This window comes from Vibrio penaeicida (genome assembly GCF_002933855.1).
Taxonomy (GTDB): Bacteria; Pseudomonadota; Gammaproteobacteria; order Enterobacterales; family Vibrionaceae; genus Vibrio; species Vibrio penaeicida_A.
The window spans coordinates 1-115,343 of the sequence record NZ_BFAQ01000034.1 but is presented as its reverse complement, the minus strand read 5'-3'; the positions used below and the strand labels follow the sequence as shown (position 1 = coordinate 115,343).

The window sequence follows — 115,343 nt, the reverse complement described above, 5'->3', positions numbered from 1 at the left end:
CGTTTCTATTTTGGGGTGCCTACTTCGATATCGTCGATTTTGAATGGCTAAAGTCCGAGCTCATCGCCACCATGACCATTCCACAAGACCAGCAAGCTTTGCTAAACAGCGATACGCTTTTAGCGGGTGAGGTGCTGTTAGATGTCATGGGTCGTATTTTTGCGGTTTTGCTTTTAGGTTTTTGGTTTTCATTGGCAACAAGGCAAAGCCAATACAAAATGGGTTATTGGAAGTGGGTGGCCGCAAGCTGTGTGATGTTATTCCCAGCTGTTTTAGGGGATCTAGCAAGCTACATTAGCCTTTTGGTTAATCACGGACAAATAGTGAGTTACGCCGCAGACCTGAACAGTTTGAATGGGCTAATCAAGTTATCACCTGATCATAACTGGTATATCTTTACCAGCACCTTCCCATTGTTACTACCTTGGTACATTGTACTGGGCTATGCCGCTCTAGGGGCTTGGACAGAGTTTGATAAAGGACAGGCGCTAGCGATTGCTATCCTTCCGTGGTTATTATTCTTTGCTATGCTCGTCGGTATTGCCGCGTTTAATTAACTTAAGCGTGACCCACATTGGATTGTGATCAGAGGCGTCTGAAATCGGCGCCTCTGCTGTTTCTAGCGTTAATCCACGGTAATACACATGATCCAATGCCCACCCCGTAATAAACGCTAGCCTTGTATCTGGTGAAAACTTTGCTTCAGCCATTTCCAATGCTGCCATTCTTTCTTTCAGCTCCAAGGTTCGTTCTTCGCTCCAGGTATTGAAATCACCAGCAATGATCATTGGTCCCTCGTGTGATTCAACCGCTGCTTTTAAAGCGTCTATCTGCGCTTCAAACTCCGTCGTACCAATAGTGAAATTAACCGCATGAATGTTCACGACCGCCAGCGTTTGGCCGTTAGACAAAGGGTAAGTGGAATATAAAGCCGATTTAGGCAATCTTAGCCATGGCTCTATTTGGGTATAAGCGCACGCTTTTAAGGGAAAGTTAGGGGCGAGATTCAAAACACCAGCACTGCTATCAAAAAGCTTAAAAGCGCTCACGTGGCTACTTGCCCATTGGTGCTTCGACAGCCATTGAACGAATTCAGCATTAAGGCTGGCTTCTTGCAGTAGCACTAAATTCGCGTGTTCCGAAAAGCGGTCGAGTGCTTCAGACCACCCTTCTCGATTTTGTTTATAAATATTCCACACCAATAGACGAATTCTCTCATTGGAATCTAAAGGTGCGGTGTTCGTATTGGTATAGCAATATTGGTCGGTACGTTGGCTAGTTGCATCAAGGGAAATGAGTACCGGCTTTTGCGGAACAGTGAATAAAATGGCGTAAATACCCACGAAGCAAAAGCAGCTCGCGACCACACTGAGTAACCACTTCCTCATGTTTTCTCCTAAAACCTACCGCGACTATACTTCAAACAAAAATGGAGCCGAAGCTCCATTTCTTTAATACTGATTTTGGTTTAGATAGCGTCTTCGTCTTCTTCACCAGTACGAATACGTACAATACGCTCAATATCCGTGATGAAAATTTTACCGTCACCAATTTTACCCGTCTGCGCCGTTTCGATAATGGTATCAACACACTGATCAGCAACATCTTCTGAGACAACTATTTCTAGCTTTACTTTAGGCAGAAAATCAACCATATACTCAGCGCCACGGTATAGTTCAGTGTGACCTTTTTGACGACCAAATCCTTTTACTTCAGATACAGTCATACCTGTGATACCGACTTCAGCCAGAGCTTCACGAACGTCATCCAACTTGAATGGCTTAATGATTGCTTCTATTTTTTTCATTGTCTTCCCTTCACGTATTCGTTTACCGATCATTATACCCAAGTGATTTCAAGATGCTATGTTCTGCCACCCACGCTTAGCTGTATGCCACCAAAATTTGGCAGTTAGCAAATATCTAAGCTGCGTCCATTTTCTGCATTAATCCCCAAGCAGCAAATAAGAATACACCTATGTTTACTAGCATGAGAACAAAATCTTGGAATAACAACCCACTACCATCAAACGACAGTACGCCAGAAAACAGTGTTAACGAGGGAATAAAAAAGAGAACAGGTAGGTAACCCCAAGTTCTTTGACGCCATAACCCGACAACGGCAAGTAGCCCACTAATATAGGTTAGTGCCATTATGGTCGCTGGAATAAGCTTGAGTACAGTTTGGGAAAGAGCTTGAGTTAGGATAGGTGAATGAAAAGCTAAATAGCCAATAAGAATCAGCGCTATAATGCGTTCTGTCGAAATGCGCTTTTGTCCTGACGAATTCACATTCATGGCAACACTCCTTGTTGTCCGTTATTGTATTTCGATAGTAACCTTCATGTCCGTATAGTTTGATACCATCTCATTTCAGTTTAGTTCGAAATGAGCTCCTTACAATAGAATGAAAGAATATAGTTCCTTTCTATTGCCTTAAGTTATTTATACCTTGTCTTTTATTAATAAAAATAAAATGCCCAGTATTGAAGTCAGTACTGGGCATAAGATCACACTATTGTGTTCGGATTTCATTTCAGGCTCGAAAAGTAAGCAGCTAAGTTATCAATATCCTGATCACTTAGTCCCATGGCTTGCGCCGACATTACCGCCGCCAAGCCGCCAGTGCGTTGATTTGCTTTATACGCTTTCAGAGAACTGACTAAATATTTCTCGTTCTGACCTTTCAAATTCGGATAACCATCAATTGCTGCAATACCATCCGCACCATGACAAGCAGCACACACCGCCGCTTTAGCTTTCCCAGCATTCGCATCTCCTGCGGCACTGGCACCACTAAACACCATTGCGAATGCCATTGCACATCCTATTGTTACTTTTCTCATTGCTTCACCATGTATTTATTAGGGTTATAGTTTCCGTTAATTGTGGCACATTTTTAGATCAACTGATCCAAACAAGTTCACAATCCGAAGCATTAAAGCCTTGAGTAACAAATAGATTGGCAACTGCAGCCACTTTATCATCGTACATTACAATAGGTATTTGCCTGCGCTTCCAACTCGGCACGCCATACTCCTGAAAGAGCTTTTTTAGTTTTCGGCTGCCATTTCGACCCACAGGTTTAGCGCTGAGCCCTTGAGGACAGAAGTGTACCGTCACTTTTTCTGATGGAAGAGGAAGGCGCAGTGATAACGAATTTACTGAAACTGACTTGCTCAGTGATGTATTCAGACCGCTCGTCCCCAATGTTAATTCACCAAGGGCATAGGGTAGAAGCAACGTCTTCCCAACGCTTAGTTCTTCACACCAATCAGAGAGATCGTGCTCGGGAGACACTAGATAAAGGCGATGGTCATATCGGCGTATTTCCCCAGATGGTAAAGACAAACTTGGGTTAGCATCTTTTTGGCTACACGCCACATTTTGCCAAATCACCTGCAATTGCTTTCTTGAAGGCATTTTGGCACCGGAATACTCAAGCCACATCCGGATCAACTGCGCTCTGGCTAATTCACTTTGTTCTGAAAGTTTAGAAATGCTTAAGCTACCGTCATAAAACAGAGCACCAGATAAGTTTTGACTCAAGAGCTCTTCAAGGAGGCTCTGTTGTTCAGCACACAATTGAGCACTTCGTTGAACAGATTTTTCAAAACCAGACCAACGTTTAGCGAGTTCAGGGACAACTTGATGACGTAAAAAGTTGCGATCAAACTGAGTGTCATCATTGCTTTCATCATGATTCCAATTCAGCTTGTGATGGAGCGCGTACTGTTCAATATCTTGTCGAGAAACACTGAGGAGAGGACGTAAAATCTCACCTTTTCCAAATGAAGCAATACGCGGCATACCTGATAATCCCTTAGGACCACTTCCCCGTTTTAACGCCAGTAGAAACGTTTCCGTTTGATCGCTTATATGCTGCCCCGTCAACAAAACGTCTTTATGACCGACGTATTGACGAAGAACATCATACCTTGCTTCACGGGCCAGCTCCTCGACACTCCTACCCGATTCAATATCTAACACAACTCTTTCAGCAAAAAACGGAACGTTGGCTTTTTCACACCAAGCCTGACAATTTTTTTGCCAATCATCAGCATTACTGCTCAATCCATGATGAACATGAACAGCTTTGGTTTTGATTTGATGAGACTCTGCCATATGGCTAAGTAGATGCAGCAGTACACGCGAGTCCATCCCACCGCTTAAGGCTAGGACAATCGTCGTCTCAGGTGAAGTATGTTTCAGTACTTGCTGGTTGAATTCGTTTTGTAACACGTTTGTCCCAATAAAAAAGCGAGCCTGATGCTCGCTTTATTCTACCTTAATCTGCTAATTAGCAGTAACCGTAGTTCTTAGCAGTAACCATAGCTCATTAAGCGTTGGTAACGACGCTCAAGTAGCGTTTCTTCATCAAGGTGGTCAAGCTCGTCAAGTTGCTTAACAAGCATCGCCTTCATGTTTTCTGCCATTTTTAGTTTGTCACGGTGCGCACCACCTAAAGGTTCTTCGATGATCTCATCGATCAACTTCAATTCTTTTAGGCGAGGTGCAACAAGACCCATTGCTTCAGCTGCCTGAGGCGCTTTATCCGAATCACGCCATAAAATAGAAGCACAACCTTCCGGCGAAATAACAGCGTATGTTGAGTATTGAAGCATGTTCACGTAGTCACCGACACCAATAGCCAATGCACCGCCAGAACCGCCTTCGCCAACAACGTTACAAATGACGGGCACTTTAAGACCAGACATCACTTTTAGGTTTTTGGCGATAGCTTCCGATTGCCCACGCTCTTCGGCACCGACTCCTGGGTATGCACCAGCGGTGTCGATAAACGTGATGATTGGCATTTTGAAGCGCTCTGCCGTTTCCATAAGGCGAAGTGCCTTACGGTAACCTTCTGGCTTTGGCATACCAAAGTTACGGATCACTTTTTCTTTTGTTTCACGACCTTTTTGATGACCAATGATCATCACTGGACGCCCTTCTAAACGAGCAATACCACCAACGATGGCTTTGTCATCTGCATAAGCGCGGTCACCAGCAAGCTCATCAAACTCTGTAAATACGTTTTCCACGTAATCCAGCGTATAAGGGCGCTGAGGGTGACGAGCTAGCTGAGCTACCTGCCATGCTCCTAGATCGCTGAAGATTTTCTTTTTCAGTTCTAAACTTTTGTCTTCAAGTTGTTTGATTTCTTTATCTAGATCAACTGAAGCATCCCCGCCATGACGAGATACGTCACGCAATGCTTCAATTTTTGCTTCCAGTTCAGCGATAGGCTTTTCAAATTCAAGAAAGTTTAGGCTCATCTATGAATCCTTATTGGTCAACTGCGTACCATTTCGCAGCTGAATTAGTTAAATTCGAGTTCTACCTGGCTTTGACCAAGCAGCTCCTTTAAATCGTCTAGTAATGTATCTGCTGGCGTTACTCGCCATTCCACGCCCAGTGCTAGACGTGCTCGCGCATCGCTGCGCTGATAATATACATTAACTGGCACTGTTCCCGCTCGGTGCGGCTCCAATATTTGATTGAAGCGTTCAAAGAAATGTTCATCAATTTGTTGTTCTTGTATAGAAACGGACAAACCACGAGCGTATTTTTCACGCGCATTTCCGAGATCCATAACCTCGCGCGCGGACATTTTAAGCCCACCGTTAAAGTCATCAAAGCTGACCTGTCCGGAAACGACCAAAATTTTATCTTTTTCAAGCAGTTCTGCATATCTTTCGAGCGCATCTGAGAACAACATCACTTCCATACGCCCAGAACGATCATCCAGTGTCATAAGCCCGATGCGCGTACCGCGTTTGGTTGTCATGACACGAGCGGCAATCACTAGCCCTGAAATGGTTAAAGATTGGTCACGGCGAGTCGGTTGTGCATCTTTAAGTCGACAACTGGTGTACTTACCGAGTTCCTTTAGATAGGCATTAATTGGGTGTCCGGTCAAATACAGACCCAAGGTTTCTCGCTCCCCTTCTAGCCAAACTTTTTCTGGCCATGGGGGGACTTGGGTATATTTTGTTTCAACATCTTCCGGTGCATCCGTTAGGACACCAAACATATCAACCTGACCAAACGATTCAGCTTGGTGATGCTGGCTTGCTGCTTTCACTGCGTCATTGAGCGATGCCATCATGGCTGCTCTGTGTGGGCCGAGTCTATCCAACGCACCAGCATAAATCAGTTTTTCGATAACGCGTTTATTCACTTTTTTAAGGTCGATACGAGCACAAAAATCGAAAAGGTCTTTAAAATACCCCCCCTTTTCACGTGCTTCAATAATGTTATCGATTGGTCCTTCACCAACACCTTTAATGGCTCCAATACCATAAACGATGGCACCGGTTTCATCGACATTAAACCGATATAAACCCGCATTGATGTCTGGTGGTAATAGAGTCAGCTTCATTCTTATGCATTCGTCTACCAAGCCGACGACTTTTTCAGTGTTATCCATATCAGCAGTCATTACTGCCGCCATGAATTCCGCTGGATAATGCTTTTTCAGCCAAAGCGTCTGGTAAGAAACCAATGCGTATGCAGCAGAGTGAGATTTGTTAAAACCGTAACCTGCAAATTTCTCTACCAAGTCGAAGATCTTCATGGCGAGTTCGCCATCGACCCCATTCTTTATGGCGCCTTCTTCGAAAATGGCACGTTGTTTGGCCATTTCTTCTGGTTTTTTCTTGCCCATCGCTCGACGAAGCATGTCGGCTCCGCCTAGCGTATAACCCGCTAAGATCTGGGCAATCTGCATTACCTGCTCTTGATACAGGATGATGCCGTAAGTCGGTTCCAGTGTCTCTTTCAGCGTTTCGTGCTGCCATGTTTCATCTGGATAAGAGATGGCTTCACGTCCGTGTTTACGGTCGATGAAGTTATCTACCATGCCCGATTGAAGCGGTCCCGGTCGGAACAGGGCTACCAATGCGATAATGTCTTCAAAGCAGTCTGGTTGAAGCCTTTTAATCAGATCTTTCATACCGCGAGATTCAAGCTGGAAAACCGCTGTAGTCTCGGAGTTTTGTAGCAATTTAAATGACGGTTGATCATCAAGCGGAATAGATTCTATACGGACTTTTTCTTTGCCTTCACGCTCCAATCTAGGGTTAATTAGGCCAAGTGCCCAATCAATGATGGTCAGCGTTCGTAGCCCCAAGAAGTCAAATTTAACTAGACCCGCTGTTTCTACGTCATTCTTATCAAATTGAGTTACGGGGAAGTTGCCCTCTGCGTCGCAGTAGATAGGAGCAAAGTCGGTAATGGTCGTCGGAGAAATAACAACACCACCAGCATGCTTACCTGCATTTCGAGTACAACCTTCTAAAATACGGCACATGTCGATGAGTTCTTTTACTTCCTCATCGGCTTCATAAATCTCGGGAAGTTGTGGCTCTGCAACAAACGCTTTCTCTAGCGTCATCCCAGGGTCAGGTGGAACAAGTTTTGATATACGGTCAACAAACCCATATGGGTGACCCAGTACACGCCCCACATCTCGAATAACCGCTTTTGCAGCCATGGTACCGAACGTGATGATCTGTGATACCGCGTCACGACCGTACATTTCTGCAACGTGGTCGATGACTTGATCACGCTTATCCATACAGAAATCGATATCGAAATCGGGCATGGATACACGTTCTGGGTTGAGGAAACGTTCGAACAGAAGATCGTATTCCAATGGATCAAGATCGGTAATATCTAACGCATAGGCCACGAGTGACCCTGCACCAGAGCCTCGTCCAGGTCCAACGGGTACATCATTGTCTTTCGACCACTGGATGAACTCCATAACGATAAGGAAGTAACCAGGGAAGCCCATTTTGTTGACAACGTCGAGCTCAATCTCCAAACGTTCATCGTATTCTGGGCGGCGTTTCAGACGTTCATCTTCATCGGGAAAGAGAAAAGCCAGTCGACGCTCTAGACCTTCCTGCGATTTCTTTACCAAAAAGTCTTCAATCGCCATACCTTCAGTAGGAAAGTTTGGCAGGAAATATTCACCTAAACGCACGGTCACGTTACAACGTTTGGCAATTTCTACGCTGTTTTCTAACGCTTCGGGTATGTCTGAAAACAGCTCACACATTTCCTCTTCGCTACGAAGATACTGTTGTGGGCTGTAGTTTTTCGGTCTACGGGGATCCTCAAGCGTGAAACCATCGTGAATGGCAACGCGAATCTCATGTGCATCAAACTGATCTTCAGTAATGAATACCACTTCATTAGTCGCGACAACGGGCAGTTCAGCTTGCTCTGCAAGTTCTAAAGCAAAATGCAGGTAGCTTTCTTCGTCAGGTCGACCTGTGCGGGTAAGTTCTAAATAGAAGCGATCCGGAAAGTGAGTTTGGTAAAATTCAACACATTCAGATACAAGAGCAGCGTTGCCTTTAAGTAAGGCACGGCCAATTTCACCAACACGCCCACCTGAAAGTACGATAAGACCTTCGCTGTATTTCGCCAGCCATTCTTTTTCTATAACCGGCTGGTGCTGTACATGACCACGTTGGTAGGCATCTGAGATCAACAAAGTCAGATTTTTATAACCCGTGTTATCTGTTGCCAATACCGTCATTTTTGTGAGTTCATCACCAAACTCATCCGACTGCATTGTGAAATCTGCCCCGATGATAGGCTTGATACCATTACCATGCGCCGTATTATAAAATTTCACTAAACCACAAAGGTTTGTAAAATCTGTCAGCGCCATCGCTGGCATCCCGTATTCAGCCACTTTTTTGACAATGGGCGGCACTTTAGAAAGACCATCGACCATAGAGAAGTCACTGTGAATACGTAGGTGTACAAATTTCGGGTCAGACATTAATCAGATCCTGATGCTCAGATTGCTTAGATATTTCGTATGGGTTATACCCACTTACGTACATGATACTTGAATCCAAAAACAAGAGAAGCTATTCGATCCCAAGTGCGCGTTTTACAGGCTTAAAGCTCTTTCTGTGCTCAGCTATAACACCGTGTTTTTCGATTGCTTCAAAGTGCGCCTTCGTCGGATACCCTTTGTGATTTGCAAAACCAAATTCAGGATGTTTTTTATCAAGCTCTTCCATTTCACTGTCTCGTACCACTTTCGCGATAATGGATGCGGCACTGATTTCCGCCACTCTTAAATCCCCTTTTACTACAGCTAAGGCCGCCATAGGTAATTCAGGGACACGATTTCCATCGATAAGAGCAAAATCAGGTTGTGGATCCAGACCAGCAATGGCTCGTTGCATTGCTACCATCGTAGCTTGCAAAATATTAAGTTCGTCTATTTCTTCCGGAGAACAACGACCTACTGCCCAAGCCAATGCTTTTTCTTTGATTTCAGGGAAAAGTGCTTGGCGTTTTTTCTCTGACAATTTTTTTGAATCGGTCAACCCTTCTATGGGATTGTTTGGATCTAAAATGACCGCAGCAGTCACTACGTCGCCAACCAATGGACCACGACCGACTTCATCTACACCAGCAAAAAGCTGGTGAACCGTAGGGTATTCGAATGGAGGAAAGTCTTGTGTTGCTTTCTTAGGCATGATTATTTTCCAATTAAATTTAGAACGGCAGTTGCAGCTTGTTGATCGGCGCCTTTTTTAATCCACTGGTGCATCTCAGTAAATTCGTTGATTAAAGCTTGGTTGTCACTAAACAAGGCTTTTTCAATTTCAGGATATAAAAAGTCTGGGTGGCACTCATCAAGAATGAATTCTTTCACCAATTCTTTACCCGCCATTATATTGGGTAGAGAAACAAATTCTGTAATCGCCAATTTCTGTACTATCCAACCTGTCAGTCTATTTACTTTGTAGCCAACAACCATGGGGCGTTTAAGTAGCATGCACTCCAAACTTACTGTGCCAGAAGCGAGCAATACCGCATCGGAAGATGTAATAACATTTCGTGCTGTATCTTGAACAATAACAAAGTTGAGTTCTGGAGCGACGTCTTTCCAAATCTGTTCAAATTGCTCTTTTCGCTTTTCATTTACAGCGGCGACAACAAAACCAACATTCGGATGTTTTTTATTAAGGCGTTTACACGTTTCGATAAACGGCTTAGCAATCAATCCAACTTCCCCACCTCGGCTACCAGGCAGTACGGCTAACCAAGTTTTATCTTGTTCAAGATTGAGATGCTCTCTTGCTTCTTTTTTATCGGGCTCAAGGGGGATCGCGTCTGCGAGCGTATGACCGACAAACTCACAGGCTACGTTGTATTTGTCGTAAAAATCTTTCTCGAATGGCAGGAAAGCCAAAACTAAATCCGTCGCAGCATCAATTTTAAAAATTCGCTTTGGACGCCAAGCCCACACAGATGGACTGACGTAATGAACAGTTTTAATACCTGCCTTTTTAAGGCTTAACTCTAATCTCAAGTTAAAATCGGGCGCATCTATACCAATAAATACGTCAGGTGGGTTTTGCGTAAAGTACTTCACTAGTTCCGCTTTTACTTTCAAAAGCCGAGGCAAGCGCCCCAAAACTTCGACAAGACCCATCACGGCTAATTCTTCCATTTCAAACAGAGATTCGCAGCCCAACGCCTTCATTTTGGGTCCGCCAATACCGACAAATTCAGCATCAGGATATTGCCTTTTCATCGCTTCAATAAGACCAGCACCTAACGTATCACCAGATAATTCACCAGCAACGATGCCAATTCTTAGCGGACCAGTATCTGAAATCATATTTCACCCAAAGCCAAATTTTTAAACGTAAAAATACAAAAAGATCGCTAAAAACAGCGATCTTTTCAATGGTTAGTTCTATCAACGCACCTATTAAACCCGATCGGTTTGACCCTATCGAATAATCCCGCGTTGCGAGTTTCCTAAGAAATCCAAAAACTGCTGTACAGCCTTAAACTCATTTGCTTCTTTTGCAATCTCTGTTTTCGCTTCTTCAAGCGTAAGACCATTACGGTAAAGAGACTTATAAGCCCGGCGAATGGCGTGGATTTCTTTTTTCTCGAACCCTCTGCGTTTAAGACCTTCGATATTGATACCAAAAGGTTTACAGTGATTCCCTTGCGCCATAACAAAAGGTGGTACGTCTTGTACAACAATGGATCCGCCACCAACAAAGCAGTGAGCACCCAACGTACAGAATTGGTGAACCGGAGAAAGGGCAGTGAGAATCACGTAGTCTTCGACTGTGACGTGACCAGCTAAAGTTGCATTGTTACCAAGAATAACGTTATCACCCACAATACAATCGTGAGCAATATGAGCGTTAACACAGAATAGGTTATCGCTACCAACGCGAGTTTCTCCCTTATCCTGTACTGTACCACGATGCATTTGTACGCTTTCGCGAATAACGTTGCGATCGCCAACAATCAAACGAGTATCTTCACCGCTGTATTTTTTGTCCTGACATTCTTCGCCGACTATTGCGTAAGGGAAGATTCGGTTTTCATTACCAATGATTGTCGGACCTTTAATCACAACATGAGACATAATCTCGTTATTTTCACCAATTTCGATATCACCCGAAATATAAGTGAATGGTCCTACTGTTGTGCCAGCACCAATACGAACATTACCTTCAATAACCGCATTAGGATGAATAGAGGCAGATTCATGAATCATATTAAAACTCTCTACGAGCACATTTCAGCTCAGCAGAACACACTACCTTGCCGTCCACCGTCGCTTTACCATTAAACGCAGCAATACCGCGACGCTCTTTCAAAAACTCAACTTCAATCAGCATTTGATCGCCCGGCATCACAGGTGCACGGAATTTTGCGCCGTCCACACTAGCAAAGTAGTACAGCTCGTTTTCCGCAGGAGCACCAAATGTTTTAAATGCAAGTAACCCCGTTGCCTGAGCCATTGCTTCAAGAATTAACACGCCTGGAAATACAGGCAATTGTGGGAAATGACCGGTGAACTGAGGTTCGTTCACTGACACATTTTTCAAGCCTACTAGGTACTTACCTTCTTCGTAGTCAGTAACACGATCAATCATCAGGAAAGGGTAGCGATGTGGAAGAAGTGTTTGAATCTCCGTGATGTCCATCGTTTTCTTTTCAGTAGTCAAAGTCATATTCCTATCAATTTTCAAATTCATTTCATCGTTAGATAAACGAATGAAAGCCCGCAGTACGCAGGCTTTAAGTTAAACGTTTCGTGTCAGGATTTTAGCTCTTTCTCGACAGATTTCAGCCTTCTGTCTAGTTCCGCAATCTTGTGTACACGTGGCACCATTTTACGCCATTCTTTATTAGGTTGCACCGGGACACCTGAAGAGAAAACACCTTTTTCTTCAATGTCACGCATCACCATAGACATACCAGTAACAACAACTTGGTCGACAATCGTAATATGACCGTTGACCACCGCACCGCCACCAAACTGGCAATATTTACCAATTTGAGTGCTGCCGGCGACGATCACAGCTCCCGCCATTGCTGTGCCGTAACCAACATGGACGTTATGAGCTATTTGGATCTGGTTGTCTAAAACAACATTGTCTTCTATTACCGTATCGTCCAGTGTACCACGGTCTATGGTGGTACATGCTCCGATCTCTACGCGGTCTCCGATACGAACACCACCAACTTGAGGGATTTTTATCCACTCGCCTTTTTCGTTAGCGTTGCCAAACCCATCGGATCCAATCACAGCATTAGCTTGAATTAAACAGCCTGATCCGATCGTTACGCCATGATAAACGCTAACGTTCGACCAAAGTTTGGTATTTGAACCAATCGAGGTATTTTTACCAACGAAACATCCCGCTCCAATCACAGCGTTATCGCCTAGACACACGCCAGACTCAATCACTGCATTGGCTCCAACAGATACGTTTTCACCTAGTGAGGCAGATTCATCAATAACCGCTGTTTTATGAATATTGGAAGCTGGTGAAGGAGTCGTATCAAGCACTTGGGCAATACGGGCGTACGCTACGTACGGATCCTCAACAACGATCGAGTTACCAGAGTAATGCTCCAGATCGGACTCACGCAATAAAATGGCGTCCGCTTTACATTGGTCGAGCGATTTTCTGAATTTGGGACTGGAAAGGAAAGAAAGCTGACCTTGACCAGCTTTGTCCATGGCAGCAAACTCGGAAACGACAATGCTGCCGTCTCCGTGTAACTCACCACCTGCAATTTTCGCGATTTCTGCAAGGGTTAATGTTGTCATATATTCTTATTTAAGTTGTTCAATTATTTTTTTAGACAGGTTCAATTCTGGTTTTGCGTATTGAAGTGAAGTAGCATCAATCACTACGTCAAACCCTTCTTTCTCTGCTACTTTTGCAATTGTATCTTGAATCAGCTTAAGCAGTTTTTGTCTTTCTTGCGCTTCGCGCTTTTGACCATTTTTCTCAAGTGATTGCGCTTTAATTTTGTATTCTGCTTGCAGTTGACCAATTTCAATCTGCAGTTTACGAAGACCATCTTCACCAAGTAATTCACCATCCCGGCGACCTTGTTCGATTTTCGTTTTCAGCTTTGCTTCAAGTGATTGTAGCTCTGCATTTTGGTCTTTAAATTCTGCCTGAAGTTTTTGTAAAACAGATTCACGCTGAGGGAGAGCCTGGAAAATCTGCGCAGTATTTACATAACCTACTTTTTGAGCCGCTTCTGCAGCATTAGCAAAAAAAGATGTACCCAGTAAGGCTAGGCTAAGTGCAGCTGCTTTTAACGTTGTTTTCAAAATTCTCTCCTAAGTATTAGAAAGTTCGACCGATTGTAAAGGTAAAGACTTCATCTTTATCCCCTTCGAATTTTTTGATTGGTTTCGCAAGAGAGAAAACCAACGGTCCCATAGGTGACATCCATTGTAAGGCGACACCTGCAGACATTCGATAATTTGTCGGGTCGGAGTAATCATAGTAATAAGAATCACCAGCACTTACACCTGTGTCTGGATCAAGGTAGTTAAATTCTGTATCCCATACACTCGCCGCATCAATAAACGCACTGGTGCGTATTTGGCTACGTGCTTCATCTGATGCAAATGGGGTTGGGAAGATCAATTCCATGCTTGCAAGTGCAATCGCATTACCCCCAACGGCATCGTCCGTCACTGTATATTGAGAGTTGTTTCCACCCGTGTGGTTTTCATTGTAAACAGCCTTAGGACCTGCACTGTTGGAGCGGAATCCACGTAACGAACTAAAGCCGCCCGCGTAGAAGTTTTCGTAGAATGGGAACAAGTTATCGTTGTCACCATTCTTGCCATAACCATTTCCGTAACCTAACCGCCCACGCAATAATAGAGTAAACTCATGCTTTTTTGTCAGAGGGATGTACTGTCTCACATCGTATTGGAGCTTAAAGTACTGAACATCGGAACCTGGCACCGTCATTTTGTAGAATGCGCGCTGATGGTTACCCGCTGTCGGGAAGAACCCTCGGTTTAGGTTATTTCGCGTCCAAGACAAAGAAAAATCAAAGTCGTTAACGTTCAGGCTTCGATCGTTTTTATCCAAATTGTCTTCTTGCGCTTGCAAGAATTTTTCAATTTGTACGTATTCATCCAAATTAGAAATTCGGTTATGCGTATAGCCGGCACCAATCTCAAAAAAGTTAAGTTCGTCGAATGGGAAACCCCAAGTTAGACGCGTACCGTAACTTTCGTTGGTGTAGTCTACAATGCCCGCTTCAGAAGCTTCGAACTGATTGTAGAAAATCTTACCACCCAAACTTACCCCATCAAGGTTCCAATATGGGTCGCGGTATTCAAGGCTAACGTTCTTACGGAATTTGTTAGTGGAAGCGTTAATACCGACTCGGTTACCACTACCAATAAAGTTATCTTGCTGTAAGCCAAGTTGGAAACTGATTCCAGACTCTGTACCGTAACCTACCCCGAAGTTAACGCTTCCTGAGTTTGCTTCTTTCACGTTGTAGACCAAATCAACTTGATCTTCCGTACCTGGCACACGCACTGTTTGAACATCGACTGTTTCAAAAAAGCCCAAGCGATTCAAACGGCTTTTACCAGTATCAATGGCTTTCGAGTTTAACCAACTGCCTTCCATTTGACGCATTTCTCGGCGAAGCACTTCATCACGTGTTGCGTTGTTACCTGTGAATCGGATATCACGAACATAAATTCGTTTGCCAGCCTCAACATTCACAACAAGTGATACTTGCTTATTTTCGTCATCAAATTCTGGAATGGTTCTAACTTGAGGATACGCATAGCCTGATTCACCCAACACTCGCTTGACGTTTTCTTCAAGAGATGTCACTGCGCTGCCATCGTAAATATCACCAGCAACAAAAGGAATCATCTTATCGAATTCCGCTTCCTTGTCGATGAGCTCGCCTCGGAACTTTACAGATTCAACGGCATAAGGTTCGCCTTCATCCAGTGTCAGGGTGATATATACCCCCTTCTTGTCCGGTGAGATAGAAACCTGTGTGTCGGAAACTTGGAACTTTAAGTAGCCTTGGTTGAGATAAAATGTACGAAGTGCTTCTAAATCACCAGCCAATACCTGCTTCTGGTATTTCTCATCAGCTAAGAAATTCCACCATGGTACGTCAACTCTTAGGTTAAAGCGTGAACGCAGATCTTCGTCATTAAATATCGAATTACCGATAAAGTTAATTTGCTGAATTTTCGCTGAAACACCTTCAGTAAAAACAAATTTTAAGTCAGAACGATTCCGCGGTAACGGTGTTACAACGGCTTTTACTTCGGCGTTGTATTTACCTACGCTGTAGTAAAAATCTTCTAAGCCTTTTTCTATGTTACTTAGAGTCGTTCGGTCGAGTGCTTCACCAATACGAATCCCAGAAGCATCTAGGTTTTCTTTCAGCTGCTCTTCTTTAATGGCTTTGTTACCAGAGAACGAGATATTCGCAATGGTTGGACGCTCTTTCACCTCGATAACCAACACATTGTTGTCTTTGAGAACCCTGACATCTTCGTAATTACCAGAGTCGTATAAGGATTTGATGATCTTCGCCACATCTTGCTGATCAACCGTATCACCAATACGAATAGGCATTTTGAGGAGTGCAGCCCCCAACGCTACGCGCTGTAGACCTTCAATTTTGATGTCTTCTACGACAAATTTTTCTGCACCATTCACCACTGTGCTCGATAGCAACAGAGAGGTGAGCAATAAATGCTTGATCGCCATATCTATTCTGATTATTCCTTGCAACTTCTTATTCTTTGCCATCTTCTACCAATCAGGTGATATCAAAGGCGAGTAAAATCATTAAACAATGCAACTACCATGAGAGAGAATATAATTGCGCCTCCCAGACGGTAACCGACTTCTTGAATCTTTTCTGGCACAGGACGGCGGATAATTGCTTCCACCGCAAAAAATAACAAATGACCACCATCCAAAATTGGTAATGGCATTAGGTTAATAATTCCTAGGTTGATGCTGATTAGCGCAAGAAAACCTAGGAAGTACACCAAACCATAATCAGCGGTTGTGCCAGCACCTTTAGCAATGGATATAGGACCACTCAAGTTCTCTATTCCAACATCTCCAACAACCAATTTTTTCAATAAACTGAAGGTCAAAGAAATAACTTGTCCTGTTTTCTCAACAGCTTTACCAACGGATTCAACCACACCATATTGTAGGTCGAAGCGATAGTCTGCCGGCCATTCACCGATTTCAGGAGCAATACCTGCAAACCCTTTAGTTGTTCCGTTTTTTGCTTCCTTAGCTTCAGGAATCAGTGCCAACTGAACTTCAACACCATTACGCTCAACCAACACATCAATTGATTTATTTGGGTTCGTCTGGATAGCATCAACCATTTGCTGCCATTCCGACACGGGCTGACTATCAATTTCCAGAAGCTGGTCACCCACTTCAAATCCGGCTTTATAAGCGGCTCCGCCATTACCTACGTGCGCGATTTTAGTGGTCGTATCTGGGCGAAATGGTGTAAAGCCTAATGTTCTCATTGGCGATTCGGTTTCTGGGTTGAAGCGCCACTCACGCAAATCAAGCGTATATGTTTCTTCGAACCCAACACCACCTTCCGGTGTAACTGTCATCGTCATTTCATCATCGCCAATATGAGCAATTAACTGCATATTAACGGATTCCCAATCTGCGGTTTTGATTCCTGCGACGGACTTTAGTTCCATCCCATCTTGAATTCCGGCTTGTGCAACGATGGAATTGGGGGTTACCTCTCCTATCACGGGTTTTATTGCTGGAACACCAATAATGAAAACAACCCAATAGGCAAACAGTGCGAAAATAAAGTTAAATGCCGGACCAGCGCCTACAATTGCGCTTCTTTGCCACAATGATTTACGATCGAATGCTTGCTCTTTCTCTTCTTCATTGATCGAATCAACTCGTCCGTCGAGCATTTTTACATACCCACCTAACGGGATAATCGATAGGCTGTATTCTGTTCCATCCTTGCCGATCTTGCTCCAGATAGATTTGCCAAACCCTATCGAAAACTTATGAACTTTTACTCCGCAGCGTCGTGCTACCCAGAAGTGTCCATATTCGTGCACGGCAACCAACACCCCAAGGGCGACGATAAACGATACTAAATTCCACAAAATACCCGTCATATTGCTCGCTTACCTACATATTCATGCGCAAAAGTACGCGCCATTCTATCCAGCTCTAATAAGCTTTCCAAGCAATCTACTTCAAGGTTTTGCTGTAGACCACACAGCTTAGATAAAACCTGCTCGTTGATTGCAGCTATATCTGTAAATTTAATTTTGTGATTCAAAAATGCATCCACCGCAATTTCGTTGGCGGCATTTAAACCAGTAGTGGCATGTTGCCCTGTATAGCAAGCCTCTATTGCTAGCTTAAGGCAAGGGTAACGCTCGAAATCTGGCTCTAGAAATGTCAGCTCACCTACTTTGGTAAAATCGAGAGGCTTAACACCAGCAGGAATACGTTCAGGATAAGACATAGAATACGCAATCGGCGTTGCCATATCCGGTTCGCCCATCTGAGCCAATACTGAACCATCACAATACTGCACCATTGAGTGAATAACCGACTGAGGGTGTATAACTACTTGAAGCTGGTCTCGCGCAGCATTGAATAGCCATTTGGCTTCAATGTATTCAAGCCCCTTGTTCATCATGGTGGCAGAGTCAACCGAGATTTTTGGCCCCATAGACCAGTTAGGGTGTGCTTTGGCTTCTTTAGGCGTGACGTTAGCGAGAGTTGCAACATCGGTATATCGGAAAGGACCGCCAGAACCCGTAAGTAAAATGGATGAGATTCCTGAATCTTTAAGATTGCATTTACCCGGTCGAACCTGAACTTCTTCAGGGAGACACTGGAATATCGCGTTGTGCTCACTGTCTACTGGCAGCAGCTGCGCTCCATATTTCTCTACAGCATCAACAAAAAGCTGACCAGACATAACCAACGCTTCTTTGTTAGCAAGTAACACCTTTTTACCCGCTTGAATCGCTGACATAGTAGGTATTAACCCAGCAGCTCCGACGATCGCAGCCATAACCATGTCAACTTCATCCATAGAAGAAACGGCGCAAAGACCTTCGTTTCCGCTTAGTACTGTCACTTTTTTATCGGAGGCTGATAGCTTCTCTCGGAGCTTATTCGCTGCGCTTTCATCGGCCATAACGGCGTATGAAGGGTGCCAAAGAATACATAACTCATGCATTTTTGAAACGTTGCTACCAGCAGCCAACGCGAAAACGTTGAACTTCTCGGAGTTTTGGGCGACAACTTTTAAAGTGCTATCACCAATTGAGCCTGTTGCTCCAAGAATGGTTATATTTTGCATTATAGAAAACCGTTATACAGAACATGAAAAGGCAAGTTTCCTTGCCTTTTAACTACGCTAAAGCGTGAAATAGAGTAAGGCGAAAACAGGAAAGGCGGCGGTCAAGCTGTCAATTCTGTCTAGCACACCACCGTGTCCCGGGATAATGTTTCCACTATCTTTAATGCCCGAAACTCGCTTAAACATGCTTTCTACGAGATCACCTAATACTGAAATAACGACAGTAGTGAAAGTGATGAATATCATTATGACATGACTTGGGAAGGTGAGTTCAAACCAATTTGCGGCACCCCATCCAATTATCAACGCAGTAATGATGCCACCAACCAAACCTTCAATAGTTTTATTTGGGCTCACATTAGGTGCCATCTTGCGCTTTCCGAACGTTTTACCCGCGAAGTAAGCACCGCTGTCAGCAGCCCAAACCAAAAAGCAAACAAACAGTACGAGCTTAGCACCATAATATGGGTCTGAATCGTAGCCAACACTTCGTAAAAGGATAACGGAAGTTAAGAATGGAATAAGTGTAAGCAAGCCAAATACGTGCCTCAGAACTTTTGAGCCTTGCCACAAAGCAGAAGACTTCGGGAATGTCATTGCCATTCCACTGGAAGCTAACCACCATATTCCTGCAGCGGATAAGATTAGCATATGCCCGCCTGAAACCTGCTGCAAAGCAGAGATTTCAAACGGCAAAAAATAAAATAAACCCGCAAGTAAAGCTAAAGAAGGAATCAATGCCTTAGAGCGGTTCGGTGTTTCAACGAATTGAGTCCATTCCCAAAAGCCAATTACTACAATTGCAGCAATTGCAGCAATAAATAGGGGTATAGAGAGCTTAAAAATCCCTAATACAACTAATGGAGCCAGAATCAGCGCGGTTATAATTCTTTGTTTCAAGCTGATGATCCTTTGTTAGCCATTCATAATTTCTTGAATCTGCTCGCCTGTACAACCAAAACGACGCTCGCGATTAACGAACCATGCCACAGCATCTGCTAGGCTTTGTTCATTAAAATCAGGCCAGTGTTGATCAACAAAATACATTTCAGCGTATGCCATCTGCCACAAAACAAAATTACTGATCCGGCATTCACCACTGGTGCGGATGAGTAAGTCAACTTCAGGCAAGTCAGACATCGTCAAATGAGATGTTACCAAATCTTCATTGATTTCTACTGGGTCAAGAACACCCTCTTTGGCTTCAGTCGCGATTTTTTGAATAGCTTGGGTGATATCCCATTTTCCACCATAGTTAGCCGCCACGTTAACAACCATACCTTCGTTGTCTTTGGTTAGGCTTTCCGCTTCCGCAATTTTTTTTTGTAATCGTTGATTAAAGCGACTGATGTCACCTATGACTCTTAATCTCAGATTATTCTTGTGAAGGCGCTTAACCTCTTTGGACAGAACGGTAATAAACAGTTCCATCAATAGGCTGACTTCCTCTTCCGGACGACGCCAGTTTTCACTACTGAATGCAAAAAGAGTAACAGCTTGGATACCTAGTCGAGAAGCGGCTGAAATGGTTTTTCTAACTGAATCTACCCCAGCTTTATGACCAAAAACGCGAGGCTTACCCTGCTTTTTTGCCCAACGGCCGTTACCGTCCATAATGATAGCGATATGTTTAGGGAATGCGTCTGGATAGACTTGAGTGTTCAGCATAGGAAGTTCATTGAATCTAATGGGGTTGAGATAATAGCATAAAAAAAGCGCTGTGCTGTGGGCACAGCGCTTCGAAAAAGAAAAGTGTAAGTTATATTACACTTCCATCAACTCTTTTTCTTTTGCAGCAAGAACGTCATCAACATTCTTAACAGCAGCGTCAGTTAGCTTTTGAATTTCATCTTGTGCTTTATGATCTTCATCTTCTGAGATTTCTTTGTCTTTCAGAAGCGCTTTAAGTTCACTGTTTGCATCGCGACGGATGTTACGAATAGCAACACGACCACCTTCTGCTTCACCACGAACGATTTTTACCAAATCTTTACGACGTTCTTCTGTCAATGGTGGAAGAGGAACGCGGATTACAGTACCTGCAGACATTGGGTTCAAACCAAGATCCGATTGCATGATCGCTTTTTCTACTTTTGGCGTTAGCTCTTTGTCAAAAACGGTAATAGCAAGGGTACGAGAATCTTCAGCAATCACGTTTGCAACTTGGTTTAGAGGCGTTGGTGCGCCGTAGTATTCAACGTTAATATTCGACAGTAGGCTTGGGTGAGCGCGGCCTGTACGTACTTTAGATAGGTTGTTCTTTAGCGCTTCAACGCTTTTATCCATGCGCTCTTGTGCATCTTGTTTGATTTCGTTAATCACAATTTCACCTTAATATTTTTTTAATAAGAGTGTTTTTGGCTGCCAATTATTGGTTTTCGCTGATTAGCGTACCTTCGGCTTCACCCATTACCACGCGACGTAGAGCGCCTGGCTTGTTCATATTGAATACACGGATCGGCATTTTGTGGTCACGTGCCAGTGTAAATGCCGCTAAGTCCATTACTTTCAGTTCTTTATCAAGAACTTCACTAAACGATAGGTTATCATACAGCTCTGCTTCAGGGTTTGCTACTGGATCCGCAGTAAATACGCCATCAACTTTTGTCGCTTTAAGAACAACATCCGCTTCAATCTCAATACCGCGCAAACATGCAGCAGAATCTGTAGTAAAGAATGGGTTACCAGTACCTGCCGAGAAGATCACGACGCGACCTTGGCGAAGTTCGCGAATTGCATCAGCCCAGTTGTAGTCGTCACACACACCTTTCAATGGAATCGCCGACATTACGCGCGCATTGACGTATGCACGGTGAAGGGCATCGCGTAAAGCAAGACCATTCATTACCGTCGCTAGCATACCCATGTGGTCGCCGACAACGCGGTTCATTCCCGCTTCAGCCAATCCAGCACCACGGAACAAGTTACCACCACCGATAACCACACCCACTTGAACACCCAGTTCAACCAGTTCTTTTACTTCTTGAGCCATACGGTCTAGTACCGCAGGGTCAATACCAAAACCTTCTTCACCTTGAAGAGCTTCACCACTCAGTTTTAACAGGATACGTTGATACGCTGGCTTAGGGTTAGTTGTCATGGAGTCTACCTTCCAAATGAGAGTTGTTGATTAACAGTCATGAATACAAATTGCATTTTTACGTTGATGCCAACATGCATTTATGACGATTAGCCACATATGTCTTTTGCTTGTAAGTTTATGTATTTTGTTCGTAAAAAGACCGCAGCCTTGGCTACGGTCTTTTTTTCAACAATACGCTAAGGATTAACCTTTTTGTACCGCTGCTACTTCGTCAGCGAAGCTCATTTCTTCCGCTTTCTCGATACCTTCACCAACTTCTAGACGTACGAAGTTAGTTACTGAAGCGCCTTTCTCTTTAAGAACGTCGCCTACAGATTTCTTAGGTTCCATAACGAAAGCTTGACCAGTCAAAGAGATTTCACCAGTGAACTTCTTCATACGGCCAACAACCATCTTCTCAGCGATTTCAGCTGGCTTGCCTTCGTTCATTGCGATTTCAACTTGAACTGCTTTCTCTTTTTCTACTACGTCTGCAGGTACGTCTTCTGGGTTAACGAATTCTGGACGAGAAGCAGCAACGTGCATTGCAACGTGCTTAAGAGTTTCAGCTTCGCCTTCACCAGCAACAACAACACCAATTTTCTCACCGTGACGGTAAGAAGCTAGTGCAACACCTTCAACGTATTGAACGCGACGGATGTTGATGTTTTCGCCGATTTTAGCAACTAGAGCAATACGAGTTTCCTCGAATTGAGCTTGTAGTTCTTCTGCAGTAGCTTTAGAAGCAAGAGCCGCTTCAGCAACTTCGTTTGCAAACGCTGTGAAGCTAGCATCTTTAGCAACAAAGTCAGTCTGGCAGTTCACTTCTAGAAGTACCGCTACACCATCAGCATCTTTGATGATGATTGTACCTTCAGCCGCTACGTTACCTGCTTTCTTAGCAGCTTTTGCAGCACCTGATTTACGCATATTTTCGATTGCTAGTTCGACATCGCCGTCAGTTTCGTTCAGCGCTTTCTTACAGTCCATCATGCCTGCGCCTGTACGGTCGCGCAGTTCTTTTACTAGAGCAGCAGTAACAGCCATTCTCTATTCCTCAGTTAATTCTGGATATGGTAAAAATCAGGGGCTCGATTTCGGCCCCTGATTGTAACTATAACTTAGCTTATATTTAACTTTGATTGCTGATAAGGCTTGTTATCTATAAGACTAAGCGTGACTCAGAGCCGCTATTATTCAGCTTCTTCTACGAAACCGTCTTTTTCAGCAGCTGCAGCAACAACGTCTTGGTTACGACCTTCGCTTACAGCAGAAGCTGCAGCGTTAAGGTAAAGTTGTACTGCGCGGATTGCGTCATCGTTACCTGGGATAACGAAGTCAACGCCGTCTGGGTCAGAGTTAGTATCAACAACCGCGTATACTGGGATACCTAGGTTGTTTGCTTCGCGAACTGCAATGTGCTCGTGATCAGCGTCGATAACGAATAGTGCGTCAGGTAGACCGCCCATATCTTTGATACCACCAAGAGATTTCTCTAGCTTCTCCATTTCACGAGTACGCATTAGAGCTTCTTTCTTAGTTAGCTTGTCGAAAGTACCGTCTTGAGCTTGTGCTTCAAGATCTTTCAAACGCTTGATTGACTGACGAACAGTTTTGTAGTTCGTAAGCATACCACCCAACCAACGGTTGTTTACGTAGTACTGGTTGCTAGCGATAGCAGCTTCTTTTACAGCTTCAGATGCAGCGCGCTTAGTACCTACGAAAAGAACTTTACCTTTCTTCTCGCCAACTTTGCCTAGCTCAGCTAGAGCGTCGTTGAACATTGGTACAGTTTTTTCTAGGTTAATGATATGAACTTTGTTACGAGCACCGAAGATGAATGGCTTCATCTTTGGGTTCCAGTAACGAGTTTGGTGACCGAAGTGAACACCAGCTTTAAGCATATCGCGCATTGATACAGTTGCCATTTTAAATTCCTCTATGGGGTTAGGCCTCCACATACCCCATGCGTCCGACTCGACTTCTTCAATATAAGTAAGTGAGCACCCCGGATCATGTGTCGGTATGTGTGTGATTTAAAGAAAATATATTTGGACCCAAAAACAGCTTCGCCAAGTGGAGATAACTGTTCTTAATTCCGGCGCGCTTTATACCATAAAAATCGCCTTTTTGGCTAGCAGAAATTTGAATATCTCTTCTATTGAAAGTAACCACTAGGTCTATGATTGCTGCCGTCTGAGCTAAAATTGAACGTTAATTGAAACATAACAAACACCACTCCCCTTATTACAAAGCCATCGCCACGACCTTTACGTGCGGGGCAACCCGCTGATAGAATGCAGCGATTGCATTAATGAGTTCGAGAAAGACGATGTCTATTAAAATTAAAACCACAGAAGAAATCGAGAAAATGCGTGTAGCCTGCAAATTGGCTTCGAGCGTTTTAGAAATGATAGAACCGCACGTCAAACCGGGTGTCACCACCGAAGAAATTGACCGCATTTGTCACGATTACATTCTGGAAAACAATGCGTATCCAGCACCATTGGATTACCACGGTTTCCCAAAATCTATCTGTACTTCAATTAATCACATTGTCTGTCACGGGATCCCAGCATCCAAAGATGAAATCGGCTCTACGGGGAAGGGAAAACCTGCGATTTTAAAAGATGGTGATGTCATTAACATCGACGTCACTGTCATTATCCCAGAAGATAAAAATGCCGACTTAAGCATTAGACCGAAGGGGTATCACGGCGATACTTCAAGAATGTTCTACGTTGGCGAGGTTTCACCAGCCGATAAACGTTTATGTACGGTAACACAAGAAGCACTGTACGTTGCCATGCGTAAAGTGAAGCCAGGTGTAACGGTTGGCGAACTTGGTACAGCAATCGATAAATTCATAAAAGACAACAACAAGAAAAATCCTCGTATGAAATACTCCATTGTGAAGGATTTTTGTGGTCACGGTATTGGTAGCGAGTTCCATGAAGAACCTCAAGTGGTTCACTATAAGAACTCCGACAAACGCAAGCTAAAAGAAGGCATGTGTTTTACTATCGAACCAATGATTAACGCAGGTAAATTTGGATGCAGCGTCGACTCAGAAGATGATTGGACAGTGTACACTGGCGATGGGAAAAACTCCGCGCAGTGGGAACACACGATACTAGTCACAAGAGATGGCTGTGAAGTTCTTACCTTACGAGGTGATGAAAGCATTCCTCGAAACATGGTTAACAAATAACTCAAATCCCAGCATCGCTGGGATTTTTCTTTTATAGAGTTCGAAAACTTGAGTATCAATTGTTAAAGTTAAAACATAACAGTTTGCACGGAACGCTTGGATGACATTTCAATCCCCTTTTACGCTTAAGGATTCAGCCATGAATCTTGAGAATTTACGTCATGAACTGGAGAGTTTCTCCAATGACCAAAAAGAAGAGTTTCTCTCGCACCATCCAGTAACCGACTTGGTTCTTGGCCGCAGCGAATATATGGACATGCTGCTGACTCGCCTATGGGAGTACTATGGTTTTGAACACATAGAGGAACTTAGCCTTGTCGCCGTTGGTGGCTATGGACGTGGTGAGCTACACCCTCTTTCCGATATCGATATTTTGATTCTTAACCGTTCACCACTTCAGAGCGAAGTCAAAACCAAAGTCAGTGAATTCATTACAATGCTTTGGGACTTACGATTAGAAGTCGGACACAGCGTAAGAACCGTAGCAGAGTGTGAAGAAGTAGGAAAAGACGACCTAACCGTTGCGACAAACCTCCAAGAGGCAAGGTTAATCTGCGGTTGTGAAGAAACATTTCACAACCTAAAAATGCTTATCCACTCAGAGACTTTCTGGCCTAGCGAGGTCTTCTATCAAGCTAAAATCCAAGAACAAAAACAGAGACACGCGCGGTTCCACGATACCACTTATAATCTAGAACCCGACATCAAATCTAGCCCCGGCGGGCTTCGTGATATCCATACCCTAAGTTGGGTTGCCAGACGCCACTTTGGGGCGACTTCGTTATTTGAAATGAGCCGCTATGGATTTCTCACCGATGCTGAATACCGTGAACTATTAGAGTGCCAAGATTACCTATGGCGAGTGCGCTTTGCCTTACATATAGAGCTGAAACGTTACGATAATCGTTTGACGTTTGCCCACCAGCTTCAAGTTGCCGAGCATCTTGGATTTACTGGCGAAGGCAACAAGCCTATCGAAATGATGATGAAAGAGTTTTACCGCACGTTAAGACGCGTGGCGGAACTCAATAAAATGCTACTCAAGTTATTCGACCAAGCCATCATCAACAAAGGTGAACAGCTGCCAGCAGAAATTTTGGATGCCGATTTTCAGCGACGAGGACCGCTCATCGAAGCCAGAAAACCAGCATTGTTTCAGGCCCGCCCTGAAACTATTTTGGACATGTTTTTACACATTGCGAATGACTCCTCTATTGAAGGCGTGGCGCCCGCGACCATGCGACAGCTGAGAACCGCTCGCCGTCGGTTGAACAAATTTTTGCATACTATTCCAGAAGCTCGTGAAAAATTCATGGACTTAGTGCGCCACCCTAATGCTTTGCATAAAGCGTTCAGTTTGATGCATCGCCTGGGCGTGATGTCTGCTTATCTACCACAGTGGAGCCAAATCGTTGGGCAAATGCAGTTCGATCTATTCCACGTATATACAGTAGACGAGCACAGTATGCGTTTGCTCAAGCATATCCACACATTTAGCTTTGCGAAAAATCATGCGAAACACCCTATTTGCTGCGAGGTCTACCCTCGAATTCAGAAAAAAGAATTGCTGATCATAGCGGCCATTTTCCACGACATTGGAAAAGGACGCGGAGGGGACCACTCTGAAATTGGTGCAGTAGAAGCGTACGACTTTTGCATAGAGCACGGATTATCAAAACCTGAATCTAAGCTGGTTTCTTGGTTGGTCAAGCACCATTTGTTGATGTCTGTGACCGCTCAAAGACGCGATATCTATGACCCAGAAGTCGTCACAGGGTTTGCAAAGAAAGTTCGTGATGAAGAATACTTAGAGTTTCTGGTATGCCTGACAGTAGCAGACATTTGTGCAACCAATCCCGAACTTTGGAACAGTTGGAAGCGTACACTTCTCGCAGAACTTTTTTACTCTTCCCAGCGAGCACTGCGTCGCGGCTTAGAAAACCCCGTCGATGTTCGAGACAGAATCCGTCATAACCAGCATTTAGCTTCAGCCATGTTAAGAAAAGAAGGCTTCACCGCCCGAGAAATAGAAGTGTTATGGCAACGTTTCAAGGCCGACTATTTCCTTCGCCACACCCACAAGCAAATTGCGTGGCACGGAGAACACCTCCTTAGGTTAGAGTCCAAAGAGCAACCTTTGGTGTTACTAAGTAAAGAAGCTACTCGTGGTGGTACAGAAGTGTTCATTTACTCAAAGGACCTTCCCAACCTTTTTGCCAACGTCGTTGGCGAGCTCGATAGACGAAACTTCAGTGTTCATGACGCACAAGTAATGACGAGCAAGGATGGTTATGCTCTGGATACATTCATTGTGCTAGATCATCATGGTGAACCCATCGATGAAAACCGACATGCCAATATGGTTCGTCATATAGAAGGTATCCTCAGTGAAGCTGACGTGGCGAATTCAAAAGCGCGACGGACTCCGAGACAACTGATGCATTTCAACGTCAAAACGCGTGTCGACTTTATTCCGACCAAAACACGAAAGCGCACATTGATGGAATTCGTTGCCTTAGATACTCCGGGCTTATTGGCAAACATAGGCGCGACTTTTGCCGAGTTAGGCATTCACCTTCATGCGGCTAAAATCATCACTATAGGCGAGCGAGCAGAAGACTTGTTTATTCTCACCTCACCCAATGGAGGTCCTTTAAGTGAAGAAGAGCAAGACGAGCTAAAAACCAAGCTGAAAGAAAGTGTTAGTGAGCTTCAGCATCACTAGCTCAACAGGCGAAAGGACGAGATTCGGTTTATCGCGATCTCGTCCACACTCTCTGCTCAAACGTCTGTCTGACCTATCAATAGCTGCTAAAGTTGTACAGTACTCAATCAGTTTGTTCATCCTATAGCCTGATGGATACTGAACTGATTTACTATTCATTGGCTATCACGAGGTGCTCTATGTATCCAAACCTCACTGGATTAGGTATTCAAGACCCAAAACAGATCGAACGTTACTCCCTTCGGCAAGAATCTCAAAAAGATGTTCTTAAGATCTATTTTAAAAAGCAAAAAGGCGAGCTTTTTGCTAAAAGCGTCAAGTTCAAGTACCCAAGGCAGCGTAAAAATGTTTTGGTCGACAGCGGCAGCCATCAATACAAAGAAGTGACTGAAATAAACCGCAACTTAACGCTCGTGATTGATGAGTTGAATACCATCACTAAACCTGAAAAATTGGTTGAAGTTGATGTAAAAGAGAAAATCTTGTCTGATCTTCGTCACTTAGAAAAAGTCGTATCCAGCAAAATAGCTGAAATTGAAGCTGATCTCGACAAGCTAAAGTAATCAGCGAATGGCGATAGAAACACTCAGTAAGAGGGCGTTTTGCCCTCTTAACATAATGAAGTGCCTGCTAGTGAATAGTGAAATGCAGAACAGAGCGGCAAGTTAAGTATCTAAAAACGGATTAAGCGAACAACTCCATCCAATCAAACTCCACTAATAACCTTTCCCAAACATCATCAAACTTCGCCTTTAACACCAAATTTTCCTTGGTATAAGGATGAGCAAAGGACAATTCTGATGCGTGAAGGAGTAGTCGATGTGAATCATAGTGCTCCCGAAACAAGCGGTTATGTTTGCCGTCACCATGAGAAGTATCTCCGACAATCGGGTGTCTTAAGTGCGCCATATGTCGGCGCAACTGATGTTTTCGACCCGTCTTAGGCTTCATCTCAACCAAACCGTATCGGGTGGTCGGAAAACGCCCTGTAGACAGAGGAACTTCTACTTTCCCGAGTGGCTGATAAAACGTGATCGCCTCTTTGGCTTCTTTGTCTTTATCTGCAAATTTATCCGCTATTTTGTCCAACTCTTCTTTCAAAGGATAATCCAGCGTGTCACCCTGCTCTATCCATCCTCGCACTATCGCGTGATAGGTTTTCTGCATTTCATGATTCGCAAACATCGGCATCACTTCCGAAGCCACCTCGCTAGATAATGCAAACACCAACACACCAGAAGTCGGTCTGTCGAGTCGGTGTAATGGAAAAACATGTTGCCCAATTTGATCGCGTAATGTTTGCATCACAAACTGCGTTTCGTGTTTGTCTAACCAAGAGCGATGAACCAACATTCCGGCAGGTTTATTTACAGCAACCAAATACTCATCTTGAAATAAAATGTCTAGCACGACGCAAATGCCTCATCGAAGTCAGAAATAGCTGCTAACACTTTTATCTTCGATGCATCATCTTTCCAAACTTCTTCAAAGTATGGCAAAAGCTGTAACGCGGAAGGTAAAGGTTGGCTTGCGCTTATCATCGCTTCTAATCGGGTAATGAATATCCATTGCAACCACTGATGCGGTTCTAACGTGTCGTAAGCAAAGGGTTGTTGGCTTGCTAGCGCCTCAGAAGAAGGAGGTGTAGATTCCCAGAGGTTTTCTTGCTGCAAAGCGGTTTTAAGATTCTCGATAAGGATCGATATTCGAGCAGTATTCATCTATTTCGTTTCAAATGGCCTTGAAAATTGTCCATAGAGTACCATCTATTGGCTAAAGACATATAGGATAACAAGTCAGTCCATGGACACCATTCATACCCTTACCCAACTTCTAAGTGATAGTCATTGCGAGTACCAAGTTTTCGATTTGGGTCGCCGTATTACGAAGATCGATCCCAACACATTTGCAAAAGTGGAATTGGGACAACAAGCTTACCCCTTCCCAATGCAGCGTAAGGCACACATTGCTATTGCTTACTGGAACGAATCGAAACAGCCTTGGATCTGGTTTTTGAAGTTTGAATTGGATGAACGTGGGCTACTCAAACAGGCTGACGTGGGTAACTTTATTAAATACATCATCGAAGCCATGGGTACGCGACTGGGAGGTGATCTGAGTGAAGAGCAACAAGAAAAGCTCTCTAACAACCCCTACACCTTCAAGCCATCAGAAGACAAAATGGCCGTGTTCCACAGCCAAATCCGAGCAAAGCTGTCGATGCAAACAAGCCAATACTATGAACATGCACAGCACTATTTCTCGGGTGGTTTAGGCTGGAATAACTGGCAGACAATTGGAATACAAGGCATTGCAGACATCTGTGCCCGCTTTGGCATTGATCAAAATGGTGTGATGCTAAAAAAAGCGCTCCACCAACTGCCTAACGAACCACTTTATGCCTTATTGGGTGTGCTAGAACACTGTGAACTCCCTGATAACCTGGGGAAAGCCATACAAGAAAAAGCGCTCTCTGAATGCAATTCCGACACGCCAGACTTGTTTCTCGTATCAGCATTAGTGAGATCATTGGCTGGGTCTTCAAACTCTCTTAACTTAGTCGTCGACCATATATTACAGAGCCCGAGATTGAGCCATCAGGAAGTATTGGTGGGGATTGCTGGAAGAAGCTGGTCATCATTAGCGGATACAGAAAGAGCTGGGCAGTTTTTATTAAGACTTGCACAAACGGGAAATCAAAACCTGTTCAACCAGCTATTTGCTGATCTCGTTATGTTGCCTGAACTGCGAATGGTTTTACTGCCATTACTTCATAACGCGCCATCGCAAGAATTGGCCACTGCCTTACTGAAACTTCAGCAAAATACACGTTCTCAATAAACAGCGCCAAAGGATGGAATAATGATAGGGAATCTTTTCACAATCATACTGGTCACCCTGTTTTGTTTGTTGTTCTGGCAACAGCGCAGACAATCTGAGCTAGCAAAACAGATGGTTGCACATCGCTGTAAGCAGCTTGAGATACAAATGTTGTCTGTTTCTTTCAAGGGGCACAAAATTCGCCATAAGACAGGCAAATTAGGTTGGCACACCATTTACCAGTTTGAATTCTCGGCGCTTGGGGATGATTACTACATCGGAGAGCTTACTATGGTGGGCTTTCATGCAAGTCACTTCGAGATCCCACCTTATCGGATGTAACACCGTTAGTATGTCAATCCACTTGTGCCCAAACAAGAAAATACTCAAACAAAAGAAAAGCCCCGATACTCGCGTATCGGGGCTGTAGTCTTACTCGCAGCAATCCGGCTACTAACAGTGCTCCATGCATCAAATCCTTGATAGTATGCTGTGTTCCTTCAGCTTAATCCTTTCGTCGCCATCCTAGCGGTGTCCATGATCCTATCCTGATCTGCTAACCTTCCTGATTAGCGCACTCACTTGTTCCTTGAGCGGTGTCCCTTACATCATCCTGATGTTCGTTCCTTGCCTCTTCCTAGAGGTGTCCATTGTCTTTCCTTTGTCGTCATCTTCCTGATAACGATTGAGTCCATTCAATGTCCTTTTGCTCCATGCTGATCATTCATCCTGAATAACCAAATCTTCTTCCTGAAGATAACCATTCCTTGGTTGTTTCCTGTTCCGTGTCGGAATCCTTCCGACAGAGAACAGATTACGTTTATCTCTTTTTAGAGCAACTTAGCCATCTCACATTTCTTTATGAGAAGAAATATCATCAAATAATTTTACATTATATATCAGTTGCTTAGTAACAAATGGCAATAATACCTCAATATAAATAGCAAACATTTCCTACACCTCTTGTAAGAGATCTCTCACAAACTAACGAGCAAATAACTCGAGCCCCTCGTTAAACTCACTACAAATAACCAGTGCTGGCGCACACTTCTTGGAACCGATATTATTAGCGCATATTCATTCAGGTCTGTAGACCTTGGTGATCAGTTGAATTTAAGGATTTCAAAATGAAAACTCAGGACATTACGGCAGAATTGGAAGCGGCTATTCAGTCTTTGGCCGACCAAGGCAAAGAGCCTACTGTCGCCTTAGTGAAAACAAGAATGAAAACACCAGCCCCAATGCCTGCTATTATTGCTGCGATTAAAAGCTGGAAATCTTCATCTTATGTCCCAAAAGTTGAAGTTGGGGTCAGTGAACCGTCTAGCAGTGAACGTGTTACTTTGCTGGAAGCACAGATCGTTACTTTTGCTAAGCAAATTGAAGATCTGACTAAACGAATTGAAAAACTAGAGAATCAATCATCATGAAAATCTGGGTAGACGCCGATGCTTGTCCTAAGGTCATCCGAGAAACACTCATACGCGCCGCAGAAAGAACAGGAATTACCACCACATTCGTAGCTAACCACGCGATACCATTACCAAAGCGGAATAATATTCATGCTCTGCAGGTGCCTAGCGGCTTTGACATCGCCGACGATGAGATTGTGAAAAGAGTCGAAGCACAAGATCTCGTTATCACATCTGATATCCCTCTTGCCGATGAAGTGATCAGTAAAAATGCTTTAGCTTTAAGCCCAAGAGGAGAGTTATTCACTAAAGACACGATAAAAGCTCGACTGAATATTCGCGATTTTATGGATACAATGCGCTCTAGCGGAGTACAAACTGGTGGTCCAGCCGCGCTTTCCCAAACAGAAAGAAGAGAATTTGCCAACCAATTAGACCGATTTTTGGCGAAACACCGCTAACTTTAAGCCCGCAACTAGGGTAATTTCAAAGCTACCTCTGGTTAATTTCAGGCTTCATGGTGTCGGATACCACGTGTATAACTGCAATCCAAGCTTTGCGATGTTCTTCAGTATAAGATGCTCCAAGCCCCGTTTTTAATGTGTATAACAACGCGTTACCAACTGGGCTGAAGTGTGCACGTTTAACACCATATTTGTTGTGGCGTTGTGCGAGCTGGATAAGAACTGGAACAAGAGCATTCAAGTCTTGCAAACCTTCGACCGCAGCTTTAAGCATCATCATGAGCTTTCTGCCTTGAAGCTTTAAATCTCCCTTAAAAAGAGGGCGAAGCTCGGGTTCATATTCAAATAGCTTGTTATAAAATATCTCTGCTGCTTGCTCTGAAATAGGCTCAACTTGCTTAAATGATTGTTGAACCAAAGATATTTGACGTTGCGTTACTGACATAATCACCCTCTATTCCCTGACCTGCGTATTGAGGTCCGTTTATTTCGAAAAATGAACAGACGTAATACCCAAGTGACCTTAAGATGCAGGATTCAGAGCCTGAACCACGCATTTTGAGATTACTTGAGTATATAAAGTGTAGGCAGATTAAAAACGCCACGCGAGTGCGTGGCGAATTCTTAAACAGATTTGTCGATTAGTCTTTGAAGTCCCATGATAAATTACTCACTAGCAAGCAATCGTCACATTTAAAGTCGAAAACGCCATGAACAGGCTCATCTAACTTCCAGTCCCCTTCACATTTGGGGCACTTTCTGGACAGCTCTTCTTCTTTGCTTTTACCACCCACCCGATAGATATATAGGTAAGTAGGGATCCCACTCACGACTTTAATTCGACGACATAAATCCCACCCACGACGAAACAGTAAACTTTTACTCGAAGAAATTTCGTAGAGTGATGGGTGCTCAACCACCGAACCATTCATCTGAAGCTGATCGCACGCACTCCAGTCTTCTTGCCATTTTATGATTTGTTTTTGATCACCATTTGCGACAGCAGGTAAGCGATACAGTGGAACGGGTTGAAAATGTTCACCGCATCGAATCGGCGAACAAGTATGCAGATAACTGGTATAGAGGATTTGCCAATCTCGCTCACCACACCCATCACTGGGATCGGAGTTCATGTCCTCACCGATCACTTTAATTTTTGGCTGAAGTAACCCCGAATCTGCCAATATATCCATCGCATGCTTAACTTGAGGGCTGTGGAAGTCTGGATGCAAGCTATTGGATTCAGGGCAAACAACGCGCGCGGTAAAAATTGCACCATCCATCGAAACAGGCAGTTCTCGCCCTAAGACTTGTCCGTTGTATCTCAGACAATCAAGTACATAGTTCACCGCTTTCTCTACATCGCCCATGGACGTATCGCGGTACACTTCAAATGAGAGTTCAGTAATGTACATCTATTTCACCTTACTGCACATCAGGCGTCAGTTGCGCCAAGAATTCTTCGACAGAAGCCGCTAATACGTCCCTTTTATCCGTTCCTAAACGCTCAAAAATAACTTCGCCCGTTAAATTACAGATTGAAATTACATCCATTTCAGCTTCGGTTGAACCAATGAATACCGTTGGCTTTAGCTTTAGCCTGCGCTGCATCACCAAATGACCAAGAATATTCTCTTGCAACCTAAGGAAATCATCTTCACTCCACACTTGAAGTAAAGTTAAGGGTTTACCATCCCATAGCGCTTCCATGTCGCCACAGAACTGACAGCTGTAGAAGGCTTTTATGTCTTCATGAATAGTCAGCTCAATGCCGCTCTCTACGTTGCTAAAGTCTGCCCACTCATCTCGGTAAACAGGTTGCCACTCAACAAAATCATCGCTTTGCTGCTCAATACAAGGAGAAGGGATGCCTGCTAGTTCTTCGCTTTTAGGAAAACTAGAGTGCTTCTCTTGCCATGAAGATACAAAGGATTCGCTGAACGACTTTAAGGCACGTGCAACATTTTGAGACATTGATTGCTCCTAGATACTCATCATAGATTGATGACAGAATTAAAGGGATTAAGTAAACTCCGAGGTATTCTAATCGATCTTTTAAAGCAAGTATGAGCAAATATTCGAACGCCGAAGAATTGGCTGGTTTAACTCTTGGACAAAAAACGGAATACAGCAGCCAATATGACCCTTCTCTTTTACAGGGTGTTCCTCGAAGTCTAAACCGCAATGATATCCAACTAAAAGATGAACTGCCTTTTGTTGGGGTCGATATATGGACGTTATATGAGCTCTCTTGGCTAAACGAAAATGGGCTTCCACAAGTTGCGATTGGTGACGTAGCTCTTCCAGCCACAAGCCCAAACCTAATTGAATCTAAATCATTCAAACTTTACTTGAACAGCTTTAACCAAACTCGATTTAGTCATTGGGATGAGGTCAAAAAAGCCTTAATTAAAGACTTGTCTGAATGTGCCGGCGAAGCTGTGGATGTCGTCATCAACCCTGTCACATTTTATGATGATCAACCTATTGTCAGTTTCAAGGGTGAATGCATCGACAATCAGGACATAAAGATAGAACATTATGAATTTGATCCTGCATTACTTCAGAACTCGACTTCTGATGAACTTGTTTCTGAAACTTTAGTCAGCAATCTTCTCAAATCAAATTGCTTAATCACCAATCAACCTGATTGGGGGAGTGTATCCATTCAGTACACAGGGAAGAAAATTAACCGCGAATCTCTTTTACGCTACCTTGTCTCTTTCCGAGAGCATAACGAATTTCACGAGCAGTGTGTGGAACGTATTTTTACAGATATTCAAAAACACTGCGCGCCGACCTCGTTAACAGTATTTGCGAGATACACCAGACGCGGTGGATTGGATATCAACCCTTATCGTTCGACAGAACAATCAAGACCGGACAACAATCTGCGCCTAGCAAGACAATAGAAGCGACTTAAGCCTGGAGTACAAAGGAATGAAATTTTTTGGTTGGTCGGGGCTGCTTTTTGCCATTTTGCTGCAAAGCCAGACTGCAATGGCAAAGCTCTACACATCACCGGTTCTCAATGAGGCCGCAAGTTTGGTTGAAGTTGACCCGATAAAATCTAAGAAAATAGCCACCAAATTTCTCCGTCAGCGAAAATTGACCGACGCCTCGCCTAAAGGACCGTCGGCAATCCCTAGAGAAGATACAGACAATTCTTTACGTACTCCAAGCAGCAGCATTGATGCTCTACAAATTCTTGCACAAGTGGAAATTGCGCTTGGTGATCCTCGCAATGCCTTTTTACATTTAGAAAATGCAGAAAGGCTCGCCAATAACCACGACTTACCATTAATCGCGCTTGAAACTCTGCAGCTAAGAGCAGAATTACTTTGGCTGCAAACCGGAGACATAAAAAAGGCTCAGCCTATCATTCAGAAAGTTGAGCAAGAGCTTCTCCAGCCACATACGGCTTCAAGCCTTATTACCGACCTTCAATATAGATTGGCGATGCTCAAAGGTGAAATTGCATCCTTTGAAGGGGATCGTGTTAACGCAGAGTTAGAATATAAAACTGCATTCGAAATCCTAGCCAAAATTACACGGATCGATACCGTGATTAATTACCATATCGAGCTAGGTAAACACTATTTACGCTACAAATCCTACGATTTAGCGTTAACAGAATTGCTTACCGGATACTGGATGGCAATAGAAAAAGACAGGAGCCAAGAATTAGCAAAAGCGAACTATCAACTTGCGCAGTTATTTAGACAGCGTCAAGTTCTTGACAAAGCTCTAGAACACCTAGCTCGCTCTGCAGATTTCTACCGAAATTACGAACAATCGCAGATTTTAGGCGATGTAATTAAACAAATGGCGGATATATATTTCTTACAAGGAAAGTATAATTTGGCATTAGTACGTTATTTTAACGTACTCGATCATGAATACTTAGCACGCGATATTCACGATGCGATTGAATTAAGATTAAGCATTGCTGACACTTATTTACAGTTATTTAACTTTACGCTAGCAGAGCGATATTTAGACCAAGCAAAAAACTTAGTCAATTACACTCAAATAAAACCACTGAAAGCACGTACGTTATTACTCACTGCCAGCTTGGCACTGCAACAAGAACAAACTTCAAATGCGCTAAATAATGTAAGAAAAGCGCTCGCAATAGGTCAAGATTTATCCGATAACTTTATTTTATTGCAATCTTATCGAGTGCTATCTGCTGCATATGAACAAAATGGCGATTTCATAGAATCATTAAATGCGCTTAAGAAGTTTTCTATTCTCAACGCCAGCCAGCAAAGAAGGTTGAATGAAATCAACGAGGATGTGTTGAAGCAGCAAAAGGACATCATTGAGCAATCTTTACATTACAAAGGACTGGAAGAAGAGCTAAAAATAGCGCAACAAGAATTTAGAAAATTCCAAAATACAGCGTTTGGTTTATTTATCATCACAGTGATATTGGTGCTATTTGTTTTAAGACGTGGTTATGTAATAGACAAATTAAAGGGTGAAGTTAAAGCGCTCAGACTCGATTTGTATACTCATGCCCGTTCAGGTCTTCAAAATTTGAGGCTGCTCAATAAAAAATTACAGAATTCATTAGCGCGCAGCAGTGCAACATTCGAACAATGGCAGCTAGGTGAGCTAATCAGTGAACCATTCAGCGACCGACTGCGCTTCGTTATGTTTGACTTACCATTTTTGCGCAACACGTACCTTGAACTGGGCTATCAAGCGGGGCTAGAACTAGAGAGATCTTTCGGGGAGTTTATAAAATCGAAAGTCAGCAGACCTGCCCGCCTTTATCACTTTTCAGACGCTATGTTTCTGTATGTTGAGCCCAATACTAAGACTGCAACCGAACCGCAACAAATGTTCGATAAGATTTGCAGCTGGATCTCAGAATTTGAGCCAGAAAGAAAAATATCGCGCAAAGTTCACGTAGGTATGGCAGATTATCCTTTCTTGCCTAGAGCATATACCGCGATTAACGATCAAGAATTAATAGATATATTACTGCTGTCGACAAACCTTGCTCGTGGAATAGAAAAAAATAGCGATGAAAGCCAATGGGTCTATTTACGAGCAATTGAAAATGCTCCAGCAGCAAGTTTTGCGACCGATAATATTCGACTTGCATGTAAGCAAGCACTAAACCAAGGGTTAATAAAAGTCCAATCATCATGCCAAAATGAGGATGACATCAAAAAATTGACACTATCCGAGTGATAAGTGAGCACTTAACTCCTGATTAAAGTGACCTTATTTTGTTTTTTGTTATTATCATTGAACTGTTTTCGCCATCGCGGTTTATTGGCATCTGCTTTTTATGAATGATTTGGATACTCTTGAGCAAGAGTTGAAAGACGAATTACATGATTTAAAGTGTAAATTAGATCATGCGCGTCTTTCGCATCGAGATTCTCTTTTTAAATTTAAAAGAGAACAAAACGTTCTTAAGCGTATAGTTGCTAATCTCAGTGATGCATGCAAAGGTAATAACCAAGATCTTGATAAAGGTTTGTCGCTATTAAAGCAAGACCTAGAACACCAACAAGATGTCACAAAGTTAATACCTAAGCTGGTCGTCATAGAGAGAATGCTAAAGCAAAACACGGTGACCATGGAAAAAAAGACAATTCACTTAGACGAGCGAATTAAACATAGCGGAGAAACGTTGCAGCGCATCCCTGGTCTGCCTGCACAATTAAAACGCGATCTCCGCAACCTGCTTCATTTCCCAAGCCGAAAGCTGACCCAAGAAATTGACCAAGCAATTCGTCTTTTGGGTATATACGAGCGCGCCACAAAAATTATGGCGTCGAATTCCCGTAATAACCTCAATTTAGAAAAAGCCGTCGATCAGGAAATTTTTGATCGCCTCTCTGAAGAACTGCAAAACCTGATCACTGAATTGGATTTTGATGGTGAATCTGGTGAATTATTAACCGACATTAGAGCTAAGCTTCTCATTGGTGTTCCACCGAATGAATTGTTTGAATTAATACTTCAGATCTTAAAGCTTGTTATTCAAGGCACCCATTTTGAGCGTAAAACCTCTGAGCAGTTTTTAGATCAGGTCAACACCTCTCTTAACACCGCAATAAAGAACACATCGCAAAACATCGAGCAAAGCCTCTCTTATTCTGAACACCGTAAGATGATGCATTTCGAAATCAACGATTTGGTCTCACAGGGCAAAAGTAATTTGGAATCCGATTTGGATGCCGAGGCGCTCAAGCTCGCCATCGCGCCTCTTTTGGATAAGATCGGTTCGCTAACAGAGCGCTTGCAACACATCGAAAAACGAGAGCAAACTCTGACCGAAAGGCTCAGCTACAGCCATAACCAGCTGGAAGCGCTTCAAGAAGTCACTCAAGACTATCGCCGTCGATTACAAGATCAGGCACAAAGGCTTCTCCTTGACCCTCTCACTAAAGTGTATAACAGAGCAGCACTCGCGGATAAACTTGAGCTGGAGTACCGTCGTTGGATTCGAGCACAACACTCTTTCCGAATTTTGTTGCTTGATATCGATAACTTTAAAACGTTAAACGATAGCTTTGGGTACAGTGCAGGTGACAAAGCATTAAAGATCATCGCTCGCACCATAAAAAAGGCAGTGAAAGATACCGATATCGTAGCGCGGTTCTCTGGTGAAGAATTCTTAGTTCTGCTTCCCGATCAAGTGGACTCAGAAACTCACGTCGTTACACAAAAGATTCAAGCGCAAATATCCAAGCTGCCATTTAAGTTTAGAGACCAAAACATCACCATTACTGCCTCTGCGGTTTGTGCTGTCTTCGGTGATACGGATACCCCAGAAGAAGTGCTTGAAAGGCTGCAACTCGGACTTAAAAACGCCAAGAGAACGGGTCCGAATCAACTGATCTGGCTGTAACCTCTCGCTTTCATCTTTTCATTAGAAAAAATTGTCTGATGTCCCTCCCGATAACCGAGCTGACTCTTTCATTCCTATAGCCATCTTCACAATTGCTGCTTCAGCTCATAGATTTTGCTCTGAGTTGTATACTTATCGCTCAATGATCGAAATTAATTTTTCGACCGTTTAACCACTTTTGTCTCGGTGGATACCTCAGTTTATTGATTTATCCCTTAAAAGTGAGTGGCGAAACCCCAAATTCCTGTGTAAGGTGAAATGACAGGGTAGAGAAATTAACAAAAACAATGACTTTCTATCCCAAGGAGGAGCCTATGATTACTCATATCAGCCCTGCAGGCAGCATGGACTTGTTGTCTCAGATTGAAGTAGAACGTCTAAAAAAAACCGCCTCCAGTGAGCTTTACCAGCTCTACAGGAATTGTAGCCTTGCGGTTCTCAACTCCGGTAGCCATACCGATAACTCTGAAGAACTACTTAACAAATATAAATCTTTCGACGTAAGCGTGATGCGTCGCGAACGTGGTATTAAGCTAGAGCTCAACAACCCGCCCGATCATGCATTCGTTGACGGCACTATTATTACCGGCATTCAAGAGCATCTTTTTTCGGTGTTGAGAGACATTGTTTATGTCAACATGCACCTCGCTGATAACCAAAGACTCAACCTAACTAACGCTACTCACATCACCAACTTAGTGTTCGGTATATTGCGTAACGCGGGCGCACTCCACCCGGGAATAGACCCAAATCTTGTTGTTTGCTGGGGCGGTCACTCCATAAACCCTATCGAATATCAATATACTCGAGAGGTTGGGCATGAGCTTGGGTTAAGAGAGCTGAACATTTGTACGGGCTGTGGCCCCGGTGCAATGGAAGGACCAATGAAAGGGGCAGCCATAGGGCACGCAAAACAGCGTTACGACGAACAACGCTACATTGGGTTAACTGAACCATCCATTATTGCGGCAGAACCACCTAACCCAATTGTGAATGAACTCATCATCATGCCAGACATCGAAAAACGCTTAGAAGCGTTTGTACGAATGGCACACGGTATTGTTATTTTCCCAGGCGGCGCTGGCACTGCTGAAGAGCTTTTATACATTCTTGGTATTATGCTTCACCCAGACAATGTCGATCAGCCGATGCCCATTGTATTGACGGGTCCTAAAGAAAGTGAGGCTTACTTCCGCTCCATCGATAAATTCATCGGGGATACGCTGGGAGAAGAAGCGCAGAGCCGGTATAACATTGTGATTGGCGATCCTGAAAAGGCGGCTAAAATCATCAAAGAATCCATGCCAACAGTACGCGAGCATCGCAAAGAAACAGGCGATGCATACAGCTACAATTGGTCTTTAAAAATTGAACCTGAATTCCAGCTCCCCTTTGAGCCAACACACGACAACATGGCCAATTTGGATCTTCACCTAAATCAAAAACCTGAAGTATTGGCTGCTAAATTGCGTCAGGCATTCTCGGGAATTGTTGCTGGTAATGTGAAAGCGGAAGGCATCAGGGAAATCAAACGAAAAGGACCTTTCATTATCGATGGCGACCCCGAGCTAATGAAAAAAATGGATCGGCTACTCAGCGATTTTGTTGAACAACAGAGAATGAAACTACCGGGCTCGGAATACATTCCTTGCTACAAGATTGCACTGTCGGATCAATAGGTGCTGCCTGATCGATGGAGACATCCCGATTCTGGTCATCAGGTTTTTATTCACATACTCTTTTTATTCACATACGGTTTTTATTTACATACACTAAGGGGCATTACGCCCCTTTTTCTTTAGAATTCAAAAATGTCGATTCATCTAGTCATCATTGATGCTCTGAACCTTATTCGTCGCGTGCATTCGGCGCAACCTGATCCAACAGACATCTCACGGACCATAGAAACTACTGGTCGAACATTGAATCGAATTTTGTCGGAATCGACCCCAACGCATATTATTGCGGTCTTCGATCATCATGAACAAGATAGAGGTTGGCGAGCTGAAGTGCTCCCCTCTTATAAAGAAAATCGAAAACCCATGCCTGAACCACTATTGAAGGGTTTAGATGCTATCCAAGATGCATGGTGGAAACTCGGCATCGATTCATTACTATCCGATGGTGATGAAGCTGATGATTTGGTCGCAACATTGGCCTGTAAAGTCGCAAGCCATGGTGAAAAAGTCACCATAGTATCGACTGACAAAGGCTACTGCCAGTTACTCTCACCTACCCTTCAAATTCGAGATTATTTTCAGCACCGCTGGCTTGATGCTCCGTTTATTGAAAAAGAGTTTGGTGTAAAACCAGAACAACTCGCCGATTATTGGGGGTTGGCGGGAGTGAGTTCTAGCCAAGTACCTGGTATTCCAGGTGTTGGCCCTAAAGCGGCGAAAGAAATACTTACCGCTTATCCTGATATCGAAAGCGCTTATGCGTCTGACGATTTACCAGCCAAGTACCGTAAAAAATTCGACGAACACATCGAATCCGCAAGAGCGTGCAAAAAGATTTCAGCATTAAAAATAGACATGGAGCTCGGCTTCAACTTGCAAGATATTCGATATTCAGGGCCTAACCAACCGTAATATTTTCTCTCAGCAACTACACTAACGCTCTATGTTCAATAAACGTGTTGTGAAATCCTTTGCACTCACAACACCAATACAATATTGGGCTTACCTTACAAGATGCTGATTATTCTAGAATCAGCTTCACAACGTTATTGATAAATATCATTATTTTTATATCTCCCAATAAGGAGAAAAATAATGAAAAGAATCATCTTACTTACCTTAACGACGTTAATGTCGCTCCCAGCTCTCTCTGCAACCTGTGCCAAGCATCTGGATGTAGGAATCCCTTCAGGTCAATCAGACCAAATATTGTGTCGAGATGGCTACGCCGTAGGGTATAACTACACGACAAAAAATGCAGATTGGGTTGCTTATCACATCACCGCAGACAGCGTGAATTTAAAGTTCAAACGAAAGAGTAGTTTCTTCAAAGAAGATCCAGATCTGCCACAACACGCCCGCTCCACTCTCGCAGATTACCGTGGTACTGGCTACGACCGAGGTCACCTCGCCCCTTCCGCAACCATGGACTTTACGCTCCAATCCATTAAACAGAGCTTTTATATGAGTAACATGTCTCCTCAGCTTCCCACATTTAATCGCGCGGGTTGGCGAATATTGGAAGAACATGTTCGGGATTTGGCAAACGAATACAACGAGCTGTACGTGGTAACAGGGCCTATTTATCAAGGAAATGAAAGCAGTATAGGGGATGGCGTAACGATACCCAGTGCTTTTTATAAAGTGATTCTGGATCCGCAATTTAACGAAGCCATCGCATTTATCGTCCCACATAGAAAAGTTTCAGGGGATGAACTTGTCAATTTCATTACAACGATTGACGATGTAGAACAACAAACCGGATTGGATTTTTTCTCTGTCACTCCAAACTCTACCGAAGATGAAATGGAGTCAGTAGATTGGCCCGATATGTGGCCAACTAGCCAGTAATAATTGGATTCTGTTGGTCCTAGAAAGAAGCAATAAAAAACGCTCCAATTGGAGCGTTTTCTGACTAATAAGCCTTGTACTGTCTTTCCGCTTCTTTAACGAAGTGGGGCGATAACTTAGTTAACTTACATAACCTAGATAGCTTAGTGAGGCGATATGTTCGACAAACATTGAATGTGAACCGTGATCTCTTCTCTATCATGGTAAAGATGCTTGGCTTGAAGCTTAAATTTCACTTTATTGTCGATTAGAAAAACTTTTAGGTTCTCGATATCTTGAAGAACTTCATCGTATCGACCTTTCATTGGCAACTTAAGGTTAAAGATGGTTTCTTTTGCCCAACCTTTTATTAGCCACTCTCCCATCAGTTGAGCAACACGCGATGGTTTTTCAATCATGTCACACACTAACCACGTCACGTTCTTACGTGGTGGTTCAAATTTAAACCCATCTTCCATATGGTGTTTAACCTGCCCCGTATCCATCAAGCTTTGCGCCATCATGCCATTATCAATCGCATGAACAAACATAGAGCGCTTCACAAGTTGATATGTCCAACCACCAGGACAAGCCCCCAAATCGGTCGCCCACATACCAGAAGCTAAACGTGTGTCCCATTCCTCTTTAGGAATGAAAACATGGAATGCCTCTTCCAATTTCAATGTGGAACGGCTTGGTGCATCAGATGGGAATTTAAGACGAGGAATCCCCATAAAGAATTTTGAGTTATTGTCGGATATGGAATAGCCAACAAAACAGTGACCCGGTGCGACAAAGCACGCATGTAATACCGGTTTTTTGGGGTTGTCTTTATTGTAAAGAACGCCTTTACCACGTAGGGCTTGCCTTAATGGTACGGTAAACTTGCGGCAAAATTTCAGAAGCTCTTTTGCTTCATTGGTGTCTGGTGTTTCCACTCGAAGATCGCCACAACGTGGAAATGCCTCTATCTCGGATAGCCCTTCAAGAATGGGCGAAATTCGGTCATCCTGTGGTAACTCTTTACATTCTGCTGCAACAGCGAAAATCTGGCGCGCAAATATCAATGAGTTAAAGTCCAGCTCCTGAGCCAGTTTCGCACCATCGCCTTCCTGGTAGCACTCGAACAACACATACCCTGTGTTTTTTTGTACTCTCGGGAAACCGTACACTTCTAATTGAGTAGCACGATCCTGGATCTCACCTGCACACTCTTTTTCGAAACCTTGGCGGCAGTAGAGCATTAAGTGTTTCACGACTTCACCTCTTTCATTCTAAACGCAGCAATAGTGAAGCAAACCCAACCAACAATAAACATTAAGCCACCAAATGGAGTAATAGGTCCAAACCATTTGATTCCCGTTAATGCAAGCGCATAAAGGCTGCCACTAAAACAAAGGATGCCGATAATAAAGCAAATCGCCGCATTTCGCAGTCCTTTTTCTACTTTCTCACCAACTTTTATCTGCATCAAAATACCAATCAAGACCAACGCCAATGTGTGGATGAATTGGTATTGCACTCCAGTATCAAATACCCCAATTAGATATTCAGACAGCATCGCCTTTAAGCCATGCGCTGCAAATGCACCCAACATCACAGCAGTCGCGCCAAAGACACCAGCGATCATTAAAACATGCTTACTTTTCACTGCTCCCCCTTAACTTCACAACAGCCTCTTATAAAGCTCACCAAATGTTCAATGGCTAAATCGATATTGCCTTCTTGTGTATGACCAGAGCTTTTTCTGGGTTTGAAGCTGTGGTCACCGTCGGGAATAAACTGAAGCTCTACTGCATCAGAAAAATGAAATTCGGCGCACTCTTCTTTTTTCCCAAACGTGTCTCTATCACCCTGAAGGATAAGGCATGGTTTATTGATTTGAGCAAGATGATCACCTTTGAATTTCTCTGGTTTCCCTGGTGGATGAAAAGGGAAACCAAGGCAAGCAATACCTTGAATGTGTGGAGATTCGGATAACAAGCTCGCCATACGTCCCCCCATCGATTTCCCACCTATGACCAAGCTCCCACCAGCGTATCGCTCAATCATCTCTTCAAAGGCTTCGAGTAACTTTGGTGCGCGATCGGGTGGACGCTTTTTTCCATCTTCCGAGCGCTTTACCATGTAAGGAAAGTTGAAACGAACAACACGAATACCATATTCTGCAATACCTTCCGCTACCCGACTCATAAAATCATGATCCATTCCTGCACCGGCACCATGGGCAAAAAGAAACGTCTGCGCACCTTCACCATTTACAATTACTTGGGTCATTAAATAAAATCCTCTTGCTCTTTTGCCGCTTTTGCCAGCATCCAATCTCTGAAGGTGGCTATTCGCCCTGTATCCGCCTGTTGCTCATGGCACACTACATAAAAAGCATTTTTGCTGATCAACACCTCATCAAATGGACAGACTAATCGTCCTGCATCAATTTCTGGTTGAGCAAGAACATTGTTTCCCAACGCGACACCCTGTCCGTGGACTGCTGCCTGCAATACCATGGTTGAGTGGCTGAAGATCGGACCATGATTAACATTTACCCCCTCAATTTCATGAACGCGAGTAAATTGTTTCCAATCTTTTCTGGATGTATCGTGCAATAACGTATGCTGTTTCAAATCCCCAAGAGATTCTAATGGTTTTGTACCGAGCAACAACTGAGGCGAACATACAGGAACCAAACATTCTTGATACAGTTTGTCTGCTCGAAGACCCGACCAATTACCTCGCCCATAATAAATGGCAACATCCACATCATCAGTGAGAGAGCCTTCATCCATATCCACAGCTTTAATGCGAACATCAATGTCTGGTTCTTGTGCATTAAAATCCGCAAGTCTTGGAACGAGCCATTGAATGGCGAAGCTTGGGGGTAAGCTAATGGTTAACGCCCCTTTTTCACTACGCTCAAGCACTTTATCGGTCGCTTCAGAAAGTGAAGTAAAAACGTCTTTGATATCGAGGAAGTAGCTTTGCCCTTCTTCAGTTAAGAGCAAAGATCGGTTACGACGACGGAATAATTTCAACCCAAGATAGTCTTCTAGGGTTTTGATCTGATGACTAACGGCTGCCTGTGTAACAAACAATTCTTCAGCAGCTCGTGTAAAACTCAGGTGTCTGGCTGCAGCTTCAAAGACACGAAGAGAATTTAATGGGGGAAGGCGTCTGGACATGATTCACCAATTTAGACTTAGCATTAGTTTTTTTTATCCGAAACATTATAAATTGTCGATTGCCGATGAGCCAGAGAAAATCTATATTTCGTCTCGTAACGCTAAGCCTGAACGGCTTGATTATCTATGATAATCAATTGGTTTGGTTGTTGCGATGTTGTGTTTGCATAAACTCGAAATTCGAGTTGGTAGAGTTATCTACCATAGTGTCTTAGCGTTCAGCGCAAAGACCATACTTCCTGTATTATTTTGACCTGTCTGTCAATTTTTCAGCACCGCCTATATGGCGGTGTTTTTTTATCGGTAAAAAGTCTATAAAAGTGTGCGATCCAGCGCCGCTTTCCAACCTGCATACCAATCTTCAGCTTTCTCTGCTCCTACTTTCGGATAAAAAGATTGAACTGGATGATCAAGCGCTTTCAAGCTTTCATGGTTTTCCCACCATCCTATCGCTTGGCCAGCGAGAAAGGCAGCACCAATGGCAGACACTTCTGCATCCATGTTACGAATAACAGGCTTTTGAATCAGATTACTTAAAAACTGCATTAGCCACGCATTAGCGGTCGGCCCCCCATCTACCATCACTTTATTCACTTGTTGATTCGTATCTTGTTCGATAGCATCCAAAATATCTTTTACTTGATACGCGATTGACTCTAGACCCGCTCGAAGTAGCTGATATTTGGTTGTACTGATATCTATCCCAGAAAACGTGGCCTTCACATCGGTTCGCCAGTGTGGTGCTCCAAGCCCTGATAGCGCAGGCACAAAATAGACACCACCATTAGATGGTGCTGTTACTTCGATGTTATTCAACGAATCTTGAGGAATGTCACCAATGATTGAGCAAACCCAATCTAAAGCAGATCCTGAATGAGTGATGTTTCCTTCTAACGCTTGGCAAACGCCATAGTTATCTGCCCAAGCGATGGTTTTGGTGAGACCATGTTCCGGCTTTTTACTGATATTGGTTACGGACATAAGTGAGGATCCAGTACCAAAGGTTGCCTTTACATCCCCTTCTTCAAACCCTTTATGCCCATATAATGCTGCGTGTGAATCACCAATCATTGATGCAATGGAAATACCATTAGGAAATCCGTCAACATTAAGCGTTTCTCCATGAATACAGGAAGATGGGTTCACTTTAGGTAACAATGAGGCAGGCACCTCGAATATGTCCAACAACGCTTGGTCCCATTCTTGAGTATTGAGATTGAATAGCTGGGTTCGCGACGCATTTGAACTGTCTGTCGCGAATTCCTTATTACCAGTCAATTTCCACAGTAACCACGTGTCTACAGTGCCCACACAATAATGCCCAGCCTGTGCATTTTCAAAACCATTGGGGATATTTTTTAATAGCCAGTTGATCTTAGCTGCGGGGAAAAGAGGGTCAATCATCAACCCAGTTTTCTCAATCAATAATGATTCAATATTACTTTCTTTAAGCGATTGGCAAAATGGTACAGAGCGTCGACACTGCCAAGAAATAAGTGGCGTAACTGCCTCTCCGGACTCACGATCCCAAATAATCACCGATTCGCGTTGATTGCTAATCGCAATCGCAGCAATGGCTTCTGGAGAGGAATATTGAGTACAAGATTGCAGCAGAGAAACTACAGCCTCCCATATCGCCCGTGGATCCTGTTCCGACCAATCCGCTTGTGGGTGAGAAACACTGAGCGCACGCGAATCCTTAAAAACAATTTCCCCCTTCTGATTGACGAGCAGTGCTTTTGCATTGGTTGTGCCTTCATCAATGGCAAGAATGTACTTTTCCATGTCACCCCGCTTTTAAGAATCAATCAGGTTTTTAACTAGAGTATAGATTGAGTCAGCATCTATCCCGTGATGCGCACGCATATCTTCCCGATTGGCAGCAATGGCATATTCGCCATCGTTGATACCTAATCGTATTAACCGTGCACTTGAGCCATGCTCAGCCAGAGTCTCTGATACTAATGCTCCGACCCCACCATTTACATTGTGTTCCTCTACTGAAATCACAAATGACGTCTGACCGATGGCTTCAATCAGTTCAGCTTTATTGAGAGGACGGATGGAAGACAAACTGATCACATTGATATTGATACCTTCCGATATCAATCGTTCAGAAGCTTCATAAGCTTCATGCACAGTGGAACCTAACGCAATCAATGACACCCTTTCACCGTGTTTCAATACGTCTACTTTTCCGGGTATAAACCGATAGTCTTCATTGTGAAGCGTTGGAAGAGGCTTGCCATCCATTCGAATATAGACCGGTCCGACTTTGTTCATTGCATACTGAATGATTTGTTCACACTCAATAGGATCACTCGGTGCAAAAATTTCTAACCGACCAAATCCGCGCATAACAGATATATCGTCAATGGAATGGTGTGTACTTGCCAGAGGTCCGTAACTGGCACCTGAGTTAAGCCCAAACATCTTTACATTGGTATCGTTGTAACAAACATCTATTTTAATTTGTTCATTTGCCCGAGAAACCAGAAAAGGTGCTGCGTTACACGTGACGACCACTTTCCCCCCAAGTGCCAACCCTGCGGCAGTACTCACAAGTGCTTGTTCAGCAATACCCACGTTGATGACTCTCTCAGGGTATGCCGACATAAATGGGGAAATTTTTGATGTGGATGTTGAGTCCGCAACAACGGCAATCAGATCAACACCATTTTCGACCGCTTGCGTGAATTGCTCGATCATGACATTCGCTAAATGTTTCTTTTCCATAATCATGCCTCCAACTCTGCTAACGCGAGCTCAATCTCGTCACCTTTTGGTACCCGGTGATGCCATTCCGCTGCATCCTGAATAAAACTGATCCCATACCCTTTCAAGGTATGCGCAATAATGACGTGAGGTTTTCCATTGTCGTAATCTACTTTAGAAAACGCATTCAGACATTCCTCAGCGTCATTACCATTGCAATCAGACACGTCCCAGTTAAACGCTTTCCATTTATCTTCAAGCGGGTCTGTAGGCATAATTTCACTTGTGCGACCCGCTAACTGGAGCTTGTTGTGATCGATGATCACAATCAGGTTATCCAACTTGTATTTTGCTGCGACTAACGCTGCTTCATAAATACTGCCTTCCGCAAGTTCACCATCACCACACACAACAAACACTTTACGTTTACTGCCAGATAGCTTTGCGGCCAATGCAATCCCCACTGCAACAGGTAACCCATGCCCCAAAGCACCGGTATTGAGTTCAACACCCGGTGTTTTTTGTCTAACTGGATGTCCCGGTAGCATAGAGTCACAATGTTGATATGTGTCCAGTGCCTGCTCAGGAATAAATCCGGCTTCTGCCAAAATGCAATAATAGCCACCTACAGCATGCCCTTTCCCCTGAATATAAATATCCCTATCTGGGTCATTGACTCGTTCAGGAGACACGTTAAGTACATTGAAATAAAGGCTGGTCACAATTTCCACCTGAGACAAATCAGCGCCAGTATGTCCGCCAGCAGGGCTATTTGCATTGAGCAGGATAATTCGTCGCCTGATTAGCCGAGCCTTCTCCTTAATCTGTTCAGCATTAAGCTGATACATGTTCATGACTCACTCCTTCTATTGAAATTCCATATTCAGCTTTAAATATATATTCATAACAAAATAAATATCAACAAGGTTTTTTCACTCATCCTTTAATCAATACTTAGAAAGGCCTATTCACTTCTTACTAATCAAAGACTTACTAATTGCAAAATATTTAAAAAATCAACAATCAAAATCATTAACTTATATTTCAATAAGTTAAATAAGACTGAGTGATAGTGATCAAAATTTAACCACAAAAAACTGTTGCTCATACAAACATCAATACAATATATATTCATTACAAATTATTTATTCAAAGGATACCCGAATGACTCGCTATGATGTAAACCTGAGATACGGAGTAGACAATTCTTTTTCACTTGAAGGAAAAGTGATGGCAGTTACTGGAGGGTTAGGTGGTATCGCCATGGCAACTAATCGTATCTATCTGGAAAAAGGTGCCAAAGTTGCAGTGATCTACCCACCTTTTGAGCGGGATCGCGTCTCTGAAGTAAGCGAGGAACTCAATGCCATCGCGGCGGACTCGGTGTCATTTCATTGTTGCGATATCACTCAAAGTGATCAGGTGGATGAAACCTTCGAACAAATACTAGAAGTGCATGGCAAGTTAGACGGTCTGGTTAACTGTGCGGGCTATGTAATGTTACAGCCAGCATTAGAAGTCACCATTAACGAATGGCAGAAACAAATAGATGTGAACCTGACTGGCTCATTCTTATGCGCAAAAGCCGCAGCCAATATATTTATCCATAATGAATCTGGTGGAAAAATCATCAATATCGCATCACAAGCAGCCACGATAGCCATAGAAAGTCATGTTGCATATACCTCCGCAAAAGCGGGACTGATAGGAATGACGAAGGTGCTGGCATTGGAGTGGGCTAAGCACAACATTAATGTGAACACTATCTCACCGACTGTCGTGCTGACGCCTATGGGTGAAAAGGCTTGGCAAGGAGAGAAAGGCGAGCTCATGAAACAGAAAATTCCAATGGGTCGTTTCGCCTACACCGACGAAATTGCTGCTGCCATTCTATTTTTCTCAAGCAATGGTAGTGACATGATCACTGGTGAGGATTTGATGATAGATGGCGGATTCACCATCTATTAATTAGCAACGAAAGTAAAACCAAAGGTTCAGAATAAAACGCGTTTTTAGGACAGTAAGTTAGAGAGAACTCTAACTCATCAAGAAGACCAAAATTACCTAGTATTAAAAGAAGGAACGAAAAACATTATGGACATATCGGAGGTAAACGTGGGTCGCGCTAAAGTGAATATTCCCATTCAGCAGAGAATCATGTCGAACCCGGCATTTGGACCTTTCATCGGATTGGTTTTGATTTGTATCGGTTTCGCATTCTCTTCAGAGTATTTTTTCACCCTGAGAAATGCACTCAATATCCTCGACCAGATCACCGTATTAGGTATTCTGGCAATAGGTATGACTGCCGTCATCATTATTGGTGGCATTGATTTATCTGTCGGCTCAATTCTCGCCCTCTCCATGATGACGATGGGTTTCCTAGAACGTCACCTTGGCTTGCCCATCGAGTTGTCGATTCTTCTAGGTGTATTAGCTGGCGGATTATGCGGATTAGCATCAGGGCTTCTGATTTCCGTCGCCAAGCTTCCAGCTTTTATCGCCACTTTGGCCATGATGTCTATCGCTCGCGGTATCGCCAACATCCTAACCGATGGCCGCCAGGTTGTCGGTTATCCCGACTGGTTTACAGGCTTATCTACAATTCGCTACTTCGAAGTGTTCACTATCACAATGGGCATTTTTATTCTTCTTACATTGATCGCAGGGCTCTATCTCAAATATCGCGCTAATGGCAGAAATCTTTACGCTATCGGCGGCAATGAAGAGGTCGCGAGGTTAGCAGGAATAAATGTGCACAAGCAAACCATCTTGGTCTACGTCGCTTCAGGGCTGTTGGCTGGTATTGCAGCAATGACATTAGCTGCAAGGCTAGACTCTTCCCAACCCAGCGCTGGTATTGCGTATGAACTCGATACTATTGCCGCTGTTGTGATTGGCGGAGCAAGTCTCAAAGGAGGACGCGGAGCCATCATAGGTACTGTTGTGGGCGTGTTGATTATTGGGGTGCTGAGAAACGGGCTAAACCTACTGGGCATCTCACCTTTCTTTCAACAAGTAGTCATCGGCATCGTTATAGCGATAGCGGTCGCTTTCGACACACTTGGCAGAAAGTCCTCTTAAACCCAAACCCTTGCAACTGTTGCGAGGTAAGTAATGACAACAAGGAGAGTTACATGTTTAAGCAAGTGAAACAATGGCTGCAAGGTGCAGTGATATTATCCGCCACTTTGGTTGCAAATGCTGCATGGGCAGAAACAACCATAGGGTTAGCAGTTGCCAACCTTCAGGCTGATTTTTTTAACCAGATCAAACAATCTGTCGAAGCAGAAGGTAAGCGAGTTGGAGCCAAGGTGATTGTAGTAGATGCTCGCGGAGATTCTGCGACCCAAGTGAGCCAGATTCAAGATCTGATCACTCGTAAAGTGGATGCCATCATTTACATCCCAGCTGGTGCAACGGCAGCAAGTGTACCTGTAAAGGCTGCACGCAACGCGGGTATTCCTGTTGTCACAGTCGATAGAAATCCAGAAAGTGCACCAGGTGATACTTTTATCGCAACTGATAGTGTTGCTGCTGCCAAAGTGTTGGGTGAATACGTTGCTAAAATCACTGGTGGAAAAGGTCGCATTGGAGTAGTTCAAGGTCAGATTGGTACAACGCCTGAAATCGACCGTAATCGCGGGTTCAACGAAGCCATCGCCGAGCACCCAGATCTGAACGTTGTAACTAAACAAGCCAGCAAAGCGTGGATGCAAGACGAAGGTTTCTCCATCGCACAAGACATGCTGCAGCGCGATCCCAATATCACGGTTTTCTTTGGTCGAGCTGATGCGTTAGCACTGGGTGCAGCACAAGCAGTTAAAGTGGCTAATCTAGATCATGACGTGGTTGTCGTTGGATTCGACGGAGATGCTGCAGGATTAGAAGCAGTTAAGAAAGGCATTCTTGCAGCTACAATGACTCAACAAACTCAATTCATGGGTCGCTTAGCTGTCCGCTCTGCACTTGACTTGAAAGACGGTCTATACGTGCCAAAAACTCAGTTACAAGGTGCTACGTTAACCGTAAAAGAAAACGTTGATCAATTCATCAAAGTTCACCCTTAATAAAAGGCAGGAAGTATGAAGTCAGAATTTGATCAAACTTCCGCCTCTGCCATAAGCTCACCTGACCGTGGGCTTATGGTTAAGGGGGCTGGGAAAAAGTACGGAAACATTGAAGTACTTTCAGATGTTAACCTTACAGTAAAACCCGGTGAAGTAGTGTCTTTACTAGGAGAAAATGGAGCGGGAAAATCCACCCTGTCTTCCATTATAGCTGGAGTCATTAAACCCAGTTCAGGGGAAATGATCTGGCAGGGTAAACCTTACTCTCCGACTTCCCCCGCAGATGCACTGGATTCAGGTATAGGCTTGATACATCAGGAGATTCGTTTACTACCCGACTTAAGCATAGCGGAAAACGTTTTTCTTGGAAGAACCATTGTTCGCAACGGTCTCGTCAATCAAGACGCTATGGTAGAAGCTGCTAATGTTCAACTTGAGAGGCTCGGGCTGGACGTATCCGCCAACATGTTGGTCAAAGATCTCAAAGTTGCCGCTCAACAACAAGTGGAAATCGCCAAAGCGCTAACACTTAATGCCAAGCTGCTGATCCTTGATGAACCCACGGCCGCGCTTGGAGGAGAAGAAACAGAACGTTTGTTCGAGCAGATCCGGCATCTAAAAAATGAAGGCGTTTCTTTCATCTACATAAGCCATCGACTAGAAGAAATAGCTCAAATCGCTGATCGCATCGTGGTATTGAGGGATGGAAGCCAAGTGGCGAACCACACTCATGCAGATGTCCCAGTCAAACAATTGGTCAGTGAGATGGTTGGTCGAAGTATCGATAGAGTCTTCCCAGAACGAATCCACCAGATCGGTTCACCGGTTATCGAGGTTCAGAGCCTGAACTCAGCTACCAAAGAATTTCAAGACATCAACTTTTCAGTTAACAAAGGGGAAATTTTTGGGATCGCCGGCATTGTGGGTGCGGGTCGAACAGAACTCGTCAGAGCCATATCGGGTGCGGACCCTACCCAATCTGGAAGGGTTTTGCTCGATGGTGCTCAAGTTAACATTTCTACTCCTAAAGACGCCATTGATAAAGGAATTGTTTTGGTTCCCGAAGATAGGAAAATTCAAGGCGTCATTTTGGAAGACTCCATTTGTGACAATGTCGCTTATGGCAATTTCGACCAATTCAGCTCAGGTGGCTGGATCAACCCAAAAAACATGGCGGATTTTGCACAGGAAACGATTGATAAAATGGGGGTCAAAGGCCAAATTCACCAGAAAGTCTCCGATTTATCCGGTGGTAACCAGCAAAAAGTCATCATAGCCAAATGGATCGCACGCAACCCGAAAGTATTTATCTTGGATGAGCCCACCAGAGGTATAGATGTGGGTGCGCGAGCAGCAATCTACGACGTGATATCAGAGTTAGCTCAACAAGGGATGGCAGTGATCATAGTCAGTTCAGACTTAGACGAAGTGCTTGGTTTATCTGATCGAATCATGGTACTAGCGCACGGTGAACAGCAAGGTATTTTGGAGGCTAAAGAAGCCAACCAAGTCTCCGTTATGGCGCTTGCTACACAATAATAAGGAAATTTTCAATGAGTCAATTTAAAAACAAAAGTGTTGTTATCACTGGTGCTTGCAAGGGTATAGGTAAAGGCATTGCTGAACATTTTGCCTCCAAAGGTGCGGATTTGGTCATTGCTTCTAATGACGAGATCATTCACGACACGGCACGTCAGATCCGCCAAAAATTTTCAGGTTCTCGTGTTGAATCTAAGGTGGTTGATATCTCTTCTGAGCAGCAAGTTAGAGATTTATTTCGCTTTGCTTTCGACACCTTTTCCGCCATTGATATAAGCATTCACAACGCTGGTATCATCACTATTAAACCTTTCGATGAAATGACCCATGAAGAGTTCAACAACGTACTTCATGTCAATACTACTGGGGTTTGGTTATGCAGCCGAGAAGCTGCAAAATACATGGCAAATCAAGGTGGAGGTCGCATTGTCAACACCTCTTCTTTGCAAGGCAGAAATGGCTTTATCTACACTCCCCACTATGCCGCAAGCAAAATGGGTGTCATTGGCGTTACCCAATCTTTAGCACTTGAATTGGCAACGAAAAACATCACTGTAAACTCGGTTTGCCCTGGTATCATTGAGAGTGACATGTGGAAATATAATGATAAAGTATGGGGTGAAATGCTTTCGACTCCTGATAAAACCTATCAAGAGGGAGAGTTGATCGAGGAATGGGTCAGCAATATTCCCTTGAAAAGAGCTGGCACACCACAAGATGTGGCGAATGCCATCGCATTTTTTGCCTCTGACGAAACAGGCTATATTACAGGGCAAGCGCTCAATGTCTGTGGCGGCATGGCAATGAATTAATCCACTCAATATAGGTGAGTCCCCGGAAATGTCAGAGCTTGATGAACTCAGATCCGTACTGAAAATTGCAAACCTTTACTTCAAAGACGAACTCAAGCAGCAAGAAATTGCCAAGAAACTCAGAGTGTCTCAATCTTATGTATCCCGAGCAATCAATCGGGCTCAAAAGGAAGGGTTTGTTAAAATCAGTATTATCCAGCCACCCGGGGTTCATCTGGATTTAGAACTGAAAATTCAACGTCATTACGATCTCAAACAAGTCATAGTGGTGGACACGCCTGTGGAATCTTCCGCAGCTTACACCAAATCTCTGGTCGGTAGCGCTGCCGCACACTATTTAGAGTCGATCCTAAGAAAGAATGATATTTTAGGTATTTCCTCATGGAGTACCACCATTTCTGCCATGGTCGATAACATGCATTTTGCACGCTCAAAAGTAAAAGAAGTGGTCCAGTTAATGGGGGGAGTGGGAAACAATGGTGCCTTTCAGGCAACTTACCTCACTCAGCGCTTGGCTAATCTTTTGAATGCTTCTGCACACCTTTTACCAGCACAAAGCATCGAGCGATCTTATGAGGCAAAAGAGAAGATTCTTCAAGATCCTGAAATCAAAGAAGTGTTCGAAACCTTTCCTAAGATCGATATTGCCCTAGTTGGAATCGGGCAAATTGAGCCGTCAGAAATGCTTCAAAATAGTGGTAATTATTTTGAAAAAGAAACCCTTCAAACCTATGTAGACAAAGGGGCAGTTGGTGATATCTGTCTTCATTATTTTGACAAGCGCGGTAAACCTGTAGTCGAAGAAAACCTCGACCCTGTTGTGGCCATCTCACTATCTCAATTGAAAGATGTTCCACACGTTATTGGTCTTGCTTGTGGACAAGAAAAAATTGCAGCGCTAGACGGCGCTTTGAATGGTGGCTATTGCGATGTATTGATCACCGATGTAAACACTGCTCGTTTATTATGGGAATACTTTTATACCAATTAACAAAAGCCACACCGCTACTGTCACCATTCATTGCATAGAGCTATGATGTTTAAAACGTAAGTGCCAAACTCACACCACTTGTTAAAAAGTTAGAATCTCCCACGTAGTAGCGAACGAAAGGAGAAAGACTCAATACTCCATAAGATATTCTTGCTCCTAACTCTGGGTAGCCTGCTATCGCCACTTTGCTAATAGGGCAGGTATCACCTGACTCATCACTATAAATTACGTCAGCCGTGTGATTGGTATCTTCTTCATGATCATTGTGCCCCCAACACTCAGGCATTGTTCCAACATAAAGCCCCGCCCCAATATTGGCTGAAATAGTAAGTGAACCAGATGTATATCGAATGGGTTCCCAAAAGCCGGAATAACTAATACCAGCAGAGATACCATTTCGATAGTCCGCTGCTAACAAAAAGCTTTTTCTACTAAAGAAGGGGGTTTCATCGCTAGATATTGATGAGATGCTTGCTTCTAATCCACCTCTGAATTCTTGATCATAGCTGGAGTCTGTTCCCCAAAACGCTCCTAAACCAAACAAATTGTCTGAATCTTGAGTGTTACTTTTAAGCTCGCCAGCACTCGCACTAAAACAAAAAACCGCGATAGCTAGCCCTGATATAAACCTTTTCATAATGTACATCCTTCTCATTAATGAGAAAGGAATCTATCACTCCTTTGGGCTTGCACATACATTTATATTTAATACGCCATTTCATAAAGTTAACTCTTCAGAGCCTAAAAAGCCCTGATGAAGCAGGGCTTGAAGTTATTAAGTGCGCGGTAAGTATTCTAGGGGCTATTTATGCAATCACTGTCTCTTGATTTGCATTGCCATCACCAGAATTCCCTTTTGGATTGTCACCATACTGATTTGGACCAGGTTGGCTGTCCATTACGCTGAATACAAACAGAGCAATACCACCAATAGCCGCGATACCCATACCAACGAACATCATCTCGTACGATTGATCGAAACCTGCAAACGCTGCAACAACGACGCCAGGTACAGGACACAATAACCACCAACCGCTTTTGCCAACATCATGCAAACGGCGAACTGCCAAAGCAAACTGGGGGACAATAACCGCTAAAGGGTAAACAACATTAACGAGCGGGATAAACGCCACTAATAGGCTGACCAAAATGTTTATTAATGCAAACATCCAGTAGTCTTTGCGACGCGAACGACTTGAGAAGTCGAAAGGGTTTTTCCATGCTTTTAAAAATTCATTCATAACCAACCTCATGATTTTGTTATTTATTTCAAGAAGGTCACAAATAGTAATCTTGTTGCATAAAAAAACCACTCCTAAGAGTGGTTTATTTGTATGGGCTAACAAAAATATAGTTTAAGGACGGTATACCTTAACATTCTGATAACCTTGCTCTTGAAGGTAAAGAGCTTGTAATCGGCTCATTACACCTCGATCACAGTAAAGCAAATAGGTTTTAGTTTGGTCTAAGTCGCCAAATTTAGTGCTCAGCTTAAAGAAAGGAATATGAACAACCTCAACACCCTCTATCTCTAGTGGGTTTTCGTCCTCTTCCTCTGCACTACGAATATCCAGCACGACCGCATCTTGCTCAACAGCTTCTACCTGTTCAACTTCTGGTGCTTGTTCGAGGCTTTCTTTCGCAATATCACGAATATCCATTACGCGGGAATCGTAAACGACTTTCTCTAGAATAGAGAAATCAAACTTCTCTTCTTCCGTTTCAAGCTTTTCTTTAATTGCTTTGACCGTCGGTTTTTTCGAAATCACACCACAATATTCAGGCATGGTTTTCGCGAAGTCTTCCGTGCCAATATCACGAGCAAGATTGATGATATCTTCCTTATCCCAGTTGATAAGAGGGCGAAGAATCAGTGTGTCTGTCACGATATCGATATGTCTTAGATTGGTCAGGGTTTGGCTAGATACTTGGCCCAATGCTTCCCCAGTGACCAATGCTTGAATACCGAACTTATCGGCAATCATTCCACCCGCACGCATAAACATACGCTTCAGGACTACGCCCATTTGACCGTCATCTACTTTTTCTAGAATCTCAGCAACAACAGGTTCAAAATCCACTGAAATGAATTTTACTTTGGCCGATGAACCGTATTTTTCCCACAAATAGTGAGCAACTTGCTTAACACCAATCTCGTGTGCTGGTCCACCTAAGTTGAAGAAGCAGTAATGTGTTTTAGAGCCGCGCTTTATATGCAAGTAGCTTGAAACACCAGAATCGAAACCACCAGAAATGAGGCTGAGTACATCTTCTTGCGTTCCTAATGGGAAACCGCCCAAACCTTTATGACGTGCCAATACTTGATTGAGCTTTTCGTTCGCTACTTCAATTTTTACGGTAACGTCAGGTTTGCTGAGTTTAACGCGAGCACTTTCGACTGCTTGGTTCAATCCACCACCAACATAGCGCTCAAGCTCAATAGAAGTAAAGTCATGCTTACCGCGGCGCTTAGCGCGAACCACAAAGGTTTTTCCTTCTAGCTTGTCGCGGTTAAGTTCGAGCACTTGCTCATAGATATCGTGCATGTCTTCAAAGTCTGATTGCAGTACTTCCAATACATGATGAATACCCGGAGTCTGAGTCAGGATTGCTAACACCTTTTCGTAGTGTTCGTCACTGTTTGCTGTCACCTCAATATGATCACGACGGTTAAACACCGCTACATTTTCAGTGTGCTTTTGAATAACAATGCGAATATTACATTCCAGAATACGAGTGAAGCGCTTTCGAACAGAATCACTTTTAACAAAAATTTCTGGATGGGGTTTAACAATAAACTTCATGACTTTCTTCACTGTGTTAGAAAAAGGATTGCCTTAGGCAATTCTGAGGCGCGCGATTATAACCGAGATAACCCCACAAAAAAAGGTGAGCTCATGTCGAACTCACCTTTATCATTTTAGAACTATCATTTACTGCTGAGCAGAAACTTCATCACTAAAGTGTGGTTTACCTTGCATGATGTTAATTTCAACGCGGCGGTTCTCAATTCTACCCTCTCGCGTGTCATTGCTCACAAGCGGCTCTGTGTCTGCCATTCCCCGAACACGTAAGCGAGCATGTTCAAACCCTTTTACTCTTTCCATTTCATGAGCAACGGATACGGCTCGTTGAGAAGATAAATCCCAGTTTGAACGATACAGTTCTGAATCTAACGGCTGGTTATCTGTGTGACCTGAAACTCGAACAATACCCGGTACATCTTTCACCAATTCAGCCACTTGGCGCACCAAAGGACGAAATTTAGGTTGTAAGAAAGCGGAACCTTCAGGGAACGCACCTTTTTCACGAATACGAATAACAATTTGTTGCCCGAGATTTTCTACTTCGACAGCACCTTCATCGATTTCTTTTTCCAGCGCTTTTTTTATGCTCTCAACAATGGTTTCCATTTCCTGAGATTGAGATTCGGCTTGTTGCTGCTGTTGCTCTGACTCGTTATTTTGATTCATCTTTGTTGATGTATCTGGCGACTTACCACCGGTCAGCTTACCGACTTCTCGTTTTGTACCACCAGCACGATCCGACTCACCATCATGAAACTCTAACGTCTTTTGCGTCATATCAATGGTTTGCTGCATGATCACATCAATCGGTGTCGGCTCTGGGCGACCAGGGCGAAACTCTTGCGCGATCACACTGGTCCCTTTAGGGATATCTTTCACTTCCAGCTGATTTTGAACACCAAACGCAAATTTCATTGAGCCTGCTATCTGTTTGAACTTCAGTACATCCATTTCAGAAAACGAAAGCAGAAGTACGAAGAAGCACATCAATAGCGACATCAAATCAGCGAATGTACCCATCCATAATGGGAGCCCCGGGGGAGGACATTTGCACTCTTCTTCTTCCATCTCAGTTCACCTTACTCGCCATCGACATCAAGAACACGCTTACTTTCATTAAGGTAATTCTTCAAATAGCTGTCGATAACACGAGGGTTTTGACCGTCTTGAATAGCTAACACGCCATCCATAATCAAGCGGCGGTTCAGTTTTTCTTGCTCACGACGAAGGGACAGCTTGTCTGCAATTGGGAAAAACACCATGTTAGAAAGAATAGCACCGTATAGAGTTGTAAGAAGTGCTACCGCCATTGCAGGGCCGATAGATTTCGGGTCATCCATGTTGGATAACATCGCCACCAAGCCAACCAAGGTACCAATCATTCCCATGGCCGGCGCAACATCACCAAATGCTGTAAACACGGCTCTTCCTTGCTCATGGCGCTCATCGGTGAGTGAAATGTCTTTTTGGAGTGTCGCTCGAACAACATCAGCATCATGACCATCGACGAGTAAATCGATACCTTTTTGCATAAAGGAGCTGGTGATTTCCATTTCTTCTAACGCAAGAAAACCACCTTTACGGGCTGCATCAGCCATTTCAACAACCTTAGCGATCAACTCTTCTGGCTCATCTGCTTTAAACATGAAAGCTTTACCGGCGATTTTGGCCGCACCAAAAAACTGCCCCATGGTAAATTTCATCAATACAACGAAGGTTGAGCCACCGACCACGATCAAGATGGAAGTGGTATCGATAAAGATACCGATGCCTCCCCCTAAAACCATCGCCATGATGACGAATGCAAAACCGCCAATTAATCCAATTAACGTTGCTAAATCCACAAAGCACCCCTCATGCTAAAAATTCTACTGTGCGCTTAAGTTCAACTATCGGCAGAACCTCAGTATTATTTAGGTCTTTTCCTGATACCAAGCGCAAATTTTCCTTTAACTTTAACAGAGTATAACCAAGTTACCTACGCTCGCTGCCCATTCACATTGTAGGCAATCTCTCGTTTTGTGTTGTGATCACGTCTGAATTGAGCAAAAAAGAGTCTCCATCATAATTTGAGACTATTTGTTAATAACGAATAGAGGATAAAAACTGATATACTGCACTTTTGTTAAATTTTCTCTTGCGTGAGTTTGACCAACAGCAATCGCTGGGGTAACTTGCGTGCAACGTTTTAATAGCAGAAATCGTATGGCAAGCAAAAAACCAGAAAACATGACTTTTGAAGAGTCTCTAACAGAATTGGATTCTATTGTTGAGCAGTTAGAAAGTGGCGATATTGCACTAGAAGATGCTTTGAAAAAATTTGAACGTGGAATCCTCCTTGCTCGATCAGGTCAAGGTAAATTATCTGAAGCTGAACAACGTGTTGCCATTCTGACTCAAGATGACGATCAAGCCGAACTTTCGCCATTTGAATCAAATTCTGAAGATTAATTTATGTCCGCATCTTTAACGCCTTATCAAAACCGCAGTAACGCGCAGTTGAATGCATGGCTCGATACTCTTCCTTATCAAGAGTTACCTCTAATTCAGGCTATGCGTCATGGATTAACGCTGGGTGGCAAGCGTGCTCGCCCTTATCTCGTTTACATTACTGGTGAAATGCTGGGATGTACGCTCGAAGATTTGGATACGCCCGCCTGCGCAGTCGAGTGTATCCACGCCTATTCTTTGATTCATGATGACTTACCTGCAATGGACGATGACGAACTTCGTCGCGGTCAGCCAACCTGTCATATTAAATTTGATGAAGCCACTGCCATATTGACGGGCGATGCTCTACAGACTCTAGCATTTACTATTCTTACAGAAGGTAATTTGAGTTCTGACGGAGAACTTAACCGTATAAAAATGGTTCAAACGCTTGCTAATGCCTCCGGCGTAAGCGGGATGTGCATGGGACAAGCGCTCGATCTCGCCGCGGAAAACCGCAGCGTATCACTCGAAGAACTTGAAACCATCCACCTAAATAAAACAGCAGCGCTGATAAAAAGTGCCATAAAGATGGGCGCAATGGCTGCTGGAGAGAAAGGACTGACTGTCCTACCTCAATTGGAAAGATACGCGGATCTAGTCGGTCTGGCTTTCCAAGTACAAGACGATATTTTAGATATCATCAGCGATACTGAAACGTTGGGGAAACCTCAAGGTTCAGATCAAGAATTAAACAAGAGTACTTACCCTTCCCTATTAGGTTTGGAAGGTGCTCAGAAGAAAGCTCAGGAGCTGCTCACTGAGGCATTAGGCACATTAGAAGCCATCCCTTACAATACGCAGTTACTTGAAGAGTTCGCCCGTTATGTGGTCGAGCGCAAAAACTAAACTATAAGCGCTGAATTTTATGACTCTCGATATTTCAAAATATCCTACTTTAGCACTGGCAGATACACCTGATGAGTTGCGCCTCCTTCCAAAGGAGAGCCTACCGACACTATGTGATGAATTGAGAACGTACCTTCTTAATTCCGTCAGCCAATCAAGTGGGCACTTGGCATCCGGTTTAGGAACAGTGGAACTAACGGTTGCTTTGCACTATGTCTATAACACTCCATTTGATCAGTTGATCTGGGATGTTGGTCATCAGGCATACCCCCATAAGATCCTGACAGGTCGCCGTGAGAAGCTTCCAACCATTCGCCAAAAAGGTGGGCTTCATCCTTTCCCTTGGCGAGGTGAAAGTGAATACGATGTCTTGTCTGTTGGTCACTCCTCAACGTCCATCAGTGCAGCACTGGGAATGTCTATCGCCGCAGAAAAAGAAGGCAAAGACAGACGAGTGGTTAGCGTTATCGGTGATGGTGCGATTACAGCAGGCATGGCTTTTGAAGCAATGAACCATGCGGGCGATGTGCATACTGACATGCTGGTCATTCTGAACGACAACGAAATGTCCATTTCAGAGAACGTCGGTGCACTGAACAACCATTTAGCGCAGTTATTGTCTGGTAACCTTTATACTTCTATTCGCGAAGGCGGTAAAAAAGTACTGTCTGGCTTGCCCCCAATTAAAGAATTGGTTCGCAGAACGGAGGAACACCTCAAAGGAATGGTTGTACCGGGAACATTATTTGAGGAACTTGGCTTTAATTACATTGGTCCTGTCGATGGCCACGATGTCAACGAACTGGTTAAGACGCTGAAAAACATGCGTAGCCTAAAAGGGCCTCAGTTCCTACACATTATGACCAAAAAAGGCAAAGGTCACGAGCCAGCCGAGAAAGATCCGATTGGATACCACGCGGTACAGAAGCAATTCCTAAACCCTGACAACAAACCAAAAACCAAAGCATCAAAGCCAACATTTTCCAATATATTTGGCGACTTCATTTGTGACATGGCAGCTCAAGATCCAAAGTTAATGGCAATCACACCAGCAATGCGTGAAGGCTCTGGCATGGTTCGCTTCTCTAAGGAATTCCCTAAACAATATTTTGATGTCGCGATTGCTGAACAACACGCAGTAACGCTGGCAAGTGGCATGGCCATCGCAGGTCAGAACCCAATCGTAGCGATTTACTCAACGTTTTTGCAACGTGGTTACGACCAATTGATTCATGACGTCGCTATCATGGATTTGCCGGTATTGTTCGCCATTGACCGCGCTGGACTCGTCGGTGCAGATGGTCAGACTCACCAAGGTGCGTTTGATCTCAGCTTTATGCGCTGTATTCCTAACATGGTTATTATGGCGCCTAGTGACGAAAATGAATGCCGCCAGATGTTGTACACCGGACACAAACACACGGGGCCATCTGCTGTTCGTTACCCTCGTGGTAGTGGGTGTGGCACAGCTATTCAACAAGAGATGGTTGCACTTGAGATTGGTAAAGGTCGCGTTGTCCGCCAACGCCAAACTGACGCTCAAGAGAGTCAGCCAAAAGTTGCCATATTAAGTTTCGGTACATTCTTGCCTAGCGCTCTTTCTGCAGCAGAAGCTTTAAACGCAACAGTGGCTGATATGCGATTCGTGAAACCATTAGATGAAGCTTTGATTTCCGAATTAGCATCCACACACGACGTGCTGGTAACAGTAGAAGAAAACGTTATCGCAGGCGGCGCAGGTACTGGCGTTGTTGAATATCTTATGAGCAGTAAACAAATCGTGCCAGTGCTAAACCTTGGTTTACCTGACCAATTTGTCGCGCAAGGGACGCAAGAAGAAATGCACGCAGAGCTAGGATTGGACGCTTCTGGTATTGAGTTAGCGATAAGCGACTACCTGAATAAGTAACCACTAATGCCTTAAAATAACCATCAAAAAAGCCGAACTAAGTTCGGCCTTTTTATTCGCATAAGCTTATCGTTATTTCAATTTTGGTGCATCATATCTGTTCGGTTCATCAGTATATATACACACATTATATTTCTCGACCAAGCCATTCTCTGCCATACAGTGTGTTTCAAAAAACTCTTGAATTTCAAAACGCTGACAATGTGCTTCAAACGCTTCGTTACTTTCCCAGATTTCGTTAAATGCAATGGGGTAAGTATCACCTTCTGCGAATGGGCTAGTGATATGGCGCGTTACGATATACTGTAAGCATCCATCTTCTCTTAATGTATTAGACTCCAATGATGACAGAACATCGAACAATTCATCCAGCTTACCTTCTTTCGGTAAAAACTGAGCGATGCAATACACCTTTTTAGACATGTTAGGTATCCTTTTTTAACGACTCCATTATGTAAGCCAGCCAGCATACCTGCCAATAATCCATAATGAAATAGCCGCCATGATACCTGCGACAATATCGTCCAGCATAATGCCAAACCCGCCGTGAACACGCTTATCAAGCCATCCAATTGGCCATGGTTTTACCATGTCAAAAAAGCGAAAAAGAACGAATCCAGTAAGAATCCATTTCCAGTCATAAACTGGCACCTTCAATAATGGGACAATTGCCATGGTGATCCAAAAGCCTGCAAACTCATCCCACACAATGGAGCCGTGGTCGTGTACACCCATATCATCAGATGTCACTTGGCAAATCTTGATGCCGATAATACACGAGCCAATGACAGCAATAATGTATAGCGGCAACGGTAACTGTACTAATAAAAGATAGAATGGAACCGCCACGAGTGTTCCCATGGTGCCGGGGATAATGGGAGCCAACCCACTGCCAAAACCTGTTGCAAGTAAGTGCCAAGGGTTTTTAAGCGAAATCAGAGATAAAGGAGTCGACATTACGAGTTAACCTTAAAGTGATCATAGCCAGACAACTGCCAATCCAGTTTTTGACCTTCTTTTTCCAGTACCAATTCGCCGCCACTGCGAATTTGACCAATACACGTTGCTGTCGTCCCCGAGTACGCAAGCAAGGTATCCATTTGACCTTTGTGCTCTTCTGGGACGCAAAAACAAAGCTCGTATTCTTCACCGCTGGTCAACGCCATCTTCAGAGCCTCATCTTTATCATCGCAATATGCTAATAATTCATCAGACAAAGGGATGGCATCCACGTTAATAACCGCACCAACGTTAGATGCGTCCATAATATGTTTTAAGTCTGAAATTAGCCCATCAGAGATATCTAAACAGGAAGACGCTACATTTCGCAATGCCTGCCCAACGACCAAACGCGGAGTAGCGAGATAGTGCCTTCTTTCGAGTTCTTCTGCGTAGGGTTTACTGCGCTTTGATTCATCAAGAACTACTTCTAGCCCAGCAGCACTATCACCCAGCGTCCCCGTCACGTAAACCCAGTCCCCCACTTTTGCACCATCGCGTCGCATCGCTTTGCCTTCTGGAACAAAACCTTGAACGGTCAAGGTAACACTCAAAGGGCCTTTAGTGGTATCGCCACCAATTAGCTGAATATTGAAATAGTTTGCTAACTCAAAAAATGATTCGCTAAATGGAGCCAGCCACATTTCATCGGGCTCTGGTAAAGTGAGCGCAAGGGAGACCCACGCAGGCGAAGCCCCCATAGCGGCCAAGTCACTCAAATTTGAAGCCAACGCTTTATGGGCGACCCATGCTGGATTAGCGTGTTCTAGAAAATGAGTTCCCGCTACAAGCGTATCGGTACTAATAGCAATTTGAACATTTTCAGGAGAGGTAACCAAGGCACTGTCATCGCCTAGGGAAAGCTGAACATCTTTACGCTGGGTTTGTCGGTTTACGAAATAGGTGGTAATTAGGTTAAATTCACCTGCCATAGCTGACTCTTGCATGTTGTTATTTATGTTAATTATACCCAAGTTTTCGTGACTTGCTCGAAGCAGTTTAAGACCTAGAGCACGAAAAGAAAAAGGTCAGCTAATTAGCTGACCTTTTTATATTTATTCACGATTACTTTTTGCGAACATGCGGTGCGGCTTTATCAAGTACACCATTCACAAACTTATGGCTATCTTCCGCTGCAAACACTTTTGCCAGCTCAATAGCTTCGTTAATCACTACTTTGTAAGGAACATCTTCGCGACGCGTCATTTCATACATCGCAAGACGAAGCAAAGCCAGCTCCATCATGTCCAAGTCTTGCATAGGGCGAGACAAGTAAGGACGCAGTTTGCTGTCTAACTCCGTGTGACTAAGCACAACGCCAGTTAGCAGGTCACGGAAGTAAGCGACGTCAGTTTCTGGTGCAGACAGAGAAGGCTCATTTGCATGATGCTCTTCTTCATCATACTTGCCTCCAGACAGGAATTGCTCTTCAATAGTAGCAACATTCTCTTTGGTAATCTGCCACGAATATATGGCTTGTAATGCAAATTGACGTGCGTTACGACGTGCGGCTGGTTTCACACTGGCCCCCATTAGGAATCAATTTCTGAAAGAACGTTGATCATTTCTAGCGCGCTTAGTGCAGCCTCTGCACCTTTATTACCAGCCTTGGTTCCTGCGCGCTCGATAGCTTGATCGATGGTATCAACAGTAAGTACGCCAAATGCGACTGGAAGACTGTATTCCAGAGACACTTGAGCCAACCCTTTGTTGCATTCACTACAAACATAGTCAAAGTGAGGTGTACCGCCACGAATAACTGAACCTAACGACACAATTGCATCGAATTTTCCAGTTTTTGCAACACGCTGAGCAACTAAAGGTAACTCAACTGCACCTGGGCAACGTACGACAGTAATGTTGTCTTCGCTGATTTGTCCATAACGCTTTAAAGTATCGATTGCACCAGATAACAGGCTTTCGTTAATAAAACTGTTAAAACGAGAAATAACGATAGCAATTTTTGCATTTGGCGCAGGGAGAACGCCCTCGATCACTTTCATAAAGCTTTCCTTTAACTATGTTCATCAAGTGAGAATCGCCGGATTCTAGCACAAAAGTGTGAGAGATATCTAATGGAAATTGAGCTCTATCACCTTAAAGCAAACGCTTCCAAACCTGCTATTCAACAGCAAATAAGCATTCCTGTTCGCTATAAATGAAGCGCTCAAACCTTGGCAAGATTCAACTCAAACAGACACTAATCACAAACGTACTCAACGACGTTCAAACCAAATCCAGACAAAGAGTGGTAACGCTTAGAGCTCGAAGAAAGCAAGCGCATATCACTGATACCCAAATCAGCAAGAATCTGAGAACCCACACCTACGCGGCGCGATGTACCTTGCTTTTTCGCCATGGTTGGCGCGTCACCTTTGTCTTGCTGCTCAAAGGTTTTTACTTTGTGGACAATATAGTCTGACGTTTCTTCATTCCCCAAAATCACCAGAACACCACCTTCATCACCAACACGCTTCATCGCCTTGTCCAATGTCCAGCTTCGCTCGGCACTGCGGTCACTTCGAAGAACATCGGTGAATGTATCTTGCAAGTGAACACGTACCAACGGCGCTTTTCCATTACTTGCACCAGCACCGTCTAAATCACCCTTTTTCAACGCATAGTGTATTTGGTTGTCGATAGTGTCGCGGTAAGTGACCAATTCAAAATCACCAAACTCCGTTGGCAAGTGGCATTGAGCCACGCGTTCAATCGTTGTTTCGGTATTGTTTCTAAACTCAATTAAATCTGAAATGGTACCAAGCTTGATGTCGTGCTTTTCGGCGAACACTTCCAAATCAGGGCGACGCGCCATTGTGCCGTCGTCATTCAGAATCTCGACAATAACACCAGCGGGCTCTAACCCTGCCAAACGCGCCAAATCACAACCTGCTTCGGTGTGCCCAGCTCTTGTTAGGACCCCACCATCTTGGGCAGTCAAAGGGAAAATATGACCCGGTTGAACGAGATCTGCCGCTTTGGCATCTTTCGCCACAGCCGCTTGCACAGTCAGCGCTCTATCGGCTGCAGAGATACCCGTTGTCACGCCTTCTGCTGCTTCGATTGAGACGGTAAACGCGGTGGAATACTGCGCATTATTGTCTTGAACCATTGGCGGTAAACCAAGATGTTCGCAACGCTCTTTTGTCATGGTTAAACAAATAAGACCACGACCGTACGTCGCCATAAAATTAATAGCTTCAGGCGTTACGTGTTCGGCTGCCATAATGACATCGCCTTCGTTTTCACGATCCTCGTCATCCATTAGGATAACCATTTTACCCAAACGAATATCTTCAATGATTTCTTGAGGCGTACTAATAGACATAATGCTGTTCCCGTTAGTTAGGCAAAACCGTTTTGTTGTAAAAATTCCATTGTCATGCTGGATTCAGGCGCTTCGTTTGAAGAACCATTCTGAGCAGATCCCTGAAGCAAGCGCTCCATATACCTTGCTAATACATCGACTTCCAAGTTTACTTTTCGGCCAACTTGAAAATCGTTGATCGTCGTTTCAGAAGACGTATGCGGCACAATCGTCAGTTTGAAGGCATTTTTGCGAAGCGCATTAACAGTGAGGCTAATGCCATCAACGGTAACCGACCCTTTTTCCGCAACATACTTACCTATCTCTTGAGGCATCTGAACCCAGAACTCAACCGATCTTCCGACCTGATTGCGCTCAACAATCTCACCAAGGCCATCCACATGCCCAGACACGATATGCCCGCCAAAACGAGTGGTTGGTAGCATGGCTTTTTCCAAATTCACTTTGTCACCCACTTGATATTGAGTGAATCCCGTTTTGTTCAACGTTTCCAGTGAAAGGTCGGCTGTATAGCTGTGATCGTTAAATTCAATAACCGTCAAACATACACCATTGGTGGCAATACTATCCCCTAAGTGAACGTCAGACATGTCTAACTTGCTAGCGTCAACCGTAACGCTAACATCTTCACCTTTGGGCGTAATCGCGGTTAGGGTTCCCACCGCTTCTATAATTCCTGTGAACATAATTTCTTCTACGTATTTTTTAGAATTTTGGCCGTGATACGAATATCTGAGCCTACCATGCGTACGTCTTTTATATCGAGTTCTATTGCCTCTACCATGGTGTTCAGACCCAAAATATGCACCAAGCCTCGACCATCACTCCCCATCAATTTAGGGGCTAGATAAACAATTAACTCGTCGACTAATTCTAGCTGAATCAAACTGGCGGCCAATGTCGCCCCTGCTTCTACCCATACTTTTTGCACTTGATGGATAGCAGACAGTTGTTTCAGTACAGCCGATAGATCAATATTGTTTTTCTTGTCCAGCGCAAAAAGTTCAGATTCTGGTGAAACGACTTCGACTTTACCGCCAGATTTGAACAACGCAAGGTCAGAATGGAGCTTCTTCTGCCGATCAAGAATGACACGCAAGGGTTGTCGAAGCTCACTTTCTGGGTACACAGACTGAATGGATGAGGGAAGCTCAGACCAACGAACGTTTAATGATGCATTATCATCAATAACGGTTTTGCTGGTCGATAACACTGCACATGCTTGCGCACGATAAAATTGCACGTCTTTCCTAGCTTTAGTGGAGGTTATCCACTTACTTTCGCCATTACTCAGCGCTGTTTGCCCGTCCAAGCTTGCGGCTAACTTCAACTGCACATAAGGTTTGCCTTTTTGCATACGCTGATTGAAATCGGTATTTAGGGAAATCGCTTCGGATTCCAAAACACCAACATCGACGTCAATGTCAGCATCTCTTAGCTTTTGGATGCCCCGTCCTGAGACCAAAGGGTTTGGATCTTGCGTCGCACAGACCACGCGAGCAATACCCGTTTTAATCAAAGCATCGACACATGGCGGGGTTTTACCTTGATGCGAGCAAGGTTCAAGAGTCACGTAGGCTGTCGCGCCGCTGGCATCTTTTCCTGCTTCTTTTAGCGCAATGACCTCTGCGTGCGCTTCGCCCGCTTTCCGGTGGTAGCCTTGCCCCACGATTTGATCGTTTTTGACAATCACACAGCCCACATTTGGATTAGGTGACGTTGTAAAACGCCCTTTCTTGGACAAAGCGATTGCCAACGCCATATAGTGGGCGTCTTGAAGGGGTAATGGCATTAATCTTCTAGCTTAGCGATTTCTTCGCCAAACTCTCTAATGTCTTCAAAACTGCGGTAAACCGACGCGAAACGAATGTACGCGACTTTGTCGAGGTCTTTGAGTTGATCCATAACAAGGTTACCGATCATTTCACTGGGTACCTCTCGCTCGCCCGTTGCACGAAGTTGAGACTTAATTGTACTTATCGCGAGCTCAATGGCATCGGCTGCTACAGGGCGTTTCTCAAGCGCTCTTTGAAATCCACCGACCATTTTATCTTCATTAAACGGTTCACGATTTCCGTTGGATTTAATGACCTTCGGCATGACAAGCTCTGCGCTTTCAAACGTAGTGAATCGCTCACTGCACGCCAAGCATTGGCGGCGGCGACGAACTTGATGCCCATCTGCAACCAGACGAGAATCAATGACTTTAGTGTCATTCTCTGAACAAAATGGACAATGCATATCACCTCCAAAAATTTGTCTTAGTCTACCGGAATATAAGGGGTTGAGAAAAGAAAAAAGGGCTCACAAGGAGCCCTTATCAACGCTTAATTGGCTTTTTTTGTTAACTACACGGCAATTTGTTAACTACGTGGCAAATAGTTGGCTTTGCCCACCCATTTGTAACTGGTTAATTCTTCTAACCCCATAGGACCACGAGCGTGGAGCTTCTGAGTTGAAACTGCCACTTCTGCACCTAAACCAAACTCTGCGCCATCGGTAAACCGTGTCGATGCGTTAACGTACACCGCAGCGGAATCAACCGAGTTAATAAAGCGCTCGGTATTCACCAAGTCGTTTGACATGATAGCATCGGAATGACTCGCGTTGTGGACACGCATGTGATGCACTGCTTCGTCCAGATCGCTGACCACTTTCACGCCGAGAGTAAAACTCAGCCATTCAGTATCAAAGTCTCCCTCTTTTGCATCTCTTAGGTTTTTCGCATCGGCCAAAAATGTTTTGGCTTTCGGTTCAGCAACAAAAGCGACTTTTCCCGCCATTTTCCCTACCAATTTAGATAAGAATTCCGCAGCAACCGCTTCATGCACAAGCAAAGTATCCAGAGCATTACAGGCCGAAGGGCGCTGAACTTTTGCATTTTCAACAACGTCCAGAGAGCGATCCAAATCGGCACTTTCATCTACGAATATATGGCTGATACCAAACCCACCAATAATCACTGGAATATTGCTGTTTTCCTTGCACATTTTATGCAAACCAGCACCACCTCGTGGAATGATCATATCGACGTATTGGTCGAGTTTGAGCAGCTGAGACACCAGCTCGCGATCAGGCTTTTCAATGTATTGAACCGATGCTGCCGGTAACTGTGCTTTTTCTAATGCGGATTGAATCACCTTGACCAGCTCCATGTTGGAAAAGAAGGTTTCTTTACCACCACGTAAAATACTAGCATTACCCGTTTTTACACATAGGGCAGCGATATCAATCGTGACATTCGGGCGAGCTTCGTATATCACACCGACCACACCTAGCGGCACACGACGTTTGGTCAGAAACATGCCATTTTCAAGCACTTTGCTATCTAGCTCACTACCGACAGGGTCAGTTAAACCAATCACATTACGCACATCGCCAGCAATGCCCGCCAACCTTTCTTTCGTCAGCAACAGTCGGTCGAGTAACGCTTCGGTTAAACCCGCTTCGCGACCTAGCTCTATATCTTTAGCATTTGCTTTAAGAATGACTTGTTCATTCGCTTCAAGCTCATCAGCAATAATGGCCAACGCTTGGTTCTTCTGAGCAGTTGATGCTGTTGCTAGGTAAAAAGCCGCGTCTTTCGCCGCTTTCCCCATATTGGTTAAATCCATGACTTTTCTCCTCAATTCTATTCTTGAATCACAACAAGATCGTCACGGTGTATGACTTCTGCACCGTACTCATAACCAAGAATCGCGCTGATATCTTTGCTGTGTTTTCCTATGATTTTTTCTAAGTCACCGCTTGAGTAACTGGTAATGCCTTTCGCAATAAGCTGACCTTTGGGTGTGGTGATACGCGCAACTTCACCTCGGGCAAACGAGCCGCTAACCTGCACTACCCCTTTGGCCAATAAACTGCTTCCTCTAGCAATCACGGCGTTAACTGCACCTTCATCGATAACAATATCGCCGGATGCTGCTGGCCCTGCTAGGATCCAACGCTTGCGATTTTCGAGTGATTCTTCTAACGGCAAGAAACGAGTGCCTTGCGGGTTGTCGCTTAAGGCATCAAAAATGACATTTTGGCCGCTGCCCGCAGCGATAATGACTTCTATACCTGCTCTTCTCGCAATATCGGCGGCTTGCAATTTGGTTGCCATACCGCCAGTACCTAATGTAGTTCCGCTGCCACCGGCGATATTTCGTAGTGTGTCGTCGATGGTTTTCACTTCTTTTATCAATTCAGCATTCGGGTCTTTACGAGGATCGGCGGTAAACAACCCAGGCTGATCGGTCAACAGCAATAATTTATCGGCACTGCATAAAATGCCAACAAGTGCTGAAAGATTGTCGTTATCACCGACTTTGATCTCTGACGTTGCCACGGCATCATTTTCGTTCACAATGGGAATGATGTCGTTTGCGACCAGCGCATTCACAGTATCTCTCGCATTAAGAAAACGCTCTCTGTCTTCAAGGTCGGCGCGAGTAAGTAACATTTGACCGATTTTCAAACCAAATAGATCAAACAACGATTCCCAGATTTGGATTAATCTGCTTTGCCCAACCGCCGCGAGCAGTTGCTTGCTCGACATGTTGTTGGGCAAGGTCGGATAGCCTAAATGTTGTCTGCCCGCTGCAATAGCACCAGATGAAACTAAAACAACAGCATGACCTTGCTTTTTAAGCTCTGCACACTGCCTTACAAGCTCAACCATGTGGGGTCGGTTGATCTCCAAAGTGCCGCCGGTGAGCACACTGGTTCCTAACTTTACAACGATGGTTTGAGTTTGGGAGGCTATCCCGTTTTTTTGATTCATTGTCATTGTCAATATGGTTAAAAACAAACTAAGAACAGATGTTGTAACAATGAAGTGAGGTTTTCACAAGAAGAAAAGGCGCAAAAATGCGCCTTTTTATGCACTTATACCTAAGTCACGGTAAGGTGCGGTGTTGAAACACGAGAATTAAGTGACTTCTACTGACTCTTTATGCAACTCGTAATCAATTTCAAATCGCTCTGAAAGTGCTTTTTTTAGTTTTTTATTAAAGTCTTCCATTGTTCTGGCAACTTCATCTTGAGCTTTCTTAGGAATCGCCTTTGATTCCCAGTTCCCTTCAACATTGTAGAGCCCCAAACTGTAGTTAGCGACATAACCTTCATCTTGCTTATCGAACTCTAACCACCACCCCCAAAACTCCCTTTCTTCCGGTGACTTTTTGTCACTAACGCAAACAGATAAGCAATCAAACAAGTAATGACCTTCCTGTGACTCCTTCTCTCGCAAGTAAGGACCAACGGCTTTTAATGCCGACAACAAACGAAAGTGTGTGGGATTCGCAGTGTTTTCAGTCATATTGAATCTCCATTTCAATTATTAGATTTATAAGAACTTAGATTTATAAGATACGTGCCTTAAGAAATTCAGTTTCAGCACCTATACCCGACAGCCATAAAGCGCAGGATTACATCTGTCGAACTTATTAATCATTGACTAAAATGGACCAAAAGTCATTATTTTAGTTCATCTTTTAGCCATTGAAGTGCTAATGAGAGAGATTCCTCATATCCTTTAGAAATTGACTTAGATGACACTTTCTTTGCTTTACCGCCATGGCTAAATATTGAGACCAATTTATTGTCTGAATAGGGAGAAATGGGATCCCCTTCTAATCCGAGAGCGAGGATAGGCACTTGAGTTCTTCGGCTTGTTAAAAACCCTTGTGTTTTAAGTGACCAGGCGCGCATTTGAGCTGCCAAGCTGTGTACGTCGACGATTTCTTTACCCAAACGAGATGAAAGCATATCCAAGTACATCTTCGGCATTTGTAGCAGCTTGTCTGTAGACGACAAAACATCGTGAATAGGCGCCCCCAAAGCAACACATGCTTTTATTCTATCTTGTTCTAAAAAGCTCAAGCGAATCGCTGCATTTCCACCAAAACGGAAGCCAAGCAACCCAACTTTATAGTGATCCACCCACGGAACACGAGGCAACTCATCGAGAATGGCTTTGTGAAGGCAGCTTGAATCTTCCGTAAGATCCCAATGGCTACTGTGACCTATTGACGGCATATCTAACGTAAGCATGGCTATTTCATTTGGCGCTAGGTAGTCTTTGAACAATCGCCACATGTCCGATTGCAAGCTATCGAGCCCTGCACTGACAATCACAACAGGTAACTGCCTTTCGGTGTGCGGAAGGTGTAAATTCGCTTTTATCTTTTTCTTACCAAAAGGCACTTCGATTTTTTTGGTAACAAGAGAACTGTGCTCCATCGCCAAATCATAGGCTTTGTGCACCAAAACCTGAGCCTGAATGGAAAGGCTGTCCCCTTTTATATGTGGGTAACCCGCTATGCTAAAACACAAGCTGGCTTTGAAGTAGGCATCACTCGCTTCATCCCCCTTTAGTTCCGCTGCTTTTTTCTGATTCAGCATCCCTTGATGAATCCACTCATACGTCCAGTTACCAGAGTGGTAACCCATTACCGTATCTAACCATTCATCATGAGTCCGGGAATGAGTGGAGGAAGCGATTCTTGAAAGTACTTCCTCCATCTCTAACGGCTCGATCCCTTGCCATATCCACTGCATTCGTCTTAACGTTCGATACCAAGATTCACCTTGCTCTTCTCGTTGCTTTTCCAGGTAGCTCTCGTTACTTGGCATGTAGCGGACAAGTGCAGAAGTTTCTCTCGCTTGGCGATGATTTTGAAACAGTTCTTCTGAAAGGTTTTTGCTGATTTGCTCTTCAGGCATGGACATAAGGCAAGGATCTTATTCAGTGTTATATAAGGGGTTTCTGCCCCTAATAGTAATAAAAAAAATGACCCTATACAGGGTCATTTTGAAAATTTGAGTGTTTACCTAAGCATTTACTATAGGAGAAGCCTTTATTTGTTGATTGGATTGACGAATGTCAACGCCATATCCCATGGTTGTTCAATCCAAGTATCTTGCTGAATATCAACAACATAATCATCAACCAAATCGATACCAGCAGGTTTAGCACAAACGGTAATCAACTTCGCTTTTGGATACATTTCACGGATTTGGCGAGCTGTATCACCACTGTCTGCCAAATCGTCAACAATCAGAAAACCTTCACCATCACCTTCTGGCGCCTTTAAAACGGACATGTCGCGCTGGTGATCATGGTCGTAACTAGAAATACAAACCGTGTCAACGTAGCGAATACCCAGTTCACGAGCCAGAATAGCGGCTGGAACCAAACCACCACGGCTCACGCCAATGATGCCTTTCCATTGCTCTGCAGGCATTTGACGCTCAGCAAGCTGACGGCAGTACATCTGCATGTTGTCCCAGGTGATGATAAATTTATTACTCATAGTTGTTATAACCTGTATCGGCTTTGTCTTAGCCTGCGCTAAGAACGAATTTAATGGTGAAAATGGCTGCCATAACCCAAACACTTAGAGACACGTCTTGCGCTTTACCACTCAACGCTTTGATCGCAGCATAGGCAATAAAACCTAAAGCAATACCATCAGCGATGGAGAATGTTAGCGGCATCAGAAGACACGTCACAACAACAGGAGCCGCTTCAGTTAGATCGCGCCAGTCGATACTAACCAAGCCAGAGAGCATCAGGATTGCAACATAAAATAATGCACCTGCTGTCGCATAAGCGGGGATCATTCCAGCTAATGGCGAGAAGAATAAAGCAAGTAGGAATAAAATGCCAACGACAACCGCAGTCAAACCAGTTCGACCACCCGCAGCAACGCCAGAAACACTTTCAATGTAAGACGTAGTGTTCGATGTACCCAGAACAGCACCAACAGAGGTTGCGGTTGAATCCGCGAGTAGCGCTCGATTCAAACGAGGAATCTTGCCATCTTTTTGAATAAGATCGGCTTTTTGTGCAACCCCAACCAAGGTACCTGCAGTGTCAAATAAATCGACAAATAGGAAAGCAAAGACGACGGAAATCATACCGATTTCAAATACAGCAGAAAAATCCAATTGCATAAAGGTTGGAGCAATGCTTGGCGGCAGAGAAACAACTCCGCCCCATGCGACATCACCGAATGCTAGCCCAAGACCAGTGATCGCTAAAATGGCAATCATAACCGCACCTTTCACGCCTTTGTGAACCAATGCAATAGTCAGAAAGAAACCAAGCGAAGCAAGTGCTGCTGGAAGAGAAGTGATTTGACCTAAAGATACAAACGTTGCTGGGTTATCAACAACAATGCCAGCATTTTTCAGACCGATAAAAGCCAAAAACAAACCAATACCTGCCGAGATACCCGTTCGTAACGACATAGGTATAGAGTTGATGATCCATTCGCGGATTTTAAAGATACTCAGCAATATGAAGAGAATACCAGATACGAAAACAGCCGCTAATGCCACCTGCCAAGTATGACCCATTCCCAATACAACAGAATAAGTAAAGAAAGCGTTCAATCCCATACCTGGTGCTTGAGCGATTGGGTAGTTTGCTACTAAGCCCATAATGAAACACCCAACTGCCGCCGCTAAACATGTTGCAACGAAAACGGCGCCACGATCCATTCCGGTATCAGATAAAATCGCTGGGTTAACAAAAATGATGTAAGCCATGGTAAGAAAAGTGGTTAACCCGGCAATGATTTCGGTGCGCACACTGGTATTGTGTTCACTCAGTTTAAATAGCCTTTCGAGCATAATCGAATCCCTAAAAGATGTGTAAAATAAACGTTTGCGTAATCGATTGGCGCGAATTATAAAGATATCAAATATCAAATTCTAGTTAGAATTAAAACTCTCGATTATCCGTACAATTATTGAAGGCCAGCCATGCTACCTTTCCCATGCATATCAATTACTTAGTCCTTATAAACGTTTCTATACCAAATTGGCATAGAGCTCATCATTGTAGGTTGAAAATTGAGCACATAGTTAGACAAGGAACACATTTCCCAGAAATTTGCGATTGGTAGTGTTTAAAAATGGAAGGGTTATGAAATTGCAGGCTTATGTTGGGTAAAAGTCACAGAGTGAACATTTTTTGAACATAAAAAAACGCCACTCAACTTGAGTGGCGGTAGAATCTTGTTATCCCGACAGCAAAAACAGGGATGGTAAATTAATTCCAATTTTAGGGGTGAACAATTCGTTCAGTCTTGCATTCGGTTATGACTAGTAACCAAAGCTGGTTGGGTATGCGAAGTTACCAGTGTATATAGATGGTACATTCCAGAACATCGCAGACGGTAAACCTTTCATAGCTATCACCTTTAAATCAATTAAACACAATTTGATTCTCAGTTCCTTGGAGGCGATAAACGGACTCATCCTTTGAGCATTTTCTCTTCATTGCTGAAGTTGGTTGCTAATATACCATCAAGAAAAATAATTACAACATTTAAAATGATCTATATCACACAAACCTATAGTAATTGCGCCACATCAAAACATTAATGTAATTTAATTACAAAAATATCAAATAATGACATTTTTTAAATGAAACCAATTTAATAGTTGCTATCCACGTTCGATAAGACTAGCAGAAGTATTCCCGATCTGTTTTTTACACCGCCAACTATTTGTTACGCACTTGCTAAAGGCTAGGTTCAGAATTACTACGTAAATCTGAATTGGAAATGGTATTCTTAGCGTATCGTCACAGCATTGTTCAGGATGAAATACGGTCATTAGCATAACTGATGCGATATCTGGTTAGTTATCATAAATCCTCAAGAAATATCATCCTGTCAGTCTAACAAAACAATAAAGGAGTTTTCCGTGTCTGAGTTCCATTCTGAAATCAGCCAGTTGTCCCCAGCAAAACTTTGGCAGTTCTTCGATAAAATTTGCTCTATTCCTCACCCTTCAAAACATGAGGAAGAACTTGCTCAATACATTATTAATTGGGCAACAGAGCAAGGCTTAGATGTACGCCGCGATCCCACTGGTAATGTGTTTATCAAAAAACCTGCCACACCGGGAATGGAAAATAAGAAAGGCGTGGTGCTTCAAGCACACATCGATATGGTTCCTCAAAAAAATGAAGACACGGACCATGACTTCACAAAAGATCCTATCCAACCTTACATTGATGGTGAATGGGTTACAGCAAAAGGCACAACACTAGGTTCAGATAACGGTATTGGTATGGCTTCTTGCTTAGCTGTACTTGCCTCTGACGACATTAAACATGGTCCCGTTCAAGTTTTACTGACGGTTGATGAAGAAGCGGGCATGACCGGTGCATTCGGTTTGGAAGCTGGATGGCTGGAAGGCGACATTCTTCTCAATACAGATTCTGAGCAGGAAGGTGAAGTATACATGGGTTGCGCTGGCGGTATTGATGGTGCAATGACATTCAATATCCAACGCGAAGATGTACCAAAAGGTTACGTGACTCGCGTGCTCACTCTAAAGGGCTTAAAAGGTGGGCATTCCGGTTGTGACATTCACACGGGCCGCGGTAACGCGAACAAGTTATTTGCTCGTTTTCTTGCCGGTCATGCTCAGGAACTCGATCTTCGTCTTATCGATTTTCGTGGTGGCAGTCTTCGTAATGCCATTCCAAGAGAAGCGTTTGCTACCGTTGCAGTTCCTTCTGAGAATCAAGACAAGCTAGCAGAACTTTTCAATGCTTACACAGAACTGCTCTCTGCAGAATTAGGCAAAATTGAAACAAGTATCGTCTCTTTCAATGAAGAAGCAGAGAACACAGGAAAAGTATTCGCTCAAGCCGATCAATTCCGTTTTGTTTCCGCTTTAAACGCCGCGCCAAATGGTGTTATTCGTATGAGTGATGAAATCGAGGGTGTGGTTGAAACATCTTTGAATGTTGGTGTTATCACAACAGAAGATGACAAGGTAACTGTGCTGTGTTTGATTCGCTCTTTGATCGACTCAGGTCGAGAGCAAGTTGAAAGCACGCTTCGCTCTATCGCAGAATTGGCAGGGGCAGATTTATCTTTCTCTGGAGCTTATCCAGGTTGGAAGCCAGATGCAGATTCAGAAATCATGGCTATCTTCCGTGAGATGTATGAAGGCATCTACGGACATAAACCGAACATCATGGTTATTCACGCTGGATTAGAATGTGGTTTATTCAAAGAACCTTACCCTGAAATGGATATGGTTTCTTTCGGACCAACAATCAAATTCCCTCACTCTCCAGATGAGAAAGTGAAAATTGATACTGTTGCTCTGTATTGGGAGCAAATGGTAGCACTACTGGAAGCCATTCCAGAAAAGCAATAACCTCTAGAAAAAGCAAAGGCTGGCAATGTGCCAGCCTTTTTTGTTCATAATCGAAAAGTAAATTACTCTTCGTCAGCGATTCTATTCTTTTCTTCCGCTGCTTTTTTCGCTTTTTCTGCAGCAATCTTTTCTGCCAAAACCAATGCAGCAGCTTCGCGTTCGCTTCGCTTTTCAGCTTTACGATCATTGCGCTTAGCTTGATTTTGTACAAACTCAGCCAGCGTTTTTTCCGCCCACTCGTTTGCTAAAACTTCAGACTCAAAACCTGTTTCGCGTTTCGACACAACAGTACGACGCGATGTAACTTGGCGAGTGATTTCTGCTGTCCAACCATTGCGCTTCTCAGACACACGGATAGCAAATTTTCTGTTTTTCGACATTTCTGTATTCCTAGGGATTTCAGTAAAGGGATTCAGCCATCCCTTGGCAAGCGCGGTATTATACCCAAAGCTAGAAACTTTGCTCGTAATTTTTACGCTCATGCAGCCGCACAAAAAACCGCCAGAGCTTTCACTCTGGCGGTTTCGGAAAACTGAGAATCAGTTGCTAGCGAAAACTCAATTAACCGACATTCTTACGCGCATTTTGGAACATACGCATCCAAGCACCATTCTCACCCCAACCTTCTGGAGACCAAGAGTTTGCAACCGTACGGAATACACGCTCTGGGTGAGGCATCATAATCGTTACACGACCATCTGATGTTGTTAGACCCGTAATTGCATTTGGCGAACCATTCGGGTTGTTCGGGTATTGCTGCGTTTGGTTACCGTTGTTATCAACGTAACGCAATGCGACCGTACCTGAATTTTCAATAGCATTTAGGTGTTCACCGCCGCGAACTTCAACACGACCTTCGCCATGAGAAACCGCGATTGGCATACGAGAGCCTTCCATACCATCGAAGAAAACAGAATCGGACTTCTGTACTTCAACTAGGCTAAAGCGCGCTTCAAAACGCTCAGATTCGTTACGAACAAAGCGAGGCCATAAATCCGCACCTGGAATCAGTTCTTTCAAGTTGGAAAGCATCTGACAACCGTTACACACACCTAAAGAGAACGTATCTTCGCGCTTAAAGAAGCCTTCGAATTGGCTGCGCGCCTCTTCGTTGAACAAGATTGACTTAGCCCAACCTTCACCAGCACCCAAGACATCACCGTAAGAGAAACCACCACAAGCGACTAAGCCGTTGTATTCTTCCAACACGGCTTGTCCTGTTAGGATATCGCTCATGTGAATATCAGTTGCTTCAAAACCAGCACGATCGAACGCTGCAGCCATTTCAACGTGAGAGTTCACACCTTGCTCACGTAGAATTGCCATTTTAGGTTTAGCGCCTATGTTTATCATGGAAGACCGAGCAATGTATGGCGCCGCGATGTCTTCATTCACGTCGTAGCTTAGGTTAACGTTCAGACCTGGGTCCGAGTTGTCTTTCTTCGCTTCGAATTCTTGGTCAGCACACGCTGGGTTATCACGTAAACCTTGCATCTTGTGCGTGGTTTCAGCCCAGATAGTGCGTAGTTCTGTACGTGAACGCTCAAGCACAATCGCATCGCCAGAAGTAATGACGAAGTTATCTGAATCTTCAACGCTACCGATAACGTGAGAACATGTTTCCAAACCATTTGCAGCCAGAGTAGAAAGTACCGCATCCAAATCGTCGTTCTTAACCTGAACCACGGCACCTAACTCTTCGTTGAATAGTGCAGCGAGAGTATCTTCACCCAACTCCGCGATGTTAGCGCGTACGCCACAGTGACCTGCGAACGCCATTTCTGCTAGGGTGACAAATAGACCGCCGTCGCCTTTATCGTGGTAAGCCAGCAGTTTATCTTCACGAACCAATGTTTGCATGGCATCGAAGAAGCCTTTTAGCTGCTCTGCGTTATCTACGTCAGCTGGTTTGTCACCTAGCTGCTTATAAACCTGTGCTAGCGCTGTCGCACCTAAACGGTTTTTGCCATTACCTAGGTCAACCAGTACTAGCGATGACTCACCTTTGTCAGTCAGTAACTGAGGGGTCACGGTCTTGCGAACGTCTTCCACGCGACCAAATGCCGTGATAACCAATGACAGTGGCGAAGTCACTTCTTTGTCTTCACCATTTTCATTCCACTTGGTTTTCATCGACATGGAGTCTTTACCAACAGGAATGGTTAGACCCAGCGCCGGACAAAGTTCCTCGCCCACCGCTTTAACGGCTTCGTACAAACCTGCGTCTTCACCTGGGTGACCCGCTGGAGACATCCAGTTTGCCGATAGCTTAATATGTTTAATGTCGCCGATATCTGTCGCAGCAATGTTAGTCAAAGACTCACCTACTGCCAAGCGAGCCGACGCACCGAAGTCTAGCAATGCAACTGGTGTACGCTCACCCATCGACATCGCTTCGCCGTGGTAAGAATCGTAGCTCGCCGCCGTTACTGCACAGTTCGCCACAGGAACCTGCCAAGGTCCTACCATTTGGTCACGAGCAACCAAACCGGTTACTGAGCGGTCACCAATGGTAATAAGGAATGTTTTCTCAGCAACGGTTGGTAAACGAAGAACGCGATCCGCCGCTTCGTTTAGTTCGATACCTTCACGGCTAATAGCAGAACTTTCCACTTTCAGCGTTTTCGCATCACGGTGCATCTTCGGCGTTTTGCCAAGCAGAATGTCCATTGGCATATCGATTGGCGTATTGTCGAAGTGAGAATCTTCAAGTGTTAAGTGACGTTCTTCTGTTGCCACACCCACGACAGCGTAAGGCGCACGTTCACGCTTACAAATCGCTTCAAATGCTGCCATGTTTTCTGGCGCAACTGCCATAACATAACGCTCTTGAGATTCGTTACACCAGATCTCTAGTGGGCTCATGCTCAATTCATCATTTGGCACATCACGTAGCTGGAATTTACCGCCACGCTCACCATCATCACAAAGTTCAGGAAGCGCGTTTGAAATACCACCCGCACCAACATCGTGGATGAATGCGATTGGGTTATCGTCACCCAACTGCCAGCAACGGTCGATCACTTCCTGACAACGACGTTCCATTTCAGGGTTTTCACGCTGAACAGAAGCAAAGTCAAGGTCTTCAGCAGATTGACCAGAAGCCATTGAAGAGGCTGCACCACCACCAAGACCGATGTTCATAGCCGGGCCGCCAAGTACAATTAGGCTAGCACCAACAGGAATTTCTTTTTTCTGAACATGCTCGTCACGAATGTTACCCATACCACCAGCAATCATGATTGGCTTATGGTAACCACGAACTTCTTCACCCGCGTGGGACGTCACTTTTTCTTCGTAAGTACGGAAGTAACCCAATAGGTTGGGACGACCAAATTCGTTGTTAAACGCCGCGCCACCAAGTGGGCCTTCTAGCATAATGTCTAGTGCGTTAACGATACGACCAGGTTTACCAAAATCAGTTTCCCAAGGTTGCTCGTAACTAGGGATACGAAGGTTAGATGTTGTAAAACCAACCAAACCCGCTTTTGGCTTGCCGCCGATACCGGTTGCACCTTCGTCACGGATTTCACCACCGGAACCAGTAGAAGCACCAGGCCAAGGTGAAATAGCTGTTGGGTGGTTGTGCGTTTCAACCTTCATCAAGATGTGTGCATCTTCGTGATGGTAGTTGTATTGGCGAGATTCTGGATCTGGGAAGAAACGGCCCACTTTAGAACCCGTCATTACCGCTGCGTTATCTTTGTAAGCAGACAAAACGTGGTCCGGAGTCGTTTCAAATGTATTCTTGATCATTTTGAACAGAGACTTATCTTGGTCAACGCCATCGATAGTCCAGTCTGCATTAAAGATCTTGTGACGACAGTGCTCAGAGTTCGCTTGAGCAAACATCATCAGTTCGATGTCGTTCGGGTTACGATCAAGCTTGGTGAAGTTTTCTACCAAGTAGTCAATTTCGTCTTCAGCAAGAGCAAGACCCAGAGATACGTTTGCCTCTTCAAGTGCACCGCGACCGCCCGCTAAGATATCAACGTCGGCTACTGGTGCTGGCTCTGCTACTGTAAACAAGGCCGATGCAGCATCCAGATCCGTGAATACTGATTCCATCATACGATCGTGGATCAGTGCTTTAACGGCTTGAGTTTGCTCTTCAGACAGAGTTTCAGATGATTCAATGTAGTAAGCCGTACCACGCTCCAGACGTTTTACTTTGTCTAGACCACAGTTAACAGCGATATCGGTGGATTTAGAAGACCACGGAGAAATCGTACCCGGACGTGGAGTCGCGAGAAGTAGAAGACCTTCAGGCTCGTGCTCTTCGATCGTCGGACCGTAAGTCAGCAGTTTTTCTAGTTTGCCTAATTCAGATGCATCTAGATCTGCTGTTAGGTCAGCAAAGTGCATAAACTCAGCGTAAATACCTGTTACTGGCAGGCTTTGCTCACGACAAAGTTCAAGTAATTTGTTAACACGAAACTCAGAAAGAGCTGGGGAGCCACGCAAAATTCTCATGTGCTTAGGTCTCTTATGCAGTTAGTTAAGATGATATTGCAATAAATTCAAAGAGTTATAATTAACCCTGAAACCTATACCAATTTCACCTCGCATTTGCGGGCGTATTATAGAGGAAAAATTCTGTGACGTAACCACAAATAGCAACCGTTTGCGCCTTTTTTTAACACTTCAATTAATTGGGTCGCCATTAAACGAAGCTACGTGCTAGAAACCGAGTGTCTTGAGACCAATTAAAGACAAGACCTGTTGCATTTCTCCGTCTGCCATCTCGCGCTTTTTTATTCTTTTTTTTATTGCTGCTTTGCCCTAGTGACCTGCTTTGATATAAAGAGAGCTGAATTTCAGTGTGAGTAAACTGCTTTGAGTATTATTTCCCCACTAGTCTGGCTAAGAAGATTCGTTTATATCTCTATGATAAGCGTTGTGTTATCTGGCTGTCAGATAGAATCCAACCCAAAAAGTGAACTCGAAAAGATTAAGGAAAGAGGCACGCTAAGAGTCGGAACACTGAATAATCAGCTTTCTTACTATATTGGTCCTGATGGTCCTACTGGCTTAGATTTTGAGCTCGCCAAGCGATTTGCTGATGAGCTTGGAGTCAATTTGGAAATGAAACCAGCCTACCGCTTATCGGAATTGTTTCCAGCGCTCGATCGTGGCGAAATTGACATGATTGCGGCGGGATTAAGTCAGACTCCCGATCGCCTTAAGCATTTTCGCGCCGGACCGGCTTACTATTATGTATCTCAGCAGGTGGTGTATAAAAAAGGCTCATGGCGACCACGAAACGTCGATCAACTGGTTAAAAAACAAATCCCTATCATCGTTGTAAAAGATTCACACTTTGAACGCACATTAAAAACGCTCCAACAAGAAAAACCGGGGCTCGTTTATCGCGATGAAGAAGACGCTGACGTCAACGATCTACTACAGAAAGTATCAAAGGGAGAATTGGCGCTCACCATGGCCGATTCGGTTGAGCTTTCTTTATCTCAGCGTTTGTACCCTTCACTGGCGTTAGCATTTGAGCTAACAGAAGATCAGCCCATCTCTTGGTATATGCGTCGCAGCGACGATGAAAGCCTCTACGCACTGCTCATCGAATTCTTCGGGCTTCTTAAACAATCTGGCGATTTGGCTCGATTGGAAGAAAAATACTTCGGTCACGTTGAAAGCTTCGATTATGTGGATACAAGAGCGTTCATTCGCGCATTAGACAGCAAACTGCCTAAATGGGAAGCACTATTCAAGAAACACTCTAACGAATTCGACTGGCGCCTAATTGCAGCGCTGGGCTATCAAGAATCACATTGGAACCCACTCGCCAAATCGCCAACTGGGGTAAGAGGAATGATGATGCTTACCTTGCCAACGGCAAAAAGTGTTGGCGTGAAGAATCGTCTCGATCCTGAACAATCCGTACGAGGTGGCGTGGAATACCTAAGACGTATCGTCGATCGCGTGCCCGACTCTATTTCCGAGCATGAGAAGATTTGGTTTGCTCTCGCTTCTTATAATGTGGGTTACGGCCACATGATGGATGCCCGAAGACTCACCAAACGCCAAGGCGGCGATCCAGATTCTTGGGCAGATGTGAAAGACAGGTTGCCACTACTGCGGAAAAAAGAGTTTTATAGCAAAACGCGCTATGGCTACGCTCGCGGGGATGAAGCGAGAAACTATGTTGAAAACATTCGCCGTTACTACCAATCGATTATTGGTCACATAGATAAGCAGCGTATCGCAAACGAAGAGATCAACATTGACGATCTTCAAGTTATTGATATCCCACTATCCTCTGCTCAACCTACTGTTTCAGGAGCAGACGCTTCGGGTGCAAAAGGAACGTCAGGGACGGATTCTAGCGAACAGCAAAACAAACCGTCAGAAGAGAAAGAGAGCGAAAAGCCAAAAGAAGATAAGAAATAGAGTCTATCTTTGACGCAATTCGCTTTTCGACCGCTCACCGAGATGCAGATAAACCAATACTCAAGCGAGCTTAAGAGGCTTGGGTATTGAATTCCTTTTAATTCTACCAAGGCCCGAATGCATTCCGAGTAGTAATGTTTCTTTTCTCAACGATTAGAACGCTGAGCCCTCTTTACACAGGGCTTTCTGGTGAAATGTCACACTACTTGAAAAACCAGCCAATCGCCCTTACATTAAACAGTGATGACAATCTTTGCTGTCACGTCATCAACTCGTAACAATCGAAGCTTATAACTTGGTTTTGCTATGAAGAAACCTTAGGTTTCGCGGTAAAAGAAAACTCACTGTTCATCAAAGATGTCGCTTTTAACAAAGATAATAGAAGCATGACTAGTCAAAAGAAAAGCTAGTACTGATGAAAGGAGTGTTGGGCGGTGCCAGAAAAAAATAACAGCACCGTTATTGTTAGCTTGGTAGAGGAGAGAAGATATGTTCTCCAAAAGAAAGTCGTCTAAGCGACTGCTACAAAAAGCTGTTTCATCCAATCGTCGTAAGCGCATGCTTGCCAATAACAAGAAAAAAGTTATTTGGCGTAGCAAAGCTTTTGCTCTTTGCTTAGAGCCTTGATACGGAAGACACAGTTGTTTCTAAACGGCAAACATCAATCCTGATGTTTGCCATCAGATTTCCCTTCTTTTAACGCTTTCTTTTCTTTCCTGCGACGTTTAAAAAAGCTTTGTAACTGCTCTCTGCACTCTTGCTCAAGTAACCCTGATTCTATCGTCGCGTAGTGATACGACGCTTGGCTTTCAAACAGATTCAATACTGTACCCGCCGCCCCCGCTTTTAGATCTGGCGCGCCATAAACCACTCTCTTTACTCGGCTATGAAGCAGCGCCCCCGCGCACATGGGGCATGGCTCTAACGTGACGTATAGGGTGGTATCAAGCAATCGGTAGTTTTCCAGTTCGCTACCCGCTTTGCGCAGAGCTTGCACTTCGGCGTGTGCCGTTGCGTCATGTTGCCCTATTGAACGGTTCCAGCCTTCGGCAATCACATCACCATCTTTTACCAATACTGCGCCGACGGGCACTTCACCTTCCAATTCGGCTTGGTGAGCAAGCTCGATAGCTCGTCGCATGAAATGTTCATCTTGTTCACTAAATGACACGTTTTCTCTCTAGGCTCGTTTAAATTGCAATGATTCTTCGAATGGAATGCGCGGATTATATACTCAAGCTACCTCAAGATGCAGCTTGAGTATAATAAGCCTGGATGTTCGCATGCGAGTTTAATAAATAGACATTCGGTCAGCCAGAAAATCAATCAGTAAACGAACCTTAGAGGATAAATACCGATTGTTAGGATACAGCGCCCAGATCCCCTCTTTGGTATCACGAAAATCGGTAAGCAACTCGACTAGCTCTCCGGTTGCCATATAGGGGTGAACGTAATAATCGGGTAATTGAACGATGCCAATCCCTTTGAGCGCCGAATCAATCAATACGCGCCCGCTGTCGCATTTCATCCGACCTTCAACGGAAAGCTGCCTCTTATGACCGTTTTCAATGAATCGCCAGTAGGGATGATTTCCTATCAAACATTGATGCTGGGAGAGCTCCAATAAAGATCGAGGTTCGCCAAATTTTTCTAAGTAGGCTGGGCTCGCGCACACATGCATTTGCCGCGCCCCTAGCCGCTTGGCGATGTATGTGGAATCACCTAAGTGCCCGAGGCGAATAGCCAAATCGAAACCATGCTCCAACATGTCTAACTTTTGATTAGAAAGATGAAAGTCCAGTTCCACTTCAGGGTACTCGACTAAAAACTCATTCAGCAAAGGGGCAAGCATTTGCTCCCCATATGTCACAGGTGCCGTTAGCTTGATTTTTCCTTTAAGCGTCGTTTGAAGCTCTGTCACTGCCTCTTCCGCAAACTCAAGACCATCCACTAAGTGCCGGCAATGCTGATAATACACTTTCCCTGCATCAGTCAATGTCACCCTACGCGTGGTTCTTAGGAACAGTTTTACCGCCAAACGCTGTTCTAAACGCGCAATTTTTCGGCTCACTTGTGCGACTGAGGTTGATAATTTTTGAGCTGAAAGTGTAAAACTCTCTTGCTCCGCCACAGCGACAAACTCTGTGACCCCTTCCCATTGGTCCATTCTGAGTGCCTCAACACAAATTTGATTATTACAAATATGTAATAGTAAATTTCATTTTACCCAGATTATCAATTCAAATAAATTAATTAAAATCTCCCCATACCTCGCCAACTCACTCTGATAAGTTAGGATGTTCTCTTAGTTGGGATATTCTCTAGTCAGCCTATTGGCGACCATCGTGATTACTTAAGGGTACAAACATGTCTGAACAATTTATTAAATCTCGTGCAGCGGTAGCGTGGGGACCAAATCAACCACTCTCTATTGAAGAAGTTGATGTCATGCTTCCGAAAGCGGGTGAAGTTCTGGTTAAGATTGTTGCTTCTGGTGTTTGCCACACCGATGCATTTACTTTGTCAGGCGACGATCCTGAAGGCATTTTTCCCTCGATATTGGGTCACGAAGGCGGCGGTATTGTTGAAATGGTTGGGGAGGGCGTCACCAGCGTTGAAGTCGGTGATCACGTCATTCCTCTTTACACCGCAGAGTGTGGCGAATGTAAGTTCTGTACTTCAGGAAAAACGAACTTGTGCCAAGCAGTTCGGGAAACTCAGGGCAAAGGTTTGATGCCTGATGGCACTACCCGTTTTTATAAAGACGGTGAGCCTATATACCACTATATGGGTTGCTCAACTTTCTCTGAATACACGGTGTTACCAGAGATTTCATTGGCGAAAGTAAACCAAAACGCCCCTCTTGAAGAAGTATGTTTGCTGGGTTGTGGTGTGACAACTGGAATGGGCGCGGTGCTCAACACAGCTAAAGTACAAAAAGGCGATACCGTTGCTATCTTTGGACTAGGCGGAATCGGTTTATCCGCGATCATTGGTGCCACAATGGCTGGGGCAAGCCGCATCATTGGTGTTGATATCAATGAAAGTAAGTTTGACCTCGCCAAGCAGCTTGGCGCGACAGATTGCATTAACCCACAACATTATGACAAGCCCATTCAAGAAGTGATTGTGGAGATGACGGATGGTGGTGTCGATTTCTCATTCGAATGTATTGGAAACGTCAACGTTATGCGCTCTGCACTTGAATGCTGTCATAAAGGTTGGGGAGAATCTGTCATTATTGGTGTAGCAGGCGCAGGGCAAGAGATCTCAACTCGCCCATTCCAATTGGTGACGGGTCGAGTATGGCGTGGTAGCGCATTTGGTGGTGTGAAAGGTCGCTCAGAATTACCGGGTATTGTAGAGCGATATATGGATGGTGAGTTTGGTCTACAAGAATTCATCACGCACACTATGGGGCTGGATGGCATCAACGACGCTTTTGACCTCATGCATAAAGGCGAAAGCATACGCTCTGTTGTCCATTTCGATAAATAGGGTCTGTCTGTTGACCCTAATCAACCTTCAACTTAACAGAGCGGTTTTCCGCTCTGTTTCCTATCGGGAAGCTCCTATTCATGGCTATTACTGAAATCAGTGCCGCAAAAGTCCATGGTGGCTGGCACAAACAATTTACCCATCAGTCCAACACTGTGCATTGTGAAATGCGATTCGCCATTTTTTTACCCTCGCAAGCCGAGTCTGAGCCAGTACCAGTACTCTACTGGTTATCTGGGCTGACATGCACTGACGAAAATTTCATGCAAAAAGCCGCTGCATTTCGTAAAGCCGCTGAACTTGGCATTGCTATTGTCGCACCAGATACCAGCCCGAGAGGTGAAAGCGTACCTGACGACTCAGAAGGAGCATACGATTTTGGTTTAGGTGCAGGTTTTTACCTTAATGCGACACAAGAACCTTGGAGCACTCACTACCACATGTACGATTATGTGGTGAAAGAACTTTCAGCACTCATTGAAGCCAATTTCCCAGTCAACACCAAAAAGTCCATTTCAGGTCACAGCATGGGTGGACACGGCGCACTCAGCATTGGTTTGAAGCACCCAGACCTTTACCGTTCTGTTTCCGCATTCAGCCCTATTACCAACCCCATGAATTGTCCTTGGGGTATTAAAGCATTCAGCCTGTATTTAGGAGAAGATAAAGCCAGCTGGTCGCGCTACGACAGCTGTGAATTACTTAAAGCAGCAGATAGCGTGCCGCCAATATTGGTTGATCAAGGGAGCGCTGATTCTTTCCTTGAAGAACAGCTAAAACCAGACATGTTTCAAAGCGTTGCTAAACAGCACGACAATATTGTCTTTAGAATGCAAGATGGCTACGACCACAGCTATTTCTTCATACAAAGCTTCATAGAGGATCACTTAGTGTTTCATGCACGCTACCTCAAATAGTGTTTATCAAAAACAAGAAACCCAGCATAATTGCTGGGTTTCTTTTGTTTAAAGCGTTGTACCAAATTACAAAGTGTCGCTTCTAAATTTACATCGTATACGTGTAAGGCGCTTGAATACCTAAAGGTATTCCTAATGCCCAATACGCCAGTAAGAAGATTGTCCAACCGATCAACATCGCGATGGAAAACGGCATCATTAGAGAAGCCAAAGTGCCAATACCCGTTGATTTAACGTAACGTTGGCAGTAAACCACGACAAGTGGGAAGAACACCATAAGCGGTGAAATGATGTTGGATACGGAATCACCGACGCGATACGCCGCCTGAGAAAGCTCAGGAGAAATTCCGACCGCCATTAGCATCGGTACTAGAATTGGACCAATTAACGCCCATTTCGCAGATGCAGACCCAACCAGCAAGTTTACAAATGCCGTAAGGAGAATCATACCTACGATGGTCGCTTGCCCTGGTAGTTCAAGAGCCTTAAGCCCTTCTGCACCATAAAGTGCAAGCATAGTACCAATGTTTGATTGACCAAACGCCGACAGGAATTGCGCACAAAAGAATGACATGACAATGTAAGCACCCATCGTCGCCATAGTGTCGGACATGGCTTTAATCACATCGTTACTGCTCTTGAACGTGCCAGCCACACGACCATAAACAATACCGGGAATAATAAATAGAATGAAAATCAGCGGTACGATAGATTTCATTACTGGTGCAGAGAACGCCGTTAACTCCCCATCAGGTGAGCGCAGTGCTGAGTCTTCCGGAATAAGTGCGACAACCAGCAAAGCAATACCTGCCAACATCGCCCAACCAGCATAACGAAAGGCTTTGGATTCAATAGCCGAAAACGATCCCAAATCGGGTGCTTCTTCCGCATCTTCATCAACCGGAGTATTGGCGAGACGAGGTTCAATGATTTTCTCGGTCACATACCAGCCAATCGCAACAATGATGACAGAGGAGATTCCAGTGAAGAAAATATTTGCCAGCGGGTTCACAACATAACTTTCATCCAATACCTGTGCTGCTGTTTGGGTGAAGCCAGCCAATAGAGGATCGATGCCAGATGGAATAAAGTTAGCCGAGAAGCCACCAGAAACACCCGCAAATGCCGCCGCAATACCGGCAAGAGGATGACGACCAGCAGCATGGAAGATAATACCCCCCAACGGAATCACGAGCACATAACCCGCATCGGCTGCGGTATGTGACACAATCGCCACCAAAATAAGCATTGGTGTTAAAAGTTTCGCCGGCGTGAAGTTCAGCATTTTCTTCAAGCCAGTGGTAATGAAGCCAGAAGAGTCAGCGACACCTACCCCGAGCATTGCCACTAACACAATCCCCAAAGGTGCAAAGCTAGTGAACGTCGTCACCATATTCGCAAGGAAACTAGCGAGTGCTTCACCGGTGAGCAGGTTGTTTATTTCCAGTGCTTCACCAGTACGCGGGTTCATCAGATCAAAGGAAACATTAGAAAGTAATGCCGACGATACCCAAACGATCACTAGAGCCCAAAAAAACAAGATTGCTGGATCGGGGATCTTGTTACCAGCACGTTCGATAAAATTTAAAAATCGGTCCATTCCCGACGGTTGGGATGGTGGAGCCTGCTTAACAGCTTGGTTACTCATGGGTAACTCCATATGTCAGATGTTGTTTTCAACGAGCTATTCATTTAGTTATATATCGCTCATTTCTCGACTAACTATTCTATTAGAACACCAATATAAAAGCACAAAAAACCAGACCATTTCATAATCTCAGACAATTATTTTTAATTTATTTACAAACAAACAACAAACCATAATCAACCTTGCAACTAGCACAAAATAAAAGCGCTACAGGAAAGTTAATTCTCCTGTAGCGCCGTTATGTTTAAGAGTGGATTATTTATATGATGAATTTTTGTACTACGGTCTAAAAGCTCTAATCAAACTCGTTATAGCTGGACACCATGGTTTTGAGCGACACTTTTTGATTCGCATTGAGCCGATTTTTCCACTCACCTTCTACTGTGATAATTTTCACCGCAGACGAAATGGAACCAGTAGGTTGCGATACCGTCCATGTCAGTGTGTAGCCACCGCTTTTTACTTCTGTACCCGACTGGATACTATCAAAAGTTATGGTGCCATTAGCGCCGCTCACCGATCGCTGACGAAAATACTCCAGCTTTGACTCGGCTAAATACAACGCTTCTAAGCTGCGCATCGCATGTTCAGATTTGTGTTCCATGAAGGTTTGTAACTTCACAAGCCCAAGTACACCAACACCAAATATTAGAAAAGCAATCATCACTTCAATCAGGCTAAAACCTTGGTGTTTTTTAGAAATCATTCCAAGATCCTTTTGCCCAAGTTAGCTTTCGAATTTTTGAAAGAGGCGTAGTTAGGTTGTCTTGGTTATAAAGAAAATTCATACTGCTGTTGAACATGGCAATTTTCCCTGGTGCATCCATAATATACCCTCCAGTAGGGACAAAAGCTCCCGTTTGGTAATAAATGACATCTTCCAACCCAAACGGAGTTGCTGCAGGATTAGCAATTATTGGCATATTAGCGTTCGCCGCAGTGGTTGCCCATTCCGAAGCTGTTGGCTGGTAGTTAGTATTGAAGTGATAAAACATGCCCGGAAATGTGTACGTTGCGAGAGTAGAAAAGAGACCATTCTCAATTACAATAACAGCGCTATTAACATTAGGAGAATTCGAGAATGCCGTTGATATAGCGGTAAAATCAGTCGTTCCTAGCTCACAGGATCCCGTATACCAGATCAATGATTTTCCATTTGAAATACCTTCTGAAATAGTGTTGCCACAACTCTCTCCACCATCCTTTTTATGAAAAAGTGGATCGTTCTTAATAGTTAGCCATTCATCTCTGGGAACACCAAAAATGTCTTTAAATAAATCACCTATATCTGTTTTATGTTCAATATCACTTTCAGTTGCGCCTTCCACCCAATACTTCATTGCGCCGCCGTTAACATTTGAATAGCTAGCGGTTGAATAATTACTGTCACAGCTCTGCCCTGAAGGGAAGGTGGAATATGGCTTGTTGTTGTCATCAAACCCCATATTTGCAACGGACGTGTTCTCGTAAGGTGAATACAGTCCGAGAGTTCCTTGAAATTGAACAATTTTACAATTCCAATCACCGTTAGATCTTCGCTTACCAGGATCTGGGGTAAACGTGTAACTTCCTCTAAAAACAAGGTCTGATGTGCTTCTTATTGCTCCTTGAGAGTTAGAAGAAAGGAAGTTTATTTCTTTCTTCAGTCGCGTATATCCGGACTTCGATACTAGCACTGACGAATTGCTGACATCCTCTGTCAGTGAGCTTAGTGAGATATCACTGCAATCAGACAATAGATTGTTGGGAATTGAATTCAAACCTCTAACTTTTATGCTGGCAAACCCACACTCTAGTCCCCCCTCTGCGACCCAATGGTCTTGGCGGCTTTTTACTTCGTTTTGAGCACGTTTAATTTGGAAGAAAACCTGTTTATATGACCCCATAACTAAAATCAGCGCAGCTAACAAGATAAAGCTTGTTATCGTCAGCGTAATATAGCCTTCAGAACGTCGGATCATTTCCAGTTCCTTTGTTTAAACGATGTATTAAGAGTGACTGAGTCCGTCGAGCTTTTAAGGGATCCAGTCATAGAAAGGGTTATAAATGCTGAACTTACCGATGAACCGAGTGGTGTCGATGTCACCGTAAAGTCAGTAATTTTCACTTGGTTTTCATCCAGCATTTTGAAATACCGATTACAAGATGCTTGCGTGCTAATCGCAGCAGACTGCTTTGTGCATATTTTAACGTTATTGTCTTCATGCTTGAGGAATACGTGCTCGTACTTATCGCTTTTATTCAGATACACGTAGCCCAACGAATTGGGTGTTGTTACGTAAACATCGTCCGCTCCAGACACGATAGCCGCGGTATTTTCACTGCCATTGTATCCCGCCCTGAGCGCATCTTCTTTTATGTACTTAAGGGTATCCGACATGCTTTGCAGAACTAATAGGTCAAGAGAACGTTGAGTTGCCGATTTTTGCGCCGTCAGATAAACAGACCCAACTGAAATGATCGCGAGCATACTCAGCCCAGAAGCTATCATTAACTCAACCAATGACGCGCCTAACTGACGCGATGAGCTAACACTCTTTGAAGCCATGAGTATTCCCTCTACTGCCACACACTTTCACTCGACCATTGGTAAAATGAGTAATCACCGAACCGCTATCGGACATATTTTCTTTGTAACTGAAATTAAAAGTGCCACCTTGAATTCGACCGTTCACGCCTTCCACTTTAAACGGAGAGCCATGGTTACTGTTGAAGTGGATACTTTTAAAAGGTGAGCCAGATACAGATTGAACTAAAGCGCCCGAAGCCGTATTCGTTTCACGTAGCTCAATGGACCAGTCTCCATTTTTGGAAGCTCCGGAAATGGTTACATGAACCCAAAGGTCTTTGTTTTTCATCACCGCTTCCGACCGCGCCTCAACTAAAAAGGCCTGAATCTCATTGGATAGACGAGTTATTCGATTGCCATCTGTCACTGATTTATAGCTTGGAGCAAATGCACCAAGCAAAATGGACAATAAAGCCAGAGTGATCAAAAGCTCAATGAGTGTAAAGCCGCGAGCCATATTCCAAATTCCTCTGAAACTTTATTTATGTACCTAAATTCGCTTGCGGAGATGCTAGCACCAACGAAGAATAGCGCTGCGAAAATGAAGGAAGATATGGAAATGATTCGAAAAAATAGATGCAAGAAGCGCAACAGCACACACAAAGGAATGACCTTGCTCGAAATTCTGGTTGCGGTTTCTATCATTGCCATTTTCGCGGCCGTTGTTTACCCCTCCTTGAACAACTACGTGTACAAAGGGCATCGCAAACAAGCCATGGCGGATATGATCCGCATCCAACTGACAATGGAGCAGGCATACAATAATGGCTATTCATGGAGCAATATCTTATCTGGCTCAACTTGCATCATATGCGATACCTCAGATGACAGGTACGCCTTTGCGGTAACATCCGCAGGAGGTTACACAATCACCGCCACCCCAAAATCGGATAAAGGTCAAAACAGTGACTCTTGCGGTACACTCACAGTCAAAGCCGACGGTACCAATACGCCTAAAATTTGTTGGTAGTTAAAGTTTGCTGACAATAAATTCTAACGGCAATGAACGTTTTTAGGTAATAAGAAGCCCGCCTGAATTTGGCGGGCTTCTTGTTATAAAGTTTAATGCTTTAACCCCAGTACAACTTTGAGTCTCGTTTAATTAAAGCTGTAGCAGTGGCGGTATTAGCAGCAGCGAATTACTTCGCAACCATCACCATAGCAGGACGAATGACTCGACCATTCAACTCATACCCTTTCTGCATTACTAACATCACCATGTTCGATTCGTGTTCTGGGCTTTCCTGAATCGACATAGCTTGATGGAATTCAGGATTGAACGCTTCACCTTCAGGGTTGATCTCTTTAAGACCAAACTTAGACACAACATCAACAAACGTTTTATGTGTTAGCTCTACACCTTCAAGGAATGGCTTAATCACTTCATTTTCTACATCCGCTGCTTGGATAGCGCGCTCCAAGTTATCGATAACTGGAAGTAATTCCTCAGAAAATTTATTCAGCGCATACTTACGGGCTTTATCGATTTCCTGTTCACTGCGGCGACGCATGTTTTCAACGTCTGCCTTTGCACGAAGTACCGATTCTTGCTGCTCTTTCACTTTAGCTTCACTTGAAAGCAATGCTGCTTCAAGTTGAGCGATTTTTGCATCAGTTTCATCTTGAACCGATTCTTCGTTCCAATCGATATCGGCATCAGAGCCTACTGCATCTACTTCTTCTGCAGTTTCCTGTTGCTTTAGCTCTTCTTCGTTAATCTTGTTTTCTTCGTTGCTCATGATATCTCCAGAATTCAGAATTCAACTACTTATGCGATAATATGCTCAAAAAATTGAGATAAAAAACCTCGCATAGTTCTTCAACTTGCCTTTATTATGGGGATGAAGATTTGCGTTTCAAGCACAATAACCTCAGACAACGGATTTTCTCTATGCCAAAGCCTTTTGAAGTGATCGCAATTATAGGCAAACCCCGTGACAGTAAAGCCATTCAAACTCATAAAGAGTTGTACCACTGGCTCATTAAAGAAGGCTACTCCGTCGTCATTGACGATCGATTACAAGAAATCCTAACAGACATAGAACGCTCTTGTTTCACCAGTTTAGTGAACATAGGAAAACAAGCTGATCTTGCTATTGTTGTGGGCGGTGATGGCAATATGCTTGGTGCGGCGAGAGTGCTGTCTCGGTTTGATATCTCGGTGATCGGTGTAAACCGCGGCAACCTAGGGTTTCTAACCGATCTCGATCCTGAAGACTTTGAAAAAGCGCTATCGAAAGTCCTTATTGGTGAATACTTAGAGGAAGACCGCTTTCTACTTGAGGCTGAAGTCCACAGGCATGGGCAAGTAAAAAGTCACAATGCGGCACTTAATGAAGCGGTACTGCACCCAGGGCAAATCGCTCACATGATTGAGTTCGAAGTGTACATCGATGACAGGTTTGCTTTCTCGCAACGCTCAGACGGGTTGATAGTTTCCACTCCGACTGGCTCTACTGCATATTCACTTTCTGGCGGTGGCCCTATTTTATCGCCAAGCCTGAACGCGATTTCCCTAGTGCCAATGTTCCCTCACACACTCTCTAGCCGCCCGTTAGTTGTGGACGGCAACCGACGTATTAAGTTGCTTGTTTCCCCAGACAATCGCGGCACGCAGGAGATAAGTTGTGATGGACAAATTTCACTACCCGTTTCCCCAGGGGATGAGATCCACATTTATCAAAGCCCAAATGTACTCAAACTTATTCACCCTGAAGACTACAGTTACTATCACGTGCTAAGGAATAAATTGGGTTGGTCTAGCAAGCTTTTCTGACCAAGATTTTGCTCACAAAAAATCGACAAAACGAAAAAAATCACCTGCACAACTTTACTGTATAAAGAAACAGTATATACTGCATTTATATACAGTATGTTCAGTTACACAGGTAAATAAAATGCTGGCTCATCTAAGTGTTAATAATTTTGCGATTGTGAAGTCTTTACAGCTAGAACTTGCCAAAGGCATGACAACCATAACCGGCGAGACAGGTGCAGGTAAATCCATCGCTATTGATGCTCTAGGCTTATGTTTAGGTGATCGCGCCGAAGCAAGCTCTGTTCGTCAAGGTGAAGAAAAAACCGACATCTCTGCCTCGTTCCTACTGGACAACAATATCAATGCAACGCGTTGGCTAGAAGATAACGATCTGATGGATGGCTGTGAATGCATCCTGAGACGAGTTATCACTAAAGAAGGTCGTTCAAGAGCCTTCATTAACGGCAGCCCAGTGCCTGCTTCACAGCTTAAGGTTCTTGGGCAGCTACTCATTAATATTCACGGACAGCACGCCCACCATCAATTGATGAAGAGTGACTATCAACTTTCCATGTTGGATCAGTACGCTGGTCACGTGAACCTGCTTAATAAAACCAAAAGCTACTACCAAACTTGGCGTCAGTCAGATAATCACCTAAAGCAACTTAAGCAAAACAGCCAAGAAAACCTCGCACAAAAGCAGCTTCTTGAATACCAAATCAAAGAACTCAACGATCTCGCCATTGGTGAGGAAGAGTTTTCGGAGCTAGAACAAGAACATAAACGCTTGGCTAACAACGGGGAATTAGCATCCACTTGCCAACAAGCAATAGAGTTGATTTATGAAGGTGAGGACGTTAATGCTCTCGGTATTCTTCAAACAGCCAATCACTCGCTGATTCAGCTTTCTGAGTTAGACTCAAAGCTTTCAGGCTTACCCGATATGATTTCTGAAGCCATTATTCAATTGGAAGAGGCAAACAGTGAGTTACGTCATTACTTAGATGGTATTGATGTCGATCCTGCTCGCATGGTTTATGTTGAAGAACGTTTCTCTAAAGTGATGTCTACTGCACGCAAGCATCATGTAATACCAAATGAGCTATATCAACACCACCAAGATTTGCTCAAACAGGTTGAAGCCTTAGATTGTTCAGACGAAAAAATGGACGCATTAGCAGCGGAAGTTGAAGAGAAACGTCTGAAGTTCTTAGCCACCGCTGAAAAGCTGAACAAATCTCGACAGCGCTATGCTAAAGAGCTCAATAAACTCATTTCCCAAAGTATGCATGAACTCAGTATGGAAAAAGCCAAGTTCTGTATTGATGTCGTACGTGATGAAAACAATGCGTCGCCACTTGGTATCGACCAAGCCACGTTCTTAGTGTCAACCAACCCTGGTCAACCGATGCAGCCAATAGCAAAAGTTGCCTCTGGTGGTGAACTTTCACGTATTTCCTTGGCCATTCAAGTTATCACCGCTCAAAAAGTGGATACCCCTAGCCTGATTTTCGATGAAGTTGATGTGGGCATCAGCGGGCCGACTGCAGCAGTAGTAGGCAAAATGCTTCGTAAGCTTGGTGAATCCACGCAAGTTCTTTGTGTAACACACCTTCCACAAGTTGCCGGATGTGGCCACCAACAGTTATTTGTCGCTAAAAACACCAAAGGCGGCAAAACTGAAACACAAATGAACTGCTTAGATCAAAACCAGCGAGTTGCTGAACTAGCACGTTTATTAGGGGGTAGCCAGATAACCGATAGTACGCTGGCAAATGCGAAAGAGCTTTTATTTGCGGCTTGATAGAATCTTCAATTCCACAGCAAAGATCCACTCACAAAATGTTATTCACCTCACAGCGCAGCTCCCCCCTGCGCTGTTTGTCTTTGTAACAATGCAACTTATCGTTATAACTATGGTCATATGATTTCACCACGGCTATTTAATGGTGTTAGAAACTCGAGAATGCCAATGGATGGCACGAGAAACTTTTTACTTCTCGGTCCGGAGTGATTATCATCTGGCCGAGAACTTGAACTTAGTATTAAAGAACAGAAAGCATATGCAATTTAAGAAGTGGATTGTTGCAGTACCATTAGCGCTCGTCATGTTAACGGGTTGCTCGGTTGCAGAAAAACTGGTTTATCGTATCGACATCAATCAGGGAAATTACATTGAGCAGAACTCGGTAGACCGACTAAAATTTGGCATGTCTAAAGAACAGGTTCGCTTTGTTTTAGGTTCGCCAATGCTCGTTGAAAACGGCTACCCAAATACCTGGTATTACATTTACCACCACACAAAAGGGCACAGCGACTCCATACAAAAAAATCTTTTTGTTCGTTTCGATGACAACGAAAGATTGGTCAAAGTGGAAGGTGATTTCCCAGCCAGTGAAAACTTTTTCGAAGGCGTTTACTAAACCCAATTAAGTTCACCAGATATTGAAAAGGCTCGCCAATTGCGAGCCTTTGTTATTTTTGCGTTATATCTACTTTCGATAATCAACCAACCTTACAGTCCTCTAGTCTTATGATTTATTTAGACTTTTCAGCTTCCGCTTGTTTCTTCGCTTGCTCTGCTCTTTTCCGACGTATCTCTTTAGGGTCAGCTAAAAGCGGTCGGTATATTTCAATGCGGTCTCTGTCTAACACTGTCGAATTTAGCTTTATGTTACGGCTGAAAATACCAACTTTGTTTTTTGCCAGATCGATTTCGGGGTAAATCTCCAACACACCCGATTGCTCAATGATTTCTTGAACCGTCATCTCCGCCTCTACGGCTAAGGTAATCACTCGCTGCTCTTGCGGCAACGCATAAACCACTTCGACGTGAATCATGTTTGGTACTCTGCTCATTACACATATACCTGCTTTGCACGTTGCGTAAACGCGTTCACCATATTGCTAGTTAGCTCATTGAAAATCCTACCAAATGCCATTTCAACAAGCTTGCTGGTGAATTCAAATTCTAATTTCAACTCAACCTTGCATGCCGTGTCATCCAGTGGAGTAAATTCCCAACCACCATGAAGCTGCTTAAATGGACCATCCACCAACTGCATCAAAATTTTTCGTCCAGCCTCTAACTGGTTCGACGTTGTAAACGTTTTGCTGATGCCTGCTTTCGATACATCCACGGATGCCACCATACTCGATTCAGAGTTTTCAATAATTCGAGAACCAGAGCAACCTGGCAAAAAGCTTGGGTAACTGGCTACATCATTCACGAGGCTGTACATCTGCTCAGCGCTAAATGGTACTAAGGCGCTGCGGGTTACTTGCGGCATATCGGGTCCACTTAAACAAAACATTAAAACGAGGAAAACGTGCCCTTATGTTACTTCACGTAACCCCCCTATGAAAGTTTTCTTGATCTAGCCCCAAAAAACTCACAGGCTTCTCGGCGAATAAACGACAAAAACAAACTCGTTCGAGCGCATTATCCGCTTCATTTTATTCACGAAGTATTCGTTTAAAAAGAAACACACAATGACGTATGCACCTAGCATCTTTAGGGGACTTGGGTATATAATGCCGTTCTTATGGCAAAGAAAAATTCAAAACCAAAAGCAGGTAGCAATACCATTGCTCAAAACAAACGAGCTCGCCACGAATATTTCATCGACGACGAAATCGAAGCTGGCCTAGAACTTCAGGGATGGGAAGTAAAATCTCTGCGTCAAGGCAAAGCCAATATCGCCGAAAGCTATGTATATATCCGCGATGGTGAGGCATTTATTAGTGGAGTGACAATCACCCCGCTACAACAAGCATGTACTCATACCGTTGCAAACCCTACGCGCGTTCGTAAACTGCTGATGTCGCGTCGTGAAATCGACAACCTCTTTGGCAGAGTAAACCGCGAAGGTATGACCTTGGTTGCCACCGCTATGTATTGGTCCCGTTCTTGGGTCAAAATGAAAGTGGGTGTCGCGAAGGGTAAAAAACTGCACGATAAACGTACTGATATGAAAGAAAAAGATTGGGCTCGCGATAAAGCTCGCGTTATGAAGAGCAATTTGCGCTAATCTTGACCACTTGAGTTGCGCAGTGCTAGACAGCCTAAGGTTTTCTGGTACTATGCAACCTACACTTTGGGGCTGATTCAGGATTCGACGGGAATACTGCAGTCTGAGGTGCATGCCGTGGGGCGGTTGGCCACGTAAAAAGCCGCAAAAAAATAGTCGCAAACGACGAAAACTACGCACTAGCAGCTTAATAACCTGCTCAGAGCCTCTTTGCCCTAGCTTCCGCTTGTAAGACGGGGAATTACAAAGAGTCAAACCCAAACTAGCTAGCGTGGCTTCTCCCGCCTGAGAGGAAAAGCGCGAATTCTAATTCAGGATAATCATTTACTAGCGTGTCGGTTCGCAGGTGGATGGTGAATTTAAAGATCGACTAAGCATGTAGTACCAATGATGAATGATTTTCGGACGCGGGTTCAACTCCCGCCAGCTCCACCAAACGTTTGGAAAGCCCGCTAGCTCCTAGAGTTAGCGGGCTTTTTGTATTTGGTATCTAAAGTATTTGTATATTGGTACCAATCAAATATACCCGCCAGGGTATATTCCAATTTCTATCCTCTAGTGGGGATAAAATAGACTTTATACCCTTATAGGGATCCACTTACCTCTATCCTCACTATAGGATAATTAGGCTCCTTCAAAATTCATCGCTCACTTATAGAAGGCTGGAACGAATGATATACAGTCCAAAGCAATTGGCAGAATTGATGCTCTTAAAACGTCAAAAGAACGGATGGACTCAATCAAAGTTGGCAAAAAGAGTAGGTATAAAGCAAGCGACGATCTCGAACTTCGAAAACAACCTTTCAATATCTTTAAAGAATTGGATAAAGACAGAGTCGGTGCGATTGCTTTACTTCCTTCTGGACTCTATTACAAAGTAGTGACACCTATGCTCCAAACACTCACCAAAACTTGAAAAGCCCTTCTCTATAAGCTGTGATCACTTCCCTTAAAATGTAACGAACTTTTATTCCTAAGTAATTTCCGCTTACTATCTAGAATATTGTTAGATTTGTTCTGAGTGAGAAAGCTCTCATGGCATCCAAAAATAAACTGGTTCGTTTTAAGAGTATTGAAGTAGAAGATATTTTTGAAAAAGAGAGTGTGTTACTAAAACAAGTTCAATCTGGAGAGCTTTCTCAGGTATTGATGCTTTGGCAAGCTAAAACGGCCACTTTAGTCTTGCCTTCTGGTAAGAAGTGGAAAGTGTCTGAGGAATTAACGTCGGGGTTAGATAACTTAGGGTGGCTTCTCATGTCACGTAAAACGGGTGGCGCGCCTGTTCCGCAAGTTCCAGGAATTATTAACCTTTCTCATATCTATCATTGGGAAGAAGGCGTTCCCTATGACATTCAAAAGTCGTATCAAGATTTGTGCTTTGTACTCACCCAGTTTTTTAAAGCTCTAGGCATTAGAACCGATATACATGCCACGCCTCACTCCTATTGTGATGGCGACTACAACCTAAACATTAACGGAAAAAAAATCGTCGGCACGGCGCAGCGCGTGTTGCTCAAAAAAGACGGCGGAAGAGTAGTACTTTCTCAAGCGTGCATACTCGTTGATGCCGTTATGGAAAATATCGTCGCCCCCGTTAACCTTTGCAACACACTATGTGGGCACAACGGGCACATTGAAGGCGATGTTCACACACCATTGTTTGAGCATATAAAGGAACGACCAAGCATAGACGCACTCTTCCAACAGTTAACGGAAGCTTTCTTAACGTACGCCTAGTTTAACAAAAGTCTAAATTTGTAGAATAGCTCGATTTATTTATGGCTATGAATTTTCATATTGAAACAATATGATACGGTTAGTATCTAATCTTGGATTTGAGTAACACACATACATCTTCGGTGTTGCACACAACGTTTAGATGGTAATTCCATAATAAATAAGGAATATCTACATGGCTTGGACACTCAACGACTTAGTGCCGGTACTTTCTAACCACGAAGGCTGGACAGTCGAAAACAACACTTCCTCTCAATCTCTTCTTATTCGAAATGAAGATGGTGTAGAGGCTTACCTCGCTGTTGCTGGCGAACAAATCATTGCTGAAGTTCTGCTTTTTGCAAAGTCGTCAGTGCGTGATGTGAACGCCTTGAATGATGAAATCTTAAGAACCCACAAAATGTTCCCGCTTTCTACTATCGGCATTAACAACATTGCCGGTGACGACTACTATGTGGCGTTCGGTTCTCTTTCTTCTCAATCAAAGGAAGAGAGCGTACTGATTGAGATAGCGACACTGTACCGTAATGTGGAAGCGTTCATCGACTTGTATGAAGAATTCTTAGGAGAAGCATAATGGGTGTATGGAAAAAGCTATTTACTGCGATTAAAGGTGGCGTAAACGAAGCTGCAGAAGAGGTTGCAGATAGCCAAGCACTTCGTATCTTGGATCAAGAGATCCGTGAAGCGAAAGAAGAACTCAGAAAATCAGACGAAGCGTTGGTTTCTCTGGTCGCGAAAAGAAAGCTTGCAGACAACAAGGTAGTAGGTTTAGACGGCAGTATTGCAGAATACGAAGAACACGCCCGTAACGCCATGACAAAGGGTGAGCAAGATTTAGCTCTTGAATGTGCAGGCCGTGTAGCAGAGCTGACCAATCAACGCACTACCGAGCAAAACTACGCCGAGCAGTTCAAAGCGTCTGAGCAAAAGTTGCGTGAGAACATTGCACAAGCGAAAGACAAATTGCGTCAGCTAGAACAACAAGTCGATGTGATAAAAGCCAATGAAGCCGTGCAAAAAGCGCAAGCTTCAGTCTCATCGACCAACGTTGGTGCGAACAGCAAAATGACCACCGCTGTGGAGTCCCTTGAGCGCATTAAAAATCGCCAAGCAGAGAAACAAGCTCAGTTAGAAGCCGCTGAAGAATTGCACGAAGCGCAATCGGGCAGCAGCTTAGATAAAAAACTGGCCAATGCAGGTATTACCGCGGGAGGTAAATCTTCCGCAGAAGACGAGCTTGCTCGTATCTTAGGCAAATAAAGGTACATTCCTCACATGACTGTGTGGTTTACATTAAAAAGGTGGGTGTACGCCCACCTGTTTTCTCTAAGAACCAAAAGCTTACTCGGTTTAGCCGCTGGCTATGTGGTCATTTCATGGGCGTTACTCGCGTTTGCGGGCGAAGCTGACCTTACATCGAATGTCACCGACTTTTTGTACTACATTGTTGTGACCTCATCTACCGTTGGTTACGGTGATATGTCACCAACCACACCTATGGGTCGCTGGATTGTGGCATTGTTTGTTATCCCGTTTGGATTGGGTTTATTCGCAATATCAGTGAGTCAGATCGGGGTTTTGGTCGTCACGATGTGGCGTGCTGGCGTATTAGGAAAACGGAGAGTAAACGTGGAAAATCATATTCTGTTGCTGGGTTGGAATGAGCAACGGACGTTGCACTTAATTCGTATGTTACAACATGAAGAAACGGGCAGAAGACGCATCGTACTTTGTGTAAAAGCCGACATAGAAAACCCGCTTCCATCAGAGATCGACTTCGTTAAAGTCAGTGCCTTCACAGACTGTAACGATATGGTGAAAACCAACTTGCCAGCCGCAAGCTGTATCATCATCGATAACCCAGAAGACGACGTCACCTTATCAGCCGCCCTCTACTGCGCAAACGAAAACCCGAAAGCTCACTTGCTGGCTTATTTCAAAGACGAAGCATTAAGTCGATTGCTTAAGCAGCACTGCCCGAATGCCGAGTGCATTCCATCGGTAGCCACCGAAATGCTGGCCAAAGCCGCTGTCGACCCTGGCTCGAGCGCCCTTCATCAAGAGCTGCTGAATTCAACACAAGGCATGACTCAATATTCTGTGGCATTCCCTGCCAATGCTTCTGAAACCCAAATCAGCGAGTTATTCGATTCCTTTAAAAAGGACTATCAAGCAACCCTGATTGGTATTGATAAAGGAACAGGTATTGAGCTAAACCCCAGCTTAGATTGTGTGGTATCTGCTGGTAACACGCTTTTCTATATTGCTGATGAGCGAATTGATAACTTCAGTTGGAAATAACCATGTTTGACTGGTTTAAGAAAAAAACAGAAAAAACCGAAGAAAAGCCCAATGCTCCTGAAGTTTTAGGGCTTAGACTTGGCGGTGCTTTCGAGTTGGACGACTTAAAGTTTCGCATGCTCGAACCTGAACTCACCATTGACGGCGCATCTCGTACCCAGTTGATTCAAGCAGTCGGGGAAGTGAAGCTCGATAGTCAAACAACACTGCTTCGATACTACACCGACGACGATGGGTACATACAAGTATTGCTGAATGGCGAAGGCGACAGTGGAGTATTAGAAGTGAAGCTCTTTTACTTCTATGAGACCAAGTCTATCGACCTAGAAACCACTTGGAACCGCTGGATAGAGACAGATTTGGTTCAGCCATCTCAGCAACTTGACGATCATGAGTTCACCAAGGTATGGGATAACGACCGCCCAGTAGCGATGACGGAAAAAACCTACCACAGCAACGGAAAGGTATCGGAAACCGACCAATTCATTATGCTTTATGAGCGCGACGCAACCCCCGATTTGGCAGAATCGCTTGTGATCTCATGCGAAGAAAGTTTCGAAAACGGTTCGGCTGAGCGCTGCGTTACCTATATTACAGGCGTCGACCTGTCACCCACTGACTTTACTGTCATTGGATAACACATTTACAAGGAATTTCATTCATGGAATTAGTGGCTCAATCCCTAGCGGGTTTAGTGGATTTCGTAACATACTTTGCGATTTGTATCGCCTTCTTGATCCTGTTTAAGCTGGTCTATATCCGCTTTACCCCTTATGACGAATGGAAACTGGTCAAAGAAAATAATATCGCTGCCGCAGTAGCACTTTCGGGCTCGTTTGTGGGTTACAGCATTTCGATCGCGGGAGCAGCATCTAACTCAGTTAACTTAGTCGACTTTGTTATCTGGGGAGTAGTCGCATTTATCGCTCAGTTACTTGCTTTTATGCTCGTTCGATTTATGTTCTTGCCTAAAATTTCCCAGCGTATTGAAGACAACGAAATCTCTGCCGGTATTGTGTTGGCAAGTGTTTCAATCGCAGTAGGTATGCTTAACGCTGCGTGTATGACTTACTAAGGAGCACCGGATGAAACGGAGTAGAAAAGTCATATTGCCATCCATGAAAAAGGATTGGCGACAAGCTGATGTCAGACCTCTCGTAGCGTTCATGGGGTTAGCCACCGTTACAGGTTGTTCCGACGATTCAACGGAAGCAGAAATCTTTAGAACCGTTGAAGAGTGTAGCGATGCCCACCCTGGGTATACCCAGCAATGCCAGGCCGCGTACCAAGATGCGGCAGAGCTAGCGTTGTTGTCTTCACCTAGATTTAACACTCAGGACGACTGTGAATTCGATTTTACACGTGGGTGTTTTCAGCCAGAATATCAAAATTGGTTCATCCCAGCTTTGAGTGGGTTTATGTTCGCTCGCCTTACCGACTCACACTACTATTCTCGCCCCATGTACATCTACCGCAGTGGCTGGTACAGCGACGATGGTATTTGGTACGGTTCAAGTAGCAGTAGTTACAAAAAATACAAAAAAATCAAAGTCAAAACAAACGACTTCAAAAAGCCGCCAACCGTATCTAAAACGATGTCGCGGGGCGGTTTTGGTTCTACCGTAGAAGCCAAATCCAGCTGGAGCAAATCCTCTGGCTCTAAATCTTCTTCTCGCTCAAGTGGCAAGAAGTCAGGATGGGGCGGATAACTTCATACCATCAAATAGGGGGCAAACGGTCCCCTACTTCTTTTTGCTTTTGTTCATAATTGACATCATTAAGGTCGATAGACCTTCCATCAAAAAATCTGGCGCGATACCCCTGATGCTAAGAATCGATACCAAAGAGCGCGCAAATTGGCGTGCACTTGCAAAGAAATACGGCTTTGGCTTTCACAGTATGTACGACGACCCGTATTGGGATGAGCGAGCGTATTACCAATTTACACTCGAACAGACCGAACGAGACATCGAAGAACCAACCGAAGAAATTCACCAAATGTGTTTGCAAGTCGTCGACAAAGTGGTGAACGACGAAGAACTGCTCGCGAAATTTCAGATCCCAAGCGAGATGTGGGACAACGTTCGAACGTCGTGGCGAGCCAATGAACCTTCCTTATATTCGAGGCTCGACTTTGCCTATTCAGGGAAGGGGCACGCAAAGCTTCTGGAAAACAACGCAGATACACCAACCAGCTTATACGAGACAGGGTTTTGGCAATGGGTTTGGTTGGAAGAAAAAGTTAACGCAGGCGAATTGGACAGGCGCTCCGACCAATTTAATATTCTGCAAGATTACCTGATAGACCGATTCCATCAGCTCGCCAAATCTCAGCCCGGTCAAACGCTGCATTTCTCGTGCTGTAAAGACACAGAAGAGGACAGAGGAACGGTTCAATACTTAGAGGATTGCGCCAAAGAAGCAGGGCTCTCGACAGCGTTTGTGTTTATAGAAGACATTGGCTTGAACCAACACCACGAGTTCACGGATCTGAAAAACAGCCCGATCCGTTGGATGTTCAAACTCTACCCATGGGAATTCATGTTCAATGAGGAGTATGCTCAACACCTTGCGGAAGCGAAGGTAAACTGGTTGGAACCTATGTGGAAATCTGTGTTGTCTAACAAAGCATTACTTCCCATGTTATGGAAAATGTTCCCAAACCACCCTAACCTACTGCCCTCGTACTTTTCGGATGACCCTCAAGCAAATACATTGAACGACTACGTTGTAAAACCGATCTTCTCACGCGAAGGGGCGAATATCTCAATTTTCAAAGATGGAAAAGAAGTGGCGACAGCAGATGGACCGTATGGCGAAGAAGGGGCAATTATTCAGGCATACCACCCGCTCCCCGTATTCAATAACTGCCACACCCTTGTTGGCAGTTGGCTCGTCAACGACCGAGCCGCAGGCATGTCGATCCGAGAAGATGATTCGCTAATTACTCAAGACTACGCTCGATATGTTCCACATATTATTTTGTGATTAGAGAAGAAGAATAAAGAAAAAGCACCTAAATTAGGCGCTTTTATTTAAAATAATTCGATGGAAGTTTCATCTAGGAATAGGTTAATTTTAATATCTTTGACGAACTCTTCAACTTGACGATCTAATTCATCTTGTTCTTTTTTAGTAATAAGAGACCTGTATAAAAAATCCCCCTCCTCATCCAGCACTAATCTTCCATCCACTCTAACATTTTCCATTGTTAGACTTTCCTTATCTTTGGCATCTCCACCTAGTGCTTCAAGAACAAGGTTATAATAGTAAGATTTCTCGATATCATTTTTATTTTTTTCTCTACGCAGGTGATAGTTATAGAATAATGATTCTGCAGCTTTTGGGTATCCTAAAGTTATTGCCTTATTAATCCATTTATTTGCCTCATTAGAACCTATAAAGTCCTCATGATAATATAAAATCACCATAGCCGGAGCATAACCTCTATTTGCTGCAACCAAAATATACTTAATTCTTTCCTCTAAGGATAATCCACTATGTTGATACAAGTATTGGGCGGCATTATTAGATCCATTGTATAGTGCTTCTATATATTTTTTATTAATTAAGTACCTTCCTAGAAATGGAACATATTCACGCCATGTGCCTTGATAAAATTGTAATTGAAGCAAAGCATCACCATTCCCCTTTTCTGCGAGCTTTTCCCACTCACTAATAGCTAACTCAATCCACCTATCATCGCATTTCCATCCCAAATATTCACATTTACTACCTTTTCCAGGAAACAACATTGCCATTGCCCACGGGCTATCCATTTCTGCTGCTTTTAAAAACGTATCACCCGCCTCAAAGTGTTTGCCACTTTTGTATTGAGCCACCCCGAGCCAATAAGTAGCGTAAGCGCTTCCTTTTAGGGATTCCTTTATGAGTATCTCTTGTGCTTGGTCATATTCTTTTTGGTTAAATAATCGAATACCTTGTTCTATTGAATCGGTTGCCCAAGAGCGCAGTGGAATGATCAGTAATAATATAGAAAATAATAATTTCATAATAAAAGTAAGCACCTGAGTAAGGCGCTTTCAACTAGAATAATTCGATGGAGGTTTCGTCTAGGAATAGGTTGATTTTAATGTCTTTGACAAACTCTTCTACTTGGCGATCTAATTCATCTTGCTTTTCTTGAGAGATAATTATTCTAGTTACCCGCTTTCCGTTTTCATCAAATACTGTCGCCCCATTAACTTTTACACTTTCGATTAGAAAAATTTCGTCACTCATTTTCCTTCCTCCCAGCTCACCCCAAAGTTTATTATAAAAATAAGTTTTCTCTAAACCTTTATTATCACTATCATCTAGAAAATATTTATTTAAGAATGCTTCTGCTGCATTAGGATAACCAAGGCTCAGTGCTTTATATAACCAATTTTCGGCTGAAATTGGATCGGTATCTTCAGTGTAATAGTATAAGGAAACCATTGCTGGTGCGTACCCTTTATTAGCCGCCAACTTGAGATAGCTAATTTTTTCATCAGCCGAATCCCAGTACCGACTGTAATTAAAGCACCGGTAACCACCATTTTTTATCGCTTCTCGCGCTATTTCTTTATAAATTCCACTACGGTAAAATGGTATATATTCCCACCAATCCCTGCGATTGGCATTAATTGCATACAATGCCTTCCCGTTGCCATTCCTTGCTTGCTCTTCCCAAGCCTTAATTGCTTTGTCCTTCCATACATCATCACACCCCCAACCTAAATAGGAACACGGCGAGTTTACATACATATTGTTTTCAAATAACATAGCCATCGCCCACGGGCTGCCCATTTCCGCTGCTTTTAAAAACGTATCACCTGCTTCAAAATGTTCGCCATTCTTGTATTGCATCACTCCTAACCAATAGGTGGCGTAGGCGCTGCCTTTTCGGGATTCCTCTAAGAGTATTTCTTGTGCTTGGGTGTACTCTTTTTGATTAAAAAGTCGAATACCTTGTTCTATTGAATTATTTGCCCAAGAACACAGTGAAATGAATAGTAACAATATAGAAAACAATGATCTCATAATAAAAATCAAACGCCTAATTAGGGCGTTATTACTAAAGATATTTTCTTGGTTCAATCTCATCAATATAAATCACAGGGGTGGATTCTTTTTTCACTTTCTCAAAAATCATGTTTGCTTTATCAAGTTCTTCTTTAGTAAAACTGTTCCCACGACCAAGATATTTCCGCTCAAATTCCCATAACCTAAGCCCACCACCGTGTTCATTTTTGTAGGTATTGGATAACATAGACACAGCTAAACTGAATAGTAATACATCTCTATCTCCTTGATACTCACTACCATAATACTCTCTTATCAAGAAATCCCCATGTCCAACAATTAAAGGATAAGTTTCATATATACTTTCTTTAAATGCTTGAGAAAAATCATATTCAGAATAATGCAGTATAGTGAGTGCCGGAGGGTAGTGATTACTTAATATCAGTTTTAAAATTTCTTTTTCAATTTCCATCACCTCTTTATCATTTACATCTCTATGCCATAAAGCTATAGAAACCAACGGCGCAAGGTAGTTGTTTTTGGCACTTTCAATGGCTATTTCAGCAGCCTCATCGTAATCTTTTTCTGTTTTTCGTCCTCGATACAAACTTAATGCATAACGTGCTTTGTAGTCACCATTGGCTACTCGTTCTTCTAGCAATTTTTCTGCAAGGTCGCCCCACTCTTTACTGCAATGCCTGCCCATAAAACGTTGGCACTCTTTGTTGTTACTGTCTAATTTTAAGGCTGCATAAGGGTTACCTAGTTTTGCGGCCTTTTTAAATAAGGTTGCACCATAGGTTCCTGAGAAAGCACCAGTGGAGTAATTAATCTCTGCCAACCAAAACATGGCAGTGGTATCACCCGCCACAACTAAAGGTTCAAGAAGTTCTTGCGCATCATCCCAACGCCCTTGCTGTACTGCGAGTATTGGCTCGTATAATTTATCCTCTGGTCGGTAGGCACTAGAAATATATGGATCACTATTTAACCCTTTCGTATATTTCCCATCCTCCAATAGACTTAGAAAAACATGAGGTCCTTCAGCTACTCTCTTTTCGAATCCCGTTGGGATACTTTCATATATTTCCCTTCCAAATACAAAAAGAAAAAATAGAACCACGAGAGATAAAGTAAGGACTAGAACAGCTTTTAAAAGTCTTATTTTCATTGCGGGTGCTTTATTTAAAGATATCTTCTTGGTTCAATTTCATCAATATAAATCACAGGGGTGGATGTGTTTTTTATTTCTTCAAATAAACTTTTAGCTTTATTAATCTCTTCTTCAGTGAATTTATCACCAGAATCAAGATATCTGTGTTCAAATTCCCAAGTTCTTACTTTACCGCCATATTCATTTTTATAGGTATTTGAAAGCATAGAAAAAGCCAGACTATAAATGAGTTTGTCTCTGTCATTTCTATAATTTTCGCCATAATAATCTAAGATAGCTAAGTCCTTATGCCCAACGAGTAACATATACTTTTCATAGATCTCTTTCTTATACTCATCAGAAAACTCTCGTTCACCATAGTGAAGCATTAAAATTGCACGAGGATAGTTATGATGCAACATAAACCTAATCAAATCACTCTCAATTTTTGTCCGCTCTATATCACTTGCATCATAATAAGGAAAGGCCACTTCCATTAATGGCCTGAAATAGTGATTTTTTGCACTTTCTATAACCGCTTCAACGGCTTCGTTAAAGTCTTCCTTAGAGTTCCAACCTCGATATCGGCTCAATGCAAAACGCGCTTTGTAGTCTCCATTGGCTGCTCGTTCTTCTAGCAGTTTTTCAGCAAGATCGCCCCACTCTTTACTGCAATGCCTGCCCATAAAACGTTGGCACTCTTCATTGTCGCTGTCTAATTTTAGAGCTGCATAAGGGTTACCTAGTTTGGCTGCCTTTTTAAATAAGGTCGCCCCATAGGTTCCTGAAAAAGCACCGGTGGAATAATTGATCTCTGCCAACCAAAACATGGCGGTGGTGTCACCAGCCATAACCAATGGCTCTAGAAGTTCTTGCGCTTCATCCCACCGCCCTTGCTGTACTGCCAGTAATGGCTTGTATAATTTGTCCCCTGGTCGGTAGGCACTAGAAATATATGGGTCTTTATTTGTAACTCCAACATATTCTCGACTATTTAGAAGCCTTGAGTAGACATGTGAATTCTCTAACTGATTTATTTTAAATTCAGTTGGCAAATCCCTATAATATTTCCTACCATACATGAAAGCTAAAAATAGAAAAACAAATACAATAGTTGTAATGATTGTATTCATTACTATTTTTTTTATATTGTACTTCACGTGATTTCCTCCCAAGACTTATCCTCTCTATATATACTCCGAAGTGTATTACTCTTTTCTTTAACACTCTGCTTGCTATCTTCAGTTGATTTCTTTACAGCTCTGTAATGAATATTTCCATTTGCGTCTACGTATCTAAACAATGAAAAGCCTGAGCCTATAACTTCCATCGCGTTAGCCATACTTTTTTTAATAAATTTAGCATCTTCCTCAGCTACAATTATTACATTTTCACCTTCATCATTGAGAATATTTTTTTCAACCTCTATCGGAGATATAAATCTATCAATTCTCTGCCAACTGTCGGCCAACTTTTTCCATTGAAGTAAAGGCGCTTCATTTTCTTCCAAATTGGAGTCCATCCTTATAAGCGCTTCTTCTAATTGCCGACATACTTTGTGGTTATTCTCTTTGTTTGGTACCGAAGGTTTAATCCAGTCAAATAATTGAGCCAACGCTTTCGCCATATTGAGTTTTTCTAAAAATCTTTTCTTTTCCTCTTCAACGGATTCAAACCACCCCTTTTCTTTTGCGTTAATTAAGCAAGAAAACAGGTTACTTAGCGTCTCTGGGGGTAAATTTTTCACCCAAGCCTGTGTACCTTTTTGAGACTTATCCAAAATATGGCGAGCGATGGTGGGCGCATAGTCTTCTTGTAGAATATCGAATTTGTAAGAATTATAGGATGTGGCAGGAAGTAAAAGTACTTCACCTAATGTGAGCCCGAGGCAAACCGCTAGAGTTAGTTGTTGGTTCAGCTCCTCAAATGCCTCATTTTTACCATGTTCGTCTTTTTCGCCAAAGAAACGAATGTAACTAAATCCTGACTCTTTCAAAATACTCAGCAAATGCGCTATAAATCGGTCGGCATTAATGGCATTGAGTGCAAACGAGAACTTTCCTGAAACACCGGGACCACAGACCACTTTTGCCGCAGCAATGATGGTAACCACGCCGTTATCCAGCACCAAACGAAATTCACCTGAAAACCGATTCCGTAATTGCCCGCTAACTGTGTGCCTACACTGCCGAGCTTTAATGTACTCCCTTACGGAATCTATCTTGCGCACGAGCATATTCTTTTTGATTAAAGAAGCGAATATCTTTCTCAATTAATTCATTTGCCCATGAACACAGTGGAATGAATAGTAATAATATAGAAAACAATAGCTTCATAATAAAAAGTGAGCGCCTGAGTAAGGCGCTTTCAACTAGAATAATTCGATGGAGGTTTCGTCTAGGAATAGGTTGATTTTAATGTCTTTGACAAACTCTTCTACTTGGCGATCTAATTCATCTTGCTTTTCTTGAGAGATGATTCTTCTAGTTACCCGCTTTCCGTTTTCATCAAATAAAGGCATATCATCAACTTCAACACCTTGAATCAGAAAGCGATTACTATTTCTTTCATGCCCTCCTAATGCACCAGATAATCGATTATAAAAATACGATTTTTCATTATCTTCTATATCAACCGAAAAATTTAGAAACAGCGCTTCTGCCGCCTCCGGATACCCTAAATTTAGAGCTCTATTCAACCATCTTTCTGCTTCGACTGAGTTGGTTTCTTCTATGTGATAATAAAGAGAGACCATAGCTGGTGCGTAGCCTTTGTTTGCTGCCGCTTTAACATATTCCAGAGCTTTGTCTTCTGAAACCCAACTGCCAATTCGCATTGCGGCTCTATTGGACCCAAATGCAAAAGCTTGGTCGTAGATTTCTTCGGATTTATAAGATCGGTAAAAAGGTACAAGTTCCCACCAGTAAGGTTTTTTTACCCTCATAGCAAACATCGCTTTTCCGTTCCCATTTTCGGCTTGAATTTTCCATCCCTTGAATGCCTTGTCTGCCCATTCCTCATCACAAGACCAACCCAAATAATCACATGGACTATCTATGTTTAACTCTTCACCAGCCAAGATTGCCATCGCCCACGGGCTACCCATTTCTGCCGCTTTTAAAAATGTATCACCCGCTTCAAAATGTTCGCCATTTTTGTATTGAACTACCCCTAACCAATACGTGGCGTAAGTACTGCCTTTTTGGGATTCTTTAAGAAGTATCTCTTGCGCTTGGTCATATTCTTTTTGGTTAAAGAGACGAATACCTTGTTCTATTGAATCACTTGCCCAAGAGCACAGTGGATTGATCAGTAATAATATAGAAAATAATAATTTCATAATAAAAAGTAAGCGCCTGAGTAAGGCGATTTCAACTAGAATAATTCGATGGAGGTTTCGTCTAGGAATAGGTTGATTTTAATGTCTTTGACAAACTCTTCTACTTGGCGATCTAATTCATCTTGCTTTTCTTGAGAGATGATTCTTCTAGTTACCCGCTTTCCGTTTTCATCAAATACTGTCGCCCCATTAACTTTTACACTTTCGATTAGAAAAATTTCGTCACTCATTTTCCTTCCTCCCAGCTCACCCCAAAGTTTATTATAAAAATAAGTTTTCTCTAAATCTTTATTA

Annotated in this window: 113 protein-coding genes, 1 other RNA gene and 1 pseudogene (1 of these 115 running past the window's edge); 42 read left to right on the top strand and 73 right to left on the bottom strand. The window is 43.7% G+C overall.

Annotation, left to right across the window (positions count from 1 at the left end):
- Nucleotides 1–557 carry the 3' portion of a YIP1 family protein gene (locus tag VPNCDNU1_RS20255; RefSeq protein WP_104402006.1) on the top strand. It extends 127 nt beyond the left edge of the window, so the window shows 557 of its 684 coding nt (coding positions 128–684); its start codon lies off the left edge, out of view; it ends in the stop codon at nt 555–557.
- Here the strand turns inward: VPNCDNU1_RS20255 and VPNCDNU1_RS20250 are convergent.
- From VPNCDNU1_RS20250 to rpsB, 22 genes are all read right to left on the bottom strand, one after another.
- Complete coding sequence (locus tag VPNCDNU1_RS20250) at nt 516–1,388, bottom strand: endonuclease/exonuclease/phosphatase family protein (protein ID WP_104402005.1); 873 nt, start codon at nt 1,386–1,388, stop codon at nt 516–518. The two genes, VPNCDNU1_RS20255 and VPNCDNU1_RS20250, sit on opposite strands and share 42 nt — an antisense overlap.
- 80 nt (nt 1,389–1,468) lie before the next feature.
- Nucleotides 1,469–1,807, bottom strand: coding sequence for a nitrogen regulatory protein P-II (gene glnB, locus VPNCDNU1_RS20245; RefSeq protein ID WP_101110620.1), 339 nt, complete (start codon nt 1,805–1,807; stop codon nt 1,469–1,471).
- A 115-nt stretch (nt 1,808–1,922) separates the two neighbouring features.
- Nucleotides 1,923–2,297: a hypothetical protein gene (locus VPNCDNU1_RS20240; protein ID WP_101110621.1), complete on the bottom strand. Its 375-nt coding sequence runs from the start codon at nt 2,295–2,297 to the stop codon at nt 1,923–1,925.
- A 233-nt stretch (nt 2,298–2,530) separates the two neighbouring features.
- Nucleotides 2,531–2,845 carry a c-type cytochrome gene (locus VPNCDNU1_RS20235; protein WP_104402004.1) on the bottom strand — a complete coding sequence of 105 codons (315 nt, stop codon included), beginning with the start codon at nt 2,843–2,845 and terminating at the stop codon, nt 2,531–2,533.
- Nucleotides 2,846–2,903: 58 nt separating this feature from the next.
- Nucleotides 2,904–4,241: a tRNA lysidine(34) synthetase TilS gene (tilS, locus tag VPNCDNU1_RS20230; RefSeq protein ID WP_104402003.1), complete on the bottom strand. Its 1,338-nt coding sequence runs from the start codon at nt 4,239–4,241 to the stop codon at nt 2,904–2,906.
- Nucleotides 4,242–4,318: 77 nt separating this feature from the next.
- On the bottom strand, nt 4,319–5,278 hold the full coding sequence (gene accA / locus VPNCDNU1_RS20225; protein ID WP_101110623.1) for an acetyl-CoA carboxylase carboxyl transferase subunit alpha: 960 nt from the start codon (nt 5,276–5,278) through the stop codon (nt 4,319–4,321).
- Nucleotides 5,279–5,322: 44 nt separating this feature from the next.
- Complete coding sequence (gene dnaE / locus VPNCDNU1_RS20220) at nt 5,323–8,802, bottom strand: DNA polymerase III subunit alpha (RefSeq protein WP_104402002.1); 3,480 nt, start codon at nt 8,800–8,802, stop codon at nt 5,323–5,325.
- Nucleotides 8,803–8,893: 91 nt separating this feature from the next.
- Nucleotides 8,894–9,514, bottom strand: a complete 621-nt coding sequence (gene rnhB / locus VPNCDNU1_RS20215) for a ribonuclease HII (protein WP_104402001.1) — start codon at nt 9,512–9,514, stop codon at nt 8,894–8,896.
- Nucleotides 9,515–9,516: 2 nt separating this feature from the next.
- Nucleotides 9,517–10,665 carry a lipid-A-disaccharide synthase gene (gene lpxB, locus VPNCDNU1_RS20210; protein ID WP_104402000.1) on the bottom strand — a complete coding sequence of 383 codons (1,149 nt, stop codon included), beginning with the start codon at nt 10,663–10,665 and terminating at the stop codon, nt 9,517–9,519.
- A gap of 114 nt (nt 10,666–10,779) precedes the next feature.
- Nucleotides 10,780–11,568: an acyl-ACP--UDP-N-acetylglucosamine O-acyltransferase gene (gene lpxA, locus VPNCDNU1_RS20205; protein WP_104401999.1), complete on the bottom strand. Its 789-nt coding sequence runs from the start codon at nt 11,566–11,568 to the stop codon at nt 10,780–10,782.
- Between the two features lies 1 nt (nt 11,569).
- Entirely contained in the window at nt 11,570–12,001 is a 432-nt protein-coding gene (gene fabZ, locus VPNCDNU1_RS20200) for a 3-hydroxyacyl-ACP dehydratase FabZ (RefSeq protein ID WP_174715161.1), read from the bottom strand.
- 113 nt (nt 12,002–12,114) lie between these two features.
- On the bottom strand, nt 12,115–13,134 hold the full coding sequence (gene lpxD, locus VPNCDNU1_RS20195; protein ID WP_104401998.1) for a UDP-3-O-(3-hydroxymyristoyl)glucosamine N-acyltransferase: 1,020 nt from the start codon (nt 13,132–13,134) through the stop codon (nt 12,115–12,117).
- Nucleotides 13,135–13,140: 6 nt separating this feature from the next.
- A complete protein-coding gene (locus VPNCDNU1_RS20190; RefSeq protein WP_104401997.1) occupies nt 13,141–13,650 on the bottom strand; it encodes an OmpH family outer membrane protein in 510 nt (169 codons plus the stop codon).
- 16 nt (nt 13,651–13,666) lie between these two features.
- A complete protein-coding gene (bamA, locus tag VPNCDNU1_RS20185; RefSeq protein WP_104401996.1) occupies nt 13,667–16,093 on the bottom strand; it encodes an outer membrane protein assembly factor BamA in 2,427 nt (808 codons plus the stop codon).
- Nucleotides 16,094–16,155: 62 nt separating this feature from the next.
- Nucleotides 16,156–17,514 carry a sigma E protease regulator RseP gene (gene rseP / locus VPNCDNU1_RS20180; protein ID WP_104401995.1) on the bottom strand — a complete coding sequence of 453 codons (1,359 nt, stop codon included), beginning with the start codon at nt 17,512–17,514 and terminating at the stop codon, nt 16,156–16,158.
- Complete coding sequence (gene ispC / locus VPNCDNU1_RS20175) at nt 17,511–18,719, bottom strand: 1-deoxy-D-xylulose-5-phosphate reductoisomerase (RefSeq protein ID WP_104401994.1); 1,209 nt, start codon at nt 18,717–18,719, stop codon at nt 17,511–17,513. Before ispC ends, rseP begins: the two co-directional genes overlap by 4 nt.
- Before the next feature lie 57 nt (nt 18,720–18,776).
- On the bottom strand, nt 18,777–19,619 hold the full coding sequence (locus VPNCDNU1_RS20170) for a phosphatidate cytidylyltransferase (protein WP_104401993.1): 843 nt from the start codon (nt 19,617–19,619) through the stop codon (nt 18,777–18,779).
- Nucleotides 19,620–19,634: 15 nt separating this feature from the next.
- The gene (locus VPNCDNU1_RS20165) at nt 19,635–20,387 is read right to left on the bottom strand and encodes an isoprenyl transferase (protein ID WP_104401992.1); all 753 of its coding nucleotides are present in this window, start codon (nt 20,385–20,387) and stop codon (nt 19,635–19,637) included.
- Nucleotides 20,388–20,483: 96 nt separating this feature from the next.
- Nucleotides 20,484–21,041, bottom strand: a complete 558-nt coding sequence (gene frr, locus VPNCDNU1_RS20160; protein ID WP_101110636.1) for a ribosome recycling factor — start codon at nt 21,039–21,041, stop codon at nt 20,484–20,486.
- 46 nt (nt 21,042–21,087) lie between these two features.
- A complete protein-coding gene (gene pyrH / locus VPNCDNU1_RS20155; protein WP_101110637.1) occupies nt 21,088–21,819 on the bottom strand; it encodes a UMP kinase in 732 nt (243 codons plus the stop codon).
- A gap of 186 nt (nt 21,820–22,005) precedes the next feature.
- Nucleotides 22,006–22,848, bottom strand: a complete 843-nt coding sequence (gene tsf / locus VPNCDNU1_RS20150; RefSeq protein WP_104401991.1) for a translation elongation factor Ts — start codon at nt 22,846–22,848, stop codon at nt 22,006–22,008.
- Nucleotides 22,849–22,994: 146 nt separating this feature from the next.
- Entirely contained in the window at nt 22,995–23,729 is a 735-nt protein-coding gene (gene rpsB, locus VPNCDNU1_RS20145) for a 30S ribosomal protein S2 (protein WP_145959477.1), read from the bottom strand.
- A 404-nt stretch (nt 23,730–24,133) separates the two neighbouring features.
- Between rpsB and map the strand changes: the two genes are divergently transcribed.
- The 3 genes from map (at nt 24,134) to VPNCDNU1_RS20130 (ending at nt 28,300) form a co-directional block, all read left to right on the top strand.
- The gene (map, locus tag VPNCDNU1_RS20140; protein ID WP_104401990.1) at nt 24,134–25,012 is read left to right on the top strand and encodes a type I methionyl aminopeptidase; all 879 of its coding nucleotides are present in this window, start codon (nt 24,134–24,136) and stop codon (nt 25,010–25,012) included.
- A gap of 100 nt (nt 25,013–25,112) precedes the next feature.
- The gene (glnD, locus tag VPNCDNU1_RS20135) at nt 25,113–27,737 is read left to right on the top strand and encodes a bifunctional uridylyltransferase/uridylyl-removing protein GlnD (protein ID WP_104401989.1); all 2,625 of its coding nucleotides are present in this window, start codon (nt 25,113–25,115) and stop codon (nt 27,735–27,737) included.
- Between the two features lie 179 nt (nt 27,738–27,916).
- Nucleotides 27,917–28,300, top strand: coding sequence for a DUF3461 family protein (locus VPNCDNU1_RS20130; RefSeq protein WP_101110643.1), 384 nt, complete (start codon nt 27,917–27,919; stop codon nt 28,298–28,300).
- Between the two features lie 121 nt (nt 28,301–28,421).
- Here VPNCDNU1_RS20130 and truC read toward each other — a convergent pair whose 3' ends face one another.
- Nucleotides 28,422–29,156 (bottom strand): tRNA pseudouridine(65) synthase TruC, encoded by a 735-nt coding sequence (truC, locus tag VPNCDNU1_RS20125; RefSeq protein ID WP_104401988.1) that lies wholly within the window; start codon nt 29,154–29,156, stop codon nt 28,422–28,424.
- Entirely contained in the window at nt 29,141–29,458 is a 318-nt protein-coding gene (locus VPNCDNU1_RS20120; protein WP_104401987.1) for a YqcC family protein, read from the bottom strand. Before VPNCDNU1_RS20120 ends, truC begins: the two co-directional genes overlap by 16 nt.
- A gap of 82 nt (nt 29,459–29,540) precedes the next feature.
- Between VPNCDNU1_RS20120 and VPNCDNU1_RS20115 the strand changes: the two genes are divergently transcribed.
- From VPNCDNU1_RS20115 to VPNCDNU1_RS20100, 4 genes are all read left to right on the top strand, one after another.
- On the top strand, nt 29,541–30,578 hold the full coding sequence (locus VPNCDNU1_RS20115; protein WP_104401986.1) for a DUF3549 family protein: 1,038 nt from the start codon (nt 29,541–29,543) through the stop codon (nt 30,576–30,578).
- Nucleotides 30,579–30,599: 21 nt separating this feature from the next.
- Nucleotides 30,600–30,899 (top strand): DUF3301 domain-containing protein, encoded by a 300-nt coding sequence (locus VPNCDNU1_RS20110; RefSeq protein ID WP_101110647.1) that lies wholly within the window; start codon nt 30,600–30,602, stop codon nt 30,897–30,899.
- A gap of 785 nt (nt 30,900–31,684) precedes the next feature.
- On the top strand, nt 31,685–31,987 hold the full coding sequence (locus VPNCDNU1_RS20105; RefSeq protein WP_104401985.1) for a hypothetical protein: 303 nt from the start codon (nt 31,685–31,687) through the stop codon (nt 31,985–31,987).
- Nucleotides 31,984–32,430: a YaiI/YqxD family protein gene (locus VPNCDNU1_RS20100; protein ID WP_101110649.1), complete on the top strand. Its 447-nt coding sequence runs from the start codon at nt 31,984–31,986 to the stop codon at nt 32,428–32,430. The genes VPNCDNU1_RS20105 and VPNCDNU1_RS20100 overlap by 4 nt, the downstream gene beginning before the upstream one ends.
- Nucleotides 32,431–32,461: 31 nt before the next feature.
- On the opposite strand, the gene VPNCDNU1_RS20095 is transcribed toward VPNCDNU1_RS20100, so the two are convergent.
- The 3 genes from VPNCDNU1_RS20095 to syd form a co-directional block, all read right to left on the bottom strand.
- Nucleotides 32,462–32,878, bottom strand: coding sequence for a globin family protein (locus tag VPNCDNU1_RS20095; protein WP_104401984.1), 417 nt, complete (start codon nt 32,876–32,878; stop codon nt 32,462–32,464).
- A gap of 196 nt (nt 32,879–33,074) precedes the next feature.
- Nucleotides 33,075–33,848 carry a Zn-ribbon-containing protein gene (locus VPNCDNU1_RS20090; RefSeq protein WP_104401983.1) on the bottom strand — a complete coding sequence of 258 codons (774 nt, stop codon included), beginning with the start codon at nt 33,846–33,848 and terminating at the stop codon, nt 33,075–33,077.
- Between the two features lie 10 nt (nt 33,849–33,858).
- Complete coding sequence (gene syd, locus VPNCDNU1_RS20085) at nt 33,859–34,407, bottom strand: SecY-interacting protein (RefSeq protein WP_104401982.1); 549 nt, start codon at nt 34,405–34,407, stop codon at nt 33,859–33,861.
- A gap of 92 nt (nt 34,408–34,499) precedes the next feature.
- Here syd and queF point away from each other — a divergent pair, with 92 nt between their 5' ends.
- From queF to VPNCDNU1_RS20055, 6 genes are all read left to right on the top strand, one after another.
- On the top strand, nt 34,500–35,345 hold the full coding sequence (gene queF, locus VPNCDNU1_RS20080; protein ID WP_104401981.1) for an NADPH-dependent 7-cyano-7-deazaguanine reductase QueF: 846 nt from the start codon (nt 34,500–34,502) through the stop codon (nt 35,343–35,345).
- A gap of 28 nt (nt 35,346–35,373) precedes the next feature.
- Nucleotides 35,374–37,638, top strand: a complete 2,265-nt coding sequence (locus VPNCDNU1_RS20075; protein ID WP_104401980.1) for a hypothetical protein — start codon at nt 35,374–35,376, stop codon at nt 37,636–37,638.
- Nucleotides 37,639–37,738: 100 nt separating this feature from the next.
- The gene (locus tag VPNCDNU1_RS20070) at nt 37,739–39,310 is read left to right on the top strand and encodes a GGDEF domain-containing protein (protein ID WP_371410805.1); all 1,572 of its coding nucleotides are present in this window, start codon (nt 37,739–37,741) and stop codon (nt 39,308–39,310) included.
- Nucleotides 39,311–39,624: 314 nt separating this feature from the next.
- Nucleotides 39,625–40,989: a nucleotide 5'-monophosphate nucleosidase PpnN gene (ppnN, locus tag VPNCDNU1_RS20065; protein WP_104401979.1), complete on the top strand. Its 1,365-nt coding sequence runs from the start codon at nt 39,625–39,627 to the stop codon at nt 40,987–40,989.
- Between the two features lie 132 nt (nt 40,990–41,121).
- The gene (gene xni / locus VPNCDNU1_RS20060) at nt 41,122–41,901 is read left to right on the top strand and encodes a flap endonuclease Xni (RefSeq protein ID WP_104401978.1); all 780 of its coding nucleotides are present in this window, start codon (nt 41,122–41,124) and stop codon (nt 41,899–41,901) included.
- Nucleotides 41,902–42,084: 183 nt separating this feature from the next.
- On the top strand, nt 42,085–42,840 hold the full coding sequence (locus tag VPNCDNU1_RS20055) for a DNA/RNA non-specific endonuclease (protein WP_104401977.1): 756 nt from the start codon (nt 42,085–42,087) through the stop codon (nt 42,838–42,840).
- Nucleotides 42,841–42,983: 143 nt separating this feature from the next.
- Here the strand turns inward: VPNCDNU1_RS20055 and rlmM are convergent, their stop codons facing one another.
- The 7 genes from rlmM to VPNCDNU1_RS20020 form a co-directional block, all read right to left on the bottom strand.
- Complete coding sequence (rlmM, locus tag VPNCDNU1_RS20050) at nt 42,984–44,075, bottom strand: 23S rRNA (cytidine(2498)-2'-O)-methyltransferase RlmM (protein ID WP_104401976.1); 1,092 nt, start codon at nt 44,073–44,075, stop codon at nt 42,984–42,986.
- Entirely contained in the window at nt 44,072–44,470 is a 399-nt protein-coding gene (locus VPNCDNU1_RS20045; protein WP_104401975.1) for a DUF423 domain-containing protein, read from the bottom strand. The genes rlmM and VPNCDNU1_RS20045 overlap by 4 nt, the downstream gene beginning before the upstream one ends.
- Nucleotides 44,467–45,096 (bottom strand): alpha/beta family hydrolase, encoded by a 630-nt coding sequence (locus VPNCDNU1_RS20040; RefSeq protein WP_104401974.1) that lies wholly within the window; start codon nt 45,094–45,096, stop codon nt 44,467–44,469. Before VPNCDNU1_RS20040 ends, VPNCDNU1_RS20045 begins: the two co-directional genes overlap by 4 nt.
- Entirely contained in the window at nt 45,096–45,998 is a 903-nt protein-coding gene (locus VPNCDNU1_RS20035) for a transcriptional regulator GcvA (RefSeq protein WP_104401973.1), read from the bottom strand. Before VPNCDNU1_RS20035 ends, VPNCDNU1_RS20040 begins: the two co-directional genes overlap by 1 nt.
- Before the next feature lie 312 nt (nt 45,999–46,310).
- The gene (locus VPNCDNU1_RS20030; protein WP_104401972.1) at nt 46,311–47,783 is read right to left on the bottom strand and encodes an FGGY family carbohydrate kinase; all 1,473 of its coding nucleotides are present in this window, start codon (nt 47,781–47,783) and stop codon (nt 46,311–46,313) included.
- A gap of 12 nt (nt 47,784–47,795) precedes the next feature.
- The gene (locus VPNCDNU1_RS20025) at nt 47,796–48,734 is read right to left on the bottom strand and encodes a transketolase family protein (protein WP_201797141.1); all 939 of its coding nucleotides are present in this window, start codon (nt 48,732–48,734) and stop codon (nt 47,796–47,798) included.
- 2 nt (nt 48,735–48,736) lie between these two features.
- Complete coding sequence (locus VPNCDNU1_RS20020) at nt 48,737–49,567, bottom strand: transketolase (RefSeq protein ID WP_104401971.1); 831 nt, start codon at nt 49,565–49,567, stop codon at nt 48,737–48,739.
- A gap of 310 nt (nt 49,568–49,877) precedes the next feature.
- Between VPNCDNU1_RS20020 and VPNCDNU1_RS20015 the strand changes: the two genes are divergently transcribed.
- The 6 genes from VPNCDNU1_RS20015 to VPNCDNU1_RS19990 all read left to right on the top strand — a co-directional run bounded on the left by VPNCDNU1_RS20015 (nt 49,878) and on the right by VPNCDNU1_RS19990 (nt 56,125).
- Nucleotides 49,878–50,681, top strand: coding sequence for a GolD/DthD family dehydrogenase (locus tag VPNCDNU1_RS20015; protein WP_104401970.1), 804 nt, complete (start codon nt 49,878–49,880; stop codon nt 50,679–50,681).
- Between the two features lie 126 nt (nt 50,682–50,807).
- Entirely contained in the window at nt 50,808–51,797 is a 990-nt protein-coding gene (locus VPNCDNU1_RS20010; protein WP_104401969.1) for an ABC transporter permease, read from the top strand.
- 53 nt (nt 51,798–51,850) lie between these two features.
- Entirely contained in the window at nt 51,851–52,783 is a 933-nt protein-coding gene (locus tag VPNCDNU1_RS20005) for a sugar ABC transporter substrate-binding protein (protein WP_104401968.1), read from the top strand.
- A 15-nt stretch (nt 52,784–52,798) separates the two neighbouring features.
- Entirely contained in the window at nt 52,799–54,322 is a 1,524-nt protein-coding gene (locus tag VPNCDNU1_RS20000) for a sugar ABC transporter ATP-binding protein (RefSeq protein WP_104401967.1), read from the top strand.
- A 14-nt stretch (nt 54,323–54,336) separates the two neighbouring features.
- Nucleotides 54,337–55,134, top strand: coding sequence for an SDR family NAD(P)-dependent oxidoreductase (locus tag VPNCDNU1_RS19995; RefSeq protein WP_104401966.1), 798 nt, complete (start codon nt 54,337–54,339; stop codon nt 55,132–55,134).
- A gap of 28 nt (nt 55,135–55,162) precedes the next feature.
- A complete protein-coding gene (locus tag VPNCDNU1_RS19990; RefSeq protein ID WP_104401965.1) occupies nt 55,163–56,125 on the top strand; it encodes a sugar-binding transcriptional regulator in 963 nt (320 codons plus the stop codon).
- Nucleotides 56,126–56,174: 49 nt separating this feature from the next.
- Here VPNCDNU1_RS19990 and VPNCDNU1_RS19985 read toward each other — a convergent pair whose 3' ends face one another.
- From VPNCDNU1_RS19985 to pomA, 5 genes are all read right to left on the bottom strand, one after another.
- Nucleotides 56,175–56,762, bottom strand: coding sequence for a hypothetical protein (locus VPNCDNU1_RS19985; RefSeq protein ID WP_104401964.1), 588 nt, complete (start codon nt 56,760–56,762; stop codon nt 56,175–56,177).
- Between the two features lie 169 nt (nt 56,763–56,931).
- Entirely contained in the window at nt 56,932–57,366 is a 435-nt protein-coding gene (locus VPNCDNU1_RS19980) for a DUF805 domain-containing protein (RefSeq protein ID WP_104401963.1), read from the bottom strand.
- A 114-nt stretch (nt 57,367–57,480) separates the two neighbouring features.
- Nucleotides 57,481–58,929, bottom strand: coding sequence for a tRNA uracil 4-sulfurtransferase ThiI (gene thiI / locus VPNCDNU1_RS19975; RefSeq protein ID WP_104401962.1), 1,449 nt, complete (start codon nt 58,927–58,929; stop codon nt 57,481–57,483).
- A 129-nt stretch (nt 58,930–59,058) separates the two neighbouring features.
- Nucleotides 59,059–60,000 carry a flagellar motor protein MotB gene (locus VPNCDNU1_RS19970; RefSeq protein ID WP_104401961.1) on the bottom strand — a complete coding sequence of 314 codons (942 nt, stop codon included), beginning with the start codon at nt 59,998–60,000 and terminating at the stop codon, nt 59,059–59,061.
- Nucleotides 60,001–60,011: 11 nt separating this feature from the next.
- Entirely contained in the window at nt 60,012–60,776 is a 765-nt protein-coding gene (pomA, locus tag VPNCDNU1_RS19965; RefSeq protein WP_104401960.1) for a flagellar motor protein PomA, read from the bottom strand.
- A gap of 361 nt (nt 60,777–61,137) precedes the next feature.
- On the opposite strand from pomA, the gene xseB reads away from it, so the two are divergent.
- Genes xseB through dxs form a run of 3 tightly spaced genes read left to right on the top strand, consistent with a single transcriptional unit; the run spans nt 61,138 to nt 64,180 of the window.
- Nucleotides 61,138–61,383, top strand: a complete 246-nt coding sequence (xseB, locus tag VPNCDNU1_RS19960; RefSeq protein WP_104401959.1) for an exodeoxyribonuclease VII small subunit — start codon at nt 61,138–61,140, stop codon at nt 61,381–61,383.
- Nucleotides 61,384–61,386: 3 nt separating this feature from the next.
- Nucleotides 61,387–62,271 (top strand): (2E,6E)-farnesyl diphosphate synthase, encoded by an 885-nt coding sequence (ispA, locus tag VPNCDNU1_RS19955; protein ID WP_104401958.1) that lies wholly within the window; start codon nt 61,387–61,389, stop codon nt 62,269–62,271.
- Nucleotides 62,272–62,290: 19 nt separating this feature from the next.
- A complete protein-coding gene (gene dxs, locus VPNCDNU1_RS19950; protein ID WP_104401957.1) occupies nt 62,291–64,180 on the top strand; it encodes a 1-deoxy-D-xylulose-5-phosphate synthase in 1,890 nt (629 codons plus the stop codon).
- A gap of 72 nt (nt 64,181–64,252) precedes the next feature.
- Here dxs and VPNCDNU1_RS19945 read toward each other — a convergent pair whose 3' ends face one another.
- The 15 genes from VPNCDNU1_RS19945 to VPNCDNU1_RS19875 all read right to left on the bottom strand — a co-directional run bounded on the left by VPNCDNU1_RS19945 (nt 64,253) and on the right by VPNCDNU1_RS19875 (nt 77,129).
- On the bottom strand, nt 64,253–64,603 hold the full coding sequence (locus VPNCDNU1_RS19945; RefSeq protein ID WP_104401956.1) for a putative quinol monooxygenase: 351 nt from the start codon (nt 64,601–64,603) through the stop codon (nt 64,253–64,255).
- A 27-nt stretch (nt 64,604–64,630) separates the two neighbouring features.
- Nucleotides 64,631–65,137 carry a phosphatidylglycerophosphatase A gene (gene pgpA, locus VPNCDNU1_RS19940; RefSeq protein WP_104401955.1) on the bottom strand — a complete coding sequence of 169 codons (507 nt, stop codon included), beginning with the start codon at nt 65,135–65,137 and terminating at the stop codon, nt 64,631–64,633.
- Nucleotides 65,137–66,111, bottom strand: a complete 975-nt coding sequence (gene thiL, locus VPNCDNU1_RS19935) for a thiamine-phosphate kinase (protein ID WP_104401954.1) — start codon at nt 66,109–66,111, stop codon at nt 65,137–65,139. The genes pgpA and thiL overlap by 1 nt, the downstream gene beginning before the upstream one ends.
- A gap of 133 nt (nt 66,112–66,244) precedes the next feature.
- Nucleotides 66,245–66,712, bottom strand: a complete 468-nt coding sequence (gene nusB / locus VPNCDNU1_RS19930) for a transcription antitermination factor NusB (protein WP_104401953.1) — start codon at nt 66,710–66,712, stop codon at nt 66,245–66,247.
- Nucleotides 66,712–67,182, bottom strand: coding sequence for a 6,7-dimethyl-8-ribityllumazine synthase (ribH, locus tag VPNCDNU1_RS19925; RefSeq protein ID WP_104401952.1), 471 nt, complete (start codon nt 67,180–67,182; stop codon nt 66,712–66,714). The genes nusB and ribH overlap by 1 nt, the downstream gene beginning before the upstream one ends.
- A gap of 197 nt (nt 67,183–67,379) precedes the next feature.
- Nucleotides 67,380–68,507: a bifunctional 3,4-dihydroxy-2-butanone-4-phosphate synthase/GTP cyclohydrolase II gene (gene ribBA, locus VPNCDNU1_RS19920; RefSeq protein WP_104401951.1), complete on the bottom strand. Its 1,128-nt coding sequence runs from the start codon at nt 68,505–68,507 to the stop codon at nt 67,380–67,382.
- Nucleotides 68,508–68,524: 17 nt separating this feature from the next.
- Nucleotides 68,525–69,193, bottom strand: coding sequence for a riboflavin synthase (locus VPNCDNU1_RS19915; protein ID WP_104401950.1), 669 nt, complete (start codon nt 69,191–69,193; stop codon nt 68,525–68,527).
- Between the two features lie 8 nt (nt 69,194–69,201).
- Complete coding sequence (gene ribD, locus VPNCDNU1_RS19910) at nt 69,202–70,299, bottom strand: bifunctional diaminohydroxyphosphoribosylaminopyrimidine deaminase/5-amino-6-(5-phosphoribosylamino)uracil reductase RibD (RefSeq protein WP_237324180.1); 1,098 nt, start codon at nt 70,297–70,299, stop codon at nt 69,202–69,204.
- Entirely contained in the window at nt 70,299–70,748 is a 450-nt protein-coding gene (gene nrdR / locus VPNCDNU1_RS19905) for a transcriptional regulator NrdR (RefSeq protein WP_101110677.1), read from the bottom strand. The genes ribD and nrdR overlap by 1 nt, the downstream gene beginning before the upstream one ends.
- A gap of 122 nt (nt 70,749–70,870) precedes the next feature.
- Nucleotides 70,871–72,121: a glutamate-5-semialdehyde dehydrogenase gene (locus VPNCDNU1_RS19900; protein WP_104401949.1), complete on the bottom strand. Its 1,251-nt coding sequence runs from the start codon at nt 72,119–72,121 to the stop codon at nt 70,871–70,873.
- Between the two features lie 17 nt (nt 72,122–72,138).
- A complete protein-coding gene (gene proB / locus VPNCDNU1_RS19895) occupies nt 72,139–73,278 on the bottom strand; it encodes a glutamate 5-kinase (RefSeq protein WP_104401948.1) in 1,140 nt (379 codons plus the stop codon).
- A 141-nt stretch (nt 73,279–73,419) separates the two neighbouring features.
- Nucleotides 73,420–73,809 (bottom strand): sigma factor-binding protein Crl, encoded by a 390-nt coding sequence (crl, locus tag VPNCDNU1_RS19890; protein WP_104401947.1) that lies wholly within the window; start codon nt 73,807–73,809, stop codon nt 73,420–73,422.
- A gap of 158 nt (nt 73,810–73,967) precedes the next feature.
- Nucleotides 73,968–75,215 carry an esterase FrsA gene (gene frsA, locus VPNCDNU1_RS19885; protein WP_167404846.1) on the bottom strand — a complete coding sequence of 416 codons (1,248 nt, stop codon included), beginning with the start codon at nt 75,213–75,215 and terminating at the stop codon, nt 73,968–73,970.
- A gap of 134 nt (nt 75,216–75,349) precedes the next feature.
- Nucleotides 75,350–75,805 (bottom strand): xanthine phosphoribosyltransferase, encoded by a 456-nt coding sequence (gene gpt / locus VPNCDNU1_RS19880; RefSeq protein ID WP_104401945.1) that lies wholly within the window; start codon nt 75,803–75,805, stop codon nt 75,350–75,352.
- Between the two features lie 28 nt (nt 75,806–75,833).
- Nucleotides 75,834–77,129 (bottom strand): NCS2 family permease, encoded by a 1,296-nt coding sequence (locus tag VPNCDNU1_RS19875; RefSeq protein WP_104401944.1) that lies wholly within the window; start codon nt 77,127–77,129, stop codon nt 75,834–75,836.
- A 1,080-nt stretch (nt 77,130–78,209) separates the two neighbouring features.
- Between VPNCDNU1_RS19875 and VPNCDNU1_RS19870 the strand changes: the two genes are divergently transcribed.
- The gene (locus VPNCDNU1_RS19870) at nt 78,210–79,682 is read left to right on the top strand and encodes an aminoacyl-histidine dipeptidase (protein WP_104401943.1); all 1,473 of its coding nucleotides are present in this window, start codon (nt 78,210–78,212) and stop codon (nt 79,680–79,682) included.
- 62 nt (nt 79,683–79,744) lie between these two features.
- On the opposite strand, the gene VPNCDNU1_RS19865 is transcribed toward VPNCDNU1_RS19870, so the two are convergent.
- Both VPNCDNU1_RS19865 and purL read right to left on the bottom strand, forming a co-directional pair.
- The gene (locus VPNCDNU1_RS19865) at nt 79,745–80,062 is read right to left on the bottom strand and encodes a DUF3622 domain-containing protein (protein ID WP_104401942.1); all 318 of its coding nucleotides are present in this window, start codon (nt 80,060–80,062) and stop codon (nt 79,745–79,747) included.
- A gap of 181 nt (nt 80,063–80,243) precedes the next feature.
- A complete protein-coding gene (purL, locus tag VPNCDNU1_RS19860; RefSeq protein ID WP_104401941.1) occupies nt 80,244–84,155 on the bottom strand; it encodes a phosphoribosylformylglycinamidine synthase in 3,912 nt (1,303 codons plus the stop codon).
- Between the two features lie 414 nt (nt 84,156–84,569).
- Here purL and mltF point away from each other — a divergent pair, with 414 nt between their 5' ends.
- A complete protein-coding gene (mltF, locus tag VPNCDNU1_RS19855; RefSeq protein ID WP_237324179.1) occupies nt 84,570–86,087 on the top strand; it encodes a membrane-bound lytic murein transglycosylase MltF in 1,518 nt (505 codons plus the stop codon).
- 661 nt (nt 86,088–86,748) lie between these two features.
- Here the strand turns inward: mltF and tadA are convergent.
- The gene (gene tadA, locus VPNCDNU1_RS19850; protein WP_104401939.1) at nt 86,749–87,258 is read right to left on the bottom strand and encodes a tRNA adenosine(34) deaminase TadA; all 510 of its coding nucleotides are present in this window, start codon (nt 87,256–87,258) and stop codon (nt 86,749–86,751) included.
- A gap of 120 nt (nt 87,259–87,378) precedes the next feature.
- Nucleotides 87,379–88,254, bottom strand: coding sequence for a LysR substrate-binding domain-containing protein (locus VPNCDNU1_RS19845; protein WP_104401938.1), 876 nt, complete (start codon nt 88,252–88,254; stop codon nt 87,379–87,381).
- Between the two features lie 200 nt (nt 88,255–88,454).
- Here VPNCDNU1_RS19845 and VPNCDNU1_RS19840 point away from each other — a divergent pair, with 200 nt between their 5' ends.
- Together VPNCDNU1_RS19840 and fghA are read left to right on the top strand one after the other, a co-directional pair.
- Nucleotides 88,455–89,585, top strand: coding sequence for an S-(hydroxymethyl)glutathione dehydrogenase/class III alcohol dehydrogenase (locus tag VPNCDNU1_RS19840; protein WP_104401937.1), 1,131 nt, complete (start codon nt 88,455–88,457; stop codon nt 89,583–89,585).
- A gap of 80 nt (nt 89,586–89,665) precedes the next feature.
- Nucleotides 89,666–90,502: an S-formylglutathione hydrolase gene (gene fghA / locus VPNCDNU1_RS19835; RefSeq protein ID WP_104401936.1), complete on the top strand. Its 837-nt coding sequence runs from the start codon at nt 89,666–89,668 to the stop codon at nt 90,500–90,502.
- 88 nt (nt 90,503–90,590) lie between these two features.
- Here the strand turns inward: fghA and VPNCDNU1_RS19830 are convergent, their stop codons facing one another.
- From VPNCDNU1_RS19830 to VPNCDNU1_RS19810, 5 genes are all read right to left on the bottom strand, one after another.
- Entirely contained in the window at nt 90,591–92,150 is a 1,560-nt protein-coding gene (locus VPNCDNU1_RS19830; protein ID WP_101110690.1) for an AbgT family transporter, read from the bottom strand.
- 295 nt (nt 92,151–92,445) lie between these two features.
- Nucleotides 92,446–92,856: a type IV pilus modification PilV family protein gene (locus tag VPNCDNU1_RS19825; RefSeq protein WP_104401935.1), complete on the bottom strand. Its 411-nt coding sequence runs from the start codon at nt 92,854–92,856 to the stop codon at nt 92,446–92,448.
- Entirely contained in the window at nt 92,846–94,111 is a 1,266-nt protein-coding gene (locus VPNCDNU1_RS19820) for a hypothetical protein (RefSeq protein WP_104401934.1), read from the bottom strand. Before VPNCDNU1_RS19820 ends, VPNCDNU1_RS19825 begins: the two co-directional genes overlap by 11 nt.
- Entirely contained in the window at nt 94,108–94,698 is a 591-nt protein-coding gene (locus VPNCDNU1_RS19815) for a PilW family protein (RefSeq protein ID WP_104401933.1), read from the bottom strand. Before VPNCDNU1_RS19815 ends, VPNCDNU1_RS19820 begins: the two co-directional genes overlap by 4 nt.
- Entirely contained in the window at nt 94,679–95,176 is a 498-nt protein-coding gene (locus tag VPNCDNU1_RS19810; protein WP_104401932.1) for a GspH/FimT family pseudopilin, read from the bottom strand. The genes VPNCDNU1_RS19815 and VPNCDNU1_RS19810 overlap by 20 nt, the downstream gene beginning before the upstream one ends.
- 102 nt (nt 95,177–95,278) lie before the next feature.
- Here VPNCDNU1_RS19810 and VPNCDNU1_RS19805 point away from each other — a divergent pair, with 102 nt between their 5' ends.
- A complete protein-coding gene (locus VPNCDNU1_RS19805; RefSeq protein WP_104402057.1) occupies nt 95,279–95,689 on the top strand; it encodes a type IV pilin protein in 411 nt (136 codons plus the stop codon).
- Nucleotides 95,690–95,858: 169 nt separating this feature from the next.
- On the opposite strand, the gene grpE is transcribed toward VPNCDNU1_RS19805, so the two are convergent.
- The gene (gene grpE / locus VPNCDNU1_RS19800; RefSeq protein ID WP_104401931.1) at nt 95,859–96,458 is read right to left on the bottom strand and encodes a nucleotide exchange factor GrpE; all 600 of its coding nucleotides are present in this window, start codon (nt 96,456–96,458) and stop codon (nt 95,859–95,861) included.
- Between the two features lie 152 nt (nt 96,459–96,610).
- On the opposite strand from grpE, the gene nadK reads away from it, so the two are divergent.
- From nadK to bamE, 3 genes are all read left to right on the top strand, one after another.
- Nucleotides 96,611–97,495, top strand: coding sequence for an NAD(+) kinase (nadK, locus tag VPNCDNU1_RS19795; RefSeq protein WP_104401930.1), 885 nt, complete (start codon nt 96,611–96,613; stop codon nt 97,493–97,495).
- 121 nt (nt 97,496–97,616) lie between these two features.
- Nucleotides 97,617–99,281 (top strand): DNA repair protein RecN, encoded by a 1,665-nt coding sequence (recN, locus tag VPNCDNU1_RS19790; protein ID WP_104401929.1) that lies wholly within the window; start codon nt 97,617–97,619, stop codon nt 99,279–99,281.
- Nucleotides 99,282–99,540: 259 nt separating this feature from the next.
- A complete protein-coding gene (gene bamE / locus VPNCDNU1_RS19785) occupies nt 99,541–99,900 on the top strand; it encodes an outer membrane protein assembly factor BamE (protein ID WP_101110698.1) in 360 nt (119 codons plus the stop codon).
- Nucleotides 99,901–100,015: 115 nt separating this feature from the next.
- Here the strand turns inward: bamE and VPNCDNU1_RS19780 are convergent, their stop codons facing one another.
- Complete coding sequence (locus VPNCDNU1_RS19780; RefSeq protein ID WP_104401928.1) at nt 100,016–100,336, bottom strand: RnfH family protein; 321 nt, start codon at nt 100,334–100,336, stop codon at nt 100,016–100,018.
- A complete protein-coding gene (locus VPNCDNU1_RS19775; RefSeq protein WP_104401927.1) occupies nt 100,336–100,767 on the bottom strand; it encodes an SRPBCC family protein in 432 nt (143 codons plus the stop codon). Before VPNCDNU1_RS19775 ends, VPNCDNU1_RS19780 begins: the two co-directional genes overlap by 1 nt.
- Before the next feature lie 255 nt (nt 100,768–101,022).
- Between VPNCDNU1_RS19775 and smpB the strand changes: the two genes are divergently transcribed.
- From smpB to VPNCDNU1_RS19720, 11 genes are all read left to right on the top strand, one after another.
- Nucleotides 101,023–101,508 carry an SsrA-binding protein SmpB gene (gene smpB / locus VPNCDNU1_RS19770; RefSeq protein WP_101110701.1) on the top strand — a complete coding sequence of 162 codons (486 nt, stop codon included), beginning with the start codon at nt 101,023–101,025 and terminating at the stop codon, nt 101,506–101,508.
- 68 nt (nt 101,509–101,576) lie between these two features.
- Nucleotides 101,577–101,943: a transfer-messenger RNA gene (gene ssrA, locus VPNCDNU1_RS19765) on the top strand.
- A 236-nt stretch (nt 101,944–102,179) separates the two neighbouring features.
- Nucleotides 102,180–102,389 carry a helix-turn-helix domain-containing protein gene (locus VPNCDNU1_RS29280; protein ID WP_104401926.1) on the top strand — a complete coding sequence of 70 codons (210 nt, stop codon included), beginning with the start codon at nt 102,180–102,182 and terminating at the stop codon, nt 102,387–102,389.
- A gap of 154 nt (nt 102,390–102,543) precedes the next feature.
- Nucleotides 102,544–103,245 (top strand): lipoate--protein ligase family protein, encoded by a 702-nt coding sequence (locus VPNCDNU1_RS19755; RefSeq protein ID WP_104401925.1) that lies wholly within the window; start codon nt 102,544–102,546, stop codon nt 103,243–103,245.
- A 175-nt stretch (nt 103,246–103,420) separates the two neighbouring features.
- Nucleotides 103,421–103,822, top strand: a complete 402-nt coding sequence (locus tag VPNCDNU1_RS19750; protein ID WP_104401924.1) for a DUF2170 family protein — start codon at nt 103,421–103,423, stop codon at nt 103,820–103,822.
- On the top strand, nt 103,822–104,508 hold the full coding sequence (locus tag VPNCDNU1_RS19745) for a PspA/IM30 family protein (RefSeq protein ID WP_101110708.1): 687 nt from the start codon (nt 103,822–103,824) through the stop codon (nt 104,506–104,508). Before VPNCDNU1_RS19750 ends, VPNCDNU1_RS19745 begins: the two co-directional genes overlap by 1 nt.
- A gap of 15 nt (nt 104,509–104,523) precedes the next feature.
- Nucleotides 104,524–105,549, top strand: a complete 1,026-nt coding sequence (locus VPNCDNU1_RS19740) for a potassium channel protein (protein WP_104401923.1) — start codon at nt 104,524–104,526, stop codon at nt 105,547–105,549.
- A 2-nt stretch (nt 105,550–105,551) separates the two neighbouring features.
- Nucleotides 105,552–106,187 (top strand): YjfK family protein, encoded by a 636-nt coding sequence (locus VPNCDNU1_RS19735; protein ID WP_104401922.1) that lies wholly within the window; start codon nt 105,552–105,554, stop codon nt 106,185–106,187.
- A gap of 23 nt (nt 106,188–106,210) precedes the next feature.
- A complete protein-coding gene (locus VPNCDNU1_RS19730; RefSeq protein ID WP_104401921.1) occupies nt 106,211–106,624 on the top strand; it encodes a DUF350 domain-containing protein in 414 nt (137 codons plus the stop codon).
- Nucleotides 106,625–106,634: 10 nt separating this feature from the next.
- A complete protein-coding gene (locus VPNCDNU1_RS19725) occupies nt 106,635–107,258 on the top strand; it encodes a DUF1190 domain-containing protein (RefSeq protein ID WP_104401920.1) in 624 nt (207 codons plus the stop codon).
- 115 nt (nt 107,259–107,373) lie between these two features.
- Nucleotides 107,374–108,537 (top strand): glutathionylspermidine synthase family protein, encoded by a 1,164-nt coding sequence (locus tag VPNCDNU1_RS19720; protein ID WP_104401919.1) that lies wholly within the window; start codon nt 107,374–107,376, stop codon nt 108,535–108,537.
- A gap of 47 nt (nt 108,538–108,584) precedes the next feature.
- Here the strand turns inward: VPNCDNU1_RS19720 and VPNCDNU1_RS19715 are convergent, their stop codons facing one another.
- From VPNCDNU1_RS19715 to VPNCDNU1_RS19685, 7 genes and pseudogenes are all read right to left on the bottom strand, one after another.
- Entirely contained in the window at nt 108,585–109,562 is a 978-nt protein-coding gene (locus VPNCDNU1_RS19715; RefSeq protein ID WP_104401918.1) for a sel1 repeat family protein, read from the bottom strand.
- 34 nt (nt 109,563–109,596) lie between these two features.
- Nucleotides 109,597–110,574, bottom strand: a complete 978-nt coding sequence (locus VPNCDNU1_RS19710; protein WP_104402056.1) for a sel1 repeat family protein — start codon at nt 110,572–110,574, stop codon at nt 109,597–109,599.
- A 34-nt stretch (nt 110,575–110,608) separates the two neighbouring features.
- Nucleotides 110,609–111,727: a hypothetical protein gene (locus VPNCDNU1_RS19705; RefSeq protein WP_104401917.1), complete on the bottom strand. Its 1,119-nt coding sequence runs from the start codon at nt 111,725–111,727 to the stop codon at nt 110,609–110,611.
- Between the two features lie 14 nt (nt 111,728–111,741).
- Nucleotides 111,742–112,869, bottom strand: a complete 1,128-nt coding sequence (locus VPNCDNU1_RS19700; RefSeq protein WP_104401916.1) for a hypothetical protein — start codon at nt 112,867–112,869, stop codon at nt 111,742–111,744.
- Nucleotides 112,866–113,822, bottom strand: a complete 957-nt coding sequence (locus VPNCDNU1_RS19695) for a hypothetical protein (RefSeq protein WP_145959476.1) — start codon at nt 113,820–113,822, stop codon at nt 112,866–112,868. Before VPNCDNU1_RS19695 ends, VPNCDNU1_RS19700 begins: the two co-directional genes overlap by 4 nt.
- A gap of 258 nt (nt 113,823–114,080) precedes the next feature.
- Nucleotides 114,081–115,049 (bottom strand): sel1 repeat family protein, encoded by a 969-nt coding sequence (locus VPNCDNU1_RS19690; protein ID WP_104401914.1) that lies wholly within the window; start codon nt 115,047–115,049, stop codon nt 114,081–114,083.
- Nucleotides 115,050–115,084: 35 nt separating this feature from the next.
- A pseudogene (locus VPNCDNU1_RS19685) lies at nt 115,085–115,343 on the bottom strand (sel1 repeat family protein); the annotation flags it as partial.

What these genes read in the sequence shown, in the direction of transcription:
- VPNCDNU1_RS19990 (WP_104401965.1), top strand. Translation starts at nt 55,163, where the DNA reads ATGTCAGAGCTTGATGAACTCAGATCCGTACTGAAAATTGCAAACCTT.
- crl (WP_104401947.1), bottom strand. Translation starts at nt 73,809, where the DNA reads ATGACTGAAAACACTGCGAATCCCACACACTTTCGTTTGTTGTCGGCA.
- VPNCDNU1_RS19735 (WP_104401922.1), top strand. Translation starts at nt 105,552, where the DNA reads ATGTTTGACTGGTTTAAGAAAAAAACAGAAAAAACCGAAGAAAAGCCC.
- VPNCDNU1_RS20005 (WP_104401968.1), top strand. Translation starts at nt 51,851, where the DNA reads ATGTTTAAGCAAGTGAAACAATGGCTGCAAGGTGCAGTGATATTATCC.
- pgpA (WP_104401955.1), bottom strand. Translation starts at nt 65,137, where the DNA reads ATGTCGACTCCTTTATCTCTGATTTCGCTTAAAAACCCTTGGCACTTA.
- VPNCDNU1_RS19815 (WP_104401933.1), bottom strand. Translation starts at nt 94,698, where the DNA reads ATGGCTTCAAAGAGTGTTAGCTCATCGCGTCAGTTAGGCGCGTCATTG.
- rnhB (WP_104402001.1), bottom strand. Translation starts at nt 9,514, where the DNA reads ATGCCTAAGAAAGCAACACAAGACTTTCCTCCATTCGAATACCCTACG.
- fabZ (WP_174715161.1), bottom strand. Translation starts at nt 12,001, where the DNA reads ATGGACATCACGGAGATTCAAACACTTCTTCCACATCGCTACCCTTTC.
- VPNCDNU1_RS29280 (WP_104401926.1), top strand. Translation starts at nt 102,180, where the DNA reads ATGATATACAGTCCAAAGCAATTGGCAGAATTGATGCTCTTAAAACGT.
- map (WP_104401990.1), top strand. Translation starts at nt 24,134, where the DNA reads ATGTCTATTAAAATTAAAACCACAGAAGAAATCGAGAAAATGCGTGTA.
- xni (WP_104401978.1), top strand. Translation starts at nt 41,122, where the DNA reads ATGTCGATTCATCTAGTCATCATTGATGCTCTGAACCTTATTCGTCGC.
- VPNCDNU1_RS20035 (WP_104401973.1), bottom strand. Translation starts at nt 45,998, where the DNA reads ATGTCCAGACGCCTTCCCCCATTAAATTCTCTTCGTGTCTTTGAAGCT.
- VPNCDNU1_RS19995 (WP_104401966.1), top strand. Translation starts at nt 54,337, where the DNA reads ATGAGTCAATTTAAAAACAAAAGTGTTGTTATCACTGGTGCTTGCAAG.
- VPNCDNU1_RS19875 (WP_104401944.1), bottom strand. Translation starts at nt 77,129, where the DNA reads ATGCTCGAAAGGCTATTTAAACTGAGTGAACACAATACCAGTGTGCGC.
- tsf (WP_104401991.1), bottom strand. Translation starts at nt 22,848, where the DNA reads ATGGCTGTTACTGCTGCTCTAGTAAAAGAACTGCGCGACCGTACAGGC.
- VPNCDNU1_RS20020 (WP_104401971.1), bottom strand. Translation starts at nt 49,567, where the DNA reads ATGAACATGTATCAGCTTAATGCTGAACAGATTAAGGAGAAGGCTCGG.
- VPNCDNU1_RS19825 (WP_104401935.1), bottom strand. Translation starts at nt 92,856, where the DNA reads ATGATTTCTAAAAAACACCAAGGTTTTAGCCTGATTGAAGTGATGATT.
- queF (WP_104401981.1), top strand. Translation starts at nt 34,500, where the DNA reads ATGAGCAAATATTCGAACGCCGAAGAATTGGCTGGTTTAACTCTTGGA.
- lpxA (WP_104401999.1), bottom strand. Translation starts at nt 11,568, where the DNA reads ATGATTCATGAATCTGCCTCTATTCATCCTAATGCGGTTATTGAAGGT.
- VPNCDNU1_RS20000 (WP_104401967.1), top strand. Translation starts at nt 52,799, where the DNA reads ATGAAGTCAGAATTTGATCAAACTTCCGCCTCTGCCATAAGCTCACCT.
- bamE (WP_101110698.1), top strand. Translation starts at nt 99,541, where the DNA reads ATGCAATTTAAGAAGTGGATTGTTGCAGTACCATTAGCGCTCGTCATG.
- VPNCDNU1_RS20090 (WP_104401983.1), bottom strand. Translation starts at nt 33,848, where the DNA reads ATGTACATTACTGAACTCTCATTTGAAGTGTACCGCGATACGTCCATG.
- VPNCDNU1_RS20030 (WP_104401972.1), bottom strand. Translation starts at nt 47,783, where the DNA reads ATGGAAAAGTACATTCTTGCCATTGATGAAGGCACAACCAATGCAAAA.
- VPNCDNU1_RS20240 (WP_101110621.1), bottom strand. Translation starts at nt 2,297, where the DNA reads ATGAATGTGAATTCGTCAGGACAAAAGCGCATTTCGACAGAACGCATT.
- glnD (WP_104401989.1), top strand. Translation starts at nt 25,113, where the DNA reads ATGACATTTCAATCCCCTTTTACGCTTAAGGATTCAGCCATGAATCTT.
- VPNCDNU1_RS19970 (WP_104401961.1), bottom strand. Translation starts at nt 60,000, where the DNA reads ATGGAAGAAGAAGAGTGCAAATGTCCTCCCCCGGGGCTCCCATTATGG.
- lpxD (WP_104401998.1), bottom strand. Translation starts at nt 13,134, where the DNA reads ATGACAACATTAACCCTTGCAGAAATCGCGAAAATTGCAGGTGGTGAG.
- VPNCDNU1_RS19720 (WP_104401919.1), top strand. Translation starts at nt 107,374, where the DNA reads ATGCTAAGAATCGATACCAAAGAGCGCGCAAATTGGCGTGCACTTGCA.
- VPNCDNU1_RS19840 (WP_104401937.1), top strand. Translation starts at nt 88,455, where the DNA reads ATGTCTGAACAATTTATTAAATCTCGTGCAGCGGTAGCGTGGGGACCA.
- VPNCDNU1_RS19740 (WP_104401923.1), top strand. Translation starts at nt 104,524, where the DNA reads ATGACTGTGTGGTTTACATTAAAAAGGTGGGTGTACGCCCACCTGTTT.
- xseB (WP_104401959.1), top strand. Translation starts at nt 61,138, where the DNA reads ATGGCAAGCAAAAAACCAGAAAACATGACTTTTGAAGAGTCTCTAACA.
- VPNCDNU1_RS20100 (WP_101110649.1), top strand. Translation starts at nt 31,984, where the DNA reads ATGAAAATCTGGGTAGACGCCGATGCTTGTCCTAAGGTCATCCGAGAA.
- pyrH (WP_101110637.1), bottom strand. Translation starts at nt 21,819, where the DNA reads ATGACAACTAACCCTAAGCCAGCGTATCAACGTATCCTGTTAAAACTG.
- VPNCDNU1_RS20115 (WP_104401986.1), top strand. Translation starts at nt 29,541, where the DNA reads ATGGACACCATTCATACCCTTACCCAACTTCTAAGTGATAGTCATTGC.
- glnB (WP_101110620.1), bottom strand. Translation starts at nt 1,807, where the DNA reads ATGAAAAAAATAGAAGCAATCATTAAGCCATTCAAGTTGGATGACGTT.
- VPNCDNU1_RS19830 (WP_101110690.1), bottom strand. Translation starts at nt 92,150, where the DNA reads ATGAGTAACCAAGCTGTTAAGCAGGCTCCACCATCCCAACCGTCGGGA.
- gpt (WP_104401945.1), bottom strand. Translation starts at nt 75,805, where the DNA reads ATGAGTAATAAATTTATCATCACCTGGGACAACATGCAGATGTACTGC.
- VPNCDNU1_RS19865 (WP_104401942.1), bottom strand. Translation starts at nt 80,062, where the DNA reads ATGTCGAAAAACAGAAAATTTGCTATCCGTGTGTCTGAGAAGCGCAAT.
- VPNCDNU1_RS19805 (WP_104402057.1), top strand. Translation starts at nt 95,279, where the DNA reads ATGATTCGAAAAAATAGATGCAAGAAGCGCAACAGCACACACAAAGGA.
- dxs (WP_104401957.1), top strand. Translation starts at nt 62,291, where the DNA reads ATGACTCTCGATATTTCAAAATATCCTACTTTAGCACTGGCAGATACA.
- VPNCDNU1_RS20165 (WP_104401992.1), bottom strand. Translation starts at nt 20,387, where the DNA reads ATGCTGAACACTCAAGTCTATCCAGACGCATTCCCTAAACATATCGCT.
- VPNCDNU1_RS19745 (WP_101110708.1), top strand. Translation starts at nt 103,822, where the DNA reads ATGGGTGTATGGAAAAAGCTATTTACTGCGATTAAAGGTGGCGTAAAC.
- VPNCDNU1_RS20040 (WP_104401974.1), bottom strand. Translation starts at nt 45,096, where the DNA reads ATGACCCAAGTAATTGTAAATGGTGAAGGTGCGCAGACGTTTCTTTTT.
- VPNCDNU1_RS19705 (WP_104401917.1), bottom strand. Translation starts at nt 111,727, where the DNA reads ATGAAAATAAGACTTTTAAAAGCTGTTCTAGTCCTTACTTTATCTCTC.
- VPNCDNU1_RS19845 (WP_104401938.1), bottom strand. Translation starts at nt 88,254, where the DNA reads ATGGACCAATGGGAAGGGGTCACAGAGTTTGTCGCTGTGGCGGAGCAA.
- ribH (WP_104401952.1), bottom strand. Translation starts at nt 67,182, where the DNA reads ATGAAAGTGATCGAGGGCGTTCTCCCTGCGCCAAATGCAAAAATTGCT.
- rpsB (WP_145959477.1), bottom strand. Translation starts at nt 23,729, where the DNA reads ATGGCAACTGTATCAATGCGCGATATGCTTAAAGCTGGTGTTCACTTC.
- ispA (WP_104401958.1), top strand. Translation starts at nt 61,387, where the DNA reads ATGTCCGCATCTTTAACGCCTTATCAAAACCGCAGTAACGCGCAGTTG.
- ispC (WP_104401994.1), bottom strand. Translation starts at nt 18,719, where the DNA reads ATGCAAAATATAACCATTCTTGGAGCAACAGGCTCAATTGGTGATAGC.
- VPNCDNU1_RS19780 (WP_104401928.1), bottom strand. Translation starts at nt 100,336, where the DNA reads ATGAGCAGAGTACCAAACATGATTCACGTCGAAGTGGTTTATGCGTTG.
- VPNCDNU1_RS19690 (WP_104401914.1), bottom strand. Translation starts at nt 115,049, where the DNA reads ATGAAATTATTATTTTCTATATTATTACTGATCAATCCACTGTGCTCT.
- syd (WP_104401982.1), bottom strand. Translation starts at nt 34,407, where the DNA reads ATGTCTCAAAATGTTGCACGTGCCTTAAAGTCGTTCAGCGAATCCTTT.
- nadK (WP_104401930.1), top strand. Translation starts at nt 96,611, where the DNA reads ATGCCAAAGCCTTTTGAAGTGATCGCAATTATAGGCAAACCCCGTGAC.
- proB (WP_104401948.1), bottom strand. Translation starts at nt 73,278, where the DNA reads ATGACAATGAATCAAAAAAACGGGATAGCCTCCCAAACTCAAACCATC.
- purL (WP_104401941.1), bottom strand. Translation starts at nt 84,155, where the DNA reads ATGAGAATTTTGCGTGGCTCCCCAGCTCTTTCTGAGTTTCGTGTTAAC.
- rseP (WP_104401995.1), bottom strand. Translation starts at nt 17,514, where the DNA reads ATGACGGGTATTTTGTGGAATTTAGTATCGTTTATCGTCGCCCTTGGG.
- lpxB (WP_104402000.1), bottom strand. Translation starts at nt 10,665, where the DNA reads ATGATTTCAGATACTGGTCCGCTAAGAATTGGCATCGTTGCTGGTGAA.
- VPNCDNU1_RS19985 (WP_104401964.1), bottom strand. Translation starts at nt 56,762, where the DNA reads ATGAAAAGGTTTATATCAGGGCTAGCTATCGCGGTTTTTTGTTTTAGT.
- dnaE (WP_104402002.1), bottom strand. Translation starts at nt 8,802, where the DNA reads ATGTCTGACCCGAAATTTGTACACCTACGTATTCACAGTGACTTCTCT.
- VPNCDNU1_RS19820 (WP_104401934.1), bottom strand. Translation starts at nt 94,111, where the DNA reads ATGATCCGACGTTCTGAAGGCTATATTACGCTGACGATAACAAGCTTT.
- VPNCDNU1_RS19775 (WP_104401927.1), bottom strand. Translation starts at nt 100,767, where the DNA reads ATGCCGCAAGTAACCCGCAGCGCCTTAGTACCATTTAGCGCTGAGCAG.
- VPNCDNU1_RS20250 (WP_104402005.1), bottom strand. Translation starts at nt 1,388, where the DNA reads ATGAGGAAGTGGTTACTCAGTGTGGTCGCGAGCTGCTTTTGCTTCGTG.
- VPNCDNU1_RS20025 (WP_201797141.1), bottom strand. Translation starts at nt 48,734, where the DNA reads ATGGAAAAGAAACATTTAGCGAATGTCATGATCGAGCAATTCACGCAA.
- VPNCDNU1_RS19750 (WP_104401924.1), top strand. Translation starts at nt 103,421, where the DNA reads ATGGCTTGGACACTCAACGACTTAGTGCCGGTACTTTCTAACCACGAA.
- VPNCDNU1_RS20120 (WP_104401987.1), bottom strand. Translation starts at nt 29,458, where the DNA reads ATGAATACTGCTCGAATATCGATCCTTATCGAGAATCTTAAAACCGCT.
- VPNCDNU1_RS20130 (WP_101110643.1), top strand. Translation starts at nt 27,917, where the DNA reads ATGTATCCAAACCTCACTGGATTAGGTATTCAAGACCCAAAACAGATC.
- smpB (WP_101110701.1), top strand. Translation starts at nt 101,023, where the DNA reads ATGGCAAAGAAAAATTCAAAACCAAAAGCAGGTAGCAATACCATTGCT.
- VPNCDNU1_RS20075 (WP_104401980.1), top strand. Translation starts at nt 35,374, where the DNA reads ATGAAATTTTTTGGTTGGTCGGGGCTGCTTTTTGCCATTTTGCTGCAA.
- VPNCDNU1_RS20070 (WP_371410805.1), top strand. Translation starts at nt 37,739, where the DNA reads ATGAATGATTTGGATACTCTTGAGCAAGAGTTGAAAGACGAATTACAT.
- VPNCDNU1_RS19900 (WP_104401949.1), bottom strand. Translation starts at nt 72,121, where the DNA reads ATGGATTTAACCAATATGGGGAAAGCGGCGAAAGACGCGGCTTTTTAC.
- bamA (WP_104401996.1), bottom strand. Translation starts at nt 16,093, where the DNA reads ATGGCGATCAAGCATTTATTGCTCACCTCTCTGTTGCTATCGAGCACA.
- VPNCDNU1_RS20105 (WP_104401985.1), top strand. Translation starts at nt 31,685, where the DNA reads ATGAAAACTCAGGACATTACGGCAGAATTGGAAGCGGCTATTCAGTCT.
- VPNCDNU1_RS19980 (WP_104401963.1), bottom strand. Translation starts at nt 57,366, where the DNA reads ATGAATGAATTTTTAAAAGCATGGAAAAACCCTTTCGACTTCTCAAGT.
- ribBA (WP_104401951.1), bottom strand. Translation starts at nt 68,507, where the DNA reads ATGTCTATTAGTACGCCTCAAGAAATCATTGAAGATATTCGTTTGGGT.
- VPNCDNU1_RS19915 (WP_104401950.1), bottom strand. Translation starts at nt 69,193, where the DNA reads ATGTTCACAGGAATTATAGAAGCGGTGGGAACCCTAACCGCGATTACG.
- VPNCDNU1_RS19730 (WP_104401921.1), top strand. Translation starts at nt 106,211, where the DNA reads ATGGAATTAGTGGCTCAATCCCTAGCGGGTTTAGTGGATTTCGTAACA.
- VPNCDNU1_RS19945 (WP_104401956.1), bottom strand. Translation starts at nt 64,603, where the DNA reads ATGTCTAAAAAGGTGTATTGCATCGCTCAGTTTTTACCGAAAGAAGGT.
- VPNCDNU1_RS20110 (WP_101110647.1), top strand. Translation starts at nt 30,600, where the DNA reads ATGATAGGGAATCTTTTCACAATCATACTGGTCACCCTGTTTTGTTTG.
- VPNCDNU1_RS19715 (WP_104401918.1), bottom strand. Translation starts at nt 109,562, where the DNA reads ATGAAATTATTATTTTCTATATTATTACTGATCATTCCACTGCGCTCT.
- VPNCDNU1_RS19755 (WP_104401925.1), top strand. Translation starts at nt 102,544, where the DNA reads ATGGCATCCAAAAATAAACTGGTTCGTTTTAAGAGTATTGAAGTAGAA.
- VPNCDNU1_RS20010 (WP_104401969.1), top strand. Translation starts at nt 50,808, where the DNA reads ATGGACATATCGGAGGTAAACGTGGGTCGCGCTAAAGTGAATATTCCC.
- VPNCDNU1_RS19810 (WP_104401932.1), bottom strand. Translation starts at nt 95,176, where the DNA reads ATGGCTCGCGGCTTTACACTCATTGAGCTTTTGATCACTCTGGCTTTA.
- VPNCDNU1_RS20055 (WP_104401977.1), top strand. Translation starts at nt 42,085, where the DNA reads ATGAAAAGAATCATCTTACTTACCTTAACGACGTTAATGTCGCTCCCA.
- frsA (WP_167404846.1), bottom strand. Translation starts at nt 75,215, where the DNA reads ATGCCTGAAGAGCAAATCAGCAAAAACCTTTCAGAAGAACTGTTTCAA.
- accA (WP_101110623.1), bottom strand. Translation starts at nt 5,278, where the DNA reads ATGAGCCTAAACTTTCTTGAATTTGAAAAGCCTATCGCTGAACTGGAA.
- nusB (WP_104401953.1), bottom strand. Translation starts at nt 66,712, where the DNA reads ATGGGGGCCAGTGTGAAACCAGCCGCACGTCGTAACGCACGTCAATTT.
- fghA (WP_104401936.1), top strand. Translation starts at nt 89,666, where the DNA reads ATGGCTATTACTGAAATCAGTGCCGCAAAAGTCCATGGTGGCTGGCAC.
- thiL (WP_104401954.1), bottom strand. Translation starts at nt 66,111, where the DNA reads ATGGCAGGTGAATTTAACCTAATTACCACCTATTTCGTAAACCGACAA.
- VPNCDNU1_RS20015 (WP_104401970.1), top strand. Translation starts at nt 49,878, where the DNA reads ATGACTCGCTATGATGTAAACCTGAGATACGGAGTAGACAATTCTTTT.
- VPNCDNU1_RS19710 (WP_104402056.1), bottom strand. Translation starts at nt 110,574, where the DNA reads ATGAGATCATTGTTTTCTATATTGTTACTATTCATTTCACTGTGTTCT.
- grpE (WP_104401931.1), bottom strand. Translation starts at nt 96,458, where the DNA reads ATGAGCAACGAAGAAAACAAGATTAACGAAGAAGAGCTAAAGCAACAG.
- ribD (WP_237324180.1), bottom strand. Translation starts at nt 70,299, where the DNA reads ATGCCATTACCCCTTCAAGACGCCCACTATATGGCGTTGGCAATCGCT.
- VPNCDNU1_RS19725 (WP_104401920.1), top strand. Translation starts at nt 106,635, where the DNA reads ATGAAACGGAGTAGAAAAGTCATATTGCCATCCATGAAAAAGGATTGG.
- thiI (WP_104401962.1), bottom strand. Translation starts at nt 58,929, where the DNA reads ATGAAGTTTATTGTTAAACCCCATCCAGAAATTTTTGTTAAAAGTGAT.
- ppnN (WP_104401979.1), top strand. Translation starts at nt 39,625, where the DNA reads ATGATTACTCATATCAGCCCTGCAGGCAGCATGGACTTGTTGTCTCAG.
- nrdR (WP_101110677.1), bottom strand. Translation starts at nt 70,748, where the DNA reads ATGCATTGTCCATTTTGTTCAGAGAATGACACTAAAGTCATTGATTCT.
- recN (WP_104401929.1), top strand. Translation starts at nt 97,617, where the DNA reads ATGCTGGCTCATCTAAGTGTTAATAATTTTGCGATTGTGAAGTCTTTA.
- VPNCDNU1_RS20235 (WP_104402004.1), bottom strand. Translation starts at nt 2,845, where the DNA reads ATGAGAAAAGTAACAATAGGATGTGCAATGGCATTCGCAATGGTGTTT.
- mltF (WP_237324179.1), top strand. Translation starts at nt 84,570, where the DNA reads ATGATAAGCGTTGTGTTATCTGGCTGTCAGATAGAATCCAACCCAAAA.
- VPNCDNU1_RS20095 (WP_104401984.1), bottom strand. Translation starts at nt 32,878, where the DNA reads ATGTCAGTAACGCAACGTCAAATATCTTTGGTTCAACAATCATTTAAG.